The organism is Marinobacter shunpengi (assembly GCF_045449715.1).
Classification (GTDB): domain Bacteria; phylum Pseudomonadota; class Gammaproteobacteria; order Pseudomonadales; family Oleiphilaceae; genus Marinobacter.
In genome coordinates this window covers 1-115343 of record NZ_JBJJLA010000006.1, presented here as the reverse complement: position 1 = coordinate 115343, position 115343 = coordinate 1, and the positions used below count along the sequence as shown (strand labels likewise).

At 60.8% G+C, this 115343-nt stretch carries 100 protein-coding genes and 1 riboswitch (1 of these 101 running past the window's edge); of the genes, 32 read left to right on the top strand and 68 right to left on the bottom strand.

What is annotated here, in order from left to right; genetic code table 11:
- On the top strand, positions 1–136 hold the 3' end of the coding sequence (locus tag ACJO3T_RS02515) for an outer membrane protein assembly factor BamD (protein WP_406961191.1). Its footprint begins 695 nt before the window's first position; only the last 136 of its 831 coding nucleotides appear in the window; its start codon lies off the left edge, out of view; it ends in the stop codon at positions 134–136.
- A gap of 45 nt (positions 137–181) precedes the next feature.
- Here ACJO3T_RS02515 and ACJO3T_RS02510 read toward each other — a convergent pair whose 3' ends face one another.
- On the bottom strand, positions 182–1846 hold the full coding sequence (locus ACJO3T_RS02510; RefSeq protein ID WP_406961190.1) for an NAD+ synthase: 1665 nt from the start codon (positions 1844–1846) through the stop codon (positions 182–184).
- 122 nt (positions 1847–1968) lie between these two features.
- On the opposite strand from ACJO3T_RS02510, the gene ACJO3T_RS02505 reads away from it, so the two are divergent.
- The 3 genes from ACJO3T_RS02505 (at position 1969) to ACJO3T_RS02495 (ending at position 5723) form a co-directional block, all read left to right on the top strand.
- On the top strand, positions 1969–3615 hold the full coding sequence (locus ACJO3T_RS02505; protein WP_406961188.1) for an ATP-binding protein: 1647 nt from the start codon (positions 1969–1971) through the stop codon (positions 3613–3615).
- Positions 3616–3637: 22 nt separating this feature from the next.
- Positions 3638–5023 (top strand): sigma-54-dependent transcriptional regulator, encoded by a 1386-nt coding sequence (locus ACJO3T_RS02500; RefSeq protein ID WP_406961186.1) that lies wholly within the window; start codon positions 3638–3640, stop codon positions 5021–5023.
- Between the two features lie 124 nt (positions 5024–5147).
- Positions 5148–5723, top strand: a complete 576-nt coding sequence (locus tag ACJO3T_RS02495; protein WP_406961184.1) for a GspH/FimT family pseudopilin — start codon at positions 5148–5150, stop codon at positions 5721–5723.
- A gap of 6 nt (positions 5724–5729) precedes the next feature.
- Here ACJO3T_RS02495 and ACJO3T_RS02490 read toward each other — a convergent pair whose 3' ends face one another.
- The 12 genes from ACJO3T_RS02490 to murJ form a co-directional block, all read right to left on the bottom strand.
- Positions 5730–6149 carry a type IV pilin protein gene (locus tag ACJO3T_RS02490; protein WP_406961182.1) on the bottom strand — a complete coding sequence of 140 codons (420 nt, stop codon included), beginning with the start codon at positions 6147–6149 and terminating at the stop codon, positions 5730–5732.
- Positions 6150–6222: 73 nt separating this feature from the next.
- Complete coding sequence (locus tag ACJO3T_RS02485; RefSeq protein ID WP_406977691.1) at positions 6223–10023, bottom strand: pilus assembly protein; 3801 nt, start codon at positions 10021–10023, stop codon at positions 6223–6225.
- 36 nt (positions 10024–10059) lie between these two features.
- On the bottom strand, positions 10060–10593 hold the full coding sequence (locus ACJO3T_RS02480; RefSeq protein ID WP_406961178.1) for a pilus assembly PilX family protein: 534 nt from the start codon (positions 10591–10593) through the stop codon (positions 10060–10062).
- A 5-nt stretch (positions 10594–10598) separates the two neighbouring features.
- A complete protein-coding gene (locus tag ACJO3T_RS02475; protein ID WP_406961176.1) occupies positions 10599–11708 on the bottom strand; it encodes a PilW family protein in 1110 nt (369 codons plus the stop codon).
- Positions 11708–12181, bottom strand: a complete 474-nt coding sequence (pilV, locus tag ACJO3T_RS02470) for a type IV pilus modification protein PilV (protein WP_406961174.1) — start codon at positions 12179–12181, stop codon at positions 11708–11710. Before pilV ends, ACJO3T_RS02475 begins: the two co-directional genes overlap by 1 nt.
- Positions 12178–12660 carry a GspH/FimT family pseudopilin gene (locus ACJO3T_RS02465; protein WP_406961172.1) on the bottom strand — a complete coding sequence of 161 codons (483 nt, stop codon included), beginning with the start codon at positions 12658–12660 and terminating at the stop codon, positions 12178–12180. The genes pilV and ACJO3T_RS02465 overlap by 4 nt, the downstream gene beginning before the upstream one ends.
- 273 nt (positions 12661–12933) lie before the next feature.
- On the bottom strand, positions 12934–13884 hold the full coding sequence (gene ispH / locus ACJO3T_RS02460) for a 4-hydroxy-3-methylbut-2-enyl diphosphate reductase (protein WP_406977690.1): 951 nt from the start codon (positions 13882–13884) through the stop codon (positions 12934–12936).
- A gap of 176 nt (positions 13885–14060) precedes the next feature.
- A complete protein-coding gene (gene fkpB, locus ACJO3T_RS02455; protein ID WP_406961168.1) occupies positions 14061–14513 on the bottom strand; it encodes an FKBP-type peptidyl-prolyl cis-trans isomerase in 453 nt (150 codons plus the stop codon).
- A 5-nt stretch (positions 14514–14518) separates the two neighbouring features.
- Positions 14519–15037 (bottom strand): signal peptidase II, encoded by a 519-nt coding sequence (lspA, locus tag ACJO3T_RS02450; protein ID WP_406961166.1) that lies wholly within the window; start codon positions 15035–15037, stop codon positions 14519–14521.
- Between the two features lie 17 nt (positions 15038–15054).
- Positions 15055–17874, bottom strand: coding sequence for an isoleucine--tRNA ligase (gene ileS / locus ACJO3T_RS02445; RefSeq protein WP_406961164.1), 2820 nt, complete (start codon positions 17872–17874; stop codon positions 15055–15057).
- Between the two features lie 10 nt (positions 17875–17884).
- Positions 17885–18856 carry a bifunctional riboflavin kinase/FAD synthetase gene (gene ribF / locus ACJO3T_RS02440; RefSeq protein ID WP_406977689.1) on the bottom strand — a complete coding sequence of 324 codons (972 nt, stop codon included), beginning with the start codon at positions 18854–18856 and terminating at the stop codon, positions 17885–17887.
- 74 nt (positions 18857–18930) lie between these two features.
- The gene (gene murJ, locus ACJO3T_RS02435) at positions 18931–20508 is read right to left on the bottom strand and encodes a murein biosynthesis integral membrane protein MurJ (RefSeq protein WP_406961160.1); all 1578 of its coding nucleotides are present in this window, start codon (positions 20506–20508) and stop codon (positions 18931–18933) included.
- A 238-nt stretch (positions 20509–20746) separates the two neighbouring features.
- Here murJ and rpsT point away from each other — a divergent pair, with 238 nt between their 5' ends.
- A complete protein-coding gene (gene rpsT, locus ACJO3T_RS02430) occupies positions 20747–21013 on the top strand; it encodes a 30S ribosomal protein S20 (protein ID WP_328188528.1) in 267 nt (88 codons plus the stop codon).
- A gap of 79 nt (positions 21014–21092) precedes the next feature.
- Here rpsT and proB read toward each other — a convergent pair whose 3' ends face one another.
- The 4 genes from proB to rplU all read right to left on the bottom strand — a co-directional run bounded on the left by proB (position 21093) and on the right by rplU (position 24212).
- Positions 21093–22217 (bottom strand): glutamate 5-kinase, encoded by a 1125-nt coding sequence (proB, locus tag ACJO3T_RS02425; protein ID WP_406977688.1) that lies wholly within the window; start codon positions 22215–22217, stop codon positions 21093–21095.
- A gap of 41 nt (positions 22218–22258) precedes the next feature.
- On the bottom strand, positions 22259–23452 hold the full coding sequence (cgtA, locus tag ACJO3T_RS02420) for an Obg family GTPase CgtA (RefSeq protein ID WP_406961156.1): 1194 nt from the start codon (positions 23450–23452) through the stop codon (positions 22259–22261).
- 151 nt (positions 23453–23603) lie between these two features.
- Positions 23604–23864 carry a 50S ribosomal protein L27 gene (gene rpmA, locus ACJO3T_RS02415; protein ID WP_328188524.1) on the bottom strand — a complete coding sequence of 87 codons (261 nt, stop codon included), beginning with the start codon at positions 23862–23864 and terminating at the stop codon, positions 23604–23606.
- 36 nt (positions 23865–23900) lie between these two features.
- Positions 23901–24212, bottom strand: a complete 312-nt coding sequence (rplU, locus tag ACJO3T_RS02410; RefSeq protein WP_406961153.1) for a 50S ribosomal protein L21 — start codon at positions 24210–24212, stop codon at positions 23901–23903.
- 233 nt (positions 24213–24445) lie between these two features.
- On the opposite strand from rplU, the gene ispB reads away from it, so the two are divergent.
- Positions 24446–25414, top strand: a complete 969-nt coding sequence (ispB, locus tag ACJO3T_RS02405; protein ID WP_406961151.1) for an octaprenyl diphosphate synthase — start codon at positions 24446–24448, stop codon at positions 25412–25414.
- Positions 25415–25421: 7 nt separating this feature from the next.
- Here the strand turns inward: ispB and ACJO3T_RS02400 are convergent, their stop codons facing one another.
- The gene (locus tag ACJO3T_RS02400; RefSeq protein ID WP_406977686.1) at positions 25422–26408 is read right to left on the bottom strand and encodes a glutathione S-transferase family protein; all 987 of its coding nucleotides are present in this window, start codon (positions 26406–26408) and stop codon (positions 25422–25424) included.
- Between the two features lie 115 nt (positions 26409–26523).
- On the opposite strand from ACJO3T_RS02400, the gene ACJO3T_RS02395 reads away from it, so the two are divergent.
- A complete protein-coding gene (locus tag ACJO3T_RS02395) occupies positions 26524–27438 on the top strand; it encodes a LysR substrate-binding domain-containing protein (protein WP_406961147.1) in 915 nt (304 codons plus the stop codon).
- Here the strand turns inward: ACJO3T_RS02395 and ACJO3T_RS02390 are convergent, their stop codons facing one another.
- Entirely contained in the window at positions 27439–28155 is a 717-nt protein-coding gene (locus ACJO3T_RS02390; protein WP_406961145.1) for a DUF2057 family protein, read from the bottom strand. It abuts the gene before it with no gap.
- A 274-nt stretch (positions 28156–28429) separates the two neighbouring features.
- Here ACJO3T_RS02390 and ACJO3T_RS02385 point away from each other — a divergent pair, with 274 nt between their 5' ends.
- Complete coding sequence (locus ACJO3T_RS02385) at positions 28430–28642, top strand: DUF6316 family protein (protein ID WP_406961143.1); 213 nt, start codon at positions 28430–28432, stop codon at positions 28640–28642.
- A 90-nt stretch (positions 28643–28732) separates the two neighbouring features.
- On the opposite strand, the gene ACJO3T_RS02380 is transcribed toward ACJO3T_RS02385, so the two are convergent.
- From ACJO3T_RS02380 to glyA, 8 genes are all read right to left on the bottom strand, one after another.
- Complete coding sequence (locus ACJO3T_RS02380; RefSeq protein WP_406961141.1) at positions 28733–29257, bottom strand: phosphatidylglycerophosphatase A family protein; 525 nt, start codon at positions 29255–29257, stop codon at positions 28733–28735.
- 12 nt (positions 29258–29269) lie between these two features.
- Positions 29270–30217, bottom strand: a complete 948-nt coding sequence (gene thiL / locus ACJO3T_RS02375) for a thiamine-phosphate kinase (RefSeq protein WP_406961139.1) — start codon at positions 30215–30217, stop codon at positions 29270–29272.
- 9 nt (positions 30218–30226) lie between these two features.
- Positions 30227–30709 (bottom strand): transcription antitermination factor NusB, encoded by a 483-nt coding sequence (gene nusB / locus ACJO3T_RS02370; RefSeq protein ID WP_406961137.1) that lies wholly within the window; start codon positions 30707–30709, stop codon positions 30227–30229.
- Positions 30709–31185, bottom strand: coding sequence for a 6,7-dimethyl-8-ribityllumazine synthase (ribH, locus tag ACJO3T_RS02365; protein ID WP_406961135.1), 477 nt, complete (start codon positions 31183–31185; stop codon positions 30709–30711). The genes nusB and ribH overlap by 1 nt, the downstream gene beginning before the upstream one ends.
- Positions 31186–31243: 58 nt before the next feature.
- The gene (ribBA, locus tag ACJO3T_RS02360; protein WP_406961133.1) at positions 31244–32362 is read right to left on the bottom strand and encodes a bifunctional 3,4-dihydroxy-2-butanone-4-phosphate synthase/GTP cyclohydrolase II; all 1119 of its coding nucleotides are present in this window, start codon (positions 32360–32362) and stop codon (positions 31244–31246) included.
- A 68-nt stretch (positions 32363–32430) separates the two neighbouring features.
- Positions 32431–33576: a bifunctional diaminohydroxyphosphoribosylaminopyrimidine deaminase/5-amino-6-(5-phosphoribosylamino)uracil reductase RibD gene (ribD, locus tag ACJO3T_RS02355; protein ID WP_406961131.1), complete on the bottom strand. Its 1146-nt coding sequence runs from the start codon at positions 33574–33576 to the stop codon at positions 32431–32433.
- The gene (nrdR, locus tag ACJO3T_RS02350) at positions 33573–34085 is read right to left on the bottom strand and encodes a transcriptional regulator NrdR (protein WP_406961129.1); all 513 of its coding nucleotides are present in this window, start codon (positions 34083–34085) and stop codon (positions 33573–33575) included. The genes ribD and nrdR overlap by 4 nt, the downstream gene beginning before the upstream one ends.
- Positions 34086–34152: 67 nt before the next feature.
- The gene (glyA, locus tag ACJO3T_RS02345; RefSeq protein WP_406977685.1) at positions 34153–35409 is read right to left on the bottom strand and encodes a serine hydroxymethyltransferase; all 1257 of its coding nucleotides are present in this window, start codon (positions 35407–35409) and stop codon (positions 34153–34155) included.
- Between the two features lie 286 nt (positions 35410–35695).
- On the opposite strand from glyA, the gene ettA reads away from it, so the two are divergent.
- Together ettA and radA are read left to right on the top strand one after the other, a co-directional pair.
- The gene (gene ettA, locus ACJO3T_RS02340) at positions 35696–37357 is read left to right on the top strand and encodes an energy-dependent translational throttle protein EttA (protein ID WP_406961213.1); all 1662 of its coding nucleotides are present in this window, start codon (positions 35696–35698) and stop codon (positions 37355–37357) included.
- 70 nt (positions 37358–37427) lie between these two features.
- Positions 37428–38804 carry a DNA repair protein RadA gene (gene radA / locus ACJO3T_RS02335; protein WP_406977684.1) on the top strand — a complete coding sequence of 459 codons (1377 nt, stop codon included), beginning with the start codon at positions 37428–37430 and terminating at the stop codon, positions 38802–38804.
- Between the two features lie 185 nt (positions 38805–38989).
- On the opposite strand, the gene ACJO3T_RS02330 is transcribed toward radA, so the two are convergent.
- From ACJO3T_RS02330 to ACJO3T_RS02275, 12 genes are all read right to left on the bottom strand, one after another.
- Positions 38990–39358, bottom strand: a complete 369-nt coding sequence (locus tag ACJO3T_RS02330; RefSeq protein ID WP_328185581.1) for a PilZ domain-containing protein — start codon at positions 39356–39358, stop codon at positions 38990–38992.
- Between the two features lie 292 nt (positions 39359–39650).
- Entirely contained in the window at positions 39651–40715 is a 1065-nt protein-coding gene (gene hemE / locus ACJO3T_RS02325) for a uroporphyrinogen decarboxylase (RefSeq protein WP_406977683.1), read from the bottom strand.
- 156 nt (positions 40716–40871) lie between these two features.
- The gene (locus ACJO3T_RS02320) at positions 40872–42290 is read right to left on the bottom strand and encodes a glutamate synthase small subunit GltD family protein (protein ID WP_406977682.1); all 1419 of its coding nucleotides are present in this window, start codon (positions 42288–42290) and stop codon (positions 40872–40874) included.
- A gap of 86 nt (positions 42291–42376) precedes the next feature.
- Complete coding sequence (gene gltB, locus ACJO3T_RS02315) at positions 42377–46828, bottom strand: glutamate synthase large subunit (RefSeq protein WP_406977681.1); 4452 nt, start codon at positions 46826–46828, stop codon at positions 42377–42379.
- Between the two features lie 244 nt (positions 46829–47072).
- Complete coding sequence (locus tag ACJO3T_RS02310; protein ID WP_406977679.1) at positions 47073–48623, bottom strand: AAA family ATPase; 1551 nt, start codon at positions 48621–48623, stop codon at positions 47073–47075.
- Between the two features lie 29 nt (positions 48624–48652).
- On the bottom strand, positions 48653–49741 hold the full coding sequence (gene aroB, locus ACJO3T_RS02305; RefSeq protein WP_406961113.1) for a 3-dehydroquinate synthase: 1089 nt from the start codon (positions 49739–49741) through the stop codon (positions 48653–48655).
- Positions 49734–50300, bottom strand: coding sequence for a shikimate kinase AroK (aroK, locus tag ACJO3T_RS02300; protein WP_406961111.1), 567 nt, complete (start codon positions 50298–50300; stop codon positions 49734–49736). Before aroK ends, aroB begins: the two co-directional genes overlap by 8 nt.
- Before the next feature lie 93 nt (positions 50301–50393).
- The gene (locus ACJO3T_RS02295; RefSeq protein WP_406977678.1) at positions 50394–52517 is read right to left on the bottom strand and encodes a type IV pilus secretin PilQ; all 2124 of its coding nucleotides are present in this window, start codon (positions 52515–52517) and stop codon (positions 50394–50396) included.
- 14 nt (positions 52518–52531) lie between these two features.
- Entirely contained in the window at positions 52532–53077 is a 546-nt protein-coding gene (locus ACJO3T_RS02290) for a pilus assembly protein PilP (RefSeq protein WP_406961107.1), read from the bottom strand.
- 2 nt (positions 53078–53079) lie between these two features.
- A complete protein-coding gene (locus ACJO3T_RS02285) occupies positions 53080–53691 on the bottom strand; it encodes a type IV pilus inner membrane component PilO (protein WP_406961105.1) in 612 nt (203 codons plus the stop codon).
- Positions 53688–54254: a PilN domain-containing protein gene (locus ACJO3T_RS02280; protein WP_406961103.1), complete on the bottom strand. Its 567-nt coding sequence runs from the start codon at positions 54252–54254 to the stop codon at positions 53688–53690. The genes ACJO3T_RS02285 and ACJO3T_RS02280 overlap by 4 nt, the downstream gene beginning before the upstream one ends.
- Positions 54254–55318, bottom strand: coding sequence for a pilus assembly protein PilM (locus tag ACJO3T_RS02275; protein ID WP_406961101.1), 1065 nt, complete (start codon positions 55316–55318; stop codon positions 54254–54256). Before ACJO3T_RS02275 ends, ACJO3T_RS02280 begins: the two co-directional genes overlap by 1 nt.
- A gap of 268 nt (positions 55319–55586) precedes the next feature.
- Between ACJO3T_RS02275 and ACJO3T_RS02270 the strand changes: the two genes are divergently transcribed.
- Positions 55587–58094, top strand: a complete 2508-nt coding sequence (locus ACJO3T_RS02270; protein WP_406977677.1) for a penicillin-binding protein 1A — start codon at positions 55587–55589, stop codon at positions 58092–58094.
- A gap of 144 nt (positions 58095–58238) precedes the next feature.
- Here ACJO3T_RS02270 and ACJO3T_RS02265 read toward each other — a convergent pair whose 3' ends face one another.
- Together ACJO3T_RS02265 and rpmE are read right to left on the bottom strand one after the other, a co-directional pair.
- Entirely contained in the window at positions 58239–59504 is a 1266-nt protein-coding gene (locus tag ACJO3T_RS02265) for a malic enzyme-like NAD(P)-binding protein (RefSeq protein WP_406961098.1), read from the bottom strand.
- 248 nt (positions 59505–59752) lie between these two features.
- A complete protein-coding gene (gene rpmE / locus ACJO3T_RS02260; protein WP_328184518.1) occupies positions 59753–59971 on the bottom strand; it encodes a 50S ribosomal protein L31 in 219 nt (72 codons plus the stop codon).
- A gap of 221 nt (positions 59972–60192) precedes the next feature.
- On the opposite strand from rpmE, the gene ACJO3T_RS02255 reads away from it, so the two are divergent.
- The 6 genes from ACJO3T_RS02255 to ACJO3T_RS02230 all read left to right on the top strand — a co-directional run bounded on the left by ACJO3T_RS02255 (position 60193) and on the right by ACJO3T_RS02230 (position 67240).
- Positions 60193–62367, top strand: coding sequence for a primosomal protein N' (locus tag ACJO3T_RS02255; RefSeq protein ID WP_406961095.1), 2175 nt, complete (start codon positions 60193–60195; stop codon positions 62365–62367).
- 123 nt (positions 62368–62490) lie between these two features.
- Positions 62491–64179, top strand: a complete 1689-nt coding sequence (argS, locus tag ACJO3T_RS02250) for an arginine--tRNA ligase (RefSeq protein WP_406977676.1) — start codon at positions 62491–62493, stop codon at positions 64177–64179.
- Positions 64180–64197: 18 nt separating this feature from the next.
- Positions 64198–64851, top strand: a complete 654-nt coding sequence (locus ACJO3T_RS02245) for an SPOR domain-containing protein (protein ID WP_406977675.1) — start codon at positions 64198–64200, stop codon at positions 64849–64851.
- Between the two features lie 87 nt (positions 64852–64938).
- A complete protein-coding gene (gene hslV / locus ACJO3T_RS02240; protein WP_406977674.1) occupies positions 64939–65469 on the top strand; it encodes an ATP-dependent protease subunit HslV in 531 nt (176 codons plus the stop codon).
- Positions 65470–65481: 12 nt separating this feature from the next.
- Positions 65482–66810, top strand: coding sequence for an ATP-dependent protease ATPase subunit HslU (gene hslU, locus ACJO3T_RS02235; RefSeq protein WP_406977673.1), 1329 nt, complete (start codon positions 65482–65484; stop codon positions 66808–66810).
- Positions 66811–66865: 55 nt separating this feature from the next.
- Complete coding sequence (locus ACJO3T_RS02230) at positions 66866–67240, top strand: gamma-butyrobetaine hydroxylase family protein (RefSeq protein ID WP_406977672.1); 375 nt, start codon at positions 66866–66868, stop codon at positions 67238–67240.
- A gap of 24 nt (positions 67241–67264) precedes the next feature.
- Here the strand turns inward: ACJO3T_RS02230 and ACJO3T_RS02225 are convergent, their stop codons facing one another.
- The 3 genes from ACJO3T_RS02225 to ACJO3T_RS02215 all read right to left on the bottom strand — a co-directional run bounded on the left by ACJO3T_RS02225 (position 67265) and on the right by ACJO3T_RS02215 (position 71516).
- Positions 67265–68497 (bottom strand): patatin-like phospholipase family protein, encoded by a 1233-nt coding sequence (locus ACJO3T_RS02225; RefSeq protein WP_406977671.1) that lies wholly within the window; start codon positions 68495–68497, stop codon positions 67265–67267.
- A 162-nt stretch (positions 68498–68659) separates the two neighbouring features.
- Entirely contained in the window at positions 68660–70969 is a 2310-nt protein-coding gene (gene ptsP / locus ACJO3T_RS02220) for a phosphoenolpyruvate--protein phosphotransferase (protein WP_406977670.1), read from the bottom strand.
- A 16-nt stretch (positions 70970–70985) separates the two neighbouring features.
- Entirely contained in the window at positions 70986–71516 is a 531-nt protein-coding gene (locus ACJO3T_RS02215) for an RNA pyrophosphohydrolase (RefSeq protein WP_406977669.1), read from the bottom strand.
- A 197-nt stretch (positions 71517–71713) separates the two neighbouring features.
- Between ACJO3T_RS02215 and ACJO3T_RS02210 the strand changes: the two genes are divergently transcribed.
- Positions 71714–72370: a histidinol-phosphatase gene (locus tag ACJO3T_RS02210; protein WP_406977668.1), complete on the top strand. Its 657-nt coding sequence runs from the start codon at positions 71714–71716 to the stop codon at positions 72368–72370.
- Between the two features lie 61 nt (positions 72371–72431).
- On the opposite strand, the gene ACJO3T_RS02205 is transcribed toward ACJO3T_RS02210, so the two are convergent.
- The 7 genes from ACJO3T_RS02205 to thiC form a co-directional block, all read right to left on the bottom strand.
- Positions 72432–73628, bottom strand: a complete 1197-nt coding sequence (locus ACJO3T_RS02205) for a class I SAM-dependent rRNA methyltransferase (RefSeq protein WP_406977667.1) — start codon at positions 73626–73628, stop codon at positions 72432–72434.
- Positions 73629–73640: 12 nt separating this feature from the next.
- A complete protein-coding gene (gene gcvH / locus ACJO3T_RS02200; RefSeq protein WP_406977666.1) occupies positions 73641–74030 on the bottom strand; it encodes a glycine cleavage system protein GcvH in 390 nt (129 codons plus the stop codon).
- Between the two features lie 34 nt (positions 74031–74064).
- Positions 74065–74667 carry a YqiA/YcfP family alpha/beta fold hydrolase gene (locus ACJO3T_RS02195; RefSeq protein ID WP_406977665.1) on the bottom strand — a complete coding sequence of 201 codons (603 nt, stop codon included), beginning with the start codon at positions 74665–74667 and terminating at the stop codon, positions 74065–74067.
- 102 nt (positions 74668–74769) lie between these two features.
- The gene (gene cpdA / locus ACJO3T_RS02190; protein ID WP_406977664.1) at positions 74770–75606 is read right to left on the bottom strand and encodes a 3',5'-cyclic-AMP phosphodiesterase; all 837 of its coding nucleotides are present in this window, start codon (positions 75604–75606) and stop codon (positions 74770–74772) included.
- Positions 75607–75736: 130 nt separating this feature from the next.
- Positions 75737–76225 (bottom strand): DUF1249 domain-containing protein, encoded by a 489-nt coding sequence (locus tag ACJO3T_RS02185; protein ID WP_328190406.1) that lies wholly within the window; start codon positions 76223–76225, stop codon positions 75737–75739.
- Positions 76222–76857, bottom strand: coding sequence for an NUDIX domain-containing protein (locus ACJO3T_RS02180; RefSeq protein WP_406961069.1), 636 nt, complete (start codon positions 76855–76857; stop codon positions 76222–76224). Before ACJO3T_RS02180 ends, ACJO3T_RS02185 begins: the two co-directional genes overlap by 4 nt.
- A 426-nt stretch (positions 76858–77283) precedes the next feature.
- Complete coding sequence (gene thiC / locus ACJO3T_RS02175; protein ID WP_406961067.1) at positions 77284–79161, bottom strand: phosphomethylpyrimidine synthase ThiC; 1878 nt, start codon at positions 79159–79161, stop codon at positions 77284–77286.
- Between the two features lie 105 nt (positions 79162–79266).
- A riboswitch (TPP riboswitch) is annotated at positions 79267–79381 on the bottom strand.
- 233 nt (positions 79382–79614) lie between these two features.
- Between thiC and ACJO3T_RS02170 the strand changes: the two genes are divergently transcribed.
- Positions 79615–80997: a TolC family outer membrane protein gene (locus ACJO3T_RS02170; protein ID WP_406961065.1), complete on the top strand. Its 1383-nt coding sequence runs from the start codon at positions 79615–79617 to the stop codon at positions 80995–80997.
- Between the two features lie 42 nt (positions 80998–81039).
- On the opposite strand, the gene waaA is transcribed toward ACJO3T_RS02170, so the two are convergent.
- Positions 81040–82305 (bottom strand): lipid IV(A) 3-deoxy-D-manno-octulosonic acid transferase, encoded by a 1266-nt coding sequence (waaA, locus tag ACJO3T_RS02165; protein WP_406961063.1) that lies wholly within the window; start codon positions 82303–82305, stop codon positions 81040–81042.
- Positions 82306–82437: 132 nt separating this feature from the next.
- On the opposite strand from waaA, the gene lpxL reads away from it, so the two are divergent.
- From lpxL to ACJO3T_RS02140, 5 genes are all read left to right on the top strand, one after another.
- Positions 82438–83385, top strand: a complete 948-nt coding sequence (lpxL, locus tag ACJO3T_RS02160) for an LpxL/LpxP family Kdo(2)-lipid IV(A) lauroyl/palmitoleoyl acyltransferase (protein ID WP_406961061.1) — start codon at positions 82438–82440, stop codon at positions 83383–83385.
- A gap of 106 nt (positions 83386–83491) precedes the next feature.
- On the top strand, positions 83492–84403 hold the full coding sequence (locus tag ACJO3T_RS02155) for a lysophospholipid acyltransferase family protein (RefSeq protein WP_406961059.1): 912 nt from the start codon (positions 83492–83494) through the stop codon (positions 84401–84403).
- Positions 84404–84510: 107 nt separating this feature from the next.
- Positions 84511–85359 carry a glycosyltransferase family 2 protein gene (locus tag ACJO3T_RS02150; protein ID WP_406977663.1) on the top strand — a complete coding sequence of 283 codons (849 nt, stop codon included), beginning with the start codon at positions 84511–84513 and terminating at the stop codon, positions 85357–85359.
- Positions 85352–86539, top strand: coding sequence for a glycosyltransferase (locus tag ACJO3T_RS02145; protein WP_406961055.1), 1188 nt, complete (start codon positions 85352–85354; stop codon positions 86537–86539). Before ACJO3T_RS02150 ends, ACJO3T_RS02145 begins: the two co-directional genes overlap by 8 nt.
- Positions 86536–87465, top strand: coding sequence for a sulfotransferase (locus ACJO3T_RS02140; protein ID WP_406977662.1), 930 nt, complete (start codon positions 86536–86538; stop codon positions 87463–87465). Before ACJO3T_RS02145 ends, ACJO3T_RS02140 begins: the two co-directional genes overlap by 4 nt.
- 62 nt (positions 87466–87527) lie before the next feature.
- Here the strand turns inward: ACJO3T_RS02140 and ACJO3T_RS02135 are convergent, their stop codons facing one another.
- The 12 genes from ACJO3T_RS02135 to ACJO3T_RS02080 all read right to left on the bottom strand — a co-directional run bounded on the left by ACJO3T_RS02135 (position 87528) and on the right by ACJO3T_RS02080 (position 101054).
- Positions 87528–88313: a phosphocholine cytidylyltransferase family protein gene (locus ACJO3T_RS02135; RefSeq protein WP_406977661.1), complete on the bottom strand. Its 786-nt coding sequence runs from the start codon at positions 88311–88313 to the stop codon at positions 87528–87530.
- Positions 88301–88945 carry a gamma-glutamyl-gamma-aminobutyrate hydrolase family protein gene (locus tag ACJO3T_RS02130; protein ID WP_406961049.1) on the bottom strand — a complete coding sequence of 215 codons (645 nt, stop codon included), beginning with the start codon at positions 88943–88945 and terminating at the stop codon, positions 88301–88303. Before ACJO3T_RS02130 ends, ACJO3T_RS02135 begins: the two co-directional genes overlap by 13 nt.
- Position 88946: 1 nt before the next feature.
- Positions 88947–92027 carry a PEP/pyruvate-binding domain-containing protein gene (locus tag ACJO3T_RS02125; RefSeq protein ID WP_406961047.1) on the bottom strand — a complete coding sequence of 1027 codons (3081 nt, stop codon included), beginning with the start codon at positions 92025–92027 and terminating at the stop codon, positions 88947–88949.
- 17 nt (positions 92028–92044) lie between these two features.
- On the bottom strand, positions 92045–92716 hold the full coding sequence (locus ACJO3T_RS02120; RefSeq protein ID WP_406977660.1) for an HAD family hydrolase: 672 nt from the start codon (positions 92714–92716) through the stop codon (positions 92045–92047).
- A gap of 46 nt (positions 92717–92762) precedes the next feature.
- Positions 92763–93401: a hypothetical protein gene (locus tag ACJO3T_RS02115; RefSeq protein ID WP_406961043.1), complete on the bottom strand. Its 639-nt coding sequence runs from the start codon at positions 93399–93401 to the stop codon at positions 92763–92765.
- A 58-nt stretch (positions 93402–93459) separates the two neighbouring features.
- On the bottom strand, positions 93460–94542 hold the full coding sequence (locus ACJO3T_RS02110; RefSeq protein ID WP_406961041.1) for a glycosyltransferase: 1083 nt from the start codon (positions 94540–94542) through the stop codon (positions 93460–93462).
- A gap of 24 nt (positions 94543–94566) precedes the next feature.
- On the bottom strand, positions 94567–95304 hold the full coding sequence (locus tag ACJO3T_RS02105; protein ID WP_406961039.1) for a protein kinase family protein: 738 nt from the start codon (positions 95302–95304) through the stop codon (positions 94567–94569).
- Positions 95305–95374: 70 nt separating this feature from the next.
- Positions 95375–96643, bottom strand: coding sequence for a hypothetical protein (locus ACJO3T_RS02100; protein ID WP_406977659.1), 1269 nt, complete (start codon positions 96641–96643; stop codon positions 95375–95377).
- 38 nt (positions 96644–96681) lie between these two features.
- Positions 96682–98295, bottom strand: coding sequence for an aldolase catalytic domain-containing protein (locus tag ACJO3T_RS02095; protein ID WP_406977658.1), 1614 nt, complete (start codon positions 98293–98295; stop codon positions 96682–96684).
- Positions 98292–98984 (bottom strand): acylneuraminate cytidylyltransferase family protein, encoded by a 693-nt coding sequence (locus ACJO3T_RS02090; protein ID WP_406961033.1) that lies wholly within the window; start codon positions 98982–98984, stop codon positions 98292–98294. Before ACJO3T_RS02090 ends, ACJO3T_RS02095 begins: the two co-directional genes overlap by 4 nt.
- Positions 98985–99036: 52 nt before the next feature.
- A complete protein-coding gene (locus tag ACJO3T_RS02085; protein WP_406977657.1) occupies positions 99037–100326 on the bottom strand; it encodes an O-antigen ligase family protein in 1290 nt (429 codons plus the stop codon).
- 17 nt (positions 100327–100343) lie between these two features.
- The gene (locus ACJO3T_RS02080; protein ID WP_406961029.1) at positions 100344–101054 is read right to left on the bottom strand and encodes a 3-deoxy-D-manno-octulosonic acid kinase; all 711 of its coding nucleotides are present in this window, start codon (positions 101052–101054) and stop codon (positions 100344–100346) included.
- 142 nt (positions 101055–101196) lie between these two features.
- On the opposite strand from ACJO3T_RS02080, the gene ACJO3T_RS02075 reads away from it, so the two are divergent.
- A complete protein-coding gene (locus ACJO3T_RS02075) occupies positions 101197–102252 on the top strand; it encodes a glycosyltransferase family 9 protein (protein ID WP_406977694.1) in 1056 nt (351 codons plus the stop codon).
- 30 nt (positions 102253–102282) lie between these two features.
- Here the strand turns inward: ACJO3T_RS02075 and fba are convergent, their stop codons facing one another.
- The 4 genes from fba to tkt all read right to left on the bottom strand — a co-directional run bounded on the left by fba (position 102283) and on the right by tkt (position 107749).
- A complete protein-coding gene (fba, locus tag ACJO3T_RS02070) occupies positions 102283–103347 on the bottom strand; it encodes a class II fructose-bisphosphate aldolase (RefSeq protein WP_406961027.1) in 1065 nt (354 codons plus the stop codon).
- A gap of 177 nt (positions 103348–103524) precedes the next feature.
- A complete protein-coding gene (locus ACJO3T_RS02065) occupies positions 103525–104685 on the bottom strand; it encodes a phosphoglycerate kinase (RefSeq protein ID WP_406961025.1) in 1161 nt (386 codons plus the stop codon).
- Between the two features lie 38 nt (positions 104686–104723).
- Positions 104724–105749, bottom strand: a complete 1026-nt coding sequence (gene gap / locus ACJO3T_RS02060; protein WP_406977656.1) for a type I glyceraldehyde-3-phosphate dehydrogenase — start codon at positions 105747–105749, stop codon at positions 104724–104726.
- On the bottom strand, positions 105749–107749 hold the full coding sequence (tkt, locus tag ACJO3T_RS02055; RefSeq protein WP_406961021.1) for a transketolase: 2001 nt from the start codon (positions 107747–107749) through the stop codon (positions 105749–105751). Before tkt ends, gap begins: the two co-directional genes overlap by 1 nt.
- Positions 107750–107943: 194 nt before the next feature.
- Between tkt and ACJO3T_RS02050 the strand changes: the two genes are divergently transcribed.
- From ACJO3T_RS02050 to ACJO3T_RS02020, 7 genes are all read left to right on the top strand, one after another.
- Entirely contained in the window at positions 107944–108957 is a 1014-nt protein-coding gene (locus ACJO3T_RS02050) for an ArsR/SmtB family transcription factor (RefSeq protein WP_406961019.1), read from the top strand.
- Between the two features lie 135 nt (positions 108958–109092).
- Positions 109093–110283, top strand: a complete 1191-nt coding sequence (metK, locus tag ACJO3T_RS02045) for a methionine adenosyltransferase (RefSeq protein WP_406961017.1) — start codon at positions 109093–109095, stop codon at positions 110281–110283.
- A gap of 258 nt (positions 110284–110541) precedes the next feature.
- On the top strand, positions 110542–111936 hold the full coding sequence (gene ahcY / locus ACJO3T_RS02040) for an adenosylhomocysteinase (protein WP_406977655.1): 1395 nt from the start codon (positions 110542–110544) through the stop codon (positions 111934–111936).
- A gap of 12 nt (positions 111937–111948) precedes the next feature.
- Positions 111949–112818, top strand: a complete 870-nt coding sequence (metF, locus tag ACJO3T_RS02035; protein WP_406961013.1) for a methylenetetrahydrofolate reductase [NAD(P)H] — start codon at positions 111949–111951, stop codon at positions 112816–112818.
- A 175-nt stretch (positions 112819–112993) separates the two neighbouring features.
- Positions 112994–113752: a transporter substrate-binding domain-containing protein gene (locus tag ACJO3T_RS02030; RefSeq protein ID WP_406961011.1), complete on the top strand. Its 759-nt coding sequence runs from the start codon at positions 112994–112996 to the stop codon at positions 113750–113752.
- Positions 113753–113832: 80 nt separating this feature from the next.
- Positions 113833–114498 carry an amino acid ABC transporter permease gene (locus ACJO3T_RS02025; RefSeq protein WP_406977654.1) on the top strand — a complete coding sequence of 222 codons (666 nt, stop codon included), beginning with the start codon at positions 113833–113835 and terminating at the stop codon, positions 114496–114498.
- A gap of 12 nt (positions 114499–114510) precedes the next feature.
- The gene (locus ACJO3T_RS02020; RefSeq protein WP_406977653.1) at positions 114511–115257 is read left to right on the top strand and encodes an amino acid ABC transporter ATP-binding protein; all 747 of its coding nucleotides are present in this window, start codon (positions 114511–114513) and stop codon (positions 115255–115257) included.
- Positions 115258–115343: the final 86 nt, after the last annotated feature.

Genomic DNA, 115343 nt, shown 5'->3' with positions numbered 1-115343 from the left:
CGCGATCCGCCTGCTGGCCGTCAACTACCCGGGCAGCGAGGCTTTCGACCGTAACCTGAACTTCCAGGGCCGTGACCTGACGCCCGAGAACCGGTCATTGCTGAACGTGGTCACCTTCGGCCTGCTTGGGGACTGACGCCTTCCGGGGCTGCCGCAACGTGGCAGCCCCAATTTCCTTTCTTCAGTTGCCGGGTTTCCAGCCATTGGTAATGGGATAGCGCCGGTCCTTGCCGAATCCCCGTTCGGTGATCCTGACGCCGATCGGCGCCTGCCGGCGTTTGTATTCGTTGATATCCACCAGCCGCACGGCCCGTTCCACATCGGCGCGATCAAATCCTTCCGCCACAATGGCTTCGGCACTGAAATCCCTTTCCACGTACAGGTTGAGGATCTGGTCCAGGATATCGTAACCGGGCAGGCTGTCCTCATCCTTCTGGTCTGGCGCCAGTTCAGCGGACGGGGGGCGGGTAATTACCCGCTCCGGGATGACCGGGCCGAGGGTATTCCGGTACCGGGCCAGGCGGAATACCAGGGTCTTCGGTACGTCCTTGAGGGCATCAAAACCACCGGCCATGTCGCCGTAGAGGGTGGAGTAACCCACCGCCAGCTCGCTCTTGTTGCCGGTGGTCAGCACCAGGGACCCGAACTTGTTGGACAGGGACATCAACAGCACGCCTCGCAGGCGCGCCTGCAGGTTCTCTTCGGTGGTGTCGGGGCTGGTGCCTTCGAAGGGGCCGGCCAGGGTAGCCATGAAGGCATCGTACATGGGCTCAATGGAGAAGACATCGTAGTGCACGCCCAGGGCTCTGGCCTGTGCCTCGGCATCCTCCAGGCTCATGGATGAGGTGTAGCGGAACGGCATCATCACCGCCCGCACCCGGTCCGCCCCCAGGGCATCGACCGCAACCGCCAGCGTGACCGCGGAGTCGATGCCACCGGAAAGCCCCAGCACCACGGAACGGAAGCCGTTCTTGTTGACGTAGTCCCTGACGCCGAGCACCAGGGCCCTGTAGATGTTTTCCTCCAGGGAAGGTTCGGGAAGCGGTGGCCGTGAAAGCGGCTGGCAATGGCGGTCGTAGAGGAACTCCACGGCATACAGGCCTTCATCGAACTGGGGAGCTTCCAGCGCCAGCCCACCGGAATGGTCATAGACCAGGGAGCCGCCGTCGAACACCAGCTCATCCTGCCCGCCCACCAGGTTGACGTAGATGATACTGATGGCGTTATCCCGGGATTTGCCTTCCAGCAGTGCCTTGCGACGGGCCTGCTTGCCGATATCGTAGGGGGAGGCGTTGAGGTTGATCAGCAGTTGGGCGCCAGCGGCAGCCGCTCGCTCGACCGGCCCCTCACTCCAGATATCCTCACACACCGTGAGCCCGACGGGCACACCCCGCAACTCCAGGACACAGGTGTCGGAGCCGGCGGCAAAGTAACGCTTTTCGTCGAACACCTGGTAGTTGGGCGGGAACTGCTTGCAGTAGGTAGCGGCAACCTCGCCACCATCCACCACCAGGGCAGCGTTGTACAGCAGCCCGCCCTGACGGACCGGCGCCCCGATAGCACAGGCAGCCTGCAGGCCGGCCTGGCACAGCTCTGCCAGCGCGTCGGCCACCCTCAACTCCAGGCTTGGCCTCAGCAACAGGTCTTCCGGAGGATAGCCGGTGAGGCAAAGTTCCGGAAATACAACCAGATCTGCGTTATGCTCCTGCTCGGCCTTGCGGACCGCATTGATGACCAGGCGGGTGTTTCCGGGTATGTCCCCCACCAGGAAATCCATCTGTGCCATGACGACAGTGAGTTTCCGGGTGATCTGGCCCACCGTTCCTGCACCTGGCTGCTCAGACATGCTCCGCTCCTGTAACCTGTTGCCGTGAAAAGGCTATTATAACGGTGTGCAGAACGGATTTCTGCTGCGTTGAGGCATGGAAAGCCCCATAAACCCATTGCAACAACGCAAGAGATGTCCGCTTGAAAGACGCTCCGCCGGAAAATACCGAACAACCCGCCAGCCCCCTGATACCGGCTCCCCCTGCACAGAGCCACAGGCTTTTCCGGGTGTATAACGTATACCGGATTGTGATCAGCCTGGTGCTGGCCGGCCTGCTGTTTGTGGATCCGGCGCAAATGGATCACCCCATGCGCCTGCCGGTCCAGTACCAGTCGGGGGTGCTGGCCTACCTGGCGCTCAACGTCATTATCGGCATACTGCTGATGCAGGGCTTCCGGCTCAGCCAGCGCCATATCACTCTCTCCCTGTTGTTCGACATCCTCGCTATCCACTTCTTCCTGGCGACCAGTACCGGCATTACCAATGGCCTGGCCAACCTGATCATTATCACGGTGGCGGCGGGCAACATCCTGACCCCCAGCCGCATGGGCATCTTCTATGCCGCCCTAGCAGCCATATGCTCCCTGGCCATTTCCGGGTGGGGCGTCATGGCCCTGGATGAGAGTGTCGACAATATCGTGCGTGCCGGCTCGCTGGGGATACTCTACTTCGGTGCGGCACTGATCCTGCAGTCGGTGACCCGGCGCATGCAACGCAGTGAAGCACTGGCCGATTTCCGTGCCCGCAGCATTGTGGAGCTGGAAAAGATCAACGAACAGATTATCCAGCGCATGCGTACCGGTATTGTGGTCACCGACCAGGATGGCCGTATCCGGCTGGCCAACGGTGCCGCCGAGGAACTCCTCTTTGGCCTGACCGGCAACCATGGCCACCAGAGCCGCGTCCTGCCCATCGCCCTGCTGGAGGGCCTGGCGGCCTGGAAGGAGAATCCACAAAAGCGTCCCGAACCCTGCCAGATCCAGTCCGCGGCCCCCATGATACAAGCCAGCTTTACCCGCCTGGACGAAGAGAACAGTGATCTGATCCTGGTGTTTATCGAGGACCTGAGCAAGGTGACCCAACAGGCCCAGCAGATGAAACTGGCCTCCCTGGGGCGGTTAACGGCCAGCATCGCCCATGAAGTCCGCAATCCCCTGGGCGCCATCAGCCATGCCGCCCAACTCATGCAGGAATCCGGAGAGATTGGCGAGGCGGACCAACGCATGCTGGAGATCGTGCAACGCCATTCCCGGCGGGTAAACGGGATTATCGAGAACGTGCTGGACCTGTCCCGCCGACGCCAGGCCAACGCCGAGCTGGTGGATCTTCCCCGGTGGCTGGAAGACTTCACCCAGGATTACCGGCAGGCCCGGGGAAGCCGCGATGGCACGACGGCCCACATCGACCTGGAGGTGTTACCCGGTGTTCCCCAGGCCCGCTTCGACAAGAGCCAGATCGAACAGGTGCTGACCAACCTGTGCGACAACGGCCTGCGCTACAGCCAGGAGCAGACCGGCTCAGCAACGCTGACGTTGCGGGTTGGCGCCACCGCCGACGGCGAACGGGCCTACATCGATATACAGGACGATGGCCCGGGCATCTCCGAGGAACACCGTGCCTCGATCTTCGAACCTTTCTTTACCACTGACAAGAGCGGCACCGGCCTGGGCCTCTACCTGGCCCGGGAGCTGTGCGAAACCAATCAGGCCCACCTGTCGCTACTGAAGGACAACGGCCAGGGCTGTTGTTTCCGGATCACCTTCGCGCCATCCGGCCGCCTGATATAACGGAGTTTAAGGACGTTCACCCATGACCACCCATACCGCGCTGATAGTGGATGATGAACCGGATATCCGCGAACTGCTGGAGATCACCCTGGTCCGCATGGGCATCGCCACCCGCTCAGCACCGGACCTGGCTACCGCCCGTGAACTGCTTGAGGCGGAGCCCGCCCACCTGTGCCTGACGGACATGAACCTGCCCGACGGTAACGGCATCGACCTGGTCGCCTGGATACAGGAGCACGCTCCGGAGACACCGGTGGCAGTGATCACCGCCTACGGCAACATGGACACCGCCATTGAAGCGCTCAAGGCCGGTGCCTTCGATTTCGTCTCCAAACCGGTGGAACTGCCCAGGCTTCGGGATCTGGTCCAAAGCGCCCTCAAGTTGTCGGAACCAGAGAGACAGGAAACCGAACAAACGGATGAACCCGGTTTGCTGCTGGGTGACTCCCGGGAAATCCGCCGGCTACGCAGTCAGACCCGCAAGCTGGCCAGGAGCCAGGCCCCGGTGTTCATCAGTGGCGAGTCTGGTAGTGGTAAGGAACTGGTGGCACGCATGATCCACCTGCAGGGCCCACGAAGCGATGCGCCCTTTGTCGCCGTTAACTGTGGGGCCATCCCCTCCGAGCTGATGGAAAGCGAGTTCTTCGGCCATCGCAAGGGCAGCTTTACCGGCGCCAACGAGAACAAGGATGGTCTGTTCCGCAGCGCCAACGGTGGCACCCTGTTCCTGGACGAAGTGGCCGACCTGCCCCTGGCCATGCAGGTCAAACTGCTGCGGGCCATCCAGGAAAAGGCCGTACGCCCGGTGGGTGAATCCAGGGAGGTGGCGGTGGATATCCGTATCCTCAGCGCCACCCACAAGAACCTGCCGGAACTGGTGAAAGACGGCAGCTTCCGCCAGGACCTGTTCTACCGCATCAACGTGATCGAACTGGCGGTACCACCGTTGCGTGATCGACCGGATGATATCCCCCTGCTCTCAACGCACATCCTGGAGCGCATCGCCAAGGAATACGAGTGCCCCCCGGCGACGCTCAGCAAGGGCGCCCTCGCCTATCTGCGGGACTACGCCTTCCCCGGCAATGTCCGGGAACTGGAGAACATCCTGGAACGGGCCTTCACCCTGTGCGACTCGGAAGTGATCGACGCCGACGACCTGCATATCGGCACCCCGCCCATCGACCTGCCGGAAGACCGATCCAACGGCCATGCTGAAGACCACAATGATGCACTGCCGCCGGTTCCCGATGGCGAGATGGACCTGGAGGGGTACCTGGAGACCATTGAAAGGCAAGCCATTGAAAAGGCCCTGGAGGCTACCCGGTGGAACAAGACCGCAGCAGCCAAGCGGCTGGGGATCAGTTTCCGGGCCTTGCGGTATCGGTTGAAGAAGTTGGGGATGGAATAAGAAGAAAGCCTGTAGCTTTCAAGTGTAAGTGAAGACTTACCTCTGGAATCGAAATATGCCGATACCAGGGGATGCGCCCCTTGGGCACAATCGCTGGCCTGAACTTCGGGAAAGCGATAAAAACATGGATATATATAAGTTCAAGGAAGAGGGAGCAACGTTACTTGAGCTGATTGTCACACTCATGATCAGTGCAATGCTGTTCACCGTCACAACGATCTTGTGGACACCGGTTACGGAAAGGGTCCAGGCATCTTCTGTCCAGACCAACCTTCAACGGGCGTTTACGCTGGCCAGAACAACCGCAGTCCATCGCAGGACCGCAGTAACCCTTTGTCCGATACAACCGGATGGCGCCTGCACGAACGACTGGCAACAACCGGTGGCGATATTTCTGGATCCGGACAACATCAGGGAACTCCAGGACGAACTTCAGATCATCAAGCAGCTGACTCTGCACGATTCTGGCCAAATCATACCGAGTAACAGTGGAAGCGGTCCAAGGCGATATTTCCAGTTCAACCCTGATGGCAGTTCAAAGGGATCCATCGGCAACCTGACCTGGTGTCCGGCCTCCCGGTCTGCTGAAAGAGCCAACCACGTTCGCATTAATTTTGGTGGTCGACTGATATGGTCACAAGACCGCAACGGCGATGGCATTGTTGAAAACGCCAGTGGCGAAAATATCCGCTGCCCCTAGGTGGAGTTACCAGCAATCAGCCTCGTCAGCCCCTCTTGAGCCCTGTTCATTCAGAGTCAGGGTTCCACATCGGTCACCGTTTTGCATCGCCGTCGGTTGAGCCTGTAACTCGAAATCGGATCGACCAACTGCACCGTCAAAACTGATATTGTACGCAGTTGGTTCAGCAGCGTTTCTTGGCGACGTATCGAATGGAAGTACCGGATCGCCGCCACCGTCCCTATAGTCAAACTCTGTCGAATAACGACGCTCCATCCATTGGGCCAGCTCAAGCAAATCAGCCTGCGCTAAATTACGGCGCGTCCGTTCCACATGCGCCTGGTAAGAGGGATAAGCGATCGCAGCGAGGATGCCGATGATAACAACAACAATCATTACCTCAATCAGCGTAAAACCCTTGCCCGCATTTATCTGAGGTTTTCTCATTTCAGTATCCATGATCAAGTACGTTAGTGGTGTTCGCCAGCCCGTTTTTCGGGCTGGCTCATCATCGGCTGTGCTATCGGAGCTGTTCCCAGTTGATTCGGCCCCAGTTGACGTTTCCTTCCTCCTGGATCGTATCCGCCTGCCCGGAAGAGCCACTGACAACCTTGCACTCATCGTCGTCGACGCAGCCTTCGACAATCGTCGGGGTATTGATAATACCGATATCCGGATCCGTGCCGGAAGGTGGTATATCCGGGCAATCACCCTCACACTGGGGATCTTCGACATTGTCCTCGTCGTTAATCTCACCATCGTTATTGATGTCAAACACCTGGTAATCCAGGCGGCCACCAGTATTCAGGGATACTTCCATCAACCAACTACGGCCACCCGCTGCGCAGGGATCCTCTGATGGGATCAGGGTTGGAAAGATAACCCGATCGGAACGAACCAGGGCTTTCGATACCACCCTTTCTCCCTGGGCCCCTGGACCACCATTGGACTCTTTCCAGAGCAGGTCGATAAACCAGCCGTTGTAGGCACTCCCGCTGGGCTCATTCTTGGAGACCACTCGGACCCGGTTTCCGCTTACGGTTCCTTCGGCCAGAATTTCCTGTTCCAGCAGGTCGTCGCGTTCAACCAGACTCCCGCGATCAACAATCCCGTAGAACGAGTCCACGGTGGGGTCTTCGGGCACTACGTTGTCACCAATATCCTGGAAACTGCCAGTGCCAAAGAACAGCATAACCTGCCCCTGTTCGTTAAGAGCCGCCACCGGGTCCGCCGTAATACTCTGGTCTTCGGCCGCCTCAAACAACAAAGTAACGTCGTCCCAGTTGTTCGTATTGGTTCCCTCAAGGTCCGCACGCCAGATCCGGCCGTCCGTATCGCCGATGTACATCCTGTCCGCCACGCGGTCCCGGTCCAGATCGATCAGGACGGGTGAGCCCAGGTCCGCACCGTCGGTTGGCACTTCGATGGTCTCAATGACATCGCCAGTCCCTGCTTCCAGAAGCCACACCACACCATCGTCGAAACCGGACTCGTAGCCACTGCTGACGGCCACACCAAATTCACCGTTCGGCAAGGCGAATATGGATGGCTGTTGCATCATGTAGCCGGCATCCGGATGCGAGAATTCCCAGAGCACTTCCGACTCGCCCATGTTCTCCGGGTCGGTCACATCCAGGGCAAATACCGTCCTGCCCCCAGCACCGGTGGTGCCAACGGCAATGGTTCTCCAACCGAGGGTATTGCCCAGCCAGGCATCACTGACCCGTGGCGTACCATCAACGTAGTAGCGATGCTCGTATTCCGGCTCTGTCAGTTCCCACAGGTTGTCGAAGATCCCCGCCGGCACATAGGCAAAGAGCTCTTCACCGCCATCATCCGGGTCAATACTGCCATTGAACCCGTGCAGCATCCCATCGTTCGCACCCACGAGGATCAGGGGAGGACGATCCTGATAGACATCGCTATCCCGGAAATCGGCATAGCTGTCCACGTCACCAAACCCGGGTACGGAGTCAAGGAAGTAATACCCGAAATTCTCCTGATGTACGTATTGAGGTGACGAATTGACAATGTCTCCAAGGCGACTGTCACGCTGCCGGAACGGTAGCGTCTGGTTTGTATCTGTCTGCTCCTGGGTACGGAGCCCACGAAGATAGTCCAGTCGGTTCTGCCCCATTGAGACTTCCGACATGGTGCCGCTTTCGGTCATTCGAAGGGCATCCCGTTGATCCTCTGCCAGATCGGCCCATTCAAAGCCTTGCCCTGTTGACGTCAGCATGATATCCCCGACATCGGCTAATGGCGCGGCAGTCAATATGTTCCGATTGCCAATCTCAACGTCACTCATATCGTCTAGCTTCTCCGCCGCCGACCATATAGGAGCCACGGAGATTACACCCCCAGCGCTAAGCTCAAAGGCGCTCAGGTTACCACTCCAGGCGGAGCTGTCGAATGACGCCTGGAAGATGGCGGTGTCGGACTGAAGCGACGTGGAGTTGGCGGCCACCGAAGAGGCAGAGCTGGACATTTCGGCAGTGATGTTTCTGAACGCTTCCCGCAGACTTTCGATCATCTTGCCTGCTTCACCGGCGGTGTAAAAATTGTCAGGGCGCTTGAAACTGGTACCTCCGACAGAGACCGTTTCGTTGTTGGTATGCCACCATCCTTCAGGCAATGGTTCGGTTCTTGTATAGGGGTCAAAGTCAGCGGCTTCTTCCTCTTCGTCTTCTGGAATATCAAACCCACCGTACTTCGCCGCCAGGTAGTACTGATTGTTTGACGGAGAGGCCAGGGCCTGGTTTTCCAGAACATCAACCCAGTGCGTCGACGCGGTTTGTTTGCCGGGGAGATCCGGTCGCATGTCAACGGTGTGATTATCGTAAGCGAGGCCGGCGATGTAGGCTGTATTCTCACGCCCAGTGAATTGGTTCTCTCCAAGATTATTAATCCCTTGCAGATCACCGACCTTGTTCGTCGCAGTGGTTACATCGACCGTATCATCGTCGCTGACCTCGTCAGGCAATGAGGGCTCGTCTCCTCTATAACTTGTCCCAGGTAGGTTGCCATCATCGTGAGTGTTTACATCGCCTATCCCAAGGATGACGTTGGACTGACACTCATACTGGATCGGATCGTCCCAATCCGTGATAACGGGAAAGTTGTCCGTGTACCGGGCGACATCGCTCCCACTAAGTGCCGAGTAGCTAGGAACATTGCCCTGGTTTTTCAGGTAGCGGGTAGCGGCGTAGTAGAGCTCGCTCACCGGATCCAGTGCTTTCTGATCATAACTGTTCAGTTGCCCAAATTTATTTATGTAGTTGATAACACCGCTATTAGTGATACTTCCAGGAGTGCTTTCGGCGTCATCGGGATTGGGGTTGTCAACAAGGACACCAGTTTCCTCGTCCCACTCCGCATTCGGATTAGCCAAAAAGCCCTCACCCTCAACAAACCGCTGCGGGCCAACGTATTTCTGATTTGCCCGCAGAACGCCACCGTCCCGGGAGCTTCCCGGATCGTTCAAATAGCCAAACACGCTGTAGCGGATATCCCGGGCATTCTGCTGAATCAGACCTTCGGGTTTCCAGCCCTGGCTGTACTGACGGCAGTTATCTTCCAACCCCACAGATGTATCACACACCTTGACACGAACAGCCGCGCGATAACTATTATTATCCTGAGTCCTGATACTTTCCGACGGGTCATACCATTCCTGCGACGCATCAACAGAGCGGTTATTGAGGCTGAACCGCATGTCTTTTTCGAGGCCTTCGATTTTTACCCGGATACGGTCTACGTTAAAGGGAGTTGCCCCGGCGACAAGGGCTCCATCATTGAGGTCCTTGACAGTAAGGCCACTCTGGCCAGGATGGCGGGCTTTCTCCAACCAGGTTTCGGTAGCGGTATCCCTGACGCGATAGCCCCCGGTCAACACCTTACGGAACGGATCGATCGTCTGGGTCAGCGCCCAGTTCAGAAAGTTACCACTCCATTCTCCAGAACCACTACAGGTACGTGATGACGTCGTACTTGAGGGGTAGAAGTGATTGTTCTGGTGGTTATCCCCGGCATAACTGTAGCGATAGCATTTGCCCGGATCGAAGTAACCTTCGAATTTCGTATTAGGACTGTAATTCCCGAGGTTCGCCAGACTCTGTATAGTCGGATACTCTACCGAGGGTGTTAACACTAGGTTACCCGGTACACCACTACCTCCACCCAGGAACAAGGGAGACTGGGCCACTTCGGCTGAGGAATACTGGAGAGGCGCCATGATAAGCAACAAAGCCGCCCCGCAATGCGCTACCCTCTGGTCGCACGCTATCCGGATTTTTTTCATACAAGCTTTCAATAGATTCATAGCCCAATCTCCGCTGCTCCAGATCCCTGGAGCAAGTTACTTGTTCTTGAATACCGTGGTGATCACCGCCACGGCATCCTCGGAACCGCCATAACCGAGTGCGGTCACCCGGTAATACACCGGCTCTGTAAAAGTGGACAGGTCTGTCCCGGGCGGGACGATCGAGTCAATCTGTTCGATGTAATAAACAGGCCGCGATGATGTCCTGTCGATGTCCTCCCCATACTCGATAATACCGTTGCCGTTATCCTCGATATCGTCCATCCAGTCGGGGCGATTGTCGGCATTGACCCGATAGAGTCCATCGTTATTGGGGAAATTCGCTGGTGGATTATTACGCAGGAAATCCTCCGCCTCCCTTACCGCCGCTTCCGCTGCCTGGAAGGCCAGTTCCTGATCCTGCAGGTTGCCGGTCATCCGGTCCTGCAGGGTGGTGCTCTGCATACCGGCGACGCCAATCAGGCTCAACAGTAGCAACATGATGAGGGAGACGATCAGCGCCGACCCCGACTGGTCCTTCCGGACGACTATTGATTCAGGGAAACCGTTCAATATTCTGCTCTCACTCATGGACCTCACTCCAAACGGTTCCGGATACCAACGGTAAACGAGCCAACCAGACGGGCCCTGCGATCAGCCCCTGGATCCAGTTCCGTACCCACCAGGTTGAAGGTCCTGGCGTTGTCCTCATCAAGGATCCCGTCGCCGGACCGCATCAACAGGGCAAACCGTACGCTAACCACATCCTCCCAGGCATTGACCTGGTCCGCCGGAACGTAGGTCTCGGCCCGACGTTCATTCTGCCGGATCCCGTATAGCACTTGCATACCTTCCACGCCGGACACGATCTCGATAGGGTTGCCATCGGGTGCTCCAGGTTCCAGGGCAACCTGGAACAGCGCCGGTTCGCCATCAGCGCCTAAACCGACAAAATAGCCGGTACTCCGGTAGGTGTAGACGGATGAGTCATCCGTATGGTCAGCCAGATCTTCGGCGTTCGTGTTACCCGGTGTTCCTCCAACCCCCTTTGTAATAGAGCTTGCATTGGCATCATTTGACTTCTGGAACCGATCTCCACCACTGCAATCGCCCATTACGGCAATCAGGATAGTCCCTTGGGGAATGCCCGTTTCCCCCGCAGCGCCAATCGTATTCGCCGGCGGCGAAGGATTGCCCGCCAAATCGACCTGAGCCCGCACAGCGCCATTGAGCACCAGAAGATCGGTCCCCTGCAGGGCATTGTCAGCAACCACTGCTGGCACGCCATCACCTTCACCGTTTGTCCAGCCGCCATTCCCAGCGACAAACGCCTCCAGCTCGTGATCGTCCCCCAAGCCGGTGTTGGGAGCCTCCCAGCCAACGACCGCGCGCTCGAAGTCAAAAAGGTCTTCATTGTAGGCCGCGTTTCCTGTGTCGAGATGTTCCGTTGGCTGTCCGATCAGGCAACCGTAATGGCCGGCCATCCGTGCGTCGCGACTCAGCCGGGACAGAGAGAAACGTAGATTCTCCTGCAACATGGCAACGGCATCACTGGTTCTGTAGGTCTGGTTTGAGCCCAGAAAGACCTGGGTAACGCCCAGCGTTAACACAGTCCCCAAAAGGAGGGCGATCATCAGCTCAACCAGCGACAGCCCCTTTTGCTTTCCGGGAAGGCTTTGATTGGTCATTATCAAACTGGCCATCATCAGATCTCCGCCGCCATGGTCAGTGAGCCGTCATCGTCGTTGCCCGAGTTGGTATCCCAGGTCACCTGGACGGTTACCGTGTTATCAACCACGTCCACAGCACCGGTTCCATTGGGTAACAGACATGCAAGCGAGTTCTGCCATTCGGCGAGATCATCCGCCGCAACCCCGCCATTGTCGATTGAAAAGTCCTCGTCACAGTCCGGGTCATCAAGAGCATCAACGTTGTATGCCGCCAGGTTGCTCCTGTTGGCCCGAGCCCTCTCAAAAATATCCTCGGCCAGGAAAATGGCCTGGCTGCGGTTACGGGCCTCGCTGGTCATGGTCAGACCGGTGGATTGAAGCGACCCCAGCCCCAGCAGACCGATAGCGAGGATCAGCAGCGAAACCAGCACCTCGATCAGACCGAAACCACCCTGCCCACGCGGCTTGCCCGGCGTTATGCCGTGAAAACCTGAATCACCGTTGCTCATGGACAATCATTCCTCCCCATCCGAACCTGGCCACTTGTCAGTATGCTGATTTCCCGTTCGGCGCCCGCCTCACCAGCGGCGCAGTCCGCAGGCCGGACCTGGACCTGGAGTGTGCCAAGGGCATCCCGCTCTCCCCGCTGGTTGAAGGCAACGGTGGTGAAGCCGGCGGCAAAATCCGAACTTGGTTCGTCAAACTCACGGATAAGGTTGGCAGCGCAGTCAGCGCCGGTGTGAACGCACCAGCCCTCACCAAAATCCGCCCCGTTTGCAGACAGCGACACCACGCCCCCTCGTTTGACCGCTTCACTACGAGCTAGCTGAACGGCCGACATAAAGGCATTCGCTTCCGTGGTGACCTGGTTTGATCGAATAATTCCCTGGAAGGAGGGGACCACAAGACCCAGAATGATTGCCATCACCGCCATCGCGACCAGCAACTCAATCATCGTAAAACCAGAACTTCGTTCTCTTCCGCGCATAGTCCACTTCCATCATGACTTACAGAAAGATTAACCGGCGTCCATTGTGCCATCCATGGCGACGCGACGAGTGGTTTTTGTTGGCGGATAAACGGTAAGGAGGACAGCCGGGGCGTGATGAAGGTCACAGGTTGGATGCATTCGTTAGCCGGGCAGATGTGGGGAGCGGGGAACAGGAAGCTGGGCGATATCGCACCACCCTCTCCCCACCCCTCTCCCTGAGGGAGAGGGGTTTAAGGTGGGCGAGGCGCGAGAGCTGGAGTGGCCCGCCGACTAGACGTTTACGGCGTCGATCCGAAGCTCTTTCGGCATGGAGAAGACGATATTCTCCTCCCGACCCGCGATTTCCTCAGGGGCGGTGCCACCCAGGTCCTGGAGGCGCTTAATAACGTCATTGACCAACACCTCAGGCGCGGAAGCGCCAGCAGTCACACCGACAACTTTGCGGCCTTCAAGCCATTTCGGGTCGATCTGGCCTGCCTCGTCAATCAGGTAGGCAGGCGTACCCATGCGCTCGGCCAGTTCCCGCAGGCGGTTGGAGTTGGAGCTGTTGGGGGAGCCTACTACCAGCATCAGGTCGCAGTCGCTGGCCAGTTGCTTGACGGCGTCCTGGCGGTTCTGGGTGGCGTAGCAGATGTCGTCCTTGCGGGGGCCTTCAATCTGGGGGAACTTCTCCCGCAGGGCATCTATGACCCGGGCGGTATCGTCCATGGATAGGGTGGTCTGGGTGACGTAGGAAAGGCGCGAGGGATCCCTCACTTCCAGACTGGCGACGTCTTTCTCGTCTTCCACCAGGTAAATATCACCGCCATTGCCGTGATCGTACTGGCCCATGGTGCCCTCCACTTCCGGATGCCCATGGTGGCCGATCAGGATGCATTCGCGGCCGTCGCGGCTGTAGCGCATGACTTCCAGGTGGACTTTAGTAACCAGCGGGCAGGTGGCGTCGAAGACTTTCAGGCCACGGTTGGCGGCTTCATTCTGGACCGCCTGGGAAACGCCGTGGGCGCTGAAGATCACCAGGGTGTCGTCGGGCACTTCATCCAGTTCGTCCACGAAGATGGCGCCGCGATTGCGCAGATCGTCTACCACATACTTGTTGTGGACCACTTCGTGGCGCACGTAGATGGGGGCGCCGAAGACCTCCAGGGCCCGGTTGACGATTTCTATGGCTCGGTCTACCCCGGCGCAGAAGCCGCGGGGGTTGGCTAGTCGTATTTGCATGTTGCCTATATTACTCGGGCCGGCTGACTTAGGAGTCTGGCTTCGCTGCGGGGTGTTGCCTTCCGGGACACGCCGTGAATCCATCCCTGGAGGCTCTTCAAAAACGTCCATGTTTTTGAAGGTCCCGGAAGGCAACACCCCACATCGAATCCTCGTAATCTGAAGCAAACCGCCAACTAGTGTGCGGTCGCAACAGGTTCAACGTCGATGATTTCCACCTCAAACATCAGTGTACGCCCCGCAAGCGGATGGTTGAAGTCCACATCCACCTGATCGCCTTCCACGCGGCTGACCACACCGGGTAACTCGCTCTGGCGGGCGTCGGCAAAGGAGATCATCACTCCCGGCTCCAGCACCATGTCGGCGCTGAATTCGTGGCGTTTGAAGGTCTGTACATTGCTCGGGTTGTGCTGACCAAAGGCTTTCTCGGGGGGTACCTCAAAGATTTCCCGGTCGCCAGCCTTGAGCCCCATAAGGTAGGCCTCGAAATTCTCCGGTAGATTATCATCGCCGATTTCCAGCGAGGCCGGGTCTTTATCGAAGGTGGAATCAATCACTTCGCCATCGGTGAACTTGAGGGCGAAATGGAGGGTCACCCGGGTTCCCCGGTCAATGGGCAGATCTTTCATGGGTATCACTCACTCCCATCCGCCGCCTTCCCGGAAGGCCTGCGGAAAATATCGAGAATCATCATGCCGGCACCGATGGTGATGGCGGTGTCGGCCAGGTTGAACGCCGGGAAGTGCCAGTCCTGCCAGTAGAAATGCAGGAAATCGACCACATAGCCGTGGACCACGCGATCATAGACATTACCGATGGCACCGCCAAGGATCAGGGCAATGGCAATAGCGGTCCAGGTTTCTTCCCGCTTCAGTCCTTTCAGCCAGTAGATCAGAACACCGCTTACAATCACCGCCAGAGCCACAAAGAACCAGCGCTGCCAGCCTGCGGCATCCGCCAGGAAGCTGAACGCAGCGCCGGTGTTATGGAGCAAGGTCAGATTGAAGAGCGGCATGACCGGCACCGGATCGCCGTAGGTCAGCAACGCAGTGGCCAGCGCCTTGGTACCGAGGTCCAGGGCAATGACAGCCACCGCCAGCCATAGCCATTTCAGTTTGGTGCCGGTCTGCTCATCGGTCATGGCAGCATCCATCAATGTCGCTTCCCGGATCAGGCGAAGGAACGGGTCTCGCCCGGGCCTTCCACATTGGTCACACAGCGACCGCAGAGGTCACTGTATTGCTCGTTCTGACCCACGTCAGCGCGGTGATGCCAGCAACGCTCACACTTGGTGTGGGTGGCCGGCGTCACTTTCACCAGCAGGCCTTCATACCCGGTCTGCTCGGCGCCTTCGGCTTCCGATACCGGCCGGACGGTGGCCTCTGACGTAATCAGCACGAAGCGCAGCTCCTCGCCCAGATGCTCCAGCTTGTGGGCCAGGTCACCTTCACAGTAGAGCGTGACTTCGGCACTCAGGGAGCCCTTGATCTCGCCACGGCCCCGGGCCTCTTCCAGGCACTTGTTGACCGCCTCCTTGACACTGTAGATCTCGCGCCAGTAATCGCGGCCCAGCTCGGCGCTCTCCGGCAACGCCGTCAGGCCGTCGTACCAGGTCTCGTAGTAGACGGTGTCACCGCGCTTGCCAGGCAGGTGCTGCCAGATCTCATCGGCGGTGAAGCTGAGGATCGGGGCAATCCACCGCACCAGGGCTTCGGCCACATGGAAAAGCGCCGTCTGACAGGAACGCCGCGCCAGGCTGTCCGCCTGGGTGGTGTACTGCCGGTCCTTGATGATATCCAGGTAGAAACCGCCCAGGGTTGCCTCGCAGAAGTTGTAGACCTTCTGGTAGATGCGCAGGAAAGCGTAGTTGCCGTAGTCCTCGCTCAGTTCTTCCTGAAGCTGAAGGGCACGGTCCACCATCCAGCGGTCCAGGGCGATCATGTCGTCCGGGGCCACCATGTGCTGTTCCGGGTCAAAACCGGTCAGGTTGCTCAGCAGGAAGCGAGCGGTGTTGCGGATACGGCGATAACCATCCGCCGTCTGCTTGAGGATATCCTTGGATACAGTCATCTCACCGGAGTAGTCGGTGGCCGCCACCCACAGGCGCAGGATATCGGCGCCCAGCTCGTTCATGACCTCCTGGGGCGCGATGACATTGCCCAGGGACTTGGACATCTTGCGGCCCTTGCCATCCACGGTGAAACCATGGGTTAGCACCTGACGGTACGGCGCCACGCCGTTCATGGCGATGGACGTCTTCAGGGAGGACTGGAACCAGCCCCGGTGCTGGTCGGAGCCTTCCAGGTACATGTCCGCCGGGAACTGACCCAGCTCCGGACGCGGGCGCAGGACAGCCTCGTGGGTCACCCCGGAATCGAACCACACATCCAGGGTGTCCAGGACCTTCTCGTACTGATCAGCATCCGGGCCCAGCAACTCCGCCGTGTCGATCTCATACCAGGCGTCGATGCTGTCCTTTTCAATGTATCGGGCGACCTTCTCAATCAGTTCCTGGGTATCCGGGTGCAGCTCCTGGGTTTCCTTGTGGATAAACAGGGTGATGGGCACACCCCAGGTGCGCTGGCGGGAGATACACCAGTCCGGGCTCTGCTGGAACATGGCCTCGATGCGGTTCTGGCCCCAGGCCGGCACCCAGCGCACGCCCTTGATGGCTTCCAGGGCATCGGCACGCAGGTTTTCCTTGTCCATGCTGATGAACCACTGGGGCGTTGCCCGGTAGATCAGCGGGGTCTTGGTCCGCCAGCAGTGGGGATAGCTGTGCTGGAACTTCTCGGAACGTACCAGCTTGCCTTCCCGCTCCAGGGCGGCACAAATGGGCTCGTCCGCTTTATAGACGTGGATTCCGGCGAATTCACCGGCCGCCTGGGTATAGGTGCCATCGGCCTGAACCAGATTCAGGGTGTCGATGCCGTACTCCTTGCCCACCTCGAAGTCTTCCATACCGTGATCCGGCGCGGTGTGGACGGCGCCGGTACCGGCGTCGAGGGACACATGGTCACCCAGTACCACCGGCACCTGCTTGTCATAGAACGGATGCTGCAGTTGCAGGTGTTCCAGGGCCGCACCCCGGCACTTCGCCAGCACCTCGTACTGCTCCACACCCCACCGGCTCATGATGCCGTCCACCATGTCCGCCGCCAGGATCATACGCTCGCGGCCATGGCCCACATCGGTCTGCACCAGGGCGTAATCCAGCTCACCGTGCAGCGAGACGGCCTGGTTGGCGGGGATGGTCCAGGGGGTGGTGGTCCAGATCACCACGGACACATCGCCCTCACCCTGGTCGGCACCAAAGGCCGACAACGCCTTGCCCTGGTCCACGGCGGTAAAACGCACGTCGATCTGGGTGGAGGTCTTGTCCTGGTACTCCACCTCGGCTTCCGCCAGGGCGGACTGACCGACCACACTCCAGTAGACCGGCTTGTAGCCGCGTACCAGATGGCCCTTGGCCACCATCTTGCCCAGAGCCCGGACGATGCCGGCTTCCACCTTCGGGTCCATGGTGAGGTAGGGCTTGTCCCACTCGCCCATCACACCCAGGCGGATGAAGTCGGCCTTCTGACCTTCAATCTGCTTGGTGGCATAGTCGCGGCAGGCCTGGCGGAAGGTCTTGTAGTCCACCTTGACGCCGGCCTTGCCGATTTCCTGCTCCACCTTATGCTCGATGGGCAGGCCATGGCAGTCCCAGCCCGGCACATAGGGGGCGTCGTACCCCATGAAGCTGCGGGACTTGACGATCATGTCCTTGAGGATCTTGTTGACCGCGTGACCAATATGAATGCTGCCGTTGGCATAGGGAGGGCCATCGTGAAGGATGAACTTGTCACGGCCCTCGCGCTGCTTGCGCAGGTTGCCGTAGACGTCCATCTCCTGCCAGCGCTTCAGCATCTCGGGCTCGCGCCTGGCCAGGTTACCGCGCATGGGGAAGGCGGTTTCAGGCAGATTCAACGTGTGCTTGTAGTCGCTCATAGTCTCTCGGTCAGTGTTGGTTGGCGACCGTGCCGTGGTCGGCGATCCATGCCCGGGCATCCTCAAGGTCCCGGGCGATCTGGTCTTTCAGTTCGTCAATGGAATCAAACTTGATCTCGTCCCGCAGCGGATGGCGGAACGAAACATCAATACGCTGGCCATAAAGTGTGCCAGCAAAGTCAAATATGTGCACTTCCAGCGAGGGCTGGCGACCGTCAACCGTGGGGCGCAGGCCGATATTGGCCACCCCGTCCAGCTGACGGCCATCTGGCAGGGCTACCGCCACCACATACACCCCCTGCAAAGGCGCCATGCGCCCCAGCAGGATATTGGCGGTGGGTGCACCAATGGTTCGCCCAAGCTGACGGCCATAAACCACCCTGCCAGTGATGGCATAGGGACGGCCCAGTAGCTGCCCGGCCAGTTCCAGCCGGTTGTCCAGCAGGGCATTACGGATGCGGGTACTGCTGACCCGATCGCCCTCAACCGTAACGGTACGGGTGTTTTCAACGGTATACCCGGCCTCGCCCCCCACCTGCTGCAACAGGCGAAAATCACCGGCCCGGTCACAGCCAAAGCGGAAATCGTCCCCTACCACCAGGTGGCGCACTTTCAGCCCGTCGATCAGCACATCGTCGATAAAGCCCATGGCGGAGTAGCTGCGGAAGGTTTCATCAAACTTCAGGCAGAGCACGATATCGACGCCACTGGCCAGCAGGGTTTCAAACTTCTGACGCCACCCCGTCAGCCGGGGCGGCGCCTCGTCCCCCTGGAAGAATTCCCGGGGTTGCGGCTCGAACACCATGACCACGGACGGCACGCCCAGTTGGTCGGCCTTTTCCTTTACCTGCTCCAGGATGGTCTGATGCCCCAGGTGAACGCCATCGAAGTTACCCACGGTAGCGACACAGCCCTGCGACAGGACGGAATCCTCCCGGCGAGACAGCAGCTTGAGGTTGGTCAGCCCCCGAATCAGACGCATGCGTACTGCGAACCCTCTGTTGCAAGCTTGCCAGCGCCCCTCAGGCCACTGGTGAGAAAACGCGCGATTATAACCTATCGGCGGCGGAAATGTCTTACCCTCATGCCCACCAGGGCCAGGGCCACGAAGTAGGCCCCGACACCCGCCGCCACCAGCATCGCCATATCCAGGGTACGGTCCGCCCCGCTGGCGGCCAACCACGACGGCACTGGCTGGCTCAGGGCCAGGATGACCACGGCCAGCACACCGTTGGCCGCCAGTAACTGCAGCAGGAACCGGAGGGCCCCGGGCTGCGGCCGCCAGGCACCTTCCCGCGCCAGCCCACGCCACAGCAGCAGGGCGTTGAGCCAGGCCGACAGGGAGGTTGCCAGGGCCAGGCCGGCATGAGCCAGCGGAATCACCAGCGCCAGGTTGAAGACCATATTGGCCACCATGGCGATCACACCGATCTTCACCGGCGTTTTGGTGTCCTCCCTGGCGAAGAACCCCGGGGCCAGCACCTTGATCAGCATGAATGCCAACAGCCCCAGCGAATAGGCCCGCAGGCTCTGGGCCGACATGACCACATCCCGGTCCGTCACCTCACCGTAGTGGAACAGGGTCGCAATCAGCGGCTCCGCCAGCAATACCAACGCCAGTGCTGCGGGCACGCCGATCAGAAGCACCGCCCGCACGGCCCAGTCCACCGTTGCCGCGAAATCTTCTTTCGACTGTGCGGCGTGTTTACGGGACAGGTTGGGCAGGATCACCGTGCCGATGGCAATACCGAACACCCCTAAAGGCAACTCAGACAAACGGTCGGAATAGTAAAGCCAGGACACACTGCCGGTCTGCAGGAACGACGCCAGCACGGTATCCAGCAACAGGTTGATCTGGCTGACCGAGACACCGAACAGGGCCGGCGCCATCAGTTTGAGAATACGCCTGACACCCTCGTGCCGGTAATCCACCCGGGGGCGTGGCATCAGCCCCAGCCGCATCAGGAACGGCAACTGGAAGAAAAGCTGCAGGGCGCCGGCGATCAGCACGCCCCAGGCCAGCGCCATTACCGGCTCGTCCATCAGGGGCGCCAGGAAGATAGCGGCGCCGATCATGGCAAGGTTGAGCAGCACCGGGGTAAAGGCCGGCACTGCAAACCGGTCATAACTGTTGAGGATGGCACCGGCAAAGGCCGTCAGGGAAATCAGCAACAGGTACGGAAAGGTAATCCGCAGCATGTCGCTGGCCAGGGCGAACTTGATGTCGTCGTCCACAAAACCGGGGGCGAATATGGCCGTCAGCACCGGTGATCCCAGCATCGCCACCAGGGTTACCGCCAGCAATACCAGCCCAAGACCGCCCGCGACGGCATTTATCAGCCCCCTGACCTCGCTGACGCTGCCATTCGTGCGGTAGGCGGAGAGCACCGGTACAAACGCCTGGTTGAAGGCCCCTTCGGCAAACAGGCGACGCAGGAAATTGGGGATCTTGAACGCCACGAAGAAAGCGTCGGCACTGGTGCCGGCCCCGAAATACCGGGCAATCACCATGTCCCGCGCCAGACCCAGGACCCGGGACAGCATGGTCATCACGCCCACCACACCGGATGAACGTAACAGGCCGGGCACTCTTGAGGGTGGATTGGGGGCTTCCGGGGTTTCCGACTGACTCATTCAGACCGCTTCCTGTGGCAAGTGTCGCGGGAGTTTACCACAGGCTCCCGAGGCGCCGTGAAACCGGACAGGGGCCGGCTCCGCACTTGACATTGACGGCCTGTGGAGGCATGATTCCGCGTCATTTATTTTGACGCGTCAAATGCAGTGGGCGCGGCTACAATTGTCGGGGCGACGCCAGTATGGCACCGCTCCCAGCGAATCCAGATTTTCACTCAGATTTTTCAGGAGTTACACGGTGGCAAATACCCCGCAAGCCAAGAAGCGCGCACGTCAGAACGAGAAGAACCGCAAGCACAATGCCAGCCTGCGTTCCATGGCGCGCACCTATATGAAGAAAGTTCAGACCAAGATCGACGCCGGCAACTACGAGGAAGCCCAGAAGGCCCTGCAGGAAGCCCAGCCGATCATGGACAGCATGGTTAACAAGGGCATCTTCGCCAAGAACAAGGTGGCCCGCCACAAGAGCCGCCTGAGTGCCAAGATCAAGGCCCTGAAAGCCTGATCCGGCCCGCCTGGCGACACAAAAAACCCCGCTCACGAGCGGGGTTTTTTATTATCAGCCCACAATATCGGGCAACCGGTTACACCAGCACCAGGTTATCCCGGTGAATCAGCTCCTCATCGGACACGTAGCCCAGCACCTCGGCAATGCGATCGCTGGAGCGCCCGGCAATGGCCCTGGCCTCATCGGAACCATAGTTGATCAACCCCCGGGCCACTTCACGCCCCTCTTCGTCCACACAGGACACCATCTCGCCCCGGCGGAACTGACCGGCAACTCCCTTCACCCCCACGGGTAACAGGCTTCGACCGCCACCACAGAGGACCTTTACAGCCCCCGCGTCGATGGTCACTCGCCCCCTGGTCTGAAGGTGACTGGCCAACCACTGCTTCCGCGCCGCGATACGCCCCTGCTCCGGCAACAACAGAGTACCCACCTTCTCCCCGGCCCGCAGCCGGCTGATCGCCCTTTCAAGACGACCACCAACAATGACGGTGAAGGCACCGGACCGGGCCGCCAGCCGGGCCGCCCTCAACTTGGTCAGCATACCGCCGCGACCCAGGGCTCCGGCGCCACCGCCAGCCATGACATCCAGATCCGGGTCACCGGCACGCCGCTCAGTCACCAGCTGGGCGTCGGCGTGCTTACGGGGATCCCGGTCGAACAGGCCGTCCTGATCCGTCAGGATGATCAGCCCATCCGCCTCGATGAGGTTTGCCACCAGGGCACCCAGGGTATCGTTGTCGCCGAAACGGATTTCATCGGTGACCACGGTGTCATTCTCGTTAACGATGGGAATAACCCCGAAATCCAGCAGGGTCCGGAGCGTACTGCGGGCATTCAGGTAGCGCTTGCGGTCGGACAGGTCATCGTGGGTCAGCAGGATCTGGGCGGCATGGCGGTCGTGACGGCGGAACTGGGCCTCCCAGGTCTGCACCAGCCCCATCTGACCCACGGCAGCGGCGGCCTGCAATTCGTGCAAGTGCTCGGGGCGCTGCTTCCAGCCCAGCCGGGTCATACCCTCGGCCACCGAGCCGGAGGATACCACCACCACTTCGACACCCTCGCGAATCAGCTCCGCAATCTGATCCACCCACTGAGCCAGCGCAGGCACATCCAGCCCCCGGCCATCGTCGGTCAGGAGAGCGCTGCCAATCTTGATCACCAGGCGCCGGGCACGGCGCACCTGCACACGTTCACTCATGGTTACGGGTTCATTCCTGCTCGGGCCCAGCCAGGGCCGGATTATTCCGGGGCGTAGACCACCTCGACGTCGTAATCATCATCGTCGAAATCGTCATCATCATCGTCGTCTAGGGCGGCCCGCCGGGCAGCCTTCTCCTGCTGGATGCGGGCACGCGCCTCCTCATCCATCTGCCGGCGGCGCTCGGCCTCTTCCTCAGCCAGATCGGGGTTGTCCGCCTCTTCCCGGGCACGCTCCTCAATCCAGCGCATGACTGCCTGGGTCAGCTCCTTCGTACCCTCGCCGCTGATCGCCGAGATACGGAATACCGGTCCCTGCCAGCCTAGCTCGTCAACAATGGCCTGGCAGTGAGCATCACGCTCCTCTTCCGCCACCATATCGACCTTGTTCAGCACCAGCCACCGATCCCGGTTGGCGAGGGTTTCACTGAACTTCTCCAGCTCATGCTCGATGGCCTCCACCGCCTGCGCGGGGGAGGAGCCATCGTAGGGCGCCACATCCACCAGGTGCAGCAGCAGACGGGTCCGCACCAGGTGCTTCAGGAAACGGATACCGAGGCCGGCACCTTCGGCCGCCCCCTCGATCAGACCGGGGATATCGGCAATCACAAAGCTCTGGTGCGCCTGCACCTTGACCACACCGAGGTTGGGCACCAGCGTGGTGAACGGATAGTTCGCCACCTTCGGTTTGGCGGCCGACACCGAGCGGATAAAGGTGGACTTGCCGGCGTTGGGCATCCCCAGGAGCCCCACATCCGCCAGCACCTTCAACTCAAGGCGCAGGTTGCGAACCTCCCCCTCGGAGCCCTTTGTGGTCTGGCGGGGCGCCCGGTTGACCGACGACTTGAAGCGGGTATTGCCCAGCCCGTGAAACCCGCCCTGGGCCACTTTCAGCCGCTGGCCGGCGTGGGTCAGATCGCCAAGCACCTCATGGGTGTCCATATCCACCACTGTGGTTCCCACCGGAACCGGCAGCTCAAGCTCATCACCCTTGATGCCGGTACAGTTACGACCGGAACCTGGCTGACCGTTCTGGGCCTTGTGCTTACGCTGGAAGCGGTAGTCGATCAGCGTATTAAGGGATTCATCGGCCACCAGATACACAGAGCCGCCATCACCACCGTCACCACCATCGGGGCCGCCCTTGGGCACATATTTCTCGCGCCGGAAACTGAGGCAGCCATGACCGCCCTTACCGGCCTCAACTATGATGGTGGCTTCGTCTACAAATTTCATGGTCCAACCTATTGCGCCCTGCGCATAAACGAAAAAAACCCCGCAGGCTCTGGCTCCTGCCGGCCGTTAGCCGGGCAGAAAACCTCAAAGCTTTGCGGGGTTTTTGCCGGCCCTGTTATCGAATGATATCAGAGCCGGGCATCACCGCGACTTACGCCGCCGGAACGATGCTTACAAACTTACGACCCTCGGGGCCCTTGGTCTCGAACTTCACCTGACCGTCCGCGGTAGCGAACAGGGTGTGGTCCTTGCCCAGGCCAACGTTGGCGCCAGCGTGGAAACGGGTGCCGCGTTGACGAACGATGATGCTGCCCGCAGAAACGGCTTCACCACCGAAGCGCTTGACACCAAGTCGTTTCGACTCGGAATCGCGACCGTTACGGGTACTACCTGCTGCCTTTTTATGAGCCATTACCAGCCTCCTCTTTCAGGGGGTACGTCAAGGGCCTCAGCCCTTGATACCCGTGATCTTGACTTCAGTGAACCACTGACGGTGGCCCTGACGCTTCATGTGGTGCTTACGACGACGGAACTTGATGATCTGGACCTTGTCGTGACGACCGTGGTCAACCACCTCGGCGGTTACCTTGGCGCCATCCACAACCGGTGCGCCGACCTTGATGTCGTCGCCGTTGCCGATCAGCAGAACGCGATCAAACTCAACAGTGCCGCCGGTTTCAACTTCCAGCTTTTCCAGCTTGAGTGTTTCGCCTTCCTGAACACGGTGCTGTTTGCCACCGCTAACAATAACTGCGTACATATGTACCATTCTCCGCGATTGACCCATCCCTGCTCTTATCCACCTGGTTCTAAGGGAAGCTCTCTGGCAACCCTATAGCAGGGAGCGCAGGTTGGGATGAGTTAGGGCGCGTGATTGTACGAAAAGCTGTCACCCTTTACAAGCCAAGTTGACACTGATGTCGGCAATACCTAGCATTGCCGCGACCTGCCTGTTTTACCAGACAAATCACTTTCAGGGGACCGGACAGCCGCATGACTGCCCAGCGTATATACGACACCGTCGCGGACGACTTCGCCCGCGTCAACGATCTGATCATCAAGCGGCTTTCCTCCGATGTCCCCCTGGTGGAAAAGATTGCCCAGTACATTATCGAGAGCGGCGGTAAACGCCTGAGACCATTACTGGTTTTGCTTTCGAGTCGGGCCGTCGGCTATGGCCAGGACGACCACCTGAAACTCGCCGCGGTGATCGAATTCCTGCATACCGCCACCCTGCTCCATGACGATGTGGTGGACACGTCGGACATGCGACGGGGCCGCAGTACCGCCAACGCCCGCTGGGGAAACGCCCCCAGTGTGCTGGTAGGGGATTTCCTCTATGCCCGGGCCTTCGAGATGATGGTGGAGCTGAAAAGCCTGCCTATCATGGAGATTCTATCCCACGCCACGGCGGTAATCGCCGAAGGCGAAGTCCTTCAGCTGATGAACGTGAAAAACCCGGACGTGGATGAAGACAAGTACATGGAGGTCATCCACAACAAGACCGCCATGCTGTTCGAGGCCGCCTCCCACACCGGCGCCCTCTTGGCCAGTGCCAGCGAACAGCAGGAAAAGGCCCTCAGGGATTACGGCAAACACCTGGGCCTGGCCTTCCAACTGGTGGACGATGCCCTGGACTACACCGGCAATGCCGATGCCATGGGCAAGAACGTGGGGGACGACCTGGCGGAGGGCAAACCCACCCTGCCGCTGATCCACGCCATGGCCAACAGCAGCGAGGAGGACAGGCAACTGATCCGTAACGCGATCCGCAAGGGCGGCCTGGATGATTTGCCGAGAATCCTTGAGATCGTCAAAGACTCCGGCGCCTTGGAGTACACCATGGCAAAGGCGCGGGAACAGGCGCAACTGGCCCGGAAATGCGCCGGACAGCTCCCCGACTCCCCTCACACCCAGGCGCTGGATTTGCTGACCGAATTGGCTGTGGAGCGGGTTAGTTAGTTACCCCTTAACCCAACAAAGAACGCCCATGGGGCCCATCCAAATCCAGCTCAGGCCCCACCGGCACAATCTGTGTCGGGTTAATGGTCCGCTGGCTGACATAGTAATGCCGCTTGATCTGCTCAATGTCGACGGTGCCCGAAACACCGGCCACCTGATAGAGATCCTTAACGTACCCCGACAGCGCCGGATAATCCCCGATACGCTGGCGATTGCACTTGAAGTGGCTGAAATACACCGCATCGAACCGGATCAGTGTCGTGAACAGGCGCCAATCCGCCTCGGTCAGCTGATCGCCCACCAGGTACCGCTGCCCCGTCAGGCGTTCCTCAAGCCAGTCCAGGGACTCGAAGAGAGCGTTATAGGCCTCTTCATACTTGTCCTGCGCCGTTGCGAAGCCCGCCTTGTAAACACCGTTATTGACCGAGTGATAGACCCGCTCATTCACCCGCTCAATCTCATCGCGCAACGGCTCCGGATAGAAATCCAGATCATGCCGCACCCCGTCCAGCCCATCAAAAGCTGAGTTGAACATGCGGATGATATCGGCGGACTCATTGCTGACAATGGTTTCCTCCTGCCGGTCCCACATGGTTGGCACCGTGACGCGACCACTGTAGTCCGGGGCCGCCCGGGTATAGATCTCGTGCAGGAAGCGGGCGTTATTGATGTGATCCCGGTGACGTTCGTCGTCAGGCCGGAACTCCCAGCCATTTTCCACCATATCCGGATGCACGACGGATACCGAGACATGCGACTGCAACCCCTTCAGCCGGCGAAAGATCAGGGTCCGGTGGGCCCAAGGGCAGGCCATGGACACATACAGGTGATAGCGACCGGATTCCGCCAGGAATCCACCCTTCCCTGCCGGCCCCGGGGAACCGTCTGCCGTTACCCAGTTACGGAAGCGGGCCGCTTCCCGCTCAAACTTGCCACCGGTCTTACCGGTGTCGTACCACTGATCCTTCCAGACTCCATCAACCAATAGCCCCATGGGGAACCTCCCGGCGTTGTTGACGCCATGATGAGTGAACTGGCGACAGGCTACCCAGCAACCTGCTACTCTCACAAGCAATCAATTCTGGCCATCACCTTCAGATTATTCGAACATGCATACCACCATCACCATTGACGCCCTGAAAGTGCTTGATGCCATTGACCGCAAGGGCAGCTTTGCCGGGGCCGCCAGTGAACTTTTCCGGGTACCTTCGGCCATCAGTTACACCGTCCAGAAGCTGGAAGAAGACCTGGACGTGGAAATTTTTGACCGTAGCGGCCATCGCGCCACCCTGACGCCGGCGGGGCGATACCTGCTTAATGAGGGCCGGTCCCTGCTGGAGGCCACCGAGGCCCTGGCCCATACCACCCGCCAGGTGGCCCAGGGATGGGAAACCCGACTCAGGATCGGCTTCAATTCGCTGTTGCCCGCGGAGGTCACCTTCCCGGTCATCCGGGAGTTCTACGGATTGGGCATTCCGGTGGAGGTGCAACTGGTTGAGGAAGTATTCACGGGGACCTGGGACGCCCTACAGAGCCGGCGGGTGGACCTGGCCATCGGTGCCGACCAGATGAGTCGCCCGGCCGGAGCCTTTGCCACCCGCAGCCTCGGTCGGATTCCCTGGGTATTCGCGGTGGCTGCCAACCATCCGTTGGCGAACGCGGAGTCACCACTAACCGAGGACCAGATCACCCACTACCCGGCAGCGGTGGCCGCAGACAGCTCCCGCTCCCTGCCCCCCGGAAGTGCCGGCATCTTCAGGCGCCAGCAGACCATCACCGCGACCAATGTGGACCAGAAGATTGCCCTGCAGGAAGCAGGGCTTGGGGTGGGCTGGCTGCCACGGTACCGGATTCGCCGGCAACTGGCGGAAGGGACGCTGGTGGAAAAAGCGGTGGACGCCCCCAGGGAACCGATCCCGGTGCACATTGCCCGTCGCAACGAAGAGCAGGGCAAGGCATCAACGTGGTTCTGGGAGCGGCTCAGCCAGCCCGAACTCTATCGGGACTGGCTGGATATCGACTAGTCAGTCAAAAGCCCAGCGCAGGAATTCACGCTTCTCGTCGCCACTGGCACGCTCCCACAGGACCTTGAGGGCATCCAGGGTATTTACGCTATTGCTCCCCTGCCCCGGGGTGGTCGGCACCGGCACACCGCTGGGCTGACCGGTTACCACGGTTGCCTGTCCTGAGCCACCGGCATTCTGCTGACCGGCCACCTGCTGTTGCGGATAGCCCTCGAACGGCTCGGAACGGGCAACCACGGAGCCATCCTCGGTCATCAGTTCGGCACTGAAGTTGGCCGCAAACTGCTCGGCTTCACGTCGGTTGGTCACCTCTGGAATATCGAAGGTATACACCTCGCCCGGGCGGGTATCGATGACAAACTGCTGGGGCGCGCTTTCCACCACATGAACGTTGGACTCACCGTCTTCCGTGGATTTGCTCTTGGCCCAAATGGTCTTGTGGGTGAAAACCACGGTGTTGGTGCCCGGCAGCAGTTCGTAGTCGATGGCCATATCATCCATCAGGAAGTTACCGACCTTCTTGCCGTTGACCTCGCGAAGCTTTACGTCGGAAGGTGCCTTCAACACGGCCACCTCACCAGACGCTTCCCCGTCCCAGGTCTGGACCCTGGACATACCCGTGCTGCAGCCCGAAACCACGACAATTGCCAGTGCCGTCACCAGCAGTTTCAGCCAGGTGAGCCCGGTCTGCGGAACCTTTACATACCTTGCACGCATTCAGTGTTTCTCCATGGGTCGCTATCAGTCGGTGTGAGGCCGCCAGGTGGCCCCATTGATCAATGGGGCATTCTGACCACAGACCCAATCTCACGCAAGTCCGTGATCCAGAAGCCCCCATTATAGAATTGTAAAAAAGTGTTGAATTTGGCAGAAATTGGTTTAGTTTTATGCAATGCGCCCTGAAACTTTCAGGTTTGCGACCGTTCTCGATAAATCAGGACTGAGGCCCAGGCGCAGAGCCAGTCCACAGGTCAGGTAGTAGGAGGCTACGATGGATACCAATATCCGAGCAGGCGAGGCCGGTCCAACGCCATTTCGCAGCAGCCGTTTCTTCTGTGTGGGTGGGAAGTGGTACTTCACAACCCGGGAAGGTTTCGACAGCGGGCCCTTCGCCACCAAAGAGCGGGCGGAAATCGGCCTCAGGCGGTTCCTCCACGTCATCAATATGCTGCCACAGGAAGCCCGGGAAATGCGGGTTCATTAGTGTCCCGCCTGGTTAATTCGCTGATCTGCTTCGCGACACTAGTACCGAGCCAGATGGATCAGATCAATCGCAGGGATGCGCCCGGCAGCATCAGAGCAGCCCGGGCATCAACCACAACTCCGCCGCCCATATCACACCCAGCGCCATCACCGCCGCCAGCACGTCGTCGATCATGATGCCCAGACCACCGGGTGTCCGTTCGTCTATCCAGTCAATAGGCCAGGGTTTCCAGACGTCAAACAGGCGGAAGGCCACGAAACAGAGCAACACTCCGTAGTACGTCTCGGGGAAGAAGCCCAGCACAATCCACATGCCCACAAATTCATCCCAGACGATACCGCCATGGTCGTGGACCTTGAGAGCCCGGGCGGTCTGGCCACACAACCAGATACCCACAACGAACGCGACCAGGACCACCAGCCAGTAGGCCAGTTCCGGCAGTAGTGAGATGGGGTACCACAGGGGAATGGCCGCCAGGCTGCCCCAGGTTCCCGGCGCCCTTGGTACAGCACCACTGCCAAACCCGAATGCCAGCAGATGGACCGGGTGGCGAAGGAATCGTGGTGGCAGTATCAATACCGGCTCTTCATCCGGTTCCTGCGGATAGTCGGTCATGCAAAAGCCTGTTTACTGTTCCTTGAAATGGTCATAGCCCGCCGGTACGGAGATTTCCTCTATCACACCATTGGCCGTGAGGAGCTGAATCCCCGATCCGGCACAAATCTCGCCAATCACCGAAAGTCCTTCCACCACATCCGCGGGAAGACGGTCCATCGCCGGGCGCGGCAGGGTGACGCAGAGTTCGTAGTCATCGCCCCCGTACAGGGCCTGCTCCAGGGTTGACTGGGTCCCGCCAAAGGTGCGCGGTATCCGGTCCGGCTCAAGCCTCGCCCCGACACCGGAGGCTTCCAGGATATGCCCCAGATCCGCCACCAACCCATCGGAGATATCAATGGCGGCTGTCGCCACCCCCCGCAACTGGCGCCCCAACGCACACCGGGGCCAAGGGTGGTGATAACAGGCGAGGAACCCTTCCGCCGAGGCCGGCGGTTTGTCCGCCTCCAGCCACGCCAGGGCTGCGGCGGCGCCACCCAGGGGGCCACTCACCGCCACCAGGTCACCTGGCCGGGCACCGTTGCGGGCGATGGCCCGCCCTTCCGGTACCGTGCCATGGACCTGCAGACTCAGAGTCAGCGGACCCCGTGTAATATCGCCGCCGGCCAGGGCAATACCGGCATCAATGGATGCTTCCCGGAGCCCTTCGGACAGCGACCGCACCCAGGCTTCATCCGCTTCCGGAAGGGTCAGGGCCAGGGTATAGCAGACCGGGTCCGCCCCCATGGCCGCAAGGTCGCTGACGGCGACCGCAAGGGCACGCCATCCCAGGCGCCGGGGATCGTAGCCAACGGGAAAGTGAACCCCGGCCACCAGGGTATCGATGGAAAACACCAGTTCATGGCCGGGAGGAATTCGCTGGATGGCGCAGTCGTCCCCCGGCCCCACGCGGACGCCGTCTCTCCAGGTAGCGTCCGCCAGGGGCCGGAACAGGGTGCGTATCAGTTCGAACTCACCCATGACAATACGTTACGACTGCCGGGGACGGGTTTCTGCCAGGCGCAGGCGCTGGCTCAGCTTGTCCAGCAGGCTGTTAACGAACCTGTGGCCCTCGGTGCCGCCAAACCGCTTGGCCAGCTCAATGCCCTCATTGATCACCACCCGGTAAGGGACATCAATCCGGTTCTTCAGTTCGTATGCGCCCAGACGGACAATCGACAGTTCGATGGGGTCCACTTCCGCCAGGGAACGATCCAGCAGCGGCTCGATCAGCCGGTCCAGCTCGGCCTGTTCCCGGTGGACACCACGGATCAGGTCGCGGAAGAAGGCGGAATCCACCTTGCTCATGTCGTTGTCGACCATGAACTCGGCCTCGATATCATTGATCGGGCTCTTACTGAAATGACGATGGTAGAGGGCCTGCAGGGCCAGGGCCCGGGCACGGCGACGATCCCCGGCTTTGGGCTGCCCCGGGCTGGCAGCTCCCGGTACTGCGCTATCCTGTTCGCTCATCACTCACCCAGCTTATTGAACAGGCTGACCATCTCCAGCGCGGTGATGGCGGCTTCCGCGCCCTTGTTGCCGGCCTTGGTGCCGGAACGCTCAATGGCCTGTTCGATGGAGTCCACGGTCAATACGCCAAAGGTGACCGGCACGTCGGTATCCAGGCTGACGGCGCCCAGGCCGCTGGAGGCCTCACCGGCCACGTATTCGAAGTGCGGGGTACCACCACGGATAACCGCCCCCAGGGCGATAATGGCGTCGAACTTGCCGGTTTCCGCCACACGCTTGACGGCCAGGGGCATCTCGTAGGCACCTGGCACCCGTACAATCGTGATGTCGTCATCGGCAATGCCGTGGCGCCGCAGGGTGTCGATCGCCCCCTCAACCAGGCTTTCCACGACAAATCCGTTGAACCGACCCACCACCAGCGCATAGCGCCCGGTGCACTGTCGGAAATCCCCTTCAATTACCTTGATATCTGCCATTGTCATTCCTGTTCCGGCCTGGGACCGGGCTATCCGTTGAGTTCGTTAACCGGCGGTCTCAACTACCGGTATAGGGTACATATTCCACCACTTCCAGATCGAAACCGGAAATCGCGGAGAACTTGATGGGCGCGCTGAGCAGTCGCATCTGGCCGACACCGCAATCCCGCAGGATCTGGGAGCCGGTACCGACGGTGAAGTAGACACCGGAGCTGCCACCCTTGCCCGCCTTCGCCGGCCCTTCCCCGAAGAACTCGTGGATCCGGTCCTCCAGGTTGTAGCTGTCCTCGGCACTGTTCAACAGCACCACAACGCCCTTGCCATCTTCCGCGACCTTTTCCAGCGCATGGTGCAACGGCCAGCTATGGGAGCCCTTGCGGCGGGCACCGAGGAGGTCACGGAGGGTGTCGGTGACATGCACCCGCACCAGGGTCGGGGAACTCGCCTGGACATCCCCCATCACCAGGGCAAGGTGCGTGCCCCCCTGGATATTGTCCCGATAGGTACGCAAGTTGAACACACCGTACTCGGTGTCCAGGTCGTACTGCTCGACACACTCGATGGTACGCTCGTTCAGGGTGCGGTAGTGAATAAGGTCAGCGATGGTACCGATCTTCAGGCCATGCTGTTCGGCGAACTGCTCCAGATCCTCACGACGGGCCATGGAGCCGTCGTCGTTCATGATCTCGCAGATTACACCCGCCGGCTCACAGCCCGCCAGGGAGGCCAGATCACAGGAGGCTTCGGTATGGCCGGCCCGGCTGAGCACACCGCCCGGGTCCGACATCAGCGGGAAGATATGCCCCGGCTGCACCAGGTCGGCCGCCTTGGCGTTGCGAGCCACCGCAGCCTGCACGGTGCGTGCCCGATCCGCTGCGGAAATACCGGTGGTGACGCCTTCCGCCGCCTCGATGGAATGGGTGAACTTGGTGCCGAACCCGGAATGGTTACTCTGCACCATCAGCGACAGGCCCAGCTGCTCACAACGCCCCTGCGTCATGGGCATGCAGATCAGGCCTCGCCCAAAGCGGGCCATGAAGTTGATGGACTCCGCCGTGCAGTGTTCAGCGGCCATGACCAGATCGCCCTCGTTCTCGCGATCCTCGTCGTCCATGAGAATCACCATCTTGCCCTGACGGATGTCTTCGATGATCTCTTCAACGGTGTTCAATGCCATAATATTCCACACTCTCCCGGCCAGCTCAGGGCCGCCGTGGTATTAATGCAATGGGTCGCCAGGCTGAATCAGCGACCCGCAGATAGGTTGGGCGCCTGCACCCTGGGTGTCAGAATCACCCGCGTGTCCACCCCAAACTGGCGCCGGTCGGTGACCAGCCACTCGATTTTTTCACACATGTCGCTGAACGGAAGCCGGGCCGTTGGCCGGCCCTCGCTGCCCAGGAATACGGGAGCCTGATAGAGCCACAGCTCGTCCACCAGCCCCTCGACGATAAAACCACCCGCCAGGGTAGGCCCTGCCTCCACCAGCAACTCGTTGACGCCAAGCTCACCCAGTTTGTCCAGTAACTGACCCAGGTTAACGCCGCTGTCCTGCCAGCCAATGCCGTTAAGGGTCACCCCCAGGGCGGACAAGTCCTGGGCCGCCGCCGTCGACAGTGCCTCGGAGGAACAGAACAGGTGAACGTCCCCCCCCTGCAGTATCTTTGCCGTGGCCGGCGTCCGGGCATCCCGGTCGGCAATCAGCCGCAGGGGCTGACGGGACGGCTCGGTGGCGTCACCGATATCCCCCAGTTCATTCCGCCTGACAGTCAGGGACGGATCGTCCACCAGCACCGTGTTCACACCGGTCAGGATGGCATCGCTCATGGCCCGCAGGCGTTGCACGTCACTGCGGGACTCCGGCCCGGTAATCCACTTGCTCTCACCGGAGGCCATCGCCGTGCGACCATCCAGGCTGGCGGCAATCTTGATGCGCACCCAGGGCCGCCCGGTCTTCATCCGCTTCAGGAAGCCGGGGTTGAGCTGCGCGGCTTCCGCCCTGAGCACCCCTTCCTTCACACGAATCCCGGCGTCTCGCAGTTGTTGCAGGCCACGGCCGGACACGCTGGGATTGGGGTCCTCACTGGCGACCACCACTCGTGCTACACCGGCGTCAATCAGGGCCCGGGAACAGGGCGGCGTACGGCCGAAGTGACTGCAGGGTTCCAGAGTGACGTATGCCGTGGCACCCCTGGCGTCAGCGCCGGCCTGGCTGAGGGCGCGAACCTCGGCGTGAGCCTCGCCGGCCCGTTCATGCCAGCCCTCCCCCAGCACCAGGTCGCCCCGGGCAATGACACACCCCACCCGGGGATTGGGGTGGGTGGAATAACGCCCACGCCAGGCCAACTGGATGGCGCGGGCCATCATGGCGATATCCTGGGAACTGGTCATGACGTGCCTTTGGTTGAATCCCGGTCCGCCAGCACCCGGGCCACATCCGCCGGGTCGGCGCCGTCCGACAGCCGTTCGATTTCCTCCTTGAACTCGTTGATATCCTGGAAGCTGCGGTAGACCGAGGCAAACCGCACATAGGCCACCTTGTCCAGCTGACGCAGTTCGGTCATGACTTCCTCGCCCAGGGTCATGGACTTGACCTCCCGCTCGCCAGTGGCCCGGAGACGATACTTGATGCGATTCAGGGCCGCATCAATCTGTTCGATGCTCACCGGGCGCTTCTCCAGGGCCTTCATCAGCCCCGCCCGCAGCTTCTCCTCGTCAAAGGGCTGCCGGGTGCCATCCTGCTTCACCACCCGGGGCATGACCAGTTCGGCGCTCTCGAAGGTGGTGAAACGCTCATGGCAGGACAGGCACTCCCTGCGGCGGCGCACCTGATCGCCCTCGGCCACCAGCCGGGAGTCAATCACCTTGGTATCGGCTTCACCACAGAACGGACAGTGCATAGTCGGATGCTCCGGTAAGAACAGACTGCCCCGCTACCGGGGCAATCGGTCGGTTAGTGGCCTGGCCTCAGCCGGCATAGACCGGGAAACGCGCACACAGGGCTTCCACCTGTTCGCGAACCCGGTTGATGACGCTCTCGTTGTCCAGGTCATCCAGGATGTCACACATCCAGCCCGCCAGCTCACGGCACTCGGACTCACCGAAACCACGGGTGGTCACGGCCGGGGTGCCGATGCGCAGACCGGAGGTGACAAAGGGAGAACGTGGGTCGTTGGGTACCGCATTCTTGTTCACGGTGATGTGGGCGCGACCCAGGGCGGCGTCCGCATCTTTCCCGGTGATGTCCTGCTTGATCAGGCTCAGCAGGAACAGGTGGTTTTTGGTGCCACCGGAGACCACATCGAAGCCACGCTCGATGAAGACCTCGGCCATGGCGACAGCATTCTTGACCACCTGCTGCTGATACGCCTTGAACTCGTCGCTCATAGCTTCCTTGAAACACACGGCCTTGGCGGCGATCACATGCATCAACGGACCACCCTGGCCACCAGGAAATACCGAGGAGTTCAGTTTCTTCTGCAGGCCCTCGTCATCACAGGCCAGGATCAGACCGCCGCGGGGCCCCCGCAGGGTCTTGTGGGTAGTGGTGGCAATCACATGGGCATGGGGCACCGGGTCCGGATAGACACCGGCCGCCACCAGACCGGCGACGTGGGCCATATCCACAAACAGGTAGGCACCCACCTTGTCGGCGATCTCACGGAAACGGGCGAAATCCAGCTCCTGGGAATAGGCAGAGAAGCCGGCGATGATCATCTTCGGCTTGTGCTCAATGGCCATCGCCTCAACCTCATCGTAGTCGATGAGACCGGTATCATTGTCGATACCATACTGGACGGCGTTGTAGATCTTGCCGGAGAAGTTGACGGTAGCGCCATGAGTCAGGTGACCGCCATGGGCCAGGCTCATGCCCAGCACGGTGTCGCCCGGCTTGAGCAGGGCCATGAAGACAGCGGCGTTGGCCTGGGAGCCGGAGTGGGGCTGCACATTGGCATAGGCAGCGCCAAACAGTTCCTTGGCGCGGTCGATGGCCAGTTCCTCGGCAATATCCACGAACTCACAGCCACCGTAGTAACGCTTGCCCGGATAGCCTTCGGCGTACTTGTTGGTCAGCACACTGCCCTGGGCTTCCATCACCCGCGGGCTGGTGTAGTTTTCCGACGCGATCAACTCGATGTGCGCCTCCTGGCGCTTCTCTTCCGCCTGCATGGCGTTCCAGAGTTCATCATCGAAACCGGCAATTTTCATATCACGATTGAACATGGATGTGCTGCCCCTGTCTGTATGGCTGGCCCGGACAAGACCCGAAGGCTCCGGAACCCCTGGAAAATTGGGCCGCTATTCTATCTCGAAAGCGGGTAAAAAATCATCCTTTATACCGTGCGGGGATACCGACACACCGCCGGTTACATTGCTATCCCCGGGCGGTTTAGATACCTTAGCCGGTCAATACTTGATTGCTTCAGCTGAAGGAGTCACGGCCCTTTGCCGGACACTTTCCGTGCCTTCAGCGATGAATTTCCTGATCCAGAAGAAGGACTCTGCCAACATGGCCCAATACGTCTATACCATGAACCGCGTGGGCAAGGTGGTTCCGCCCAAGCGCGAGATCCTCAAAGACATTTCCCTGAGTTTCTTCCCCGGCGCCAAGATCGGCGTCCTCGGCCTCAACGGGGCCGGTAAGTCCACCCTGCTCCGCATTATGGCCGGAGTGGACCAGGATTACATCGGCGAAGCCCGCCCCCAGCCTGGCATCAACGTGGGCTACCTGCCCCAGGAACCGGAACTGGACGACGCCAAGACAGTGAAAGAGATCGTCGACGAAGCCGTCTCCGGCGTTCACGATGCCCTGGCGGCGCTGGACCAGGTGTATGCGGACTACGCCGAGCCCGATGCGGACTTCGATGCCCTGGCGAAGCGTCAGGGTGAGCTGGAAGCGTATATCCAGGCCACCGACGGCCATGACATTGAACGCAAGATGGAAGTGGCCGCCGACGCCCTGCGCCTGCCGCCATGGGACCAGAATGTCGCCAACCTCTCCGGGGGTGAGCGTCGCCGGGTCGCCCTGTGCCGCCTGCTGCTGTCCAGCCCGGACATGCTGTTGCTGGACGAGCCCACCAACCACCTGGACGCGGAATCCGTGGCCTGGCTGGAACGCTTCCTCCACGACTACAGCGGCACCGTGGTGGCCATCACCCACGACCGTTACTTCCTGGATAACGTCGCCGGCTGGATCCTGGAACTGGACCGGGGCCACGGCATCCCCTTCGAGGGCAACTACAGTCAATGGCTGGAGAACAAGGAAAAACGCCTGGAAATGGAAGCCAAGCAGGAAGCTTCCCACCAGAAAGCCGTCAAGCAGGAACTGGAGTGGGTGCGCAGTAACGCCAAGGGCCGCCAGTCCAAGAGCAAGGCCCGCCTGGCCCGCTTCGAGGAAATGAGCTCCCAGGAATTCCAGAAGCGCAACGAGACCAACGAACTCTATATCCCACCCGGCCCGCGCCTGGGCGACAAGGTGATCGAGGTGGACGGCATCAGCAAGTCCTTCGATGATCGCCTGCTGTACGAAGACGTGTCATTCCGCGTACCGCCGGGAGCGATTGTCGGCATCATCGGTGGCAACGGGGCGGGTAAGTCCACCCTGTTCAAGATGATCGCCGGCTACGACAAGCCGGATTCCGGCGAGATCGTGGTGGGTGAAACCGTGGAACTGGCCTACGTGGACCAGATGCGCGACCTGGATGGCAGCAAGACCGTCTGGGAAGAGCTGTCCGATGGCAACGACATCATCAAGATCGGCAACTACGAGACACCTTCCCGCGCCTACGTGGGCCGCTTCAACTTCAAGGGCAGCGACCAGCAGAAGCGGGTTGGCGACCTGTCCGGCGGCGAACGCAACCGCCTGCACCTGGCCAAGCTGCTCAAGCAGGGCGGCAACGTGCTGTTGCTGGATGAGCCCACCAACGACCTGGACGTGGAAACCCTCCGCGCCCTGGAGGAAGCCCTGCTCAACTTCCCGGGCTCCGCCCTGGTGATCTCCCACGACCGCTGGTTCCTGGACCGGGTGGCCACCCACATCCTGGCGTTCGAGGACGACGGCGAGGTGGTCTACTTCGAGGGCAACTTCAGCGAGTACGACGAGGATCACAAGAAGCGCAAGGGTGATTCCGCCATGGTGCCCCAGCGGATGAAGTACAAGAAGCTGGCGTAAGGCTGTCCGGGCCGGCTCCGCATGGACCCGGCCCTTTTTGTCTCTTCCCTTCCGATAGAATCCAAAACCTATGGCCAAAGCAAAAACCGCTTTTGTCTGCACCGAATGCGGCGCCGACTACTCCAAATGGCAGGGCCAATGCACTGCCTGCCAGGCCTGGAACACCATCAGCGAGGTTCGCGGTGTCGGTGGCGGCAATAGGGGTGCCCGCGGCGCCCGCTTTGAGGGTTTTGCCGGCAGCCTGTCCGCCGTACAGAGCCTGGATGAGGTCAGCCTGGCTGAGCAGCCTCGCATCAGCACGGGGATGCAGGAATTCGACCGGGTCCTGGGCGGGGGGCTGGTGGAAGGCTCTGCGGTCCTGATGGGCGGCCATCCCGGCGCGGGCAAGAGTACCCTGCTGCTACAGGCAGTGTGCCACCTGGCAGAGAAGACACCGGCGCTCTATGTCACCGGCGAGGAATCCCTGCAACAAGTCGCCATGCGGGCCAAGCGCCTGGGCGTGCCCACCAAGGATCTCAAGATGCTGTCGGAAACCAGTGTCGAACGACTCATGCAGGTGGCAGAAGCGGAGAAACCAAAGATCCTGGTGGTGGACAGTATCCAGGTGATGCACGTAGCGGACATCGAATCCGCCCCTGGCTCCGTGTCCCAGGTACGGGAAAGCGCCGCCTATCTGACCCGCTTTGCCAAGCAGACCGGCACCATCCTGTTCCTGGTGGGCCATGTCACCAAGGACGGCAGCCTGGCCGGCCCCAAGGTGCTGGAGCATATGATCGACTGCTCGATCCTGCTGGAAGGCTCCAGCGACAGCCGTTACCGCACGCTACGGGGCATCAAGAACCGCTTCGGCGCGGTTAACGAGCTGGGCGTCTTTGCCATGCTGGAACAGGGCCTGAAGGAAGTGAAAAACCCCAGCGCCATCTTCCTGAACCGGGGCGAAGATGCTGCGCCCGGTAGCGTGGTGATGGTGGTCTGGGAGGGCACCCGTCCCATGCTGGTGGAGATCCAGGCCCTGGTGGACATGGCCCAGGGCAGCTATCCCCGCCGGGTCGCCGTGGGACTCGACCAGAACCGGCTGGCCATGCTGCTGGCAGTACTCCACCGCCATGGCGGCATGCATGTGGCGGATCAGGATGTGTTCGTCAACGTCGTCGGCGGCGTCAAGGTGGCCGAGACCAGCGCCGACCTGGCCCTGCTGGCGGCCATTGTGTCGTCCTTCCGCGACCGCGCCCTGCCCCAGGATCTGGTCATCTTCGGAGAAGTCGGCCTGTCCGGCGAGATCCGTCCCGTCCCCTCAGGTCAGGAACGGATTTACGAGGCGGCCAAGCACGGTTTTACCCGGGCATTGGTGCCCAAGACCAATGCGCCGAGGAAGGCCATTGAGGGGATGAAGGTGATTCCGGTGACCAAATTGAGTGATGCTTTGACGGCGCTTGAGGAGCTTTGAAGAATCAGATCGGACGCTGGTTACGTAGCCTGCGAATATTGAGTCTGGCCGCCAGGTCGGTGCCTCTTTCCCGGACACGCCGTGAATACATCCCTGTAGGCTCTTCGAAAACGTCCATGTTTTCGAAGGTCCGGGAAAGAGGCACCAACCTGTCAGCATCATACTTTGCAGTTATCGCCGAGTGGCTACTCAATGAGATGGGAAAGCTCGCGCTCCAGAAGCTCAGCGTCCCCAAGGTTCAATTCCACCAGCCGTTTTAGATGGGACGCGCTTTCCAGGTCGATATATTCAATCTTGAACCCCAACCGGTCCGGTTCCAGGTGACGCAGGGTAACCGCCATGACGATGGCACTTTCATGGTCGTTCAGATGGATGGTCAACTCGCAGGGCTCACCCTCGGACGCGGCCCAGCCGGCGGGGCGACTGACTAAAGCGCCTTTCAGGGAAATATCCAGCACTTCAGCCGTTTGCATATCGTCCTGCCAGTAAATCTCGCAGGGCGCATCAAACTGGATTCGCTGAAAACGACGTTTTTCGGGGGTGTTATCGTCCAATTCCTTTCTCCCACGTCCATTTTCTTGCCTTTTCCCTGACTATAGACCTGTCTATCCCCGGGTTCCACTAGTCATTTGCCCCTGAGTCAATCGCAAGAATGGCATTACGGATGGGAGTTATCTGGGAAGTCAGTAGAGGGAGCAGGTTGAGAACCTTTTCCCGGACCGTCGAGCGCCAGGGACGGCGCTCGTCGAGCCCTACAGGGATGTACTTGTGGGGCGTGTCCGGGAAAAGGTTATCGACCTGATCCCGACCGGCACCCAACTATCAGTCCTACATATATCCACAAGTCTAGCGGTGATACTCCCCACTCAATTCGACAACCGCCTCAATAAACGCCCCCGCATGCTCCGGATCCACATCCGGCGTAATCCCGTGTCCCAGATTGAAGATATGACCGGTGCCGGACCCATAACGCTTCAGGATATCCGCCACCTCCTCACGGATGCGCTCCTTGGGCGCATACAGCATAGCCGGATCCATATTGCCCTGCAGGGCCACCTGATCCCCGACCCGGGCCCGGGCACGGCCAATATCCGTGGTCCAGTCCAGCCCCAGGGCATCCGCGCCAGACTCCGCCATCGACTCCAGCCACTGGCCGCCATTCTTGGTGAAGATAATCAATGGCACCCGGCGACCATCGTTCTCACGAATCAGGCCATCCGCAATCTTCTTCATATAGGCCAGGGAGAACTCCTGATAGGCCCAGCTACTCAGCACCCCTCCCCAGGTATCGAAAATCTGCACCGCCTGGGCACCGGCCCGGATCTGACCATTGAGGTAGTCGATCACCGAGTCCGCCAGATGATCCAGCAGACGGTGCATTACCTCCGGCTGGCCGTACATCAGCTTCTTGGCCTCCCGGAAATCCTTGGAGGAACCACCCTCGATCATGTAAGTGGCCAGGGTCCAGGGGCTTCCGGAGAACCCAATCAGCGGTACACGGCCGTTGAGGGCGCCACGGATGGTCGACACCGCATTCATCACATAATCCAGATCCACCTCGGCTTTGAGGGACGGCAACGCCGCCACATCCGCCTCCGAACGAATCACGTTCCGGAACTTGGGCCCCTCACCGGTCTCGAAGTACAGCCCCAGCCCCAACGCATCGGGAATGGTCAGGATATCTGAGAACAGGATCGCCGCATCCAGGGGGAAACGCTCCAGTGGCTGCAGGGTCACCTCGCAGGCCAGGGGCGTATTCTTGCAGAGGCTCAGGAAATCACCGGCCTGCGCACGGGTGGCCCGGTATTCCGGCAGGTAACGGCCCGCCTGGCGCATCATCCACACCGGGGTGCGGTCGACAGGCTGGCGCATGAGGGCGCGGAGGAAACGGTCGTTCTTCAGTTCGCTCATAATGATTCCTGATTGGGCAAGTGTCTGGCCGGGTAAGCGATCCCGTAAGCTGGATAATGTTCAGGCAGGCAGCAATGATAACGTGTTTGCCACAATAAAAAAGGGCGGCCCGTTGAACGGTGCCGCCCTCTTGATACGAATCAGATGACGATTCGATCAGACATCCAGATAGTCGAGGATGCCCTCGGCGGCCTCCCGGCCTTCCCAGATAGCCGTCACCACCAGGTCGGAACCGCGCACCATGTCGCCACCGGCGAAGATCTTCGGGTTGGTGGTCTGGAAGGCGAACTCCGCTTCTTCAGGCGCGCTTACACGGCCGGAGTCATCGGTGTTCACTTTCAGCTCGTCAAACCAGTCCGCGGGGCTGGGACGGAAACCAAAGGCGACCAGCACCGCATCGGCCGGAATGACTTCCTCACTGCCCGGAACCACTTCAGGGCGACGGCGGCCATTTTCGTCCGGCTCACCAAGCTTGGTCTGTACCACCTTGACACCTTCAACCCGGTCTTCGCCGATGATGGCGATGGGCTGACGGTTAAAGAGGAACTTCACACCCTCTTCCTTGGCATTCGCCACCTCACGGCGGGAACCCGGCATGTTCTCCTCATCCCGGCGGTAGGCACAGGTGACGCTGGCCGCCTGCTGACGGATGGAGGTGCGGTTGCAGTCCATGGCGGTGTCACCACCACCGAGCACCACAACACGCTTGCCCTTCATGTCGATGAACTCGCCCGGATCGCTCTCGAATCCGAGACGACGATTCACATTGGATACCAGGAACGGCAGTGCGTCATGGACGCCATCCAGCTCCTCACCGGGGAAACCGCCCTTCATGTAGGTGTAGGTACCCATGCCCATGAAAACGGCATCATAGTCATTGATGATGTCCTGCAACTGGACGTCCTTACCCACCTCGGTCTCCAGGCGGAACTCCACGCCCATCTCCTCGAATACCTGGCGCCGGCGGGTCATGACGGTCTTCTCCAGCTTGAACTCGGGGATACCGAAGGTCAGCAGGCCGCCAATTTCCGGATACCGGTCGAATACCACCGGCTTGACGCCATTGCGCACCAGAATATCCGCGCAGCCCAGGCCCGCAGGCCCAGCGCCAATGACCGCCACCTTCTTGTCGGTCCATTTGACACCGGACATGTCCGGCTTCCAGCCCAGGGCAAAGGCGGTATCGGTGATGTACTTCTCCACCGAGCCAATAGTCACAGCCCCGTAGCCATCATTCAAGGTACAGGCACCTTCGCAGAGACGATCCTGGGGGCACACACGACCACAGACTTCCGGCAGGGAGTTGGTCTGGTGGCACAGCTCCACGGCCCGCATGATATTGCCTTCGGAGACCAGCTTCAGCCAGTTGGGAATGTAGTTGTGAACCGGGCACTTCCACTCGCAATAGGGATTGCCGCACTCCAGGCACCGGTGCGCCTGACTGCCGGCATCCACCGGCTCGAACTGGTAGTAGATCTCGCCGAAGTTCTTGCGACGTTTGCTGGCGGGCACCTTCTTCGGGTCGATACGGCCTACCTGCACAAACTGGAAATCGTTGTTCAGTCGTTCTTTCATCGTGACGCTCTCATCATCGTGATCTCGACGGGCTCACCCCTGCCTGGCAGGGGTGGCCACTGACTACGGTCATTCGGGCGAACCTCTTACTCCGGTCGCGCCCGGGTGCTGGCCAACAGGCTCTTGAGGCTGGCAGCCTTGGGCTTCACCAGCCAGAAACGGCCAACGTAGTCGTCGAAATTTTCAAGGATATGGCGGGCCCACTCACTGCCGGTTTCATCCACATGCTCGGTGATCACGCCACGCAGGTGATTCCGGTAGGGCTCCATGTCCTCGCTGGATATCCGCTGGATCTCCACCAGTTCATGGTTGTACTTGTCCACGAAGGTGTTGTCCTGGTCCAGCACATAGGCAAAACCGCCCGTCATGCCGGCCCCGAAGTTGTACCCGGTACTGCCGAGTACGGCCACCAGGCCGCCGGTCATGTATTCACAACAGTGATCACCGGCCCCCTCAACCACGGCGTGGGCCCCGGAGTTGCGGACGCCAAAGCGCTCACCGGCGGTTCCGGCGGCGAACAGCTTGCCGCCGGTGGCACCGTACAGGCAGGTGTTGCCGACGATGGCGGTCTCCTGGGACTTGAAGGTGCTTGCCCGGGGCGGGCGGACCACCAGCTTGCCGCCGGTCATGCCTTTGCCCACGTAGTCATTGGCATCCCCTTCCAGATGCATGTTCAGGCCACCCACGTTCCAGACACCAAAGCTCTGGCCAGCGGTACCGGTCAGGTTGAGTACGATGGGGCTGTCCATCATGCCCTGGTTACCGTGGACCTGGGCAATCTCGCCGGACAGGCGGGCACCAATGGAGCGGTCACAGTTGGTCACCGTGAACTCCCAGGTGCCGCCTTTTTTGTTCGCGATGGCGTCGGCGGTTTCCGACACCATACGCTCTGCCAGGGCCCCTTCGTCAAACGGGTGGTTGCGCTCCACCTGGCAGGTCTGGGGCTTGTTCGCCGGAATATGGTCGTTCTGCAGCAGGTGGCTCAGATCCAGCCGCTTCTGACGCTCGGTGTCGCCGGGCAGGCGCTCCAGAAGGTCGACGCGACCCACCAGTTCCTCCAGGTTGCGAACACCCAGTTTCGCCATCCATTCCCGGGTTTCCTCCGCCACGAAGCGGAAGAAGTTCATGGCCATCTCCACCGTGCCCTTAAAGTGCTCTTCCCGCAGGTGATCGTCCTGGGTGGCCACGCCGGTGGCGCAATTGTTCAGGTGGCAGATCCGCAGGTACTTACAGCCCAGGGCGACCATCGGCGTGGTACCGAAGCCGAAGCTCTCGGCCCCCAGGATGGCGGCCTTGACCACATCCAGGCCGGTCTTGATGCCACCATCGGTCTGCAGGCGGATCTTGCCCCGCAGGTCGTTGGCCCGCAGGGCCTGCTGGGTCTCGCTCAGGCCAAGCTCCCAGGGGGAACCGGCGTAGCGGATGGAGGTCAGCGGGCTGGCGGCGGTGCCACCGTCATAGCCTGACACGGTGATGAGGTCGGCGTAGGCCTTGGCGACACCGGCGGCAATGGTGCCAACACCCGGCTCGGACACCAGCTTCACGGATACCAGCGCCTTCGGATTGACCTGCTTGAGATCAAAGATCAGCTGCGCCAGGTCCTCGATGGAGTAGATGTCATGGTGCGGCGGCGGTGAAATCAGGGTGACACCGGGCACCGAGTAGCGCAGGCGCGCGATCAGGGCATTGACTTTGCCCCCCGGCAACTGGCCGCCCTCGCCGGGCTTGGCGCCCTGTGCCACCTTGATCTGCATGACATCGGCGCTACGCAGGTACTCTGCGGTGACACCAAAGCGACCGGAGGCCACCTGCTTGATCTTGGAACGTTTCTCGGTGCCATAGCGGGCCGGATCTTCGCCCCCCTCACCGGAGTTGGAACGACCTCCGAGGGTGTTCATGGCAACCGCCAGGGCTTCGTGGGCCTCCGGCGACAGGGCGCCGAGGGACATGGCCGCCGAGTCAAAGCGCGGGAAGATGTTCTCCACCGGCTCCACCTCGGTGATGTCCACCGGGTCGATGTCGTTGCGGAAGGCCAGCAGGTCACGGAGGGTGGACACCGGACGGCTGTTCACCAGGCCAGCGTATTCCTGGTATTGCCCGTAGTCGCCACTGGTGACCGCATCCTGCAGCGTGCTTACCACATCCGGGTTGAAGGCATGGTATTCCTGACCATGGACATACTTGAGCAGACCGCCCTGGGTGATGGACTTGCGACGCTTCCAGGCCGTGGCCGCCAGTTGCTCCTGGTCCTGCTGGAAATCAAAAAAGGTCGCCCCCTGGATACGGCTGGGCACGCCCCTGAAGCACAGGTCCACAACGTCATCGGCAACACCCACTGCCTCGAACAGCTGGGCACCCCGGTAGGAGGTAATGGTGGAGATCCCCATCTTGGACAGGATCTTCAGCAGGCCCTTGTTGATGCCCTTGCGGTAGTTGTTCTTGGCGTCGATGGGGTCCATCAGCATTTCGCCGGTACGGATCAGGTCGTTAATGACCTGGTAGGCCAGGTACGGATAGACCGCGGTGGCGCCAAAGCCGAACAGCACCGCGAAATGGTGTGGATCACGGGCCCAGCCGGTTTCCACAATGATATTGGAGTCGCAACGCAGCCCCTTATCCACCAGGTAATGGTGGACCGCGCCGGTGGCCATCAGGCTGTTGACGGGCAGTTCGCCTTCCTTGAGGTCCTTGTCCGACAGGATCAACAGCACCTTGCCGTCACAAACGGCCTTTTCGGCAGCCTCGCAAATGTCACGAACGCCGTTTTCAAGCCCCCGCTCCGGGGTGTAGCTCAGACGGATCTTGGCGACCTCGAAGCCCGGGCGATCATTGCCCTCGATGCGCAGGAACTTGGCCGGCGACAGCACCGGCGTGGTCAGGATAATCCGGTTGGCGTGGCCGGCGGTCTCCTCGAAGACGTTCTGTTCGGCACCAAGGCAGGTCTCCAGGGACATGACCACCGCCTCACGCAGTGGGTCGATGGCCGGGTTGGTGACCTGGGCGAACTTCTGGCGGAAATAATCGGCAACGTGGCGAACCTTGCTGGACAGTACCGCCATGGGAGTGTCGTCACCCATGGAACCGACGGCCTCCTGACCATTTTCCGCCAGTGGACGCAGCACCTGGTCACGCTCTTCATAGGTGACCATGTACATCTTCTGATGCACCTGGAGTTCGTCATTGTCCATCAGCCTGAATTCCGGCGTGGCGGTATTCAGGGTGGACTCCACCCGCAGGCCGTTTTCACGCAGCCATTTCTTGTAGGGCTGGGCACTCTTCAGGCGCTGGTCGATATCCCGGGTGTGCAGCACCTCGCCGCTCTCGGTGTCCACCGCCAGCATCTGGCCCGGGCCGACACGGCCCTTGGCCACGACATCTTCGGGCTTGTAGCTGTATGTGCCGATCTCGGACGCCAGGGTGATGAAGTCGTCCTTGGTGATCACCCAGCGCGCCGGACGCAGACCATTACGGTCCAGCATACAGACGGCATGGCGGCCATCGGACAGCACCAGCCCCGCAGGGCCATCCCAGGGCTCCATGTGCATGGAGTTGTATTCGTAGAACGCCCGCAGTTCCGAATCCATTGTGTCCACGTTCTGCCACGCCGGCGGGATCATCATCCGCGCTGCCCGGAACAGGTCCACACCGCCAGCCAGCAACACTTCCAGCATATTGTCCATGCTGGACGAGTCGGAGCCGGTGAGGTTCACCAGGGGCTGCAGGGTCTGCAGGTCAGGCAGATCGGGGGCTTCGAACTTGGCGGCACGGGCCAGCGCCCAGTTACGGTTACCGGAGATGGTGTTGATCTCACCGTTATGGGCCAGGTAACGGAACGGCTGGGCCAGTGGCCACTTGGGCATGGTATTGGTGGAGAAGCGCTGGTGGAACACACAGATCGCCGTCTCCAGATCCGGATCACCAAGATCCGGATAGAACCGGGTCAGGTCCGCCGGCATCATCAGACCCTTATAGGACAGGGTCTTGTGGGACAGGCTGCAGATGTAGAACTCCTCATCCTCCGCCATGTCACGTTCGGCCAGACGACGGCCGACAAACAGGTCGATGGCAAACTGCCGCTCGTTCTGCTCCTTACCCGGCACCACGAATACCTGTTCGATCCACGGCAGGCAGTCCTGGGCCATGGGACCCAGGCAGGACGGATCTGTGGGTACCTTACGCCAGCCCAGGATTTCCAGGCCACGGGCGGTCAACCGCTGTTCAATGGCCTTACGACCGGCCTCAGCCCTGGCCTCTTCCGGACTGAGAAAGATCTGGCCCACCGCAAAGAGATTGCCGGGCTGTTTGCCAAAGGCGGCCTGTGCCGCCTTGCGAAGGAAACCATCGGGGCTCTGGATGAGAAGGCCACATCCATCACCGGTCTTGCCGTCTGCTGCGATGCCACCACGGTGGGTCATGCAGGTCAGCGACTCGATGGCAGTTTGCAACAACTTGTGGCTGGCCTCGCCCTTCATGTGCGCGATCAGACCAAAGCCGCAGTTGTCCCTGAATTCATCGGGATGATACAAACCTGTCATCATAAGCGTTCTCTCGCATAAAATGCTTTTCTGTCAGCGATTTAGGTTCTCATTCGACCTACCCTTTCGCTGACACTGAAAAAAAGGGCTGGCTATTTTACACTCGTGGAAATACCTATACAAACAAATATAGTGCCAACCTCGCGCCCTCTACGGGAAATTCACGAGGTAAGTCAGACAGCTACCGCTGGCGCACCATTAACCACCCTGTATTTCACGTCATAAAAAAAGGCGCTCGCGGCGCCTTTCAGATCTCTTCCCGTACCCTGATCCAGGGCTGCTGGGAGCGTATCGATGACGGCAGATCCGCGATGGAAGCGCGCGCTGCCTCCCGACTGTCGAACTGGCCGAGATAGACAACAAACCAGTTTCGCCCGTTTCTCTGACTTCGAGTGTAACGCAGCCCCGGAAGTTCCGGATACCGGCGAATGAATGTCATGGCCGTCTGCTCTTCGTAACCCGCCACCAGTTGGGCGGTATAGCCCGTTGTGGCATGAACCTCTTCCCTGGGCACAAACCGTTCCGGCATGGACGCTACAAAAGGCTGAACCTGTTCGGCACTGGGCTCTGGCTCTGGCTCTGGCTCTGGCTCTGGCTCTGGCTCTGGCTCTGGCTCTGGCTCTGGCTCTGGCTCTGGCTCTGGCTCTGGCTCTGGCTCTGGCTCTGGCTCTGGCTCTGGCTCTGGAGCAGGCAAGGTTTCCGGGGCACTTTCGTCAAGTGTATCAGGCACTGTAGCCGGATCTGCGGCTGTCGCAACCGACGGTGCGGAATCGCCCCCATCGGTCGCCTGCGGTACTGTCGCGTTACGATCATTACCACTGGCGTTTTCCGGCCCCACGGTCACGATAGCGCGGGTCGGTTCAGGTTTTGGCTCGTTACCGGACATGTCGACATCAACCGCCTCATCGTACCGGTTGGCCATAAACCACCAGGACCCTACCAGCAACACAAGCGCCAGGGCCACCCAGCGCCCGGCCCCGGCAAGACGTCCAAGTCCCGAACCCGGGCCCCGACGCGGCATCGAGGCGATATCCAGCCAGACCCCATGGGCCACACGCTGCAACCGACCGGGACTCCCCTGCGACAGGGCCGTCAACTGCTCCAGCCGGTGTGCCGACAGCAGTTCCGATGGCTTGCCTCCCGCCTTTACAATCCTCGGTTCCAGATACTGGCGGATATCGTCCCGCTCAAACCAGGGCAGGCCGATGCTGTGGACGCTGGCCGCCAGTCCCTCGTTGTCGTCCAGTCCGATTTGCTCCCGCAGCGCGCCGGAACCGGCCAACACCGGAACGGCGGCAAGCGACCGATCTGCTCCCCGGAAAGCATCCAGCAGGGCACGCAATACTCCCGGAGACGCCTGGTCAGCGTCATCCAGCAGTAACACCTGACGCCGACCCTTGCAGGTTGCTTCCTCCGACAGGGTGAAGAACCCCGCCAGGGCCTCCCGAGCAGACTCGTCGTCTGGTGGACGACGGCCAATACTCCGGTACAGGTCCCGGACCAGGGACTCAAGGGAATCCAGCTTGCCCGCATGGAGCCGGAAAAACTCCAGGCGCCCCCCTTCACTGCGTACCAGCTCGCCCAGGAGCCGGGTCTTGCCCGCCCCCCTGGCTCCGGTAAGCAGCAGGGCCAGGTCCCCGAAGCCGCAAAGGTGCCTCAGGGTCTCCAGGGCGTGCTGCCGCTGGGCTCCGGCATAGAAAGGCACCTCCATGGCCAGCGGATCTTCCCGCAATCCGTACCGCTCCTGCAGCCTGGGGAACAGGCCACCGGCTTCCAGCCCGGTCAGTCCTTCGCTCATGGGTGTACTCGCCTCCTATACCCGATGATTCAATGGCAGAAAGCGGAGAAAGTATCGGTCAGGGCCTCGAAGGAAAAATCATCGACCACTTCCGCCTCACCCAGGCTGCGCAGGAGTATCAGGCGCAGGCGGCCGTCGACATTCTTCTTGTCCACCGCCATCAGATCCATGAAATGATCCGCGGTCATCCCCCCGGGAATCCCGGTGGGCAGTCCGGCAGAGGCGACAATGGCTTCCACCCGACGCCTGTCGCTGTCGGAAATGCTGCCCAGCCGGGCCGAGAGGTCCGCCGCCATCACCATGCCGGCACCCACCGCTTCCCCGTGAAGCCAGTTGCCGTACCCGGCATGGGTTTCGATGGCATGACCAAAGGTATGACCAAGGTTCAGTATGGCCCGCAAACCGCCTTCCCGCTCATCCTGTGCCACCACATCCGCCTTGCACTCGCATGACCGGTAGATGGCTTCGGTCAGCGCCTCGGCATCCAGGCCCATGAGCTCAGGCATGGCGCCCTCAAGCCAGTTCAGGAAGCCGGGCTCCCGAATCAGGCCATACTTGATCACTTCGGCCAGACCCGCGGAGATCTCCCGGGGCGGCAGCGTTTTCAGGGTATCGGTGTCCACCAGCACACACTTTGGCTGATGGAAGGCCCCGACCATATTCTTGCCCAGCGGATGGTTGATTCCGGTTTTTCCACCCACCGAGGAGTCCACCTGGGCGAGCAGCGTCGTCGGCACCTGGATGAAATCCACGCCCCGCTGGTAGCAGGCCGCCGCAAAACCCGCCATATCACCGACAACGCCGCCGCCCAGGGCCACTACCGTGGTCTTGCGGGAATGCCGCTTCTCCAGCAAGGCATCAAAGATCAGGTTGAGCGTCTCCCAGTTCTTGTGGGCCTCACCATCCGGCAGGATTACTTCATCCACCTGGCAGCCCGGGAAACTGTTACGGGCCTGCTCCAGATACAGGGGCGCGACGGTGGCGTTGGTCACGATCATCACCGTGCTTCCGGCCACATAGGGCGTCAGGTCCTGCTGCCCCAGCAGCCCTTTACCGATAACAATGGGGTAGCTTCGGTCACCCAGTTCCACCCGAAGTTCCCGGGACGATTCAGGCATGGTTCCTGTCCTCTTTCCTGACCTTGCGCCGTTGACGCGGTGTCCTTGGATTCAGTCGATTGATAATCTGCCGCACCACCAGCCTGGGACTCTTGCCGTCCGTCAACATGACAATATCGGCCAGATGGGAGTATATCGGGTCCCGTAGCTCAAACAGCTTCCTGAGCACGGCCTCGGGGTCATCGTTCTGCAGCAGCGGGCGGTTACGGTCCTTACGCGTGCGTTCAAACTGTTGCTCGAGAGACGCCTTGAGGTAGACGACAACCGCATCCCGCTTGAGCCATTGGTGGTTGTCCTCTTTCATCACGGCACCACCACCAGTGGCCAGTACCGATGCACCGGTGTCGGACAGTTCCTTTAATATGGCCGTCTCCCGCTGACGAAACCCCGCCTCCCCTTCCACATCAAATATCCAGGGAATATCAGCCCCGCACCGCTCTTCAATCACGCGGTCCGAGTCCAGGAAGTGATACCCGAGCTCCCGGGCCAGTTGGCGACCGATCGTGCTTTTGCCCGCTCCCATGGGGCCGACCAGCACGATTCGTCTTGGTAACGGCATTGCTTCAACTCCCGATTGAACAGGCCCGAGAGAATACCACAAACACAAAAAAGCCGCCGGTATGACCCGGCGGCTTTCCGGTGACGCAACCGTCTAGTCGATCAGGTTACCTTCCATGATCTTGGGTGTGATGAATATCAACAGTTCGCTGCGTTCATTGACATTCTCCGTCCGACGGAACAGGGCACCGACAAAGGGAATATCACCCAGCAACGGTGTCTTGGTCACGGTGGTAGCGACCTCAGACTGGAAGATGCCGCCAAGCACCACGGTTTCGCCGTTGCCGACCAGGACCTGCGTCGTTACCTCATTGGTATTGATACTCGGGATACCCGCCGTTTCCTGACCCCGGGAATCCTGGTTGACGCGAAGATCCATAATGATCTTGTTGTCCGGCGTAATCTGCGGCGTCACTTCCAGGGACAGGGCCGCTTCCTTGAAGGATACGGATGTCGCACCGCTGGAAGAGGCCTCCTGATATGGGATCTCTTCACCGGACTTGATCACGGCTGTCTGACGGTCCGCGGTAACCACTCGGGGCTGGGATACCAGCTCGGCCTTGCCGTCACTTTCCAGGGCTGAGATCTCCAGGTCCACCAGGAAGTTGTCGCCACCCAGACCAATGGCGAAGGACGAGGCGCCGGCATCGGTAACACCCAGATCAACCACCAGGGCATCCGGATAGACCACTTCCTGGTCGTTCCAGACACTTTCATTCCCTTCAAGGGAACCACTGCCGAACCAGGTGTTGTCACCATCGTCTTCAAGGAAACCACCACCCCAGCGGACCCCCAGGCTTTCAGCCACATTGGTCTGGGCACGAACGATACGGGCTTCGATGGACACCTGACGCACCGGAATATCCCAGGTGTTGATCAGGCGACGGATCTCTTCCAATTTTTCAGCAGTCTCTCGCACACTGATGGTGTTGGTACGGACATCCGAGGAGATAAAGCCGCGACCAGAAATCAGTTCCTCGTCCTCCTGAATGAGCCCAACAATGTCCCCGGCCTTTGCGTAGTTGACCTGGATGATCTCCAGACGAACCGGTGCCAGTTCGGCAATCTGCTTGTTGGTCTCCAGTTCCAGACGCTCGCGGGCAGCGATTTCTTCCGCTGGCGCCACCAGCAGCACGTTGCCAATCTGACGCTTGTCCAGGCCCTTGGTTTTCAGGATCAGCTCCAGGGCCTGGTCCCAGGGCACATTCTGCAGACGCAGGGTGATGCTGCCGGATACGGTATCACTCGCCACCAGGTTCAGGCCGGTAAAGTCGGCAATCAGCTGCAGCACCGAGCGTACTTCGATGTCCTGGAAGTTCAGGGACAGCTTGTCACCGGTGTAGGGGAACTTCTCTTCCTGACGACGCTCAGCCTCTTCCTCGGTCAGTTTTTCCACACTGACGGTGAAACGGGAACCTGACTGGTACGCCAGGTAGTCATAGGCACCCTGGGGGCGGATCTCGATAACCGCATCACCGCCCTCAGTGAAAGTGTCCACCCGGGTGACCGGCGTGGCGAAGTCGGTGACGTCCAGACGACGACGCAGTTTGGTCGGCACTGTCGCACCATCCATGACCAGGCGGATTCGACCGCCCTGTTCATTGAGCGCAACCGGAACGCTGCTGTTCGACAGATCGATAATGACTCGACCTTCACCATCGGCTCCCCGACGGAAGTCCACGCCAGTAATGGCGTCGCCGGAAACCGGTTCAGATGCCGATGCACTGGCGCCGCCGGAGGAAGAGGGCATAGCCGAATCCGACGCCATCGAACCGGTAACGCCACCCCCGTCACCGATGGTCACAATCAGCGTATTGCCGGATACTTCGGTCTCGTAGGGCGTAAGTTCCAACAGGTTAAAAATCAGGCGGGTACGGTCCTGGGTTTCAACCACCGTCATGCTCTGGGTATTGCCATCCCCGAGAGACATACTCCGGCTGTCCAGACCGCTGACGGTATCGTTGAGGTCAATGGCGATCCGGGCCGGACGCTCAATGGTATACCCCCTGGGTTCCGGTGGTGTCTCGTCAAAACTCAGCACCACCTCGGTGCGGTCGCCAGAGAGCGAGGAGAACTCCACGTCCTGAAGCGTTGCCGCATTGGCAAGTCCGGCTGCCATCGCCAGAGTTGCCGCGCTCATCAATACCGTGAATTTTCTGAACATCGCTAGCCTCGACCCCAAAACTTGTGTTACTTGCCTGTTTCTTTGTGTATTCATCTTCGCGCCGCTCCCTAGCCTTCGTCTTCCAGCGACAGGGATCGGGGCCTCTCAACCCAGCCCCCCTGGCCGTTGGGCACGATTTCCAGCAACTCAACCCGGGTCTCGCTGATGCCGACAATGCGGCCATAGTTGGCCCCCATGTAGTTGCCGTTGCGAACCCGGTGAATGCCCCCATCTGCGTCCTCAATCAACGCAAACAGGTTGCCGTTTGCACTGGTCAATGTGCCGACCATTTCCAGCTCGGTGAGCCCGTAGTTCTCCAGGACTTCCTTGGGCCTGTCCAGGTCCGGCTCCACAGTGCTTTCCGGCGTGTCGTCCAGCATGGTCAGTTGGACATCCACCGGTGGCTCGAAGGGCGCCCGGCGATCCGCGGCCGAATAGGTAAAGGCCTCATAGGCCTGGAACTCCGGCAGGGGCTCCACATGGCCCCGCGGCTTGGCCCGGGTTTCTTCCATGTATCGATCAAGATCCGAAAAATCGCCTCCCTGGGTACATCCGGCAAGCAGGGTTGCCAGACAGACGCCCAGCCAGGCTTTCATTGCATGCTGTCTTGCCATGCTCACTCTCCAGCCCGGTAGCGGTAGGTTCTGGCGACAACCTGCATATCAAGCTGATCCGCGTTACCGCCTCGTGGTGAAATGGTGAAGTCGTGCAGCGTGACGATCCGGGGCAGACCCGCGATACTGCTCACGAAGGACGCCAGCTCGTGATAGGAACCACTGACCTGGATATTGATCGGCAGCTCAATATAGAAATCACGCTGCTTTTCGCTCTGAAGCTGAATTTCCTGCAGGGACAGACCACTGCCAAGGGCTGTGTTGGTAATATCCTCCAACAGCCCGGGAACTTCGGTATCACTGGGAAGCTGACGTACCAGAGCGCCGAAGGTTTCTTCCATTTCCGCCATCTGCTGCTTGAAGACCTCCAGGTTGGCCACCTGATAGGCCTTGCGCTCGTATTCCTGGCGCAGCTCCGCCTCCTTGCGCTCGACCTTCTCCAGTTGCGCATACTGGTCCTTGATAAAGAACCAGTAACCACCGCCGACAATCAGGCCGACGATGATCAGGACCACAATGAACTTGATGGGTGCGGGCCAGATGCCGGCGTTATTGATATCAAGATCATTGATATCAAAGTCGTTCATACTCTTGAGGGAGTCCGAAAGGCTCACTGCTCACTCTCCTCTTCCGGTTCTGGCGTAGTCTGGCTGACAAACAGATCGAAGGCACTATATCCGTCCCGACGACTGTCCGCTGCGGCAACGTTGCTCAGATTGGGGTTGGCAAACCACTCCGAGCGCTCGAAATTCCGCATCAGTGTCGCAATACGGCTGTTGGATTCAGCCATACCGATAATGGTCAGACGATCGTCATTCTTGCTCAGGTCGGTGTAAAAGAGACCTTCCGGCAAGGTGCGCACCAGCTCGTCAAACACCCGTACAATCACCGGACGCTTGCCCTGAAGATCCTGGATCACTTCCATCCGCGCCAGGAGCTCTTCACGCCGCTTGCGAAGCTCCTCTATCTCCTTGATCTGGCTGTCCAGTTTGCGGGAAGCCGCTTCAATGTAGTCATTGCGGGATTCCTGATAGGCAATCCGGTTATCCATGTCCGTCTTCCACAGGAAAGCCAGGCCGGCGGCCACAATGGCGGCCCCCAGCAACATGGTAACGAACTGTTTCTGTTTCTCCGCCCTGAGCTCCTCTCGCCAGGGCCTGAGGTTAATCTTGGCCATCAGTCAAAGCTCCTCATCGCCAGTCCGCAGGCAATCATCAGCGAGGGGGCGTCATTGGTCAGTGCCGACGCGTTCACCCGGGAGCCTACTGCCATGTCCGAGAAGGGGTTTGCCACAATCGTGGACGTCGCGGTCTTCTCCTCCACCATTTCGGCCAGCCCCTGTATGGATGCCGTGCCGCCGGCAAGGAGAACGTAATCCACCGCGTTGTACTGGCTGGCCCCGAAGAAGAACTGCAGGGCCCTTGCCACCTGCTGGACCACGGCTTCCCGGAAGGGCTCAAGCACTTCCGTCTCGTAGTCGTCGGGCAGGCCGCCCTGTTTCTTCGCCAGGCCGGCTTCCTCTACCGAAAGCCCGTAACGGCGCTGGATTTCCTCAGTCAGCTGCTTGCCCCCGAAAATCTGCTCACGGGTGTAAACCGTCTGGCCGCCGGCCAGTACACTGAGGGTGGTCATGGTGGCGCCGATATCCACGATGGCAACCACCAGCTCCTCACCATGGGAGTCCAGTTGGGGCTCAATCAGGGAGTAAGCCCGCTCCAGAGCATAGGCTTCCACATCAACGATCTTTGCCGTCAGGCCGGCAATATCCAGGGCATCCTCACGGATGTCGACGTTCTCCTTGCGGCACGCCGCCAATAGCACGTCGACCTGATCGGGATTGGACTCGGAAGGCCCCTGGACCTCAAAGTCAATGGCGACCTCATCCAGGGGATAGGGGATATACTGATCAGCCTCAAGGGCAATCTGGTCTTCCAGCTCGAACTCATTGAGCCCGGCATTCATCTGGATGACCTTGGTGATGACAGCCGACCCCGACACCGCAACCGCAGCCTGTTTGACTCCGGTACGGGCCTTGCTGACGACCCGCTTGATGGCGTCGCCCACCGCCTCGACATCGGTAATGTTCTTCTCAACGACAGCGTTTACGGGTAGCGGCTCGACAGCATGGCTCTCCACCTTGTAACGACTGCCCTGCTTTGATAGCTCCAGCAACTTGACCGAGCTGGAGCTGACGTCCACACCCAGTACGGTACTGGATTTTTTACCTGGTAATCCGAACACGCGCTCACCTTATACCTGGACAACCTTGCGCCTGGCATTGTGCCAGACTCCGGCCGTAAAACCCTGGCCTGACTGCTTTTTACGCTCTGATTCTTGTAATTCTGCGCAGCAGTTCCCTTTATATGTTTTTTGTGTAAGAGAATTTCTTCTGTTTTAGGTCTACAATGCAGCCTCGTTGTTTTGAGAGGTTGCAGGAGTATTGACTCCTTTTAACACCTAAAGCAATTTCTCAAATGATAGACTTATATCCAACAGTTGTCAGAAAAAAATGTCCCGACTGATTACAGCATCACGCTTCTTAATCTGGCTGACCATTCTTGGGGCCAGTTCCGCCATGCTCATCGCTGCCGGATTCTATCTTCATCTCCGCCCTGGCCTGCCGGCGGTACACCAGTTACTGGATACCCGCCTTCAGACGCCACTCAGGATCTATTCATCAGATGACAGATTAATAGCAGAATTCGGGGAAAAGAGAAGGACGCCTGTCACAATCGACCAAATCCCCGAGAAACAGCTACAGGCCTTCCTCGCCGCGGAGGACTCACGCTTCTACGAACACTTCGGCGTGGATGTGATTGGCCTGGGCCGTGCAGCGGTTGAACTCGCCTCCACCGGGGAGATCCAATCAGGCGGCAGCACCATCACCATGCAGGTGGCGCGCAACTACTTCCTGACCAGGGATCGGACGTTTGCCAGGAAATTCAATGAGATACTGTTATCTTTCCAGATTGAGAAGGAACTGGACAAGGAAACCATCCTTGAGCTGTACCTGAACAAGATCTATCTGGGCAACCGGGCCTACGGCCTGGCGGCGGCAGCCCAGGTTTACTACGGAAAGCCTGTCGAAGAGCTTGACCTGGCCCAGATGGCCATGCTGGCCGGCCTGCCCAAGGCGCCCTCTGCCTACAACCCCCTGGCCAATCCGGAGCGGGCCAAGGTGCGCAGGGACTGGATCCTCGGGCGCATGAGCGAGCTCGGCTACATCACGGGCAGCGAATTCCAGGACGCCCTGAGCCAACCCCTGACAGCCAAGTATAACGCCACACAGACCGAAGTAAGCGCTGACTACGCCGCCGAAATGGCCCGAGCCGAAATGGTCGCACGCTATGGCGAATCCGCCTATAACGACGGCTTCCAGGTCACCCTGACAGTAAACGGTGATGACCAGGCGGCAGCCACGACCGCCCTCCAGCGGGGACTGGAAGCCTATGATCAACGTCATGGCTACCGGGGACCGGTGGATACCACCGATCAGGTTCCGGCGGACGAAGCCACCTATCAAAGCATCCTGGAAACCTACCCCCGGGTTGAAGACCTCTACCCGGTCCTGATTACCGACATCAGCAACGAGGACGGCCAGGCAACGGCGTGGTCCCGGCACCTGGGCGAGGGCTTCATCCCCTTTGACACCATGGCCTGGGCACGCCGGTTCCGGAGCACCAACGCCATGGGCCCCAAACCCTCCAGGGTGTCAGACGTGCTCTCCGTCGGCGATATCGTATACGTCCGCCGCCAGCCACCGGAAACAGCTAACCCAGCCGCCACAGAGGCGGCCAGCAACGACGATGCCCCCACTATAGAGGAAGGCACACTGGAGAACGGCACCGCCCCGGTCGTCGGCCCGGTACCGATGGCACTGTCACAGATACCGGATGTCCAGGGGGCGCTGGTATCGCTGGAAGCCAGAACCGGAGCCATCCAGGCCCTGTCCGGCGGCTACAGCTTCAACCAGAACAAGTACAACCGGGCCATCCAGGCCCAGCGACAGCCCGGGTCAACCTTCAAGCCCTTCATTTATCTAAGGGCCCTGGAACAGGGCATGACCCCGGCAACCATCTACAACGACTCCCCCATCGTCCACCGGGGGGATGACATGGAACCAGGCTGGCGCCCAGAGAATGCCGGCGGCGAGTTCGGCGGACCAACACGACTGCGGGAAGCCCTCTACCGCTCCCGCAACCTGGTCTCCATCCGCCTGCTACAGGATCTGGGTGTGGACGACACGGTGGCATTCCTGGATCGCCTGAAGCTGCCCACCGACCACCTCCACCGGGACCTGTCCCTGGCTCTGGGAAGCGGCTCAATGACCCCCATGGACATGGCCCGGGCCTTTGCCGTCATCGCCAATGGCGGCTATGACGTACAGCCATACCTGATCCAGACCATCCGCGACAGCGAAGGAAAGGTACTTTACGAAGCGCCTCCGGCCATACTCTGTGATCGCAACTGCGACCAGCTCAGAGAGAACAGCCCCACACCGGTGGTGGGTTTCCCCGCCATCCGCGTGGCGGAAAGGCTGGCGGATGAGCGAGCCGTGTATATTCTCCACTCCATGCTCAAGGATGTTATCAAGCGGGGCACCGGAACCGGTGCCCGGGTCCTGGAAAGGGACGACCTGGGCGGCAAGACCGGCACCACCAACGAGCAGAAGGATGCCTGGTTCTCCGGCTTCAACCACGAGATTGCCACTACCACCTGGGTAGGCTTCGATCAGCCCGCAACCCTCGGCTATCGTGAGTTCGGCGGCACCGCCGCACTCCCCATCTGGGTAGACTACATGCGCGAAGCGCTGGAAGGCATACCCTCGAAGAACATGAAGAGGCCCCGCGGCATTGTCCGTGTCCGGATAGACCCCGAGTCCGGTGACCGCGCCGCCCAGGGACAGGACAACGCCATCACCGAGATCTTCCGCGCCGAAAACGTGCCGGAACAGACCGCCGGCAATGGCTTGAGCGGTAACAGCGACGACGCCAACCTGCCTCGCAACCTGTTCTGACCGGTTTTGTAAAGACCCGATCGGGACCTTCCCGATCGGGCAATCCGGCCCTCAATCCTGCCAGCTACAACCCTTCTCGACTTTCCTGCAGGCACAAAAAAACCGACGGCCTTCACCGTCGGCTTTTCATTCGTTCGCCGCTGATCAGCGAATATCTTCCATGGACTTCAGCGGATAGTGTTCCGGATATCCCTTGCGGGCAACCCCGGAATCCACGGCCGCGCGGGCTACCGCCGCGGGCACTACATCCAGCAAACGCACATCCATCGGCTTGGGAATGATGTACTCCCTGCCAAACTCAAAGCTGTCCACACCGTAGGCCTGACAGATTTCAGCCGGCACCGGCTCCTTCGCCAGTTCACGGATAGCGTGAACCGCAGCCACCTTCATTTCCTCGTTGATGGCGGTGGCACGTACGTCCAGCGCTCCACGGAAAATGAACGGGAAGCCCAATACGTTGTTCACCTGATTCGGATAGTCGGAACGACCGGTCGCCATGATCAGGTCGCTGCGGGCCTCCAGGGCCAGCTCAGGCTTGATCTCGGGATCCGGGTTGGAGCAGGCAAATACGATCGGGTTCGGCGCCATCTTCTGCAACTGCTCGACAGAAAACAGGTCCGGACCGGACAGCCCCAGGAAAACATCCGCGCCGTCGATGGCATCATCCAGGGTGCGCTTGTCGGTGTCGTTGGCGAACATCGCCTTGTACTGGTTCAGGTCGTCACGACCAGAGTGGATAACACCCTTGCGATCCAGCATGTAGATGTTCTCGGAGCGAACACCACAGCTCACCAGCAACTTCATGCAGGCAATGGCAGCCGCACCGGCGCCCAGGCAAACCACCTTGGCCTCGTCGATCTTCTTGCCCTGCAGTTCGAGAGCGTTGATCATGCCGGCGGCGGTGACGATGGCGGTGCCATGCTGATCGTCATGGAAAATGGGGACACTGCACTTTTCGATCAGTGCACGCTCGATCTCAAAGCACTCTGGCGCCTTGATGTCCTCAAGGTTGATACCACCGAAGGTGTCGGCAATCCGCTCCACCGTTTCGATGAACGCCTGCGGGCTTTCCGAGTCCACTTCGATGTCAAACACGTCAATACCGGCAAAACGCTTGAACAGAACGCCCTTGCCTTCCATTACCGGCTTGCTGGCCAGCGGGCCGAGATTACCAAGACCCAGAATGGCGGAGCCGTCGGATATGACCGCCACCAGATTGCCCTTGGCAGTGTACTTATATGCATTCTCGGGGTCCTTCGCGATCTCGCGGACCGGTTCGGCAACCCCGGGGCTGTACGCCAGAGACAGGTCGCGGGATGTCTGGGTCGGCTTGGTGATTTCAACACTCAGCTTACCCGGCCGCGGCTGGGCGTGATATTCAAGGGCTGCTTCTTTCAGATCTTGAGACATTGCCACTGTTCCGTTTGTCACGTTTAAATAAGGGACACTCTTCGACCATTCGCGTATTGACGCCGAAACACCGGGCGTCACCACAAATGTGAGCGCGCCATTATGGACTGAAGCCTGTCACCAAACAAGGCCTGGTATCCGTAATATCCACTACAGGCTCACAGAACACCAGCCATAAAAAAAGCACCCCGGAGGGTGCTTTTCTGGCGCTGCCAACGGCGCCGCCAGCTGCAGGCACTTGGCCTTTCTTACTTCTTGCCACCGATACGGCCGCCGAAGCGCTTCTGGAACCGGTCAATACGGCCAGCGGTATCCATAACCTTCTGCTTGCCGGTATAGAACGGATGGCACTGGGAGCAGACATCCAGCTGCAGATCCTGGCCAAAAGTGGACCGGGTCTTGAAGACATTGCCGCAGCTGCAGCTGGCAGTAATGTCGTGATACTTGGGATGAATACCTTCTTTCATGGCGAACCTCTCCGGTCATGCCGCCACCCGGTCATCGCATTGATGAATCGATTTTTCAAGATTATCAATACCTTGATGCCGAGCACCGCATGTTTGAATCCAGTGGAAAGACAGGGCACAATCAACCCCGTCTGAATCAGACCGCGCATCTTACGTGCAAATGCCCGTTGACGCAAGATACGCGACGCCCGAAACAACCGCCATGTGCGCCCGGAGTCGTAGTGCCCCAGACCGTACGCGTTGCCCTCAATCGCCCCATCCGGCGCCTCTTTGACTACATCGTCCCCGAGCAGATGGCCCTTACCCCCGGACAACGGGTGCAGGTGCCCTTCGGGCAGCGTCATGCCATCGGCCTGGTCGTGGAAACCGACGTCACCCCGCCGCCGGGCATTGACCTCAAGCCGGTCGGTAAGCCCCTGGAATCCTGGCCTGCACTGCCCACCGAGACCCTGAACCTGCTTACCTGGGCATCCGGTTACTATCAGCACCCCCTGGGGGAGTGCCTGTTCATGGCCCTGCCCCCCGCCCTCCGCAAGGGGCGTCCCGCGGAGCCGGCTGGGGAGGAAACCTGGTGGACGACAACCGACGACGCCTCTTCCGAGATCCTGCCAGGTAACGCCCGCAAGCAGAAGCAGCTATTGTCACTCCTCCTGGAGTGCCCACATCCCATGGCCTGGAGCCAGCTCCGAGACCAGGGCTACACCCTCCCGCAACTGAAGAGCCTTGTTGAAAAAGGGCTTCTCCGGCAGGTCGAACCACCGGAAACTGCACCGGCACCTGCCACACCTACCGAAACGCTCCCCACCCTGACCGATGCTCAACAGGTCGCCGCCGATGCCCTGCCGGATGGAACGGGTTTCTCCGCAACGCTGCTCTACGGCATTACCGGCAGCGGCAAGACAGAACTCTACCTGGACTACCTGCAACGCATCCTGGATAACAGGGGCCAGGCCCTTGTACTGGTCCCGGAGATCAACCTGACACCGCAGACCGTGGCCCGGTTCCGCCGATACTTCGGCGACCGCATCGTGGTCTGGCATTCAGCCCTTAACGACCGGCAGCGCCTGCAGACCTGGCTCCGGGTCCGGGAGGGGGAGCCGGTCATCCTGATCGGCACCCGCTCCGCGGTATTGCTGCCCTTTACCCGGTTGCGGGCCATGGTGGTGGATGAGGAACATGACAGTTCCTACAAGCAGGGTGAGGGTTTCCGCTATTCGGCCAGGGATCTGGCGGTCTTCCGGGCCCGGGAGAACCATTGCCCGATCATCCTTGGGTCCGCCACCCCGTCCCTGGAATCGCTGCAGAATGCGGCCACCGGAAAATACCTGCAGGTGGACCTTACCGAACGCGCCGGGATGGCACGCCCACCTCGGCTCAGGCTGCTGGATATCCGCAGCCGGCCACTGAACGGGGGCTTGTCCCGACCGGCCATGGACGATATCCGGGCCACCCTGGCAGCTGGTGAGCAGGTGCTGGTGTACATCAACCGGCGTGGCTTTGCGCCCGTCTTGATGTGTTTCGACTGTGGTCACATCGCTGAATGCCCCCATTGCGACACCCATCTTACCTACCATCGCCGGGATCGCGCCCTGCGCTGCCACCACTGTGACTACCAGCAGCCAGCCTTCAGCCAGTGCCCCAAATGCGCCGGGGAAGCCTGCCAGCCGGTGGGCCAGGGCACCGAACAGACCGAAGAGGTGCTGGCCACCAGCTTTCCGGATGTCCCGGTACTGCGCATCGACCGGGACAGCACCCAGCGCAAGGGCAGCATCCAGGCCATCCTGAAGCAGGTCAACTCCGGCGAACCCTGCATCCTGGTGGGTACCCAGATGGTGGCCAAGGGCCATGATTTTCCCAATGTCACGCTGGTGGTGGTGGTCAACGCCGATGGCGGCCTGTTCAGCGTGGATTTCCGTGCGCCGGAACAAATGGTCCAGACACTGCTGCAGGTCAGCGGCCGGGCCGGTCGCGGGGAGAAACCCGGCCAGGTACTGATACAGACCTGCCACAGCGATCATCCACTGTTGACCACCATCGCCCAGGGCGACTACCTGGCCATGGCCCGCCAACTGCTGGCCGAACGGGAGCAGATCAACCTGCCCCCCTTTCGCGCCATGGCTGTCCTGCGGGCGGAAGCCCCCTCCATGGAAGCCGCGCTGACCTTCCTGGACCAGGCCCGCAACGACCTGCCCTCGGACACCCTGGATATCTGGGGCCCCCTGCCCGCGACAATGGCCCGCAAGGCCGGTCGGCATCGGGCACAACTGGTGCTGCAATCGTCTGGCCGGGGTAGCCTGAACCGCATCCTGGCCCGGCTCTGTGCCCATCTGGACCAGCAACGCCTGCCCAACAGTCTGCGCTGGATGGTGGACGTGGACCCCCTGGAAACGGGATAGTCCCCTACGAACACCTGCGGATTTTGCTAAGCCCCGCCCTTTCCGGGATAATACCGGCCCTCAAACCAGTAAGGCATCCAGGCCAATCACACCACATTCCCGAAGCAAGGGTCACCGGATAGCATGAAAGACACCGTCACCGAACTTCTCGGCGCAGCACTGGCCGCCCTTCAGTCAGAAGGCACCCTGCCCGCGGATCAGACCTTCACACCACAGGTTGGCAATACGAAGGACAAGGCCCACGGCGACTATGCCTGCAATATCGCGCTGGCCGCCGCCAAGGCTGCCGGTTGCCCGCCGCGACAACTGGCAGAGGCACTGGTGGCTCGCCTGCCCGAGAGTCCGGCGGTGGCCAAGGTGGAGATAGCCGGACCCGGTTTCATCAATTTCTTCATGACCGCCGAGAGCGCCGTCAGCATTGCCGGCGACATCCTCGAACAGGGGGTACGGTTCGGCCGTAACAACAGCGGCCAGGGACAGAAGGTGCAGGTGGAGTTCGTCTCCGCCAACCCCACCGGCCCCCTCCATGTGGGCCATGGCCGGGGCGCGGCCATCGGTGACAGCCTCTCCCGCCTGCTGGAAGCCAACGGCTACGACGTCACCCGTGAGTTCTATTACAACGATGCGGGCGCCCAGATCGACAATCTGGCGAAATCCGTCCAGGCCCGGGTCAGAGGCCTGGGACCGGACGACGCCTCCTGGCCCGAAGACGGCTATCGGGGCGACTACATCAAGGATGTGGCCGAGGCCTACCTGAAGGGCGAAACCGTGACCGCCGATGACCGGGAAGTCACCGGTAAGGCGGATCCGGAGGACACCCAGGCAATCCGCGAATTTGCCGTGGCCTACCTGCGCCGGGAGCAGGACCTGGACCTGAAGGCGTTCGGTGTGGAATTTGACGTCTACTTCCTGGAGTCTTCCCTGTATCAGGACGGCAAGGTGGAAGAGACCGTAAAGTGTCTGCAGGAGAACGGCTATACCTACGAGCACGACGGCGCCATGTGGCTCAGAACCACCGAGTTCGGCGACGACAAGGACCGGGTCATGCGCAAGAAGGACGGTGGTTACACCTACTTCCTGCCGGATGTGGCCTATCACCTGAACAAGTGGCAGCGCGGCTTCACCACAGTCATCAATGAACAGGGTGCTGACCATCACTCTACCGTCACCCGGGTTCGCGCCGGCCTGCAGGCACTGAAGGCCGGCATCCCCCAGGGCTGGCCGGACTATGTACTGCACCAGATGGTGATGGTGACCCGCTCCGGCCAGGAGGTGAAAATCTCCAAGCGGGCCGGCAGCTATGTCACCGTGCGGGACCTGATCGACGAGGTCGGCCGGGATGCCACCCGCTTCTTCCTGGCGGCCCGTCGTGTGGACTCTCAGCTCACCTTCGACATCGACCTGGCCCGGTCCCAGACCAACGAGAACCCGGTGTACTACATTCAGTACGCCCATGCACGGATCTGTAGCGTGCTGCGCAAGCTGACAGAAGAGCACGGCGTGGAACGGGGCTTCAATGACGTGGCCGGGGACCTGGGTCTGCTGACCCTGGACGAGGAAAAGGAGCTCGCCAATCAGCTGGCGAAATACCCGGAGCTGATCCGCAGCGCCGCCGATACCCGGGAGCCGCACCACCTGACCCATTACCTGCGGGAGCTGGCGGGCCAGTTCCACACCTACTACAACGCCCACAAGGCACTGGTGGACGATACCGCCCTGCGCGACGCCCGCCTGACCCTGTACCTGGCCGTGCGACAGGTGATCGCCAACGGGCTGGACCTGCTGGGTATCAGCGCCCCGGAAGAAATGTAGCCGGCAGGAGATACCCCATTGGCCAGGGATTACGCCCGCAAGCAGTCGTCCGGCAGGGGAGCGGTCAACAGTGCACCGCCCCCCCGGAAGACCCGCGCCCGGGCAAACACACCCAAGAGCACCCCGCGCCGTCGCCTGGTCGGGGCCGGAAAGCAAAGCGGAGGACTGTCTGTGCGCTGGATCCTGTCACTGGCGGCGGTCGGTGGATTTATCGGCTTCATCTTCTACCTGAACACCCTGGAACCCGACGGCGGCACGCCAGCCGGGGGCGACACCAGCCCACCGGTGAGCCAGCCCGTCGAGCCAGCCCCGGAAACCAATAACGATACCGCCCGGGAGCAGCCCAGGTTCAAGTTCTACGACATGCTGCCGGAGTCGGAGGTGGTGCCACCCAATGTGGACGAATACACCCCCAGCCCGGACACCCAGGACTTCCGCTACCTGGTGCAGGCCGGCTCCTTCCGCAGCTCAGAGGACGCCGAACGCCAGCGCGCGCAGATCGCCTTCCAGGGCCTCCGCGCCAAGGTGTCCCGGATTGATATCGAGGAAGGTAACACCTGGTACCGGGTAAACGTGGGCCCGTTCGACAGCCGCAGCCAGATGAATTCCGCCGTGGACAAGCTGGTGGCCATCAGTATCCAGCCGCTGGTACGGAAAATCCCCAAAGAGTGAGTCCCCGGCTTTCACACCGTGCCTTGAAATCCCGCAGGCCGGCTCCATATCTCGGAAATCACTTCGATTTCAGGATATGGAGCCCCGATGACAACGATACTTTCAGTACGCCGTGACGACGAGGTAGCCATGGGCGGCGATGGCCAGGTCTCCCTGGGCAATACCGTCATGAAAGGCAATGCCCGCAAGGTACGCCGACTTTACAACGGCAAGGTACTGGCCGGATTTGCCGGTGGCACCGCCGATGCCTTCACCCTGTTCGAGCGTTTCGAGGCCCAGCTGGAAAAGCATCAGGGCAACCTCACCCGGGCGGCGGTGGAGCTGGCCAAGGACTGGCGTACGGACCGGGCCCTGCGACGACTGGAAGCCCTGCTGGCCGTGGCCGACAAGACCGCTTCCCTGATCATTACCGGCAACGGTGACGTCATCGAACCCGAGCACGGCCTGATTGCCATTGGCTCCGGTGGCCCCTTCGCACAGGCATCCGCCACGGCCCTGCTGGAGAATACCAAACTGAGTGCCCACGAGATCGTCGAGAAGGGCCTGGATATCGCCGCCGATATCTGCATCTATACCAATCACAACCGCACCCTTGAAGTGCTCTCAGCCAACGACTGAACCGGAGCTACCATGTCTGCAATGACTCCCCGCGAGATTGTCCACGAGCTGAACAAACACATCGTTGGCCAGGAAGAAGCCAAGCGCTCCGTTGCCATCGCACTACGTAACCGGTGGCGCCGGATGCAGCTCGACAGCACCCTGCGGGACGAAATCACCCCCAAGAACATCCTGATGATCGGCCCCACCGGTGTGGGCAAGACCGAGATTGCCCGGCGCCTGGCCAAGCTGGCAGACGCCCCCTTCCTCAAGGTAGAAGCCACCAAGTTCACCGAGGTGGGCTACGTGGGCCGAGATGTGGAGTCCATCATCCGCGACCTGGCGGATATGGCCATCAAGATGCTCCGCGAGAAGGAAATGAAGCGCCACGAGAACCAGGCCCTGGATGCCGCCGAGGAACGCATCCTCGATGCCCTGCTGCCGCCGCCCCGAGACTTCAAGGAGGACAGCCAGCCGCGGGAGGATTCCTCCACCCGTCAGTTATTCCGCAAGAAGCTCCGGGAAGGCCAGCTGGACGACAAGGAAATCGAGATCGACCTGCGCAATTCCGCCGCCGGCGTGGAAATTATGGCACCCCCGGGTATGGAAGAGATGACCAACCAGTTGCAGAACATGTTCTCCAATCTCTCCCAGGACCGCCGCAAAACCCGCAAGATGAAAGTGGCGGATGCCATGCGCCAGGTGAAGGACGAGGAAGCCGCCAAGCTGGTGAACGAAGAGGAGATCAAGCAAAAGGCCATTGAATCCGTCGAGCAGAACGGCATCGTGTTCGTGGACGAGATCGACAAGGTGGCCAAGCGTTCGGAGAACACCTCCGCCGACGTCTCCCGGGAAGGCGTGCAGAGGGACCTGTTGCCGCTGATCGAAGGCAGCACCGTCAGCACCAAGTATGGCTCCGTGCGCACCGATCACATCCTGTTTATCGCTTCCGGTGCCTTCCACCTTTCCAAGCCATCCGACCTGATCCCGGAGCTGCAGGGCCGCCTGCCCATCCGGGTGGAACTGCAGGCCCTGTCGCCGGAAGACTTCCGTCGCATACTGACGGAGCCGGACGCGTCACTGATCCAGCAGTACGAGGCCCTGATGGGTACGGAAGGGGTCAAGCTCACCTTCAGCGACGACGCCATCACCCGGCTGGCCGAGGTGGCCTGGAAGGTCAACGAGAGTACGGAGAACATCGGCGCCCGTCGCCTGCACACGGTGCTGGAACGGCTGCTGGAAAGCCTGTCGTTTGACGCCGGAGACAAGGTAACCAACGAGTTCGAGGTGACCGCGGAGTACGTGGACGAAAAGCTCGGCGACCTGTCCGAGGACGAAGACCTCAGCCGCTACATCCTGTAAACCGGCAGCGGGCGTGGCCATCAGGCTTCGCCCACCCTGTCAGGAGCACACATCAATGAGCACGCGACCCACCGATATCCGCATCCGCAAACAAAGCAGGCTGCTACAACTGGTGTATGCCGACGGTCAGGTGTGGGAGCTGCCTTTCGAGCTGCTCCGGGTCTGGTCGCCGTCGGCGGAGGTCCGGGGGCACGGCGCCGGGCCGGGGACCCTGCAGACCGGCAAGAAGGAAGTGCTGGTTACCGGCGCGGAAATGATCGGCAACTATGCCCTCAAGCTCACCTTCAGCGACGGCCATGACTCCGGTCTGTACAGCTGGGAGTACCTGTGGGATCTGGGCGAACATCAGGACGACTACTGGCAGCGCTACCTGCACCGGCTGGAACAGGAAGGTGGTCGGCGGGAAGCCGGCCCCCAGGAGCACTCCTGAGGCCAGGTATCAGACCGGCCTGGCTTATTGGGCTTTCTGGAACACCTGGCTGACACTGCCCAGCACGCCCTTTTTCTGTCTCTGTTTCCGCTTCCTGGCCACATAGAGTGGCAGGGTTTCCCCATAGAGGGCGGTACTGATGGTCCGCTCACTGTCCTCCAGTACCTTCCGGTTCAGCCGGATACCGTGTTTGGCCAGCACCGGCTCCAGCTCATCAGCCCGTCGCAACAGGTCACGGCGGGTCATCTGGTAGGCGTGCTCACAGACCTGGCGACGGGAACGGAAACTGAACACGCTGGAGAAGAACAGCGTGGCGTCGTCCCGGGTGGGCTCAAACAGCATTACTTCCTTGCCCGGGTAGTCCCTGGCGTACTGGGCCAGGCCCTTCTGGATACGGGAATGCACCATGGTACGGAACATCTGCGCCAGCAGGTTGGGCATGCCGGAACCGGTCAGCTCATTCGCCGCCATGGTGCCCGCCGCCTCCGCGGCCCTGGCATCAACGGGTACCTGGGGGTTGATGGCCAGCACCAGGTCGGCGCCATGGTCAAGGGCCACGGACGCATGCAGCCCCTTGCGCAGGGTGCCATCCACACAATAACGCCCCTCCACCTGCACCGGCGTGTACAGGCCCGGCGACGCCATACTGGCCTGTATGGCCCTGGATACGGGGATATGATCCAGCCCTTCGTCCCCGAAGCACACGGTTTCCGTTGTCTCCACATCCGCCGCAATCACGAACAGACGCCGCCGCAGTTTGCGGAAATCATTGGTCCGCCCGGAGGTGGTAAACGCCCGGGCCAGGTATTCCTCCAGCGCGGAGTTGTCGAAGAGACCGGACGGCGCCGCCTGGGCCAGTATGGTCATGGCTTCCAGGAAACTCTGGTCATGGGGATTACGGAGGAAACGGGATACGGCGCTGGTCACCAGCCCCGGCACCGCCCGCAGGCGACGCCCCATCTCCCGCAGGGCGGGGCGATAGAACACTTCCGGGTGGAACGGATGCACCTCCGCCTCATGCCGGACAAAGATGCGACACAATTGCGCGGTGGTCAGCTGGTTGGCAAGATTGGCGGCGACGAACCCACCGGCATTGACCCCGACGTAGACATCAAGGTCATTGAAATCCAGACCATCCAGGGCCTCGTCCAGGGCCCTGAGCGCACCGATCTCGTAGATGCCACCCAGGGGGCCGCCGCCCCCGAGGGCCAGACCGATCCGGGGTGCCGGTCTCAGTTGGGTTGGTTCAGCGGTCATCTTGCCCTCCCCTGATATTCTCAAGTGCCACGATGCACCGTGTACCCGGCCAATACGGCCAGTTACGCGGGCATCAGGTCCAGTTACCCAACAAATTACCAATCGGAATTAGAATACTCACCCCAAAAAATTCCGGGCATACCGACCAAACCATGTGTCGGGTCAGCGGGCACCCTCATAGGTGGTCACCGGCACCGATGTTCGGCTGGGCCTCAGGTAGCGCGCAAAACCGGCGCTGCGCAAGGCAAGGTCCACACAGCTCTTGATAACATGGGGTGAATCCAGCAGGAGCACATCCTCAAGCAACTGGGCGGCCCACTCGCGGCTGATGCTGCGGATCACCGACTTGACCTTGGGCAGGCTGGCGGCGTTCATGGACAGGGCGTCATACCCCATGGCCATCAACAGCAGGGCACCGCCCGGATCGCCGGCAAGCTCACCACAAATGGTCACCGGCTTGCCCACCGAATGGGCGTCCTGGGCAATCCGCACCAGGGCCTGCAGCACGGCGGGATGGTAGGAATGGTAAAGCTGGGCCACGCGGGGATTGTTGCGATCCACCGCCAGCAGGTACTGGGTGAGGTCATTGGAGCCCACGGACAGGAAATCCACCCGTTCGGCCAGCTCCCGCACCTGGTACACCGCCGCCGGCACCTCAATCATGACACCCACCCTGGGCATATGGATCTGGTAGCCTTCCTCCCGGACCTCATGGTAGACCCGGTAGATCAGGTGGAGCGACTCCTCCACCTCGGAAATATTGCTGATCATGGGGAGCATGATCTGCAGGTTGTTGAACCCCTCACTGGCCTTGAGCATGGCCCGCACCTGCACCAGGAAAATCTCCGGGTGGTCCAGGCTGATCCGGATGCCCCGCCAGCCCAGGAACGGGTTCTCCTCGTTGATGGGGAAGTAGCTCAACGCCTTGTCGCCGCCGATATCCAGGGTGCGCATGGTGACCGGATTGGGGGCGAAGGCTTCAAGCTGTTCCCGGTAGTATTCCCGCTGCTCCTGCTCGGACGGGAAGCGCTCCTTGATCATGAAGGGCACTTCCGTCCGGTACAGGCCGATACCTTCCGCGCCATGGCTCAGGGAACGGACCACATCGGTCATCAGACCCGTGTTTACCAGCAACGAAACACGGTGGCCATCGGTGGTGACGCAGGGCTTGTCCCGCAGGGCCTCAAGCCCCCGGAAAAGCTCGTCTTCCTCGTCGCAGATTTCCTGGTAGTAGTTGCGTAGCTCGGTGGATGGCGAGGCAAATATCTGCCCCTCAAACCCGTCGACGATCAGTTCCTTGCCGTCAAGCTGGTTCACCGGGATATCCACCAGCCCCATGACCGTGGGCACCCCCATCGCGCGGGCCAGGATCGCCACATGGGAGTTGCTGGAGCCACGCACCGACACCAGCCCCACCAGGCGCCCCCTGGGCACTTCCCCCAGCATGGCGGGGGTCAGTTCCTCGCTGACCAGCACCGTGCGTTCGGGGTAGTCCACCTCGCGGCTGTCGCCTTCCTGCAGGTGAGACAGGATCCGGCGCCCCAGGTCCCGGATATCCACCGCCCGCTCCCGCAGGTAGTGGTCGTCCATCATCTCGAAGTGACGGACGTACTGGTTGACCACCTGTTTCAGGGCGCCCTGGGACCAGAGGCCGTCGTTGCGGATCCGGTTGGCCACCTCACCCGGCAGGGCATTCTCACCCAGCATCCGCAGGTAGACGTCGAACAGGGCCTGCTCCTCCGGGCGCAGCTTGTCGGACAGTCGCTCGGACACCTTCTGGATGTCCTCCTGGACGGCCTTTACCGCGTCCTGGAACACCACCAGCTCGCCATCAGGGTCGTTGGTGGTTTTCTCCGGCACGGCGTCCAGATCCGCCGGCGGGTACACCACCACGCCAGCGCCGATAGCAACGCCCGGGGCCCCCGGCACACCGTTGAAGGACACATCCCGGGCTTCCTCGCCGGTCAGTGACAAACCACTGATGGCACCGGTGGCTTCGCTGTGGGCAATCACACCGGCCAGCTGTGCCGACACGGTCACCAGGAAGGCTTCCTCACCCTCATCGAAATTCCGGGACGCTTCCCGCTGCTGGACCACCAGAACGCCCAATACCCGACGGTGGTGGATAATCGGAACACCCAGGAATGACCGGAAGCGTTCCTCGCCGGTTTCCGGGAAATAGCGGTAACGGGGATGGGAGGGGGCATCCTCCAGGTTGATGGGCTCCTCCCGGGAGCCCACCAGGCCCACCAGACCCTCGGAATGGCCCAGGCTGACCTTGCCCACGGCCTTCTTGTGAAGCCCCTCGGTGGCCATCAGGATGTAGCGGTTGGACGCCGGGTCCAGCAGATAGACGGAACATACCTCGGTGTTCATGGCAGCCTGTACCCGCGAAACGATAATGTCCAGCGACTCCTGCAGATCACGGGCGCCGTTTACTTCCTGAACAATACTTCGCAAGGTACCGAGCATAGTGGGCGTCAATCCATCATCGTTGTGGGTCCTGCCGGCGCGGCGCTTCTTCGGCCCGCTGCCATTGGTCGACAATACTGAAAAGCCGGGGAGCCAGTTCCCTCAGGGCCCGCCGGTATACTTCCCGCTTGAACGACACCACCTGGCCCAGCGGGTACCAGTAGCTGACCCATTGCCAGCCATCGAATTCCGGCGAATCCGTGTGGTCAACCCGCACGGAGGCATCCGGGGAAAGCATCCTCAGAAGGAACCATTTCTGTTTCTGACCAACGCAAACGGGTCGTGAATTCTGCCTCACCATCCGGCGCGGCAGGCGATAACGCAGCCAGCCGCGGGTGCAACTGATGATCTCCACATCATCCGCACTCAGACCGATTTCCTCGGCCAGCTCCCGGTAGAGAGCCTGTTCCGGTGATTCATCGTGCTTGATGCCACCTTGTGGAAACTGCCAGGAGTCCTGTCCGATTCTCCTTGCCCACAGCACTTCGCCCTTATGGTTGGCCAGAATGATTCCGACGTTGGGTCTGAAACCGTCTGAATCAATCACGGCACAGTCCTGTATCAAAGTTTGTTACGTGAAATCCGCATCGTCACTGTTGTGCGGACTCCCAGCCCCGATGTTCAGGGACTTTTATTCCAGATTGGCTCCATTCTTACAGAAAGCCTACTGGTCGGCAAACGAAGCCGGCACTCTTTTCAGCATGTTAGAATCGCTCCTGAAAAAAACTTCTGAGGAGACAACCCTTGACCCTGGCCATCTTTGACCTGGACAACACGCTGCTGGCGGGCGACAGCGACCACGCCTGGGGGGAATTCCTGGTGGACGCCGAGCTTGTCGACCCCGAACACCACCGGCAACAGAACGATCAGTTCTACCAGGACTACCTGAACGGTGAACTGGATATCCAGCGCTACCAGCGTTTCGCCCTGTCACCCATCGCGAATCGCGACCCCGAGGAAGTGACGGCCTGGCGCAAGGCCTTCATGGACAGCCGGGTCAGGCCCCTCTACCAGGCAAAGGCGGACGAACTGCTGGAACACCACCGCAGCCAGGGGCATACCCTGATGATCATTACCGCCACCAACCGCTTCGTCACCGGCCCCATCGCCGAAGCCATGGGCATCGAGCACCTGATTGCCACGGAACCGGAGATCCGCGACGGTCGCTACACCGGCGACATCACCGGGATACCCAGCTTCCAGGACGGCAAGGTGCTGCGGCTGCAGCAATGGCTGAAGGATAACGATGCCACCCTGGACGGTGCCTGGTTCTACAGCGACAGCCATAACGACCTGCCGCTTCTGCGACTGGTGGACAACCCGGTGGCGGTGGATCCGGACCCGACGCTGGAGCAGTATGCGAGGGAGCAGGGTTGGATGGTGATGTCGTTAAGGGATTAGTGGCTGAGCCACAAGGCTGCGGTAGACATCCCCTCTCCCCAACGAGGGAGAGGGAGTTACTCTACAAAAACTCCGTCAGCGACCGCACAAAGCAGGCCTTGAGATAGTCGGTTTCCGGAATGCCCGGCACCATGGGGTGATCCGGTCCCTGGTAGCCCTGCTCCAGCAGTTGAACGAAGCGGTCCACCTTGCGGGCACTGCCCCGGATAATGTCCACCAGCTTGTCCCTGGACAGGTGCATGGAACAGGAGGCGGATACCAGTAGCCCGTCTCGCTCCAGCAGGCGCAACGCCAACTGGTTGAGGCGGGCGTAGGCCTGTTCACCCGCCTTCTGGTCACGGCGACGGGGAATCAGCGCCGGCGGGTCCAGCACCACGATATCGAATTTCCGTTTCTCGTCGCACAGCTCCTTGAGTACGCCAAAGGCATCGCCTTCCAGGGTTTCCACGGCCCCGAAACCGTTCAGGGCGGCGTTATGGCGGACCGCATCCAGGGCCTGTCGGGAGCTGTCCACACAGGTCACCGATTCAGCACCACCCGCAGCCGCCTGCAGGCCCCAGCCGCCGGCATAGCTGAACACATCCAGCACCCGGCAACCGGGGCTATACTGTTGCAGCCGTGCCCGGCTCATGCGGTGGTCGTAGAACCATCCGGTCTTCTGGCCGCCGGTGAGTGGCACCTCGAAACGAACGCCGTTTTCCCGTACCTGCAGGACCTCCACCGGGTCGCCGTCCACCTGCTCCACATAGGATGGCAGTCCCTCCACCGACCGCATTTTGCCATCGTTCTTGAGAATGATGGCCTTGGGGTGCGCCAGCCGCTGGACGGCCCGCACGATAGAGTCCTTCATGGTCTCCATGCCGGCGGTGGATATCTGCACCACGACGACATCATCGAACCGGTCGATCACCAGTCCCGACAGGCCATCCCCGTCACCGTACACCCAGCGGTACCAGGGTTCGGGAAATACCCTTTCACGCAGCCTGAGGGCAGCCTCCAGGCGATCCGCCAGACGCTTCGGCGTCATGCCGCTGTTGGCGTTGCGACTGATCAGACGGCCGCAGATAAGCGCATGGGGATTCACAAACAGCGTGCCCAAGGGCTTGTCGTTGGCCGCTCGCAATTGCGCCTGGTCGCCGGCCTCGAAGTCGGCCAGGGGCGAGCGGCGGGTGTCCACCTCATTGCTGTAGACCCAGAGGTGCCCCGCCCTGAGCCGGCGTTCAGCGCCCTTGCGCAGATAAAGTACGGGAAAGTCCATCAGGCGCCGACCTTACGCATCGGCCAACAGATCGCCGTAGGCGGCCGCATCCATCAGGCCATCAAGTTCGCCCTTATCGGCAAGCTTGACCCGGTAAAGCCAACCTTCGCCATAAGGGTCTTCGTTGACCTTTTCCGGCTCGTCTTCCAGGGTGTCGTTGATTTCGGTCACCTCACCCGTTACCGGACTGAAGACGTCAGAGGCGGACTTGACCGACTCGGCCACGCCGGCCTCCTCGCCGCCGGTCACGGTGTCACCCACTTCCGGCAGACCGATGTAGACCACGTCACCAAGCTGCTCCTGGGCAAAATCGGTGATGCCGACGGTCGCCGTGCCATCATCCGTCACCCTGACCCACTGGTGAGTCTCGATGTACTTGAGATCGGCAGGTATTTCACTCATATCACTTGTCCATGGCTGGAGAATTTGCCGCAGTTTACCGGAAACCGCGCTGGAACAGGAACGCCAGAATCGCCGGCACCACCCTTTCGAACCGCTGGAAACGGTGATCGCCACCAGGCTGGATCCAGGTCCTGGCCCCCGGATGCTTGGCCAGGACTTCCCGGTAGTCGAGGGTCTCGTCGGCGGTCTGCACAAGGATGAACAGCTTGTCGCCATCCACACGCTCACCGGGTTCCATCGCTTCAAGGGTAGACGTATGGTCGGCGGTCAGCTCGTAGTGCTCACCGGTATAGGGGTTGTGCTGTGGTCCCAGGTGCTCCTGCAGCAACCGGTGGGGCCAGGCTGCTGGATTGATCAGGGCAGCCCTGATGCCCATACGGGCAGACAGCACAGAGGCAAAGAACCCTCCCATGGAACTGCCGATAATCCCGACAGGCCGGTCACCCGCCGATGCCACAGCCTCAACGGCCCGCTCCAGCGCCCGCTGCGGGTCGAACCCCAGTTCCGGCACCACCAGCTCCACCTCCGGCGCCAGCTCCGGCAAAAGGGTGCGAAGCTCCGAGACCTTCTGGGATTGCGGGGAACTGTTAAAGCCGTGGAGATAGACCACTACGGGGCCGTTTCCTGGAGAGGTCATGGGATATGCCTGATGTATTGACTGCAAGGATGGTCAGTCTACCCGGAGCCGCCAGCGTTGTGGAGGGCCCTGGAGAGCCGGCGAGATCAGACGTGAACCCGTTCAATAGCCGGTACTGTCGGTGTCCAGTTCGTAGCGGAAATCCGTGGCGCGCTCCACGCCGGTCCTGATGGTGCCATCGCTGCGCAGATCCAGCCAGCGGAACCCGGGCGCCAGCCGTTCTACCGAGAAATCGGTGGACCCAGCCTCAAACTGGATGCAGGTGGATGGCGTGGCCAGCAGCCGGACATCGCCACGGTAAAGATCCAGATCCTGGTGGATATGCCCCCAGAGTACCGCCCGGACGTTGTCGAAGCGGTCGATGACCCGCCAGAATTCATCACGATTGGTCAGACCGATGGCGTTCATCCACTGGGTCCCGATCTCGATCGGGTGATGGTGAAGACTGACCAGTGCCGGGCGCCCGGGATACGCTGCCAGCGCCTCTTCCAGGAACGCCAGCTCCTCCGGCTCCAGGTAGCCGTGAACCTGCCCTTTCACCGATGAGTCCAGCATGATTACCTGCCACTGACCGATCAGCAGATGGCGCCCGGCGGCGTTATGGCGCTCGGCAACCCGGGTCAGCAGGTCACTGTCATCATGGTTCCCGGCCACCCAGCTCTCCGGGCAGCCAAACACGGACACCTGGCGGGCAAATTCCTGGTAGGCGGTCTCGGAGGCGTCCTGGGCCAGGTCACCGGTCGCCAGCAACAGGTCCGGATGGCCATACCGGGTCCGTGCGCACTGCACCACGGCGTCCAGGCTCTCACGGGTACGAACCCCCAGCAGGGTGCCGTCCGTATCAGCCATCAGATGCGGGTCGGTAATCTGAAGTACCCGCGCGGCCCGGCCATTGGCGGGACTGACCGTCACGGGTGACCTGTGCTCAAGTGCTGGCATTGCATTATTCATCCGTCTACCAATGGTCTAGATACTAGACGGATTTTACGCACACAACTTAAACATCAGTCACAAGTCGGAGGGAATATGGAGGGACCTTTTACAATAGTTTACCGAAAGGATGAGATTATCAGCCTTCTACGCCGTCAGAGTGGCGCCATTGGCTACGCTCAGGGGTGACATGACCAAATCGCAGGCAGTAATCCAGCCAGTCCGCCACGAAGCCGTTGAGCTGGACCTTCTCGTCCGGGTGGTGCATAAAGCGATTGGGGTAATCATTCACGGCGGCAATCTGGCGATTACCGTAGAAACTGATCACCTCGGCCATGCTGGCATCGTGGTAAACCCTGACCGTCAGTTCCGGGTTGTTCAGCCAGCGGCCACTGTTATGAACCTGCTCAAGCAGCAGGGTTTCCGTGTAGCGGGTCTGTTGGAGCACGGAGATGCTGACCCGCCCCAGGTAATGGGACTCCCGGTGCAGGTCAAACTGGAGCACGTCACTGTCGTTGGTCTCCAGGTTGCGCAGGCGGCGCAGGCGCTGGTAATTACCCTCGCACAGCGCCCCCAGGCGCTGTAGATCGGGCACATACCGGTTCCGGCGAAGCGTGGTGACAGTCATGCACGACTCCATTCGTTGCGCAGGCGATCACGGTTCAGTTGCAACCACTGGATGGCCATGATGGCAGCCGCGTTGTTCACCCGGCCATCACGGATCATGTCGAAGGTTTCCGTGGCGCTGAAGACGTGGGCACGGATGTCTTCGTGTTCGTGGTCCAGGCCAAACAGGCCGCCAGCGTTTTCGGTGCTCACCTGGCCGGCATACAGGTAGACCATTTCCGTCGTGCCCCCCGGAGACACCAGGTATTCACAGATTTTCTCGAGACGGGCGAAGGACAGTCCTGCTTCTTCTTCCGCTTCCCGTTGCGCGACCTCTTCGGGCTTTTCGCCCTCTTCGTTCATACCCGCCACCAATTCCAGCAGCCAAGGGGACTGGTCCCGGCCAATAGCACCCAGGCGGAACTGCTCCAGCAGCACGACTTCGTCCCGCACCGGGTCATAGGGCAGCACGCAGGTGGCATCACCACGCACGAACAGCTCACGGGTAAACTCCGACATCGTGCCGCCATCAAAGCGGGGGTGGCTGAGCAGGAGTTTGTCCATGCGGAAGAAGCCCTGGAATACGGTTTCCCGCTTATGGACCTGCACGTCGCTGGCCTTGAACTGGAATGGTTCTGGCGTCTTCTCGGTCATGGTGTTTCCGGGCTGTCTGAGTCGTTAGGCGTGATGAGGAACGATAGCCGGATGGTGCGCTGCTTTGCAAGTTGGTTTGTGGTGGTTTGGACCTGGGAGCACAGGAAGTCAGGGCGATGAAGCTTTTCCGGACACGCCGTGAATACATCCCTGTAGGCTCTTCAAAAACGTCCCTGTTTTTGAAGGTCCGGAAAAACTCCCTCACCCTGCCTTCCTCCATACCTCTTACGGGGATTCAACAGGAGGAGGCAAGAGAGCCCGCGTCAACTCGCGGCTTAACGGAGACAGGTTGAGAACACTTTTCCGGACCGTCGAGCGCCAGGGAAGGCGCTCGTCGAGCCCTACAGGGACGTACTTGCCGGGCGTGTCCGGAAAAGTGTTATCGACCTGTCGCCCAGGCACCAAACCAACCAGTCTGGGAACGATCTAAACGCGGTCGTAAATTTTGGCCCCGGAAGCCACAAACTCCTCGGCTTTCTCCTTCATGCCGGCATCCACAGCCTCCACATCATCGAGACCATGCTCCCTGGCATATTCCCGAACCTCCTGGGAAATCTGCATGGAGCAAAACTTGGGACCGCACATGGAACAGAAGTGAGCCACCTTGGCGGACTCCTTGGGCAAAGTCTCATCGTGGAACGCCCGGGCCGTGTCCGGATCCAGGCCCAGGTTGAACTGATCCTCCCAGCGGAACTCGAACCGCGCCTTGGACAGGGCATTGTCCCGGATCTGCGCGCCCGGATGGCCCTTGGCCAGGTCCGCCGCATGGGCCGCGATCTTGTAGGTGATGATGCCCGTCTTCACGTCATCCTTGTTTGGCAGCCCCAGGTGCTCCTTGGGTGTGACGTAGCACAGCATGGCGCAGCCATACCAGCCGATCATCGCCGCCCCGATACCGGAGGTGATGTGATCGTAGCCAGGGGCAATGTCGGTGGTCAGCGGTCCGAGGGTATAGAACGGCGCCTCGTCGCAGCACTCAAGCTGTTTGTCCATATTCTCCTTGATCAGGTGCATGGGCACATGGCCCGGACCTTCGATCATGCACTGGACATCATGCTTCCAGGCGATCTTCGTCAGCTCGCCCAGGGTTTCCAGCTCGCCGAACTGGGCCGCATCATTGGCGTCGGCGATGGAGCCCGGACGCAGGCCGTCCCCGAGACTGAAGGACACATCGTAAGCCTTCATGATCTCGCAGATATCCTCGAAGTGCTCGTACAGGAAGCTCTCCCGGTGATGGGCCAGGCACCACTTGGCCATGATCGAACCGCCGCGGGACACGATACCGGTGGTCCGGCTGGCGGTCAGGGGCACATGGTGGAGCCGCACACCGGCATGGATAGTGAAGTAATCCACCCCCTGCTCGGCCTGTTCAATCAGCGTGTCCCGGAAGATCTCCCAGGTCAGGTCCTCGGCGACACCGCCCACCTTCTCCAGGGCCTGATAGATGGGCACGGTGCCGATGGGGACCGGCGAGTTGCGGATGATCCATTCCCGGGTCTCGTGGATGTTCTTGCCGGTGGACAGGTCCATGACGGTGTCGGAACCCCAGCGGATGCCCCAGGTCAGCTTTTCCACCTCCTCTTCGATGGACGAACTGACGGCGGAGTTGCCGATATTTCCGTTGATCTTCACCAGGAAGTTGCGACCGATGATCATCGGCTCGGTTTCCGGGTGGTTGATATTGGCGGGGATGATCGCCCGGCCTTTAGCCACTTCCTCCCGAACGAATTCCGGCGTGATCTCCGGAGGCAGGTTGGCGCCGAAGGATTGCCCCGGATGCTGCTGGTCCGCCAGGCCATTTTCCCGGGCCTCCTGTAACTTCATGTTCTCCCGGATCGCGATATATTCCATTTCCGGGGTGATGATCCCCTGACGGGCGTAATGCATCTGGGAGACATTGCGGCCCGGCTTTGCCCGCAACGGCTTGCGCTCATCCATGAATCTGAGCGGATCCAGTTGCGGATCTTTCATTCGACGGCGGGTGAACTCCGATGAATAGTCCGCCAGTTGCTCGGTATCGCCACGCTCGGCAATCCAGCCGGCTCGGAGCGGCTGAAGGCCTTTGCGCAGGTCAATCCGCGCCTCCGGGTCCGTATAGGGGCCGGAGGTGTCATAAAGCACTACCGGTGGATTCTTCTCGCCCCCCATATCGGTCGGGGTATCGGTTAGCTTGACTTCCCGCATGGGTACTCTGAGGTCCGGGCGGGAGCCCTGGACGTAGACCTTGCGGGACGCAGGCAATGGCTGGATGGCCGCCCCGTCAACACGGGCGGATTCACTGAGAAAGGTTGGAACGTTTGACATGATGCGGACCCTTATTTGTTCATCCTGTGACACGGGCCGCGTATGACGCTGGTGCTGCACAACAGCCACCATGAACCTGAGCAATGGAGACTCGGGCAATGGCTGTTCAGAGCTGTCCTGGATCCCTACGCCGGTTCTAGCCGGATCAGGTTAGCGGGTTCTGCGCTGCAATCTCAGCCGGTCAGCATTGTTTGCTGAACCAGCACCCCGTCAAGACGCGATTCTGTGGGCCTGCAGGATTATACGGACGTCGGATATCGAACAACCGGGCAACCTGTCAGACCTCTAATGGCACACCTGAAAAACAGTGCACGGACCAAGTCTAGAGATCCGTTGATTTATTGTCCATAATGAACCACCGCTGTTATTAATAAGCTTGGTAACTGAAGAAGTTACAGTCACATGAATCGCCGGCCCCGTCAGGGCAGAGGGGGCGACACTTTGGGAGAACACATGAAAAAGCAACTGCTATGCGGCCTGATCGGTCTTTTCACGGCCCGGGCCGCACTTGGCCTTGATCTGGTGGAGAGCTACGAAAAGGCCCTCTCCTACGACTCCGGCATCGCCGCCGCGGAAGCCTCCCTGGAAGCCCAGGAGGCCGGCTCGGATGTGACTCGCAGCGCGCTGCTGCCACAGATCGGCGCCTACGGAAACGCCAACCACTATGACATCGACGGCCCCAGCCAGGACAACTCCTACAAAAGCTTCAGCTACGGGGTCCAGCTGTCCCAGCCCCTGTTCCAGGCCGACGCCTGGTTCGCCTACGACGCCGCCAAGTTCCAGACCGAGGCCGCACGGGCCGAGTACAACCTGGCCCAACAGCAACTGATACTGGATGTGGCCGAGGCCTACTTTAACGTACTCCGCGCGGCCGACACCCTCACCGCCACGGAAGCCGCTGAGAACGCTATCGAGCGTCAGTATGAACAGGCCCAGGAGCGCTTTGATGTAGGCCTGATCGCCATCACCGATGTCTACGAATCCCGTGCCAGCTTCGACGACGCCACCAGTCGCCGCATTGCCGCCGAGAACGACCTGGATATCGCCCGGGAGCGGCTCTCACGCCTGACCGGCGAGTACGCTGAAGACATCGAGAACCTGGAACAGGAATTCCCGCTGATGCAGCCCACTCCGGCGGACCCGCAGAAGTGGGAGACCACGGCCCTGGAACAGAATTGGCAGATCCAGACCGCCATCCGGGAGCTCCAGGCCAGTAAGGCCAACCTCGACGAGGCCAAGGCCGGCCACTACCCAACCGTGGAGCTGACCGCCTCCCTGGGCCGACAACGGCTGGACAACGTGGAACTGAGCACGCCAACCCCGGGTGGCCAGCAGGACGGCACCACCACCGAAGGCGTTATCGGCCTGAGCCTCAATGTGCCCCTTTACGCCGGTGGCGGCATCCAGGCCGGAGTCCGTCAACAGCGTGCCGCCGTGGATGTGCGGGACAACAATCTGGCGACCACGCGCCGGGACGTACGGGTCAACACCCGCAGCCTCTACCGCACGATCAACACCAATATCGAAACGGCCTCCGCCCTGAAGCAGACCATTGTCTCACGCCGCAGCGCACTGGACGCCACTCTGGCCGGCTATGATGTTGGCACCCGGAATATCGTGGAAGTGCTGGACGCGGAACAGGCCTACTATGTAGCGCTCAGGGATTACGCCAATGCCCGTTACGACTACGTGGTCAACTCTCTGCGCCTGAAACAGGCGGCGGGCACCCTCAGCCCCCAGGACATCATTGAGCTGAACAAATGGCTCAGCGAGACGGCCCCGGGCATTGAGGCACTGGCCACCGAGGACGAAACCCTGGACGATCCTACCCAGTAAAGACGGGTTCTGGCGTGCGCGGTGGAAAGGCGCGCAAGCGCTTCAGGCAGTTTTGTCGAGCCGATCGAGGATGCCCCCGACCACCCGGTCCAGGGCGCCTCGGTTGGCGTTCACCACGTCCAGGGCTGCCTTCCCCAGGGTTGCGGCACGTTCTCCGTCGGCCAGCAGCTCACCCACCTGTCCGGCGAGATCCGCCTCGCCCTGTATCCGGACCAGTCCCTGGCCGGCCTCCAACTGACGATAGACCGTCTCGAAGTTGAACACATGGGGGCCGGTGACCACCGGCATGCCCCAGGCCGCCGGCTCCAGCGGATTGTGCCCGCCCCGCTCGATCAGCGAGCCGCCCACGAAGGCCACATCCGCCGCCCCGTACAGCACCATCAGTTCACCCATGGTATCGCCCAGGTAGACCTGCGCCTCTCCGACCGCCCCCCCCGACGACCGCCGTACCTGTGAGAAACCACGACTGTCGGTCAGTGCCGCCACCGAATCGAAACGGTCCGGGTGCCGGGGCACCAGTACCAGCAGGGTATCCGGGAGCTTTTCCAGAATCCGGGCATGGGCGTCGAGGAGCTGCTCATCCTCCCCCTCGTGGGTACTGGCGGCAATCCATACCGGTCGCGCGCCAATACCTTGTCTCAGGTCATTGGCGCGCGCCCGCACCTGGTCGGTGATGTTTACATCAAACTTGATACTACCGGTGACAGATACAGAATCCGGTCGGGCACCAATGTCCACAAACCGCGCGGCATCGTCCTCGGCCTGGGCCGCGATCCAGTCGAGGCGCTCAAGAAGGGATCTGACCCAACCACCGATACGCTGGTAGCCGCGGGCGGAACGTTCCGACAAGCGGGCATTGATCAGGAACACCGGACACTGATGACGACTGGTCTCCACGATAAGGTTGGGCCAGAGTTCGGTTTCCATGATCACCAGGGCCCGGGGCCTGACCCGGCGGACAAAGCGGCGTACGGCACCAGGGGTATCAAACGGGGCATAGGCATAGAGCGCCCGGTCACCAAACAGGGACCGGGCCTGGGCAGCGCCGGTCGCAGTCATGGCGGTTACCAGCACCGGCACATCCGGGCGGCGATCCAGAATCGCCTTGACCAGAGGCGCCGAGGCAATGGTTTCACCCACGGAAACCGCATGCACCCAGATCACCGGCTGTTCCGTGGGCGCCACGTGACCCAGCCGCTGCTGCCACCCTTTGTTACTGCCCCCATTGCGGCGGGTCTGCCACCACAGGTAAACCATGGCAAAAGGTAGCAGCAACCGATAGCACAGGGAGTAGACGACGTGCAGCATGGGGGCTCCGTGGTCAAGTGGGACGGCCATTCTAACCAATCATGCCATGAGTGCCACTGACAGCACCAAAGCCGCCCTGATAAACTGCCGGTCTTCAACCTCCGACATTGGCCGACAGGTAGTCCAACCATCGTGAAACGCAAACACCGTAAGCAGGAAAGGGACCTCAACTACAGCCACTATTGGCACCCCCGCTGGTGGCCCACCTGGATCGGCATCGCGATGATGTGGCTGATGTCGCGGCTGCCAATCCGTTGGCAATGGAGTGTGGGCAGGCTCCTGGGGAATCTGGCCTGGCGTTTCATTCCCAAACGCCGCCATATCACCGAGGTCAATATCCGGCGATGCTTCCCGGAGCTTTCCGAACAGGAGCAACAGGCCCTCGTTCGCAAGTCGTTCCAGGCCAATGGTATCGGCATGATGGAGATCGGGCTGGGCTGGTTCCGGGACATGGCCGACCTCAAGGACATTACCCGTGTCCACGGCCTTGAACACCTGGACCGCGCCCGGGAGGGCGGCAAGGGCGTCCTGCTGGTCGGTGGACACTACAGCACCCTGGAAATGGGCGGCAGCCTGGCCACGGAGGTCATGGATGCCGATGTCATGCAACGGGACCATAACAACCCCCTGATGAACGCCGTCATGACCCGGGCCAGGGCGAAACGCTACGGAACCGTACTCGATTCCAAGGACCTGCGTGGGCTGCTGAAACGGCTCAAGCAGAACCGCGCGGTCTGGTACGCCACGGACCAGGACTATGGGCGCAAGGGGATCGTCTTTGCACCTTTCTTCGATATCCCCACCGGCACCATCACCGCCACGTCCCGCATCGCCGAACGGAGCGGCTGTGCGGTGATGCCGTTCAGTCACTTCCGCCGGGAGGATGGTCCCGGCTATGACATCTACTTCCACCCGGCGCTGGAGGACTTCCCCTCTGGCGACGAGCTGGCTGATGCGACCCGCGTGAACGCCACCATCGAACGGGAAATCCGCCGCCAGCCGGACCAGTACCTGTGGATGCACCGCCGCTTCAAGACCCGGCCCAACCGAGACGATCCGGATTTCTACGGCAAGTCGTGACACTAGCGCAGGCGGCGGAACGGTACCGTAGCCCCTACTTGCCGCCCCCGGGCATTGGTGGTAGCTTCCCTTCAGCCGTTTCCGCCCAAGGATCTACCCTACGACTATGGCGATTACCAGAACCTCACTCGCCGTGTTTGCCCTGCGCCAGGCCGGCAAACTCTCGCTACGCATGGCCCAGCGCATTGGCCGTGTCATCGGCACAGTGAGCTGGTGGTTCCCGTCCCGTTCAAAAAAAGTAACCACCGCCAATATCGACCTGTGCTTCCCCGAACTGTCTGCAGAACAGCGTCACCGGCTGATCCGCTCCAGCCTGCGCCACACCGGGCAGACCTACCTGGAAATCCCCCTGATGTGGGAATGGCCGGTGGAAAAATGCATGGCCCTGATCCGGGACGTGGAAGGCCTGGAGTTGGTGGACCAGGCCCTGGAGAACGGCAAGGGCGTGGTCCTGCTGGCGCCCCATCTGGGCAACTGGGAACTGGCGGGCATCTACTTCTCCACCCGCTACCACATGGCCGCCCTGTACAGCCCGCCCCACCTGCCCGACTTCGAGGACTATATGATCCGCGTCCGCGAACGTGCGGGATCGGTACTGGTACGAGGCGACCGGAGGGGGCTGGCCCGCATGGTGGGCATTCTCAAGGGCGGCGGCATTGCCGGCATCCTGCCAGACCAGAGCCCCCACAAGAACAGCGGCTACGCCTATGGCCCCTTCTTCGGCATCGATGTGCGCACCATGACCCTGGCCTCCAAGATGATCGCCAAGTCCGGCGCCGCCGCCTTTACCACCTTTGCCGAGCGCCTGAAGGACGGTGAAGGCTTCCGCATCATCATCCGCCCAACCGAGCAGGGAATCGACAGCAGGGACCCGGTGGAAGCAGTCTCGGCCCTGAACCTGTCCGTGGAGAAATGCGTGCGGGAAATCCCCGAGCAGTACCAATGGGAGTACAAACGTTTTCGCCACCGCACGCCCGGGGAAATCAATCCTTACAACCCCGCCAAGCGATGCAAATAGCGCCCTGCTCCGCATTTTTCCGGACAGGCATGGGCGAGCGCCCGTGTGTATACTGTGTCACTGTTTCCGACCACTGAACGCATCCGGTTTCCATGACAGCGACTGATATGCCAGCTACCGACATTACGCCCCAGTCCATCGGTGTCGTCATCACCACCTACAATTCCCCGGCCTGGCTGGAGAAGGTGCTGATCGGCTACGAGAACCAGGCTGACCCGGATTTCCGGGTGATTGTCGCGGACGACGGCTCCACCGGGGACACCCGGGCGCTGATCGACCGGTTCCGCGATCGTGGCACCCTCACCATCGACCATGTGTGGCATGAGGACCAGGGGTTTCGCAAGTGCCAGATACTGAACAAGGCGATCCGGGAGACCGACTGTGACTACCTGATCTTCACGGACGGTGATTGCATCCCCGAGCCGGGCTTTATCGCAACCCACAGGCGCCTGGCACAACCCGGTTACTTCCTGTCCGGTGGATACATCAAGCTCACCATGCCGGTATCGGAGAAGATCAGCGAAGAGGATATCCGCTCGGCGGTCATCTTCAACCCGCAATGGCTGGTGGCCAACGGCCAGCCCAGAAACCATAAGCTGTGGAAGCTCTCCCCGTCACAGGGATTCAGGAAACTGCTCAATGCCGTCACGCCCGCCGCCGCGAGCTGGAATGGCATGAACAGCTCCACCTGGACCCGGGACCTGATGGCCGTCAATGGTTTTAACGAGGACATGCAGTACGGTGGACTGGACCGGGAGCTGGGTGAGCGCTTGTGGAACTACGGCCACAAGTCAAAGCAGATCCGCTACAGCACCGTGTGCCTGCACCTGGATCACGCCCGGGGCTACTCCAGGCCGGAGATCTGGGAGAAAAACCGGGCCATCCGCAAGGCCGTGAAGGAGAATCGCACCTTCTGGGCGGAAAACGGTATCGAGAAGTCGCGCCCCGATGCCTGATCATCAGACGTCCGCTCGCCCGATGCGAACCCTGGTTATCATCCACAGCCTGAAGATGGGGGGCATGGAGCGGGTTGCCGTCAACCTGGCGGATGCCTTTGCCGGCGAGGGCCATGACAGCCACCTGCTGACCTGCCGCAACCGTCCCAATGACCTGAAACCGGCCGACAACCGGGTAACCCTGCACCACTGGGACCAGTTCCAGCAACTGATGAAGTCGGTGGTCGGCATTCCGGTCTTTCTACTCTCACGACTGTTTCTTGGCGTGGTCCTGCCCCGCTCCCATTTCATGTGGGTGGGATGGCTTCAGGGCTGGTTGCTGAAACGCCATATCCACAAACTCGAACAACAGCATGGCCGGTTTGACCGGATCATTTTCCGGGGCCTGGGCACCTTCAAGTACTTCTGGTCGTTCCGGGATGACCGCTGCACCTACGTGCTGGAGAACGTTATCCACTATGACCGTCCCCTGTGGCAAAAGAAGTGGGAATGGCAGCTGGTGTTCCAGGGCCGGCACCTGGTGTGCGTATCCTCCGGCGTTGAGGATTCCGCCCGGGAAGCCTTCTCAAAAGGCTCTATCACGCCCAGAAGCCTTCGCGTCATCACCAACCCCTGCCCGGTAGAACAAATCCGAACCCAGGCCGAGCAGACGGACCCTGATATTCCAGACGCACCCTATATCGTCAATGTTGCCCGGCTGGTTCCCCAGAAGGGGCAGGCGCTGCTGCTGGAAGCCTTCGCCAGGACCCATATCCCACACAAACTGGTCATTGTCGGTGAGGGGCCATTGCGCCAGGAACTTGAACAGAAAGCCCGCAGTCTGGGTGTGGCCGATCGCGTGCTCTTCGCCGGCAAACGAGCCAATCCCTATCCCTGGATGAAGCGGGCCGACCTGTTCGTACTTGCCTCCGAGTATGAGGGGCTGGGCATCGTACTCACCGAGGCCCTGGCCTGTGGCACGCCGATTCTTTCCACGGACAGTCGGGGCGGAGTCCGTTTTGTGTTCCGGGGCGAGCTGGAGCAGTTCCTGACGCCCGCTACCGTGGACGGCCTGGCAGCGGGCCTGGAATCCACGGTGGCCCGACTGCCGATCACCGTACAGGACAAATGGCTGGCACCGTTCCGCAGCGATGTGGTGACCGACGCTTTCCTGTCAGAACCTGAAGCAGCAAGCCTATGAACAGACCCGCGCCTACCCCCCTGAACGTCCTTGTGGCCGGCATCTACTGGTCCGGGTCTGGTGCCGTGGTGGATTACCTGAAAGGGCACCCCGAGTGCCATGTGCCCAAGGGCGAGTTCACCGACTTCAAGCGTCAGGGGCGGCTTGGCACCATGCTGGAATCGGACACCGTGGCCCAGGCCCGGAAGCTGGCCCGCCGCACCTGGCTGGAGACGGCCCTCGGCAAGTTGCCGGCAGCCTGGTGGAAACAGCGGGGCAACCACAATCCCGTCAGCCTGTCCCTGAAGGACCAGGTATTCCATCAGCGACTGAAGCTGACGTACCTGAAAGAGTACCGCCAACACCTGGCCCGCTCCGGTCAGCCAGGTGATGTCACCGCCTGGAACCACTGGCTGCAGGCCGTGGGCCAGACAATCGCCGGAGACCGCAGGGCCGTCGTCTGGAACCAGCCCATCTGGGTGGGCAAGCACGAACACACCTGGCCAGGGGTGTTCGAACCCTACCGACTGGTGGTGGTTCACCGGGACCCGGAAGACCAGTTTGCGGAGGTGGTTCGGCAGGGAAAGATCGGCAAGCGGAAATCCGACCCGGCCTTCGACGACAGCGAAACCGACGACGTGGCCTATGTCCTCAAGGGCATTGCCAACAAGCTCGAAGCCCTGGCGGAGTTACAACGGATGCTGCCGGAAGGGCGACTGCTGAACGTAAGCTTCGAGGCCTTCGTGGAGGATCACGACCGCCAGGCCGCACGGGTGTGCCGGTTCCTGGGCATGGAGCCGGAACAGGTGCAGGGAGCTCCCTTCAAACCCCACGAATCGGCCCGCAATATCGGTATCGGCCAGACGGACGCCATCCAGCGGACCCTGGCCGGTTACCGCCCCATGGTGGACCGCCTGCGGGAACTGCGGGCAAACCTCCAGGAATAGCTGGTGTCCCGTTTGGTTGATTCGTTGACCTGCCGCGGGACACGAGGGGCATCACGGCCGGATCAGGATTTCTTCAGCCGGCAGTAGGCATCCAGGTCTCCGGAGGTTGCCATGGCTTCATAGGCCTCCAGTTCATCCGCCGTGTCCACTTCCAGCCAGCCGTTATCCACCAGGCAGGCCTTCACCGGCCAGCCGGCATCGATCATACCCTGGATCAGGCTGGTCATGTACATGTTGTCGAAGTCCTTGCCGTCATAGATGGCAGACCGGTCCAGTTCGTCGAAGAACGCCTTGAACCGCGCCACATGATCGCCCCGGATCCTGATCAGCCCCATGTACTGGGCCTGGACCTCATCATAGCTGCCAGGTTTGCGCCCCAGCTCCGTGACATAGCCCTGCTCCTCCATACGGAAGGTTTCCGCATCATCCAGGGGCTCATCCATGCGCAATTGCCAGAGCCGTGTCCATTCACGGTCAGCGGCCAGGCAGACCGGTGCATCACAGTCGAGGACGGCCTGCAGCACGCGGGGTTCGTAGACGATATCCCCATAGCTGATCAGCAGGTCCTCGCCATCAATCATCCGGTCGCGGGCGCAGAACAGGGTGAGCACCATATTGGTGGCATCGTACCGGGGGTTGAGTACCAGGCCAGCCTGCAAGGTGTCCAGGTCGTCAGCACGGTAACCGCCAATCACGGTAATGTTCTCGCGAACACCACAGGCGGCCATGGCGGCCATCTGGTGATGAAGCAACGGTTTGCCGGACAGGGGCACCATGCACTTGGGCCGGTCGTTGGTATAGGGGCGTAGACGGGTGCCCTGCCCCGCCGCCAGGATCAGTGTCTGCATAAAGGCTCTCTGAATACTTGCAGGAATAGTTGCTGGTCCGGGCCGGTGAATGGCGTTTCCCGCTCCGGGTGCCACATGATACCAACCCATGGCAGGGTGTCATGGGTACAGGCCTCTATCGTGCCATCCGGGGCCTGGCACCGGGCCGTCAGCCCACTGGCCAGACCATCCGGGTGAATAGCCCAGTCATGGAAACTGTTCACCTCCCGGAAGTCGATAAAATCGACCGCACCGGGCAAGAGTTTCAGGCCATGCCTCACCGCTGTATGGCCCTCCACGGGGTCCAGTTGCCCGCCCAGCCAGTGGTTGATCATCTGCATTCCCCGGCAGACCCCCAGCACCGGCATCTTCCGTTCCTTGGCCACGGAAAGCAACGACGCTTCCGTGTGATCACGCTCCGGTGCTGGCTTGCCAGCTCCCGGTAACGAGGACAAATCATTGCCCCCGGTCAGCAACAGGCCTTCTATGCCCAATGCGTCCATCCAGGCGGCAGGTCGCGCCAGTCTATTGGGAACCGGCACCGCCGTCAGCCCCAGACCTTCCAGGAACAGGCCCCATTGCTGGTCCAGGCAATCCCGGCGTTCACCATAGGACTCCACCACTTCCACCCGCTGGGTGATACCAATACGCATGTCAGCGAACCACCTCCAGGCGACGGTTGGATGGATCCAGTTCCAGCACGGAGGCCCCCGCCAGGCCCAGGTAGCGGGCTTCCCCGATGCCGATGGCGGCGGGCAGGCCAAATTCGGCGGCGCGGATCGCCATGTGGGAATTGGCGCCACCGTACATGGTGACCAGGCCCGCGATATCGTGACCGAACAGCCAGTCATAGCCGGGATCCGCCTGGGGTATCAGCGCAATACGGCCGCTCAGATCGACGGCGCGATCATCGCCGGTCAGTTGGCGCAGATCGACGCACTCCGCGAGCACCCGCTGACTGCCGATGAAGTTGGCGTGAGTGTCCGCATACAGGAACCCGCAAAAATCATCACGGGTCCTGACCAGCGGGGGCAGTTCGATCAGCGCCGTGGTTCGGGCCGCTTCAGAACCTTCCTGCGCGCGCTGCCGCAACCACCGCTGGGGGTCAGCCACGCCGGGGTCACCGGCACGACAGGCAAGCAGGTCCTCAAGCGGCACCTGCGCTATGTCATCCCTTGAGAGGCTATGGGTCCCGGCAAAACCGGCAATGCAGTCCAATGCCCGGGACAGGTAGCGGGTGAACTCGAACTTGGCCAGTTCCCGGCCCTCGATCGCCCCGTGCAGGAAGGTCTCCACCTCGTCCGGATCGGAAGGCAGGCCGGCCTCCGCCAGGGCCCCGAAGAAATCCTGCCGCTCCGCCGCCCAGGCGCCTGAGTCTCCGGAGTGAATCGTCTGTGAGGTCTGGGCACGATCAACCACGGGCCGCAGATAGCGCTCCGGATCGTCCGCGTAGCTGGCAGAGGTAATATCGTAGGTGCCCGGACGCAAATGGCCATAACCTGACACCAACTGTTCGAACGGCATCTCGCCACGGGCCACTCTCGCGGCGTCTTCGGTAAACCGGTGGGAGACTGTCCGGATGGTGTTCAGGAAATCATCGACGGCCGCCTGCGACAGTATTCCCATGGTTACTGCGGAGCGCAGCAGGGTTATCGCGACAAAGCCACTGCGGGCCAGGTGGGCGAAGGTCAGCGTCCCGACCCGACGGCAATCCTCCAGCAGGGCCGCCGCCATGTCCAGGTCCGTGAGCGGTCGGCTGCTGATCACCGAGAACCGTTCCTGCAGCGTATCGACAGCCGCCAGGTCAGCAGGGGTACGCTGGAATGCACCCCGGGTAATATCCTTGAGCCCCTCGGCCAATGCCGACAGTTCATCCGCCTCGAACCCACCATGCTTCTCCAGTCGGCGCCGCCAGTGGTCAAAATCCAGGGCATAGCAGGTGGGCACCACATCGAACTCCACCTTGTCATGCAGTTGGGGGCGCTGGGCCAGCCACTCCAGGTAGAAGGTGACCAGACGGGCGGCAAGACCGTCATCCAGGGACGCCGGAACAAAGGAGTTGAAGCTGGCCCGGATATCGATATAGGGGTGCCCCGCAAACAGCGTCAGCAGTGGCTGGGGCCGGACATCCCGGTAGCCATATTCCGCCCGCTGCCTGGCCCAGACATCGTCCAGGATCAGGAACCGGTACAGGCTGGCGGCCAGCCGCCCGGGCCGGGTGCCGATAATCTCGGCCGGATTCCAGTCCGGCATGATCCCGAACATGGGGCTCTCACCCACCACAAAGGGACCAGGAGTCGACAACTGCTGAAAACGGGCCACCGCCTGGTCTATGGCGGCCCTGGCCGCATCGCTGGAATCCAGTTCGTGCTGAACCGCGATCGGACGTACCTGCAGGATGTGGATGCCCCCGTACTGGGTCATGGCGAATTCCACATCGAGGGAATCGAAATCCAGTAGTGCCTCCACCTCCCGTAGCGCCGGCAAAAGGCCCACCAGGTTGTCCGGTATGGCCGGATGGCCGTCCGGCGCGTCCCGGTGCAGGAACAGGGTCTTGTGTTCCCGGCTGGCGCCGCTGGTGATGGACTCAGTACTGGCGGTGGTATCGTCGTAGTTGATCACGTAGTAAGGCGCACCCGTGGCCAGCACCCGGGTGAAGGCGACACCACTGGCCGTCACGTCCCGCAGCATGGGCTGAACCAGCACCTGGTTGTCCGGGTGGCCGTCGGGATAGGACGCAATGACCTCAGCAATGGCGCCGCTCAGTGCATCGGCATCATGGCGGTCCACATTGAGGACACTGGTATAAGCGCCAGCATTGGACACCCCGAAGCCGTCCTCCGACAGGGCGCTGCTGCGAACCACCAGAGTGTCATCGTCAGCCAGTCGCTGGTGGATATCGGACAGGATCCCAACACGGGTCCGTTCCCATTCCGCAACGGTGAAGCTGACCTGGTCCTCGATGCGGCTGCGGTTCAGCATACCCTGCAGCCGATGCAGGGTCTGGGCCTTGGTTCCCAGGACAAACCGGCTCAGGTCATCCGGTTCGTTTAGCTCCGCCCAGTCACCGGCCACATCGGCGGCTTCCACCGAGAACCCCCGCATCCGCAGCAGCTCCACGAATTGTGACAGGCTGCCCTGCCGGACCGGAGCCGGGAAAACCTCACGGTTCTGGTCGATATACCCTGCCACCCGGGGGGACAGTCGCATCAGGCCCACGAATTCCGCGTCCGCCATTTCCGGCAACAGGTCGCGGCCCAGGCGGGTCACGCGCGGGCCATGCAGGTTGACCTTCTCGCAGCGATCCAGATCCGCAGCCGAGCGGCCCTCGAAGCGTGACCGCCAATGGCTGTCCACCAGAAGGGCGACATCGGACTCCACGCTATCCAGGGCACGGACTGCCGAAGCACGGTAAAGGACATCGGCAAACGATACGAAATGGACATCCCGATCGTTCAGGGGCGCTTCCAGAAGCGAGGCGGCGGCGCCGGTGGACGCCCAGTTGGGATTCACCGAGTAGTGCAGGTCCGGGTAGCACTCCGCCACTTCGTCCAGTTGGTAGCCGCCGACGAAGTGCACCTCCGGGGAAAACTCGGCCATCGCATTCAACAGCCAGTCCAGCACACGGCTTCGCCCCGTCGCGCCCCGCAACACACTGTGCTGCTCGCCCTGGAAAGGCTTGCCAGCGCCCAATATGATGAACCGTACGCTGTGTTTTACTTTACTGGGATTCAACGTCCGTCCCCTGAGTTTCAATGTGGTCGAGGCGACTGGCCAAGGTATTCGACGAGTGTATCGATGCCTTCAACGGTCAATGTGGATCCGCTGAAATCGTGGTCCGATTCGCTCCAGCGGGAGGCAAAAATGAAATCCAGCCCGGCCCGTGTGGCAGCCTCGATATCATAGCGACTGTCTCCAATGAACACCGCCGGCTGCAGGATGCCACCGGTTTCCCGTTCCCGGGCCAGTATTTCGTCCTTGGTGTCCGGACTGCCGAAAATGCCGCCATCGAACAGTTCCGCCAGCCCCCGGTCGGCGAAGACGCTGCGCAGTTCCTCCTGGTCGCCACCGGATACCACCAGCCAGCGCGCGCTCCCGGTCAACCGGCGCAGGGCCATCAACCCATCCGCCACGGCACATTGGCGCAGCCCCTCGCCGACCAGACCGGCGTAGCGGTCCAGCAACTGCTGCAACTCATCCGTGTCGACCCGGGACCGTCCGACAATATCGGACAGGAAGGTACTGAACTTCACATACCGGGAAATACCCCCATTGCGAACATGGTAGTCCACCAGTGCCTCGGCATGGTCACGACCATAGGGCTCCGCCGCCCGGTAGAAGGCTTCCGTCTTGACCCGGTTGGAATCCAGCAACACCCCGTCGCAGTCGAAGACCCAGGTCCTGTAGCGGGCCAGATCAGCCATTGATTTTCCCCTGTGAAACGGTCCTGCCATTTATCGAAGCCATACTTTACCCGGGTGAACGGAACCGTGACAGCTTTTCCAGGGCCGACGGATGCACGCAACCGATCTGCGCCGGGAACGGGGCATCCAGCAACATGGCCATGGCAAAGCGGTGGCAGCCGGCGCCGGAGAATACGGGCTCACCACCGGGCCCGATATGGACCAGGATACCGCCCACCTCACGGTAGTTGTCCGGATCAAGATCCTGACGGGTCGGGAAACGGCCCTGGGCCTTTACGTCGTCCCAGATCAGGTCGAGGGTGCGGTAGCGGTTCCAGACTTCCTCCGGAGTGCGGCACTGGTCGGTAATCCCGGTAGGCGATATGGCGATCTTCCCCAGCAGGAAATCGATGGCGCCGGCTTCCTGCCAGTCCTTGCCGTCGCACCAGTGGGCCCAGCAATAGGTAAGCTTGGGATGGTTTTCAAAGGGTTGTTCCAGGTCCCGAGGCCAGTCGGCGACGACTTTTCCGGACATCTGGCGGACTTTGCCTCCCAGGCGGTCGGTGAGGTCCCGGGCCTCGATGTATCGCCTGCACTCGGAGGGTCGAACCCATATCCGTTCGGCATAGCGGGGAGCTTCCGGACCGTATTTCAGGCGATTGTAGCCATCGATCCAGAAAGCCCTGAGTTGATATTTTAGCGCCAAAGCAAAGCCTTTAACTGGTCAGTCAGACGAACCCCGAGCCGGAAACCGGTCCTCTGGCTCATGTCATTGGTGTGTCAAAGAATAGTCGATTGGTTTCTTCCACCATCCGGTGCATACCAAACTCAGTGTCGATCCATTGCCGGAGCTCTCTCGCATCAAACCGCCTGTCTCCGGTCATCAGTGCACGAACACCTTCAGCCATGGCATCGACATCATCCACGTCCACCAGGACCCCGTATCGGCCCTGCCCCAACAGCTCCTCACTGCCCGGCACGCGGGTGGACACCACTGGCTTGCCATGGCTCATGGCCTCGTTGAGGACATTCGCCATGCCCTCATTCCGGGAACACAGCAGGAACAGGTCGATACCCGCGAAGAACCGCTCCATGTCCTGCCGGTAGCCGAGAAAGTGAATGCGGGAGGACTCCGGCCGGGCCTGGATGGCGGATTTGATTTCCTGCTCAAACTCGCCCTCGCCAGCGTGCACCACATGCACATTGTCCGGCAGACGGGCCAGCACGTCAGGCAACTGGTCGAAGCCCTTCATGGGGCTGAAACGACCGGCACATCCGACAATAACAGCGTCTTCCGGTAAGCCGAACATGGCCCGGAAATCCAGCCCTTCCGGTGCTTCCACAGGCTGGCTGAAACCGTTATAGACACGGACGACGTTGCTCTCGTCAAAAAACCGGGGGTGCTTCAGCATCTCCTGTTTCAGAGAGTCACTGTTAACCATCAGGATGGCGTTCATCCACCGGAATATGGCGAAGTACTTGAGCGGGCTTTTCACCCGGCGGGCAATGCCCAGGTACAGGATGACCCGCTCCACGCCAGCCAGCCTGGCGGACAGGGACACCAGCCACCAGTCCTTCTTCAGGGCCGCGAAGACCACATCGGGGCGAAGGCGACGGAGAATCCTCACGTAGTTGGCTACCACCGCGAGATTGAAATCGCCACCCCGGGAGGGCACCTCGATCACCGAGACGTTCTCAAGCCCTTCAAATCGCTCCGCAAAGAACCCCTTCAGCAGGATGACAGTGACCTGCACCCCGCCCTCCCCCAGGAACCGGGCCCGGAGGCGTACATTCTTCTCGATTCCGCCCCAGACCTTGGAGGGGCAGAACAGCACCGCCTTTTTCATGATTGACTCACACCCCTACTGTTTTCACCGGTCCTGCCCCGTCTTTCGCTGCTTTCTACGATCCCGGAACTGCCGCTTGAAGCGCCTGACCGCAAAGCCGGCGTCCTCCAGCCGGCTGGCCAGCCACAGCCACCGGGACGATGCCTCACCCGGTGTCAGGGAGGTCCGGGCTTCCGGACAACTGCGGATAAACCGGTCCAGTTCCCGGGCCTTCTGCAGGGCGGGCAGAAACCGGGGTTTCTTCAGCCGGAAATCGATAAAGACGATTTTGTTACCAGAGACCAGGAAGTTGGCGATCTGGGCGTCGGTACGGAGATAGCCCTTTTGGTGCAGATCCCTTAACGCCGCCAATACCTGCGGCGCATCGTCCGCTCCCGCCCGACGTCCCTCCACGAAGCGATAGCACAGGAAGGAATCCGTGACGAACCCGCCCTGGCGCCGCTCGCACGCCAGCACGGGCGCTGGCACTTCAAAGCCCATGCGGGCCATCAGCTCCAGATGACGAAAGGACCGTACCGCGTCACTGCCCCGGAACCAGGTCAGCAAACGCTCCCAACGACGACCATTACGGGCACGGGGCACCTTGAGCAGCAGCGACTGGTCATGAAAGCGGACCTGGGCACTGAGGGTCCGCCAGTTGTCGCGGAACACCTGCTCCCGCTCCACACCCCCGGCCAGGACCGCCTCCATCAACTCAATGCTGGCAGCCCTGTCCAGGGATGACAGCAGATACCACGGTTCTTGATGGTAAGACTCAGCCATTGTTCATGGCCATCCCCGGAGGAACCGCCGGCACGGCGTGGCATGACCACACATGATGCCCTCCCTTCCTTCAGAACAGTGCACAGGTGTCCGCTCCGTAGGCTTTCTGGAGTTCTTCAAGGTAGCCACTCAGGCCCATGGCCATGACTTCTTCAAACCGGTCATCCCCCTTAATGTAGCCGCAGCTCCACAACCGCCGCATGACCTGGTACTGGAGGATGGGGTCGTGGGTCTTGATGAAGGAGCGGGTGTAATCCGTTGGCTTGTCATTGGGCTGCCGATACCCGGCAAACCGGCCGGAGGACAGCATCATATCCGTGTTAAAGATTCGAATCTCCCCGGGCCCGAACCTGAGCATGTCGATCACGGCGTTGGGGCCTGCATTGAGATGGGTGTCAGGCAGGAACCACTGCAAAGAGGTCAGAAGTCGAAGGTTTGGCAAAGTGTCGGGAAAAAAGGACGAGCCCTTGCGGTTATTGCACACCCCCCAACGAAGTGTGGAGATGACGGCCTCATAATCGGATCTGGAAAGGGCCTTGGCCTGGGTGTTGTTGTAGTACGCAATGTCGATCCGCTCACCCTGTGTACGCGGATCGCGCCCCTGGTTTCCACCCCGATACCCGAACTTCACCACGACGTCGTGTTGGTCAATCTCACTACCGTGGATAACCTCGGTGGCAACGGGCCCCACCAGCGCCACGCGCTTGCCGGCGATGGTATCCCCGAAAGCCGGATCTGCGGAGGATGCCCAAACGCCTGTCGCGTCGGGATCGATCTTTCCACCGGACATCAGGGAAACAGTCCACCGGGCCTGTTCCAGCCGACGCGGGCCGCATCCAAGGGAGGCCATCCGCTCAAGCATTGATCGGGCCTCGTCGAACCGCTCTCGCTCCACCTCCGCATAACACGCCAGCGTCACCTGGCTGAGACCGGCGGTGGCGGCCCCGGCATCGACAAACGCCCGGTCGAGCCCTTTCTCCCTCAGAATCCGTGCGGTCTCGAAGAAACCGATTCCGATGCACAGCCGAAAAAGGTCAAGCCACCCCATGAAGGGTAGCTCCTCCGGGTCCAGTTCCCGGGCCCTGGACTGGAGGTCCTCCAGGTGTTCACGAGTCAGCTCGGGACACCGGGCAGCCCCTCTTGAGACCAGTACGGTCCAGAAGCTGGACAGCGAAGGTGGCACCGGATAGCCGAAGCGTTTGAACGCCCACGGTAAGCCACCATGCTGGCCAGAAGTCAGCACCGGCCCGTTTTCGTCCCGAATATAGGCATCCTTCAATACCAGAAAACGCCACCAGCGGTCGCGCCGTTTTCTGCGGTAGAGAAGTCGATGTAGCATGCGTCGTGAAACCCGTCGTTGCTCAGCCGTCAGGGCTGTCACATGGAGAAGATGGACCGGACCGGCAACTCGTGGCGGGTAGGCGTGACCGCCAGCAACTCCCGGGCCCCGGGGGTATTGGTGTACTGGGCCAGCAGCTCCCTCATTTCCTGGGTCCGGGGATCGTCCGCGCTGTAACCATCAAATCCGGCCATCAGCACCCGGGATGCATCACCACTGGCCGTGATGGCCAGGGCATAGGCGACCACGAGGGAGGTGGGCAATGTACACGACGTTTTGTCGAACTCGAAGGTGCCCTGCTCGACCCAGAGTCCGAAATCCAGGATATCCTTGCCCGACAGCGCCTGCCTGAGGTCATCCGTCAGTACCGACCAGGGCGTGATCAGGGGCTGGGGGAGCGCGGTATGGGCCTGGCAATCGGCCAGCAGGCGAACAGGGTGACAGGCGACCCTCAGGTCGATCAGTTCCGAGGAAACCTCGGCCTGGGTATTCAGCGCTATCACGACCGGCTGATACCGGCGGATATAACTCTCGATGGCATTCCGGTACCGGGCAACGCCGGGCCCCGTGCCCAGCAGCATCACTTCCCGGTCTTTCAGCCGTTCGCTGGGACTCCAGGTGCCACCGCGACTGCTGCCATAAAAGTGCCGGGCGGTATCCAGGGTGTCGAAACTGAACTTCTTGCCGCCATTGATACGCAGGTGCTCTATCACCGCCAGCACATCCTCTTCACTGTAGCGGGAATCCCCGAGCATTTCCTGGATATAGGTGGGGTGGATGCCGTACTTCCCCGCCAGGTAGTAGAAGGGGTTGGTGCCCCAGCCAAAGCGCTCCTGCATCGGCCGGAAGTCCTGCCGTACCACCTTCATCAACGGCACCAGGGAAACCGGTTCGCGCCGGCGATGGGCGACCTCAATGGCCAACTCCTCGGTCCTGGCGTTACCGGGCCCACGGCCCATCCCGGTCACCGTGGCATCGGCCCAGGTCACCCCGTTTTCCAGGGCTGCAAGCGTGTTCTGCAGCGCCATACCCAGGTTGTCATGGGTGTGGATGCCCAGCGCACCATGCCAGTGGTTGCGTAACCAGGTCACGATGCGGCCCGTCTGCTCCGGGTCCATACTGCCCATGCTGTCGGCAAAGTAGAGGACATCGAGGGGGTAGCTGGCGGCAGCCCGGGCCAGGGCTTCAACCTCGACCTGGCTGCGGTCAGCGATCTGCATCAGGTTAAAGCCTACACGGTAGCCCCGGTCCTTGAGCCAGTGACTGGCTTCGAGGGCCTCCTCAAATTCATGGACATGGCAGGCGATGCGGACAAGGTCCACGGGGGAATCCTGGCAGGCCGCCGGGAATAGTGGCGACAGGCGCTGGGCGATATTCCCGTGCCCCACCAGTTCTGAGGCGTTGACCATTACGCCAACGTTGACGGTCTCGGGAATCGGCAGCCCCGACAGGAATTCATCCGAGGTATAGGCATAGGCCCCCCGGAAACCCTCCTGGCGGAGGGTACGCAACCCCATTTCGATCACGTCGACACCCGCCGACGACATGGCATCCAGGTAGCGTTCCACCAGACCGGGCTCAAAGTCCCAGTCGTTGTAATACCCACCATCCCGGAGGGTACAGTCCAGGAATGTCAGCTTTTCGTTGCTCATGTCTCAATCCCGGTTTTTCCGACACCGGCCGCCAGCATCGCCTCAGCCATCAGGAAGTCGTCTTCCCAATCAATATCAAAACCCTGGATCTTGTCCAGCACGTACTTGTATGGCGTGGCGCCGATCCTGTCGTTACGGGTCCGGTAAATCTCCACGGGCGCCAGGAATACCGCACTGTTGATTTCATAGAGCGGCTCCAGCGTCTGGGTACGGGGCCACTTTTCCACACGACGGTCATAGTTGATAGGCCCGGCGTCATTCCAGAGGAATCCGCGCAGTTCGTTAACGGACATGAGGGAATCATAGCCCTCTTCACGCTTCGTCAGGTACGCCTCAATCATGTCATCGTAATGCCGGGCCGTCAGAAACGGGGAGGTAACGTGGGTCCACAGCAGATCGCCCTGCTCCACCTGGGTTCCGGCATATTCAATAAGCTGGTCGGTACTGGTGCTGCTTGACGCCAGTTCATCGGCCCGGGTACGGATCTCAAGCCTGGGGCTGTCGACGGAACGGGCGTAGGCAATCACATCCGGGTCGTTGGTGGACAGGATGATATGGTCAATCCGCCGGCTGGATAACAGCTGGTTCAGTTTGATCTCCAGCAGACCGTATTGGTAACCCGCAATCGGCCGGATATTCTTTTTGGGCACCCTCTCACTGCCTTTGCGACAGGGCAAAAAACATGTCATTGCCAAAACTCTAACTCCCGTTGGGTTCTGGTTGCCAGTGGCAGCTGAAAAATCAGTCCGCGACCGTCACCGGCGAATCGCTCTCATCCGCAATCCGTTCTTCCCGTTTCAACGCAGCCCAGAGGAACACCACAACAAACGCAAACATCATTACCCCGATATTACGCTCGAGCATGCTCTGGGTCAGATTAACAACACCGTGGAGGCCCACAAAAAGCACACCCGCCAGACCAAGAGCTCTGACCGAGGGGAGACTGGAACGGGTCTTTGCCAGAAACAGGGTGAAGGGTATCAGCAGCAACACCAGGTATCCCACCAGGCCAAAGAGGCCATACCGGGCCATATTGTCAATATACTGGTTATGCAGATGCCTGAACCTGTCCACTCTGGGATGAATATCCCCGGCTTGCACAAGTCCGTCGATTGTAACTTCCGTGCCCGTCGGTCCGATACCGACCAGAGGATTCTCACTGAATGCCGTCAGGCCTGCCTTGTACATGTCCAGACGCAGTCCTACGGAGGTACCACTGACCCCGTCCTCAAAATAACGGGTGAACTGTTCGCCGGCGGTCACCATACGCATTTCAACGACATCCACCTGGGCAAAGCAGGCCGGCAATAACACCGTTACCAGGACACACCAGGGCAACCACCGCCACCTTGACGAGAACCGGTCCCGGTACACAATAAACAGCAACACCACCAGCACTGGGAACGCCACCCAGCCACTACGAGTACCCGAGAGCAACGAAGCCACGACTCCACCGGCGAGCCCCACGGCCATCAACGCTACCCACAATGCTCCCCGTCGCTCTCTCAGCCCCCAGATCAGACCCGCCAGACACAGACAGGACAACGCCAGCGCACCATTGCCAAAGTGGATGGGGTTATCAAACGTCTGCAGACGCAAAGTATCCTGGACGCTGGCCGAGTATAGGGCATATGCCCCCGTCACCAGCCCACCAATGCCGACGAACAGAAAGAGCTGGGCTGCACTGATGGGATTTACCAGGAGAAACAGCAGTACCAGACCAGCAGCCAGGTAACGGAAGGACAGATCAAACTCCGAGAGATCTTCTCCATGGAACAGAAGAATCAGCACCTGGGAAACGAAATAGAATCCCAGTGCTCCAAGGAACCTCAGGCTTTCACCATCAAGCCGATCCCTGACCTGCCCCCACTGAAACCCCAGGCTCAGAAACGTGAGAGCCAACAGAAACGCCGGACCAAAATCATAGGCCCACGGCGTTACCACATAGCCAATAAAGAACGAACCAATTGCAAAGACCGCCATCCATGACAGGAATCGGTTACTCCTGCTTTCAACCTCCGGTAGTGCCATGGATTCCGGGTACCTCATCATAGAACGGTGTTTCCTGACTCAGGGCCTGATAGCGGATGTTTATGATACCCCGCCATCAGGCATTCCCACAGGCTATCACGTTGTGTTTCTGTAAACTTCGACATCCGCTTGACGACGGAACGCCACAGCCTCCGAAGATTTGCCCGCTGCCATTGTCCGCCTGCTGTTCCGGGCCTCAATCGACACCGATCCAGATCAATGAGATACACGTCATCCCCCGCCACCAGGATGTTGTCGCAGTTCAGGTCAACATGGTCCAGGCCGGCATCGTGAAAGCGGCGGATCATTCCACCGATTCGATGCCAGAGGCCCTCGTCATCCAGACGGACCACCTCCGGCCAGGGCTCGGCGCCATCAATACGACGGATGATGATGGAGGCTCGATAACAGACCCCGTTATGGGTCTTCGACCATGCGGCCACCGGTTCCGGTACCGGCAGGCCACGGTCGTACAAAGCCTTCAGCAAATGGAATTCCCGAAAGGACCGGGTACGATCGTGCCCAAGGTAGATATAGCTCTTCTCGGACAGACGGGCCACAAGACCGCCTCGACGGTAGTGCCGCAGAACCATGCCACCCTGATCGGAATCCACAAACCAGGCACTGCCCCGGCCTCCGGTCGATACCGGACGGGCATTCCACCCCCAGTACTCCGGATCAAACCAGTCTTCTGTAATGGCCTTGTAGGCAGGGTTCACGACAAGCATCTATCAAACCTGTAAACGGCCCTATCCGACGACCCGGAAAGACGCCGGGCGGCGGAGTGGGCTAGAATGGGCGCAAGTTTAGCAAGACCCGCGCCAGGCGCTCCAGCAAACCGACTCAGAAACATGCTCAGGACCGGCATTGATCAACTCTATCTGTATACTCCGCCTTTCCGCCATCGGGGATGTCACCCACGTCGTACCGGTGGTTCTCAGCCTTCAGGAACAGGTACCCGGCGTGAAGATCACCTGGGTCATTGGCAAGATTGAGGCCAAACTGGTGGGCGACCTGCCCGGCGTCGAATTCATTATCTTTGACAAAAAAGCCGGCTGGAAAGGCTACCGTGACCTGCACCAGAAGCTGAAGGGACGTCGGTTCGATGCCCTGCTCCATATGCAGGTCGCCTTCCGGGCCAACCTGGCCGCTGCCGTGATACCGGCAAAGCTGAGAATCGGCTATGACAAGGCCCGCAGCAAGGACCTGCACAGCCTGTTCATCAACCGTCGCATTGCCCCGGCGCCACAACAGCACGTCCGCGACTGCCTGGCCAGCTACCTGGAGCCGCTGGGCCTGGCAGCGGCTCCACCCCGCTGGGAGATACCGCTGGACGAGGGGAACTACGACTTTGCCCGAAACCACCTGGCCAACGACCGCCGCAACCTGGTGATCAGCCCCTGTGCCAGCCATATCCTGCGCAACTGGCCCGCTGAGCGCTATGCGCAACTGGCTGACCACGCCATCCGGGAACACGGCATGAAGGTCATCCTGGTGGGCAGCCCTGCCCCCTTCGAAGCGGAATACTGCACCGCCATTGAGCAGGCCATGAAGGAAAGTGCCCTCAATATCTGTGGCAAGGATACCCTCAAGCAGCTCACTGCCCTGCTCGCCGGTGCCGACCTGGTGGTCGCCCCCGATACCGGCCCTGCCCACATTGCCAGCGCCATGGGCACGGATGTGCTGGGGCTCTTCGCCGCCAGCAATCCTGACCGTTCCGGTCCCTACAATTCCCTGCAGTGGTGCGTGAACCGCTACCCGGAAGCCCTCCGGAAATTCACCGGCAAGACCGTGGATGAGGCCCGCTGGGGCGCCAAGGCGGAGTTCGAGGGTGCCATGGAACTGATTACCGTGGACGACGCCACGACCATGCTGGACCGATGGATGGCCGCCCGGAACGAAAAAAGCCCCTCGCCACAAGAGTGACCAGGGGCTTTCGGTTGCCTGCCGGGTGGCTTACTTGACCTTCGGGTCCAGCTCGCCAGCCTCATAACGCTCGAACATCCGCTCCAGGTTGATCGGCTTGATCTTGCTGGCATTGCCGGCGGTACCGAAGGCCTCATAACGCGCCACGCAGACTTCAGTCATGGCCTTCATGGTTTCCTTCAGGAACTTCCGGGGATCGAACTCGGCCGGGTTCTGGGCCAGGAAGCGACGCACCGCGCCGGTGCTGGCCAGACGAAGGTCGGTATCGATATTGACCTTGCGTACACCGTGCTTGATGCCTTCCACGATTTCCTCAACCGGTACACCGTAGGTTTCCGGAATCTCGCCGCCATACTGGTTGATGATCTCCAGCCAGTCCTGGGGCACAGAGCTGGAACCGTGCATGACCAGGTGGGTATCCGGGATACGGGCGTGGATCGCCTTGATCTGCTCGATGGCGAGGATGTCACCGGTGGGCGGGCGGGTGAACTTGTAAGCCCCGTGGCTGGTACCGATGGCGATGGCCAGGGCGTCCACGTGGGTCTTCTTGACGAAATCCGCCGCTTCTTCCGGATCGGTCAGCATCTGACTGTGATCCAGCGTGCCTTCGGCACCGATGCCGTCCTCTTCACCGGCCTGACCGGTTTCCAGGGATCCCAGGCAACCCAGCTCGCCTTCCACGGACACGCCGCAGGCGTGGGCCATGTCGACGGTACGGCGGGTAACATCCACGTTGTAGTCGTACTCGGTGGGCGTCTTGCCATCTTCACCCAGGGAGCCATCCATCATCACGGAGCTGAAGCCCAGCTGGATGGAGCGCTGGCACACGGCCGGGCTGGTGCCATGGTCCTGGTGCATCACCACCGGGATATGGGGAAACTCCTCTACCGCCGCCAGGATCAGGTGGCGCAGGAAGGGGGCACCGGCGTACTTGCGGGCACCGGCGGAGGCCTGGACGATCACCGGGGAATCGGTTTTGTCCGCCGCTTCCATGATGGCGCGCATCTGTTCCAGGTTGTTCACGTTAAAGGCGGGTACACCGTAACCATGCTCGGCGGCATGATCCAGAAGTTGCCGCATCGAAATCAGGGCCATGGGTTTGTTCTCCTTGCTCGAAATTTGGGTGAGGCAGACTTGGGAGTCTGCTTCGGCAGGCGGGTAGTGCTTTCCGGGACACGCCGTAAATACGTCCCTGTAGGCTCTTCAAAAACGTCCCTGTTTTTGAAGGTCCCGGAAAGCACTACCCGCCCACCTCGCGATCTGGCGACGGAGTTATGCTCCCCGCTCTTCCAATACAGCTACTGCTGGCAGCGTCTTGCCTTCCACAAACTCCAGGAAAGCACCACCGCCGGTGGAAATATACGAGATCTTGTCAGCCACACCATACTTGTCAACTGCGGCGACAGTATCACCACCGCCCGCCAGCGAGAAGGCGTCACTCTCTGCGATGGCGCTGGCCAGGGCCTTGGTGCCGTTACCGAACTGATCAAACTCGAAAACACCGACCGGACCATTCCAGAGGATGGTTCTGGCATTCTTCAGAAGCTGTGCAAATTCTCCAGCAGTTTCCGGGCCAACATCCAGGATCATGTCGTCGCCGGTCACATCGGAAATATTCTTCACCGTAGCGGTGGCGTTCTCGGCGAACTCCGGAGCCACTACAACGTCCACCGGCAGCGGAATCTCCACGCGGGAGGCAATCTCTTTCGCGGTATCGATCAGGTCATGCTCACACAGGGACTTACCCACCGGGTGACCGGCCGCCGCCAGGAAGGTATTGGCAATGCCGCCACCCACGATGATCTGGTCACAGACCTTTTCCAGGGCATTCAGCACATCCAGCTTGGTGGATACCTTGGAGCCGCCAACGATGGCCACTACCGGCTTCGCCGGGTTACCCAGGGCCTTGCCCAGGGCTTCCAGTTCCGCCGCCAGCAGCGGGCCGGCGCAGGCCTCGGGGGCGAACTTCGCGACCCCGTGGGTGGATGCCTGGGCCCGGTGTGCGGTACCGAAAGCGTCCATCACGTAAACATCACAAAGAGCCGCGTACTGCTTCGACAGCGCTTCGTTGTCCTTTTTCTCGCCCTTGTTGAAACGGACGTTCTCGAACAGCACCACCTCGCCGGCGGCCACGTCGACACCGTCCAGGTAGTCCTTGATCAGGCGAACCTCCTGGCCCAGCAGGCCGGACAGGTGCTCCGCCACCGGCTTCATGGAAGAGGCCTCGTCATAGACACCTTCCTCCGGCCGGCCCAGGTGGGACATCAGCATGACTTTGGCGCCGGCATCCCGTGCCGCCTTGATGGTGGGCAGGGAAGCACGGATGCGTGCGTCGCTGCTCACCTTGCCGTCCCTGACAGGTACGTTCAGGTCTTCCCGGATCAGCACCCGCTTACCGGCAAGATCCAGATCGGTCATTTTCTTGATGGCCATAGTCTGTTTCCGTTGTTTCAGGTTATGTCGCTAATTACTTAAAGGCTCAGCCAGCGCCGGCTCACGTCCAGCATGCGGTTGGCAAAGCCCCACTCGTTGTCGAACCAGCACAGCACCTTCACCATTCGACCCCCGGTCACCCGGGTCTGGCCGCCATCCACAATGCCGGAATGGGCATCGTGATTGAAATCGGAACTGGCCAGCAGCTCGTCGGTGTAACCCAGGATGCCCTTAAGCGACCCACGGGCCGCCCTGGCCAGTACATCGTTGACAGCTTCCACCGAGGTGGTTTCACGCACGTTAAGCACCATATCGATGGCGGACACGTTCATGGTGGGCACCCGCATGGCTACGGAGTTGAAGCGCCCCTCCAGGTGCGGCAGCAGGCGCTCGATACCCCGGGCCAGGCCGGTATTCACGGGCACGATGTTGTGCAGGGCGCTACGAGTACGGCGCAGGTCCTGATGGTGATAGGCGTCGATTACCGGCTGGTCATTCATCGCCGCATGGATCGTGGTGGTACTGCCCTGCTCCACCCCGAGCGCATCGTCCAGCACCTTGATCACCGGCACCAGGCAGTTCGTGGTACAGGACGCAGCCGAAACGATGCGGTCCTCCCGGGTCAGGTCTCTGTCGTTGACCCCATAGACCACTGTTCGGTCCACATCGGGCTCCGCTGGCTGGGAGAAGAGCAACCGCCTCGCGCCGGACACCAGGTGCTGTTCCGCCTTCAGCCGGTCACTGAACGAGCCGGAGCACTCCAGCACCAGGTCCACCCCCAACCGGTCCCATGGCAGGTCGACCGGATCCGCACTGCGGAGAACCTCCACACGGTCGCCATTGACCACCAGCGCATCACCGTCGGTTCGAACATCCCCCTGGAAGCGGCCATGGGTCGAATCGTAGCGGGTCAGGTGGGCGATGGTCGCCAGGTCCGCCAGTTCGTTGATGGCCACCACCTGGAACTGCTGGCGGTAGCCATTCTCATACAGGGCGCGCAGCACACACTGGCCGATACGGCCATAGCCATTGATCGCAATACGTGCAGGGGCGCCTTTTGTCATCAGTTATCCAGCAGATCGACAGCGGTGTCCACGATATTGTCGACGGTAAAGCCGAACTCGCGGAACAGGTCGCCCGCCGGAGCCGACTCACCGAAGGTGCTCATACCAATCACCCGGCCATCCAGACCCACGTACTTGTACCAGTAGTCCTCAATGGCTGCCTCGATGGCGATGCGGTTGGTGACGTCCAGGGGCAGCACCTTCTGCTTGTACTGGGCGCTCTGGGCATCGAACACATCGGTGGAGGGCATGGAGACCACGCGGACCTTGTGGCCCTGCTCCCGGAGCTTGCCCGCCGCATCCTGGGCCAGGCCGACCTCGGAGCCGGTGGCGATCAGGATCAGGTCGGGGGTGCCCTTGTCGTCGGACAAGATGTACCCACCCTTCGCGACATTCGCCAGTTGCTTGTCGTCCCGGTCCTGATGGGGCAGGCCCTGACGGGAGAATACCAGCGCCGTGGGGCCGTCGGTCCGCTCCAGCGCGGCCTTCCAGGCCACCGCAGTCTCCACGGTATCCGCCGGGCGCCAGGTGCTCATATTCGGTGTGGTGCGCAGGCTGGCGAGCTGTTCAATGGGCTGGTGCGTGGGGCCGTCCTCGCCCAGGCCAATGGAGTCGTGGGTGAACACCAGAATGGAACGCTGCTTCATCAGCGCCGCCATGCGCACGGCGTTACGGCAGTATTCCATGAAGATCAGGAAGGTGGCGCCATAGGGCACGAAACCACCGTGCAGGGCGATGCCGTTCATGATGGCGGCCATGCCGAATTCACGGACACCGTAATAGATGTAGTTGCCGTTGGCGTCGTCTTTCGTCAGAGGCTTGCTATCGTTCCAGATGGTCAGGTTGGACCCGGCCAGGTCGGCAGAACCTCCCAGCAGCTCCGGCAGTGCCGGACCGAAGGCGTTCAGGGTGTTCTGGGAAGCCTTGCGTGAGGCGATGGTCTCGCCCTTCTCCTGGCACTCACGGATATAGGCATCGGCCTTGTCCGCGAAGTCCGCTGGCAGGTCGCCGTTCATGCGGCGTTTCAGCTCGGCCGCCAGCTCCGGCTCGGCCTTTTCATAGGCGGCGAAGGCATCGTCCCAAGCCTTCTGGGCGGCAGCGCCTTTCTCCTTGGCATTCCAGGCCTGATAGATGTCGTCGGGTACCTCGAAAGCGCCGTGGTTCCAGCCCAGCTTCTCACGGGTCAGCTGGATTTCGTCCTCACCCAGCGCCGCACCGTGGCAGCTCTCGGTGCCCTGCTTATTGGGCGAGCCATAACCGATGATGGTCTTGCAGCAGATCATGGTGGGCTGCTCGGTGTTGGCGCGGGCACTTTCAATGGCTGCACGGATGGCGTCGGCATCGTGGCCGTCCACCGCCGGGATCACCTGCCAGCCATAGGACTCGAAACGCTTGGGAGTATCGTCGGTGAACCAGCCGTCCACCTCACCGTCGATGGAAATGCCATTGTCGTCGTAGAAGAAGATCAGTTTACCCAGACCCAGGGTGCCAGCCAGGGATGCCACCTCGTGGGAAATGCCCTCCATCAGGCAGCCGTCACCCAGGAAGGCGTAAGTGTAGTGATCCACGACGTTATGACCGGGGCGGTTGAACTGAGCCGCCAGGGCCTTCTCGGCCACCGCGAAGCCAACGGCATTGGCAATGCCCTGACCCAGCGGTCCGGTGGTGGTTTCAACGCCCGGCGTGTAGCCATATTCCGGGTGGCCCGGAGTCCTGGAGTGCAACTGACGGAAGTTCTTGATGTCGTCAATGGAAACGTCATACCCGCTCAGGTGCAGTAGCGAGTACTGCAGCATGGAGCCATGGCCGTTGGACAACACAAAGCGGTCACGGTTGGCCCACTGCGGGTTGGCCGGGTTGTGGCTGAGGTAATCGTTCCACAGCACCTCGGCGATATCCGCCATTCCCATGGGCGCACCCGGGTGGCCGGACTTGGCTTTCTGAACCGCATCCATGCTCAGCGCGCGAATGGCGTTGGCGAGATCTTTACGGGACGGCATTGACGTTTCTCCAGTATTGGGTCAGGAAACATTGAGGAAAAAGAAAGGCGCGTATTTTCGCCGATTAGTGGCCATGGGAGCAAATCAGCTTCGCGCTTCCGCCGGTGTGGATATCCGAAGCACAAGAAGCCGTATATCAATTTTTTTTGATATAGATATTGATCAAACGCTAAACACCCCCTAGACTTGCCACCATGAACAGCCTCAACACCCCACAGCCACTCCAGGACCTGAACGCCCTCGCCCCGCTCTACAAGGCCTGCGGCGATCCGCTGCGCCTGGAGATATTGCGGGTGCTGCGCCGGGATACCTTCGGAGTCATGGAACTGAGCCAGCTGTTCGAGGTACGCCAGTCCGGAATGAGCCATCATCTCAAAGTGCTCAACAAGGCCGGTTTGCTGGAACCCCAGCGGGAGGGTAATGCGATTTTCTACCGTCGCCCCCTCCACCTGGATGCCGGCAACACCAACCTTATCGATGACACGGTACGCCAGATTTTCCGGACTATTGATCAGATGCCGATAACCGGCCACCTGCAGGAGAAGATCGAAGCCATACGCGACCAGCGGGCGGATCAGTCCCAGGCGTTCTTTGCCCGCCATGCCGAACAGTTCCGGGAGCAGCAGGAACTGATCGCCGCCTTCGACCTGTACGCCGAGCCCACCGCCGAACTGATTCGCGGACGGGCGGCACGGCATCAATGGCAGTCGGCACTGGAAATCGGCCCCGGCGAAGGCGCCTTCCTGCCGGTCATTGCCGGTATATGCCCCCGCGTTGTGGCGGTGGACAATTCTGCGGACATGCTACGCAAGGCCAGGCAGACCTGTACCGACGAGAAGCTGGGGAACGTCGAGCTTGTCGAGGGCACCACCGCCACCCTGCTGCCCCGGGATGAGCGATTTGACCTGGTGGTCGCCAACATGGTGCTCCACCACGTCCCCAGCCCGGCGGATATTTTCCTTGAGGCCAGTGACCTGATGGCGGACGGCGGCTACCTGGTCATCAGCGACCTGCGCAGCCACGACCAGGACTGGGCCCGGGAGAACTGCGGTGACCTGTGGCTGGGCTTCGAACCCGAGGAACTGAACGCTTGGGCCAACGATGCCGGCCTTGAGACGGGTGAAGCCATGTTTATCGGCCTGCGCAACGGCTTCCAGGTGCAGGTGCGGGAGTACCGGAAACCCGGGCATGACGACCTGGCCCAATGAGACAATGAATATCAAAAAATTTTGATATAAAATCCGTTACCATTGCAGAACGTATCGGTTAACAACCGGAACCCAACATCGTCATTTGTGATAAAGGGCAGAACCTGCCCACCCAGCTCAAGAGGAGCCTGTGCTATGTCTGACTACAGCATCTTCACATCCGAGTCGGTCTCCGAGGGCCATCCGGACAAACTGGCCGACCAGATCTCCGATGCGGTACTGGACGCCATCCTGACCGACGACCCCCACGCCCGCGTCGCCTGCGAAACCATGGTGAAAACCGGCGTGGCCATCGTTGGCGGTGAGATCACCACCAGCGCCTGGGTGGACCTGGAAGACCTGGTCCGCGGCGTGATCAAGGACATCGGCTACACCTCCTCCGATGTGGGCTATGACGGCGATACCTGCGGCATTATCAACATCATCGGCAAACAGTCCGTGGACATTGCCCAGGGTGTGGACCGCCAGAAACCGGAAGACCAGGGCGCCGGCGACCAGGGCCTGATGTTCGGCTACGCCAGCAACGAAACCGAGGTACTGATGCCGGCCCCCATCACCTACGCCCATCGACTGGTGGAGCGCCAGGCGGAAGCCCGCAGGAGCGGTCTGCTGCCCTGGCTGCGCCCGGACGCCAAGAGCCAGGTCACCTGCCGCTACGAGAACGGCAAGGTCACCGGTATCGACGCTGTGGTGCTGTCCACCCAGCACGACGAGGATGTCACCCAGGCCGACCTCAGGGACGCCGTGATGGAACTGATCGTCAAGAACGTGCTGCCGGCGGAACTGCTGCACAGCGACACCCAGTTCCACATCAACCCCACCGGCAAGTTCGTGATCGGCGGCCCCGTGGGCGACTGTGGCCTGACCGGTCGCAAGATCATCGTCGACACCTACGGCGGCATGGCCCGCCACGGCGGCGGCGCCTTCTCCGGCAAGGACCCGTCCAAGGTGGACCGTTCCGCCGCCTACGCCGGCCGCTACGTGGCCAAAAACATCGTCGCCGCCGGCCTGGCCGACAAGTGCGAGATTCAGGTGTCCTACGCCATCGGCGTGGCGCAGCCCACCTCCATCTCCCTGAACACCTTCGGCACGGGCAAAATCAGCGACGACAAGATTGTCCAGCTGGTTCGGGAGCACTTCGACCTGCGCCCCTACGCCATCACCAACATGCTGGACCTGCTGCACCCGATGTATCAGCAGACCGCGGCCTACGGCCACTTCGGCCGCGAGCCGTTCGAGATGACCGTGGGTGGCAAGACCTTTACAGCATTTCCCTGGGAGAAGACAGACCGGGCGGCTGCACTGAAAGACGCAGCCGGAATCTGACGCCAAGCGTCTTTTACCCCCCCTCTCCCTTCAGGGGAGAGGGGGGCAGCCAGGAAAGCGGATGCGGGCCCGCTGACACACCCACAATCCGGAGGTGGCTCGGGGAGTCTTTTTTCAAGAGCATCGTCTGTCTGAGCGAAGCGAGTTTAAACGATGTTCTTGAAAAAAGGCTCCCCGGGCCGCCACCCCCAAATTCGAAAGGCAACGGCACTAAATCACGAAGTCGTAGCCAGACAGAACATTGAACAGGAGAACACCATGAGCACTCCGGCAGAAAAACTGAACACCACCAGCGACTACAAAGTCCGCGATATCTCCCTGGCCGGATGGGGCCGCAAGGAAATCAACATCGCCGAAGGCGAAATGCCGGCTCTGATGGCCCTGCGCCACAAGTACAAGGCCGAGCAGCCCCTCAAGGGCGCCAACATCATGGGCTGTATCCACATGACCATCCAGACGGCGGTGCTCATCGAAACCCTGGTGGAACTGGGCGCCAACGTGCGCTGGTCCTCCTGCAACATCTTCTCCACCCAGGACCAGGCCGCCGCAGCCATCGCCGAAAGCGGCGTGCCGGTCTTCGCCTGGAAGGGTGAAACCGAGGAAGAATACGAGTGGTGCCTGGAACGCACCGTCGGCGCCGATGTGGAAGGCTGGGAACCCAACCTGATCCTGGACGACGGCGGCGACCTCACCGCCCTGCTCCACGACAAGTACCCGGACATCCTGGCCAAGTGCCACGGCGTCACCGAGGAAACCACCACCGGCGTGCACCGCCTGCAGGAAATGCTGCGGGAGAAAACCCTGAAGGTGCCGGCCATCAACGTCAACGACGCCGTCACCAAGTCCAAGAACGACAACAAGTATGGTTGCCGCCACAGCCTGAACGACGCCATCAAGCGCGCCACCGACCACCTGATGGCTGGCAAGAAAGCCCTGGTGATCGGTTACGGCGACGTGGGCAAGGGCTCCGCCGCCTCCCTGCGCCAGGAAGGCATGATCGTCAAGGTGACCGAGGCCGACCCCATCTGCGCCATGCAGGCCTGCATGGATGGCTTCGAAGTCGTATCCCCGTACCTCAACGGCAAGAATACTGGCAGCGAAGACAGCATCGACAAGGCCCTGCTGGGCAACACCGACCTTCTGGTCACCACCACCGGTAACATGAACGTGTGTGATGCCAACATGCTTAAGGCCCTCAAGAGCGGCGCCGTGGTCTGCAACATCGGCCACTTCGACAACGAAATCGATACCGCCTACATGCGCAAGCACTGGGAGTGGGACGAGGTCAAACCCCAGGTCCACGTGGTCTACCGCGACAAGGCGGCCAACGACCACCTGATCCTGCTGTCGGAAGGCCGCCTGGTGAACCTGGGCAACGCCACCGGCCACCCGTCACGGATCATGGACGGCTCCTTCGCCAACCAGGTGCTGGCCCAGATGTATCTCTACGAGCGTCGCTTTGCCGAGCTGCCCACGGCAGAGAAGGCCAACGGCGTCTACGTCAAGGTGCTGCCCAAGAAGCTCGACGAGGAAGTGGCCCGGGCCATGGTGGAAGGCTTTGGTGGCGTGATCACCAGAATGACCCCGGAGCAGGCCAAATACATCGGTGTACCGGTCGAAGGCCCGTACAAGCCGGAAAGCTACAAATACTGATCGGACAGCAAGATGGAATCACAACAACAGTTCAAGCGCCGCTTCAGCTTTGAATTTTTCCCGCCCAAGACCGACCAGGGCAAGGAAAAGCTGCAGACGGTACGCAACCGGCTCGCCGAGGTGGACCCGGATTTCTTCTCGGTCACCTTCGGTGCCGGTGGCTCAACCCGGGACCGCACCATTGAAACCGTGCTGAACCTGCACAACCAGGGTATTTCCACGGCCCCCCACCTGTCCTGCGTGGGCGGTACCCGTGAAAAAATTGCCGAGCTGCTGGATATCTACAAGGAAAGCGGCGTCAACCGCATCGTCGCCCTGCGGGGCGATATGCCCTCGGGCATGGGTGCGGCGGGCGAACTACGCTACGCCAACGAGCTGGTGGAGTTCATCCGGGAGTACAGCGGCGACACCTTCAACCTGGAAGTGGCCGCCTACCCGGAATTCCACCCCCAGGCCCGCAATGCCGAGGAAGACCTGCAGAACTTCGCCCGCAAAGTGAAGGCCGGTGCCAACAGTGCCATCACGCAGTACTTCTTCAATGCGGACAGCTACTTCTACTTCATCGACCGGCTGGAAAAGATGGGCGTCACCATTCCGGTGGTGCCGGGCATCATGCCCATCGTCAACTTCTCCAGTCTGGTGCGCTTCTCGGATATGTGCGGCGCGGAGATCCCCCGCTGGATCCGCAAACAGCTGGAAGCCTACGGCGATGATTCGGAGAGCATCAAGCGGTTCGGCGAGGATGTGGTCACCGATATGTGCGAACAACTGCTGGCCGCCGGCGCCCCGGGACTGCACTTCTACACCCTGAACCAGGCGGACGCCAGCCTGAAGATCTGGAACAACCTTGGCCTGGCCAACCGGGACAAGATTTCGTTCTGATCACCTCTCTGCCCCCGGTCCGGTTAAACCGCCGGGGGCAATAGCACCTACCTGCCCCCCCCCTGTCACCAAAGCGCACAACGACCTGTTTCTCCTTCGACCAACCGCCACCTGCAAAACATCTGTAACTGGTCTATGCTCGTAGGCGTATGTTCCTAATCTGAAAGGAGATCCCATGAACACCAAATGGCTGAAACCCCTTGGCGTGGCTGCTGCGCTGTCCTTCACTGCCAATGTGGCCTCTGCGGAGACCCTGAAGGTGGTAACAGATCCGAGCTTCGTGCCCTTCGAAATGATGGATCAGGAAACCGGTGAGATGATCGGTTTCGACATGGAAATCATCGCGGAAGTGGCCAAACGTGCCGGGTTTGAGTATGACCTGCAGACCATGGACTTCAACGGCATTATTCCGGCACTGCAGACCGGCAATGTGGATATCGCTATTGCGGGCATCACGATCACTGAAGAGCGCGAAGAGATCGTCGACTTCTCCGATCCCTATTACGACTCCGGTCTTCGTATTCTGGTCCGTGAAGGGAATGACGACGTCGAGACGCTCGACGGCCTCGAAGGCAAGAAGGTCGGCACCAAGATCGGCAGCACCAGCTACGACTACCTGGTGCAGGAGCTTGAGGATGACGACGGTGTCACTCCGTACCCGGGCAGTTCCGATATGTACATGGCCCTGATGTCCCGCTCTGTTGATGCCGTCTTCTACGACGCGCCCAACGTTGGCTATTTCGCGAAGACCAAGGGCAAGGGTGAAGTCAAAACCGTTGGTCCGCTGTACGAAGGCCAGCAATACGGCATTGCGCTGGTCGATGGCAGTGAATGGGTTGATGAAGTCAATGAAGCCCTCGCCAGCATGAAAGAAGATGGTACCTACAAAGAGATCTACGAGAAGTGGTTCGGCCCCATGCCGGACGATATGTAACCTGTCCTGCCAGTAGCGACTGTCAAGCCGGGCCTTACGGGGCCCGGCTACTTCCATTGAACTGAACGGAGAACAACCACGTGGCGTTCGAGTTTGACTGGCAGGCAGCCATCGATTCGATCCCCTATCTCGTTGAGGGGATTCCCTACACCCTGTTGATTTCGTTCGGCGGCCTGCTCATCGGCTTTGTCCTGGGCATCATTTTCGGGCTGCTGAGCATCAACAAACACCTGGTGTTCCGATGGCCAGCCACAGCCTATATAGAAGTCTTCCGGGGCACTCCCATCCTGGTCCAGGTGCTATTCATCTTCTACGGTCTGCCTGATCTTGTCGGCTCCCCCATCAACCCGTTGGTGGCAGGCATCGCGGCTATCGCACTGAATTCCGGGGCCTATATTTCGGAAGTGGTCCGCGGGGGTGTGCAGTCCATCGACAAGGGGCAGACCGAAGCCGGGCTTTCACTGGGCCTGTCCCGCACCCAGACCTTCTGGTCCATCGTCTGGCCGCAGGCTTTCCGCCGCATGATTCCGCCCCTTGGTAACCAGGCCATCGTTTCCATCAAGGACACGTCGCTGTTCTCGGTCATCGGTGTCGGTGAACTGGTCCGTCAGGGTCAGATCTACATTGCCAATACGTTTACAGCCTTCGAGGTGTACTTCGTGGTCGCCATTCTCTACCTGATGATCACCCTGTCTCTCTCAATGATCCTGCGCTTTGTTGAGCGGCGCGGTCTGACGTCGGTTTAAGGAGCGGATGCAATGACCGAGATCGTAAAAATCCAGGACATGAACAAGTACTTCGGCAAGCTCCATGTCCTGAAAGATATCAACCTGACCGTCAGGACCGGCGAAGTGGTGGTGATTATTGGCGCCAGTGGTTCCGGCAAATCCACGCTGATTCGCTGTGTGAACGGACTGGAGGAGTATGAGTCCGGCAAGCTGGAAGTGGACGGACACCCTCTGGAGCCCAAGGGTGGCAACCAGAAATCCCTCCATGAGATCCGCAAGGAAGTGGGCATGGTGTTCCAGCAGTTCAACCTGTTCCCTCACCTGACGGTGAAGAAGAACATCATGCTGGCGCCGATGAAGGTGAAGAACGAGGCCCAGGTGGTGGCTAACGGCACCGCCGAGCGTCTGCTCCAGCGAGTGGGTATTGCCGACCAGGCCAACAAGTACCCCAGTCACCTGTCCGGTGGCCAGCAACAACGGGTAGCCATTGCCCGGGCCCTGGCCATGGAACCGCGGCTGATGCTGTTCGACGAGCCCACGTCGGCCCTGGACCCGGAGATGATCGGCGAGGTGCTGGATGTGATGCGGGAACTGGCGAAGGAAGGTATGACCATGATGGTGGTTACCCACGAGATGGGCTTCGCCCGCGAAGTGGCCGACCGGGTGATCTACATCCACCAGGGCCAGATTGTGGAGGAAGGCAAACCCCAGGATGTGTTTGATAATCCTCAGAATGCGAGGACTCAGTCTTTCCTTTCCAGGGTGCTCAAACACTGACCTTTTTGGCGGCTTGCCCTCAAGGTTTGGGGGCTGGACCGGGGGTGGATGGGGTGCTTTCTCCGCCGCAATTCAGGGGCCGTCCC

Coding starts and splice junctions, on each gene's coding strand:
- glyA (WP_406977685.1), bottom strand. CDS start 35,409: ATGTTCAATCGTGATATGAAAATTGCCGGTTTCGATGATGAACTCTGG.
- gap (WP_406977656.1), bottom strand. CDS start 105,749: ATGACAAAAGGCGCCCCTGCACGTATTGCGATCAATGGCTATGGCCGT.
- ACJO3T_RS02510 (WP_406961190.1), bottom strand. CDS start 1,846: ATGTCTGAGCAGCCAGGTGCAGGAACGGTGGGCCAGATCACCCGGAAA.
- ACJO3T_RS02270 (WP_406977677.1), top strand. CDS start 55,587: ATGTCCCGACTGATTACAGCATCACGCTTCTTAATCTGGCTGACCATT.
- ACJO3T_RS02400 (WP_406977686.1), bottom strand. CDS start 26,408: ATGGGGCTATTGGTTGATGGAGTCTGGAAGGATCAGTGGTACGACACC.
- lspA (WP_406961166.1), bottom strand. CDS start 15,037: ATGGATGCTGCCATGACCGATGAGCAGACCGGCACCAAACTGAAATGG.
- ACJO3T_RS02280 (WP_406961103.1), bottom strand. CDS start 54,254: ATGGCCAAGATTAACCTCAGGCCCTGGCGAGAGGAGCTCAGGGCGGAG.
- tkt (WP_406961021.1), bottom strand. CDS start 107,749: ATGCCGTCCCGTAAAGATCTCGCCAACGCCATTCGCGCGCTGAGCATG.
- ACJO3T_RS02320 (WP_406977682.1), bottom strand. CDS start 42,290: ATGAAAGAACGACTGAACAACGATTTCCAGTTTGTGCAGGTAGGCCGT.
- nusB (WP_406961137.1), bottom strand. CDS start 30,709: ATGAGCGAACAGGATAGCGCAGTACCGGGAGCTGCCAGCCCGGGGCAG.
- cgtA (WP_406961156.1), bottom strand. CDS start 23,452: ATGAAATTTGTAGACGAAGCCACCATCATAGTTGAGGCCGGTAAGGGC.
- ahcY (WP_406977655.1), top strand. CDS start 110,542: ATGAGCACTCCGGCAGAAAAACTGAACACCACCAGCGACTACAAAGTC.
- ACJO3T_RS02080 (WP_406961029.1), bottom strand. CDS start 101,054: ATGCTTGTCGTGAACCCTGCCTACAAGGCCATTACAGAAGACTGGTTT.
- ACJO3T_RS02195 (WP_406977665.1), bottom strand. CDS start 74,667: ATGACCTCTCCAGGAAACGGCCCCGTAGTGGTCTATCTCCACGGCTTT.
- ACJO3T_RS02130 (WP_406961049.1), bottom strand. CDS start 88,945: ATGCGTATTGGTATCACCCAGCGGGTGGAAGTGGTGGAGTCCTATGGT.
- ACJO3T_RS02290 (WP_406961107.1), bottom strand. CDS start 53,077: ATGGCAAGACAGCATGCAATGAAAGCCTGGCTGGGCGTCTGTCTGGCA.
- nrdR (WP_406961129.1), bottom strand. CDS start 34,085: ATGCACTGTCCGTTCTGTGGTGAAGCCGATACCAAGGTGATTGACTCC.
- ribBA (WP_406961133.1), bottom strand. CDS start 32,362: ATGGCATTGAACACCGTTGAAGAGATCATCGAAGACATCCGTCAGGGC.
- ettA (WP_406961213.1), top strand. CDS start 35,696: ATGGCCCAATACGTCTATACCATGAACCGCGTGGGCAAGGTGGTTCCG.
- hslV (WP_406977674.1), top strand. CDS start 64,939: ATGACAACGATACTTTCAGTACGCCGTGACGACGAGGTAGCCATGGGC.
- ACJO3T_RS02150 (WP_406977663.1), top strand. CDS start 84,511: ATGCCAGCTACCGACATTACGCCCCAGTCCATCGGTGTCGTCATCACC.
- ACJO3T_RS02170 (WP_406961065.1), top strand. CDS start 79,615: ATGAAAAAGCAACTGCTATGCGGCCTGATCGGTCTTTTCACGGCCCGG.
- ACJO3T_RS02135 (WP_406977661.1), bottom strand. CDS start 88,313: ATGCAGACACTGATCCTGGCGGCGGGGCAGGGCACCCGTCTACGCCCC.
- ACJO3T_RS02495 (WP_406961184.1), top strand. CDS start 5,148: ATGGATATATATAAGTTCAAGGAAGAGGGAGCAACGTTACTTGAGCTG.
- ACJO3T_RS02110 (WP_406961041.1), bottom strand. CDS start 94,542: ATGAAAAAGGCGGTGCTGTTCTGCCCCTCCAAGGTCTGGGGCGGAATC.
- ACJO3T_RS02085 (WP_406977657.1), bottom strand. CDS start 100,326: ATGGCACTACCGGAGGTTGAAAGCAGGAGTAACCGATTCCTGTCATGG.
- metK (WP_406961017.1), top strand. CDS start 109,093: ATGTCTGACTACAGCATCTTCACATCCGAGTCGGTCTCCGAGGGCCAT.
- rpmE (WP_328184518.1), bottom strand. CDS start 59,971: ATGAAAGAAGGTATTCATCCCAAGTATCACGACATTACTGCCAGCTGC.
- aroK (WP_406961111.1), bottom strand. CDS start 50,300: ATGCCGTTACCAAGACGAATCGTGCTGGTCGGCCCCATGGGAGCGGGC.
- ACJO3T_RS02295 (WP_406977678.1), bottom strand. CDS start 52,517: ATGAATACACAAAGAAACAGGCAAGTAACACAAGTTTTGGGGTCGAGG.
- rplU (WP_406961153.1), bottom strand. CDS start 24,212: ATGTACGCAGTTATTGTTAGCGGTGGCAAACAGCACCGTGTTCAGGAA.
- ACJO3T_RS02225 (WP_406977671.1), bottom strand. CDS start 68,497: ATGACCGCTGAACCAACCCAACTGAGACCGGCACCCCGGATCGGTCTG.
- ACJO3T_RS02050 (WP_406961019.1), top strand. CDS start 107,944: ATGAACAGCCTCAACACCCCACAGCCACTCCAGGACCTGAACGCCCTC.
- proB (WP_406977688.1), bottom strand. CDS start 22,217: ATGAGTGAACGTGTGCAGGTGCGCCGTGCCCGGCGCCTGGTGATCAAG.
- ACJO3T_RS02265 (WP_406961098.1), bottom strand. CDS start 59,504: ATGTCTCAAGATCTGAAAGAAGCAGCCCTTGAATATCACGCCCAGCCG.
- ACJO3T_RS02485 (WP_406977691.1), bottom strand. CDS start 10,023: ATGAATCTATTGAAAGCTTGTATGAAAAAAATCCGGATAGCGTGCGAC.
- fkpB (WP_406961168.1), bottom strand. CDS start 14,513: ATGAAAGATCTGCCCATTGACCGGGGAACCCGGGTGACCCTCCATTTC.
- ispB (WP_406961151.1), top strand. CDS start 24,446: ATGACTGCCCAGCGTATATACGACACCGTCGCGGACGACTTCGCCCGC.
- ACJO3T_RS02205 (WP_406977667.1), bottom strand. CDS start 73,628: ATGGACTTTCCCGTACTTTATCTGCGCAAGGGCGCTGAACGCCGGCTC.
- pilV (WP_406961174.1), bottom strand. CDS start 12,181: ATGAGCAACGGTGATTCAGGTTTTCACGGCATAACGCCGGGCAAGCCG.
- ACJO3T_RS02185 (WP_328190406.1), bottom strand. CDS start 76,225: ATGACTGTCACCACGCTTCGCCGGAACCGGTATGTGCCCGATCTACAG.
- ACJO3T_RS02180 (WP_406961069.1), bottom strand. CDS start 76,857: ATGACCGAGAAGACGCCAGAACCATTCCAGTTCAAGGCCAGCGACGTG.
- ACJO3T_RS02120 (WP_406977660.1), bottom strand. CDS start 92,716: ATGGCTGATCTGGCCCGCTACAGGACCTGGGTCTTCGACTGCGACGGG.
- ACJO3T_RS02390 (WP_406961145.1), bottom strand. CDS start 28,155: ATGCGTGCAAGGTATGTAAAGGTTCCGCAGACCGGGCTCACCTGGCTG.
- metF (WP_406961013.1), top strand. CDS start 111,949: ATGGAATCACAACAACAGTTCAAGCGCCGCTTCAGCTTTGAATTTTTC.
- ACJO3T_RS02090 (WP_406961033.1), bottom strand. CDS start 98,984: ATGACATGTTTTTTGCCCTGTCGCAAAGGCAGTGAGAGGGTGCCCAAA.
- ACJO3T_RS02140 (WP_406977662.1), top strand. CDS start 86,536: ATGAACAGACCCGCGCCTACCCCCCTGAACGTCCTTGTGGCCGGCATC.
- hslU (WP_406977673.1), top strand. CDS start 65,482: ATGTCTGCAATGACTCCCCGCGAGATTGTCCACGAGCTGAACAAACAC.
- thiL (WP_406961139.1), bottom strand. CDS start 30,217: ATGGGTGAGTTCGAACTGATACGCACCCTGTTCCGGCCCCTGGCGGAC.
- ACJO3T_RS02385 (WP_406961143.1), top strand. CDS start 28,430: ATGGATACCAATATCCGAGCAGGCGAGGCCGGTCCAACGCCATTTCGC.
- waaA (WP_406961063.1), bottom strand. CDS start 82,305: ATGCTGCACGTCGTCTACTCCCTGTGCTATCGGTTGCTGCTACCTTTT.
- hemE (WP_406977683.1), bottom strand. CDS start 40,715: ATGAGCGAACTGAAGAACGACCGTTTCCTCCGCGCCCTCATGCGCCAG.
- murJ (WP_406961160.1), bottom strand. CDS start 20,508: ATGAGTCAGTCGGAAACCCCGGAAGCCCCCAATCCACCCTCAAGAGTG.
- ispH (WP_406977690.1), bottom strand. CDS start 13,884: ATGCAAATACGACTAGCCAACCCCCGCGGCTTCTGCGCCGGGGTAGAC.
- ACJO3T_RS02030 (WP_406961011.1), top strand. CDS start 112,994: ATGAACACCAAATGGCTGAAACCCCTTGGCGTGGCTGCTGCGCTGTCC.
- thiC (WP_406961067.1), bottom strand. CDS start 79,161: ATGTCAAACGTTCCAACCTTTCTCAGTGAATCCGCCCGTGTTGACGGG.
- ileS (WP_406961164.1), bottom strand. CDS start 17,874: ATGAGCGACTACAAGCACACGTTGAATCTGCCTGAAACCGCCTTCCCC.
- fba (WP_406961027.1), bottom strand. CDS start 103,347: ATGGCCCTGATTTCGATGCGGCAACTTCTGGATCATGCCGCCGAGCAT.
- ACJO3T_RS02095 (WP_406977658.1), bottom strand. CDS start 98,295: ATGAGCAACGAAAAGCTGACATTCCTGGACTGTACCCTCCGGGATGGT.
- ribF (WP_406977689.1), bottom strand. CDS start 18,856: ATGCGTCTGATTCGGGGGCTGACCAACCTCAAGCTGCTGTCTCGCCGG.
- ribD (WP_406961131.1), bottom strand. CDS start 33,576: ATGACCAGTTCCCAGGATATCGCCATGATGGCCCGCGCCATCCAGTTG.
- cpdA (WP_406977664.1), bottom strand. CDS start 75,606: ATGCCAGCACTTGAGCACAGGTCACCCGTGACGGTCAGTCCCGCCAAT.
- ACJO3T_RS02155 (WP_406961059.1), top strand. CDS start 83,492: ATGGCGATTACCAGAACCTCACTCGCCGTGTTTGCCCTGCGCCAGGCC.
- ACJO3T_RS02310 (WP_406977679.1), bottom strand. CDS start 48,623: ATGAGCGAAGGACTGACCGGGCTGGAAGCCGGTGGCCTGTTCCCCAGG.
- ACJO3T_RS02465 (WP_406961172.1), bottom strand. CDS start 12,660: ATGCGCGGAAGAGAACGAAGTTCTGGTTTTACGATGATTGAGTTGCTG.
- rpmA (WP_328188524.1), bottom strand. CDS start 23,864: ATGGCTCATAAAAAGGCAGCAGGTAGTACCCGTAACGGTCGCGATTCC.
- ACJO3T_RS02065 (WP_406961025.1), bottom strand. CDS start 104,685: ATGGCCATCAAGAAAATGACCGATCTGGATCTTGCCGGTAAGCGGGTG.
- radA (WP_406977684.1), top strand. CDS start 37,428: ATGGCCAAAGCAAAAACCGCTTTTGTCTGCACCGAATGCGGCGCCGAC.
- ACJO3T_RS02145 (WP_406961055.1), top strand. CDS start 85,352: ATGCCTGATCATCAGACGTCCGCTCGCCCGATGCGAACCCTGGTTATC.
- ribH (WP_406961135.1), bottom strand. CDS start 31,185: ATGGCAGATATCAAGGTAATTGAAGGGGATTTCCGACAGTGCACCGGG.
- ACJO3T_RS02105 (WP_406961039.1), bottom strand. CDS start 95,304: ATGGCTGAGTCTTACCATCAAGAACCGTGGTATCTGCTGTCATCCCTG.
- ACJO3T_RS02500 (WP_406961186.1), top strand. CDS start 3,638: ATGACCACCCATACCGCGCTGATAGTGGATGATGAACCGGATATCCGC.
- ACJO3T_RS02395 (WP_406961147.1), top strand. CDS start 26,524: ATGCATACCACCATCACCATTGACGCCCTGAAAGTGCTTGATGCCATT.
- gltB (WP_406977681.1), bottom strand. CDS start 46,828: ATGATGACAGGTTTGTATCATCCCGATGAATTCAGGGACAACTGCGGC.
- ACJO3T_RS02380 (WP_406961141.1), bottom strand. CDS start 29,257: ATGACCGACTATCCGCAGGAACCGGATGAAGAGCCGGTATTGATACTG.
- ptsP (WP_406977670.1), bottom strand. CDS start 70,969: ATGCTCGGTACCTTGCGAAGTATTGTTCAGGAAGTAAACGGCGCCCGT.
- ACJO3T_RS02230 (WP_406977672.1), top strand. CDS start 66,866: ATGAGCACGCGACCCACCGATATCCGCATCCGCAAACAAAGCAGGCTG.
- ACJO3T_RS02480 (WP_406961178.1), bottom strand. CDS start 10,593: ATGAGTGAGAGCAGAATATTGAACGGTTTCCCTGAATCAATAGTCGTC.
- aroB (WP_406961113.1), bottom strand. CDS start 49,741: ATGCCTGAATCGTCCCGGGAACTTCGGGTGGAACTGGGTGACCGAAGC.
- ACJO3T_RS02100 (WP_406977659.1), bottom strand. CDS start 96,643: ATGCTACATCGACTTCTCTACCGCAGAAAACGGCGCGACCGCTGGTGG.
- ACJO3T_RS02020 (WP_406977653.1), top strand. CDS start 114,511: ATGACCGAGATCGTAAAAATCCAGGACATGAACAAGTACTTCGGCAAG.
- argS (WP_406977676.1), top strand. CDS start 62,491: ATGAAAGACACCGTCACCGAACTTCTCGGCGCAGCACTGGCCGCCCTT.
- ACJO3T_RS02490 (WP_406961182.1), bottom strand. CDS start 6,149: ATGAGAAAACCTCAGATAAATGCGGGCAAGGGTTTTACGCTGATTGAG.
- gcvH (WP_406977666.1), bottom strand. CDS start 74,030: ATGAGTGAAATACCTGCCGATCTCAAGTACATCGAGACTCACCAGTGG.
- ACJO3T_RS02475 (WP_406961176.1), bottom strand. CDS start 11,708: ATGATGGCCAGTTTGATAATGACCAATCAAAGCCTTCCCGGAAAGCAA.